Source organism: Anaerohalosphaeraceae bacterium (assembly GCA_035378985.1).
GTDB lineage: Bacteria > Planctomycetota > Phycisphaerae > Sedimentisphaerales > Anaerohalosphaeraceae > JAHDQI01.
Map to the genome: position 1 here is coordinate 1 of DAOSUR010000002.1, position 115,343 is coordinate 115,343.

The 115,343-nt window shown below is 53.5% G+C and carries 85 protein-coding genes (1 of these 85 running past the window's edge); 67 read left to right on the forward strand and 18 right to left on the reverse strand.

Annotation, left to right across the window (positions count from 1 at the left end; all coding sequences use genetic code 11):
• From PKY88_02345 to PKY88_02385, 9 genes are all read right to left on the reverse strand, one after another.
• Window positions 1–1,090: Wzz/FepE/Etk N-terminal domain-containing protein (locus tag PKY88_02345; protein HOQ04039.1), on the reverse strand; the 1,090-nt coding region annotated here is incomplete at its 3' end.
• Window positions 1,091–1,129: 39 nt separating this feature from the next.
• The gene (locus PKY88_02350) at window positions 1,130–5,845 is read right to left on the reverse strand and encodes a tetratricopeptide repeat protein (GenBank protein ID HOQ04040.1); all 4,716 of its coding nucleotides are present in this window, start codon (window positions 5,843–5,845) and stop codon (window positions 1,130–1,132) included.
• A 20-nt stretch (window positions 5,846–5,865) separates the two neighbouring features.
• A complete protein-coding gene (locus tag PKY88_02355; protein ID HOQ04041.1) occupies window positions 5,866–6,672 on the reverse strand; it encodes a hypothetical protein in 807 nt (268 codons plus the stop codon).
• Complete coding sequence (locus PKY88_02360; GenBank protein HOQ04042.1) at window positions 6,669–7,664, reverse strand: exosortase/archaeosortase family protein; 996 nt, start codon at window positions 7,662–7,664, stop codon at window positions 6,669–6,671. Before PKY88_02360 ends, PKY88_02355 begins: the two co-directional genes overlap by 4 nt.
• Window positions 7,665–7,682: 18 nt before the next feature.
• Entirely contained in the window at window positions 7,683–9,260 is a 1,578-nt protein-coding gene (locus PKY88_02365; GenBank protein ID HOQ04043.1) for a polysaccharide biosynthesis/export family protein, read from the reverse strand.
• Window positions 9,261–9,528: 268 nt separating this feature from the next.
• A complete protein-coding gene (locus tag PKY88_02370; GenBank protein ID HOQ04044.1) occupies window positions 9,529–10,227 on the reverse strand; it encodes a hypothetical protein in 699 nt (232 codons plus the stop codon).
• A gap of 69 nt (window positions 10,228–10,296) precedes the next feature.
• Window positions 10,297–13,872: a pyruvate:ferredoxin (flavodoxin) oxidoreductase gene (gene nifJ / locus PKY88_02375; GenBank protein HOQ04045.1), complete on the reverse strand. Its 3,576-nt coding sequence runs from the start codon at window positions 13,870–13,872 to the stop codon at window positions 10,297–10,299.
• 416 nt (window positions 13,873–14,288) lie between these two features.
• The gene (locus tag PKY88_02380) at window positions 14,289–15,587 is read right to left on the reverse strand and encodes a homocysteine synthase (protein HOQ04046.1); all 1,299 of its coding nucleotides are present in this window, start codon (window positions 15,585–15,587) and stop codon (window positions 14,289–14,291) included.
• A gap of 16 nt (window positions 15,588–15,603) precedes the next feature.
• Window positions 15,604–16,047, reverse strand: a complete 444-nt coding sequence (locus PKY88_02385) for an Rrf2 family transcriptional regulator (protein HOQ04047.1) — start codon at window positions 16,045–16,047, stop codon at window positions 15,604–15,606.
• Between the two features lie 172 nt (window positions 16,048–16,219).
• On the opposite strand from PKY88_02385, the gene PKY88_02390 reads away from it, so the two are divergent.
• Window positions 16,220–17,551 carry a chorismate synthase gene (locus tag PKY88_02390; GenBank protein ID HOQ04048.1) on the forward strand — a complete coding sequence of 444 codons (1,332 nt, stop codon included), beginning with the start codon at window positions 16,220–16,222 and terminating at the stop codon, window positions 17,549–17,551.
• A 73-nt stretch (window positions 17,552–17,624) separates the two neighbouring features.
• On the opposite strand, the gene PKY88_02395 is transcribed toward PKY88_02390, so the two are convergent.
• Window positions 17,625–20,987: a type II and III secretion system protein gene (locus tag PKY88_02395; GenBank protein ID HOQ04049.1), complete on the reverse strand. Its 3,363-nt coding sequence runs from the start codon at window positions 20,985–20,987 to the stop codon at window positions 17,625–17,627.
• 224 nt (window positions 20,988–21,211) lie between these two features.
• Here PKY88_02395 and tsaB point away from each other — a divergent pair, with 224 nt between their 5' ends.
• The 7 genes from tsaB to PKY88_02430 all read left to right on the forward strand — a co-directional run bounded on the left by tsaB (window position 21,212) and on the right by PKY88_02430 (window position 28,041).
• Entirely contained in the window at window positions 21,212–21,928 is a 717-nt protein-coding gene (gene tsaB, locus PKY88_02400) for a tRNA (adenosine(37)-N6)-threonylcarbamoyltransferase complex dimerization subunit type 1 TsaB (protein HOQ04050.1), read from the forward strand.
• Window positions 21,929–22,197: 269 nt separating this feature from the next.
• A complete protein-coding gene (gene groL / locus PKY88_02405) occupies window positions 22,198–23,859 on the forward strand; it encodes a chaperonin GroEL (protein ID HOQ04051.1) in 1,662 nt (553 codons plus the stop codon).
• A gap of 52 nt (window positions 23,860–23,911) precedes the next feature.
• Window positions 23,912–24,202, forward strand: a complete 291-nt coding sequence (gene groES, locus PKY88_02410) for a co-chaperone GroES (GenBank protein ID HOQ04052.1) — start codon at window positions 23,912–23,914, stop codon at window positions 24,200–24,202.
• 55 nt (window positions 24,203–24,257) lie between these two features.
• Window positions 24,258–25,874: a chaperonin GroEL gene (gene groL, locus PKY88_02415; protein ID HOQ04053.1), complete on the forward strand. Its 1,617-nt coding sequence runs from the start codon at window positions 24,258–24,260 to the stop codon at window positions 25,872–25,874.
• Between the two features lie 48 nt (window positions 25,875–25,922).
• On the forward strand, window positions 25,923–27,098 hold the full coding sequence (dnaJ, locus tag PKY88_02420; protein HOQ04054.1) for a molecular chaperone DnaJ: 1,176 nt from the start codon (window positions 25,923–25,925) through the stop codon (window positions 27,096–27,098).
• An 11-nt stretch (window positions 27,099–27,109) separates the two neighbouring features.
• Complete coding sequence (locus tag PKY88_02425) at window positions 27,110–27,736, forward strand: nucleotide exchange factor GrpE (protein HOQ04055.1); 627 nt, start codon at window positions 27,110–27,112, stop codon at window positions 27,734–27,736.
• A 2-nt stretch (window positions 27,737–27,738) separates the two neighbouring features.
• Window positions 27,739–28,041 carry a zinc ribbon domain-containing protein gene (locus PKY88_02430; protein HOQ04056.1) on the forward strand — a complete coding sequence of 101 codons (303 nt, stop codon included), beginning with the start codon at window positions 27,739–27,741 and terminating at the stop codon, window positions 28,039–28,041.
• A 6-nt stretch (window positions 28,042–28,047) separates the two neighbouring features.
• Here PKY88_02430 and PKY88_02435 read toward each other — a convergent pair whose 3' ends face one another.
• From PKY88_02435 to PKY88_02445, 3 genes are all read right to left on the reverse strand, one after another.
• Complete coding sequence (locus tag PKY88_02435; protein HOQ04057.1) at window positions 28,048–28,953, reverse strand: endonuclease/exonuclease/phosphatase family protein; 906 nt, start codon at window positions 28,951–28,953, stop codon at window positions 28,048–28,050.
• Window positions 28,954–29,103: 150 nt separating this feature from the next.
• Entirely contained in the window at window positions 29,104–30,519 is a 1,416-nt protein-coding gene (locus PKY88_02440; protein HOQ04058.1) for a PAS domain-containing sensor histidine kinase, read from the reverse strand.
• Entirely contained in the window at window positions 30,516–30,791 is a 276-nt protein-coding gene (locus PKY88_02445; GenBank protein ID HOQ04059.1) for a hypothetical protein, read from the reverse strand. Before PKY88_02445 ends, PKY88_02440 begins: the two co-directional genes overlap by 4 nt.
• Before the next feature lie 186 nt (window positions 30,792–30,977).
• Between PKY88_02445 and polA the strand changes: the two genes are divergently transcribed.
• The 25 genes from polA (at window position 30,978) to PKY88_02570 (ending at window position 57,559) form a co-directional block, all read left to right on the forward strand.
• Window positions 30,978–33,707, forward strand: a complete 2,730-nt coding sequence (polA, locus tag PKY88_02450; GenBank protein HOQ04060.1) for a DNA polymerase I — start codon at window positions 30,978–30,980, stop codon at window positions 33,705–33,707.
• 69 nt (window positions 33,708–33,776) lie between these two features.
• Complete coding sequence (locus PKY88_02455) at window positions 33,777–34,814, forward strand: uroporphyrinogen decarboxylase family protein (protein HOQ04061.1); 1,038 nt, start codon at window positions 33,777–33,779, stop codon at window positions 34,812–34,814.
• A complete protein-coding gene (locus PKY88_02460; protein HOQ04062.1) occupies window positions 34,811–35,839 on the forward strand; it encodes a PmoA family protein in 1,029 nt (342 codons plus the stop codon). Before PKY88_02455 ends, PKY88_02460 begins: the two co-directional genes overlap by 4 nt.
• Window positions 35,840–35,859: 20 nt before the next feature.
• Window positions 35,860–37,242 carry a Gfo/Idh/MocA family oxidoreductase gene (locus PKY88_02465; protein HOQ04063.1) on the forward strand — a complete coding sequence of 461 codons (1,383 nt, stop codon included), beginning with the start codon at window positions 35,860–35,862 and terminating at the stop codon, window positions 37,240–37,242.
• Window positions 37,243–37,256: 14 nt separating this feature from the next.
• Entirely contained in the window at window positions 37,257–38,654 is a 1,398-nt protein-coding gene (locus PKY88_02470) for a putative oxidoreductase C-terminal domain-containing protein (GenBank protein HOQ04064.1), read from the forward strand.
• Between the two features lie 497 nt (window positions 38,655–39,151).
• On the forward strand, window positions 39,152–39,619 hold the full coding sequence (locus PKY88_02475) for a prepilin-type N-terminal cleavage/methylation domain-containing protein (protein HOQ04065.1): 468 nt from the start codon (window positions 39,152–39,154) through the stop codon (window positions 39,617–39,619).
• 339 nt (window positions 39,620–39,958) lie between these two features.
• The gene (locus tag PKY88_02480) at window positions 39,959–40,426 is read left to right on the forward strand and encodes a hypothetical protein (GenBank protein HOQ04066.1); all 468 of its coding nucleotides are present in this window, start codon (window positions 39,959–39,961) and stop codon (window positions 40,424–40,426) included.
• Window positions 40,427–40,471: 45 nt separating this feature from the next.
• Window positions 40,472–40,888 (forward strand): type II secretion system protein, encoded by a 417-nt coding sequence (locus PKY88_02485; protein ID HOQ04067.1) that lies wholly within the window; start codon window positions 40,472–40,474, stop codon window positions 40,886–40,888.
• A gap of 1 nt (window position 40,889) precedes the next feature.
• On the forward strand, window positions 40,890–41,333 hold the full coding sequence (locus PKY88_02490; protein ID HOQ04068.1) for a prepilin-type N-terminal cleavage/methylation domain-containing protein: 444 nt from the start codon (window positions 40,890–40,892) through the stop codon (window positions 41,331–41,333).
• Window position 41,334: 1 nt separating this feature from the next.
• The gene (locus PKY88_02495) at window positions 41,335–41,775 is read left to right on the forward strand and encodes a hypothetical protein (protein HOQ04069.1); all 441 of its coding nucleotides are present in this window, start codon (window positions 41,335–41,337) and stop codon (window positions 41,773–41,775) included.
• A 351-nt stretch (window positions 41,776–42,126) separates the two neighbouring features.
• On the forward strand, window positions 42,127–42,654 hold the full coding sequence (locus tag PKY88_02500; GenBank protein HOQ04070.1) for a GspH/FimT family protein: 528 nt from the start codon (window positions 42,127–42,129) through the stop codon (window positions 42,652–42,654).
• A gap of 13 nt (window positions 42,655–42,667) precedes the next feature.
• Complete coding sequence (gene pilM / locus PKY88_02505) at window positions 42,668–43,810, forward strand: pilus assembly protein PilM (GenBank protein HOQ04071.1); 1,143 nt, start codon at window positions 42,668–42,670, stop codon at window positions 43,808–43,810.
• The gene (locus tag PKY88_02510; GenBank protein HOQ04072.1) at window positions 43,810–44,469 is read left to right on the forward strand and encodes a hypothetical protein; all 660 of its coding nucleotides are present in this window, start codon (window positions 43,810–43,812) and stop codon (window positions 44,467–44,469) included. The genes pilM and PKY88_02510 overlap by 1 nt, the downstream gene beginning before the upstream one ends.
• The gene (gene pilO, locus PKY88_02515) at window positions 44,466–45,023 is read left to right on the forward strand and encodes a type 4a pilus biogenesis protein PilO (protein HOQ04073.1); all 558 of its coding nucleotides are present in this window, start codon (window positions 44,466–44,468) and stop codon (window positions 45,021–45,023) included. Before PKY88_02510 ends, pilO begins: the two co-directional genes overlap by 4 nt.
• Window positions 45,020–45,640 carry a hypothetical protein gene (locus PKY88_02520; GenBank protein HOQ04074.1) on the forward strand — a complete coding sequence of 207 codons (621 nt, stop codon included), beginning with the start codon at window positions 45,020–45,022 and terminating at the stop codon, window positions 45,638–45,640. The genes pilO and PKY88_02520 overlap by 4 nt, the downstream gene beginning before the upstream one ends.
• Window positions 45,641–45,657: 17 nt before the next feature.
• On the forward strand, window positions 45,658–47,379 hold the full coding sequence (locus PKY88_02525; protein HOQ04075.1) for a hypothetical protein: 1,722 nt from the start codon (window positions 45,658–45,660) through the stop codon (window positions 47,377–47,379).
• Between the two features lie 88 nt (window positions 47,380–47,467).
• Window positions 47,468–48,664, forward strand: a complete 1,197-nt coding sequence (locus tag PKY88_02530; protein ID HOQ04076.1) for a tetratricopeptide repeat protein — start codon at window positions 47,468–47,470, stop codon at window positions 48,662–48,664.
• A gap of 51 nt (window positions 48,665–48,715) precedes the next feature.
• The gene (locus PKY88_02535; GenBank protein ID HOQ04077.1) at window positions 48,716–50,149 is read left to right on the forward strand and encodes an ATP-binding protein; all 1,434 of its coding nucleotides are present in this window, start codon (window positions 48,716–48,718) and stop codon (window positions 50,147–50,149) included.
• Window positions 50,150–50,186: 37 nt separating this feature from the next.
• Complete coding sequence (locus tag PKY88_02540) at window positions 50,187–50,570, forward strand: response regulator (GenBank protein HOQ04078.1); 384 nt, start codon at window positions 50,187–50,189, stop codon at window positions 50,568–50,570.
• A gap of 35 nt (window positions 50,571–50,605) precedes the next feature.
• Complete coding sequence (locus PKY88_02545) at window positions 50,606–51,847, forward strand: HD domain-containing protein (protein ID HOQ04079.1); 1,242 nt, start codon at window positions 50,606–50,608, stop codon at window positions 51,845–51,847.
• Window positions 51,844–52,179: an STAS domain-containing protein gene (locus tag PKY88_02550; protein ID HOQ04080.1), complete on the forward strand. Its 336-nt coding sequence runs from the start codon at window positions 51,844–51,846 to the stop codon at window positions 52,177–52,179. The genes PKY88_02545 and PKY88_02550 overlap by 4 nt, the downstream gene beginning before the upstream one ends.
• Window positions 52,180–52,185: 6 nt before the next feature.
• Window positions 52,186–53,919, forward strand: coding sequence for an ATPase, T2SS/T4P/T4SS family (locus PKY88_02555; protein ID HOQ04081.1), 1,734 nt, complete (start codon window positions 52,186–52,188; stop codon window positions 53,917–53,919).
• A gap of 1 nt (window position 53,920) precedes the next feature.
• The gene (locus PKY88_02560) at window positions 53,921–55,087 is read left to right on the forward strand and encodes a type II secretion system F family protein (protein HOQ04082.1); all 1,167 of its coding nucleotides are present in this window, start codon (window positions 53,921–53,923) and stop codon (window positions 55,085–55,087) included.
• 114 nt (window positions 55,088–55,201) lie between these two features.
• Window positions 55,202–56,140 carry an ABC transporter ATP-binding protein gene (locus PKY88_02565; GenBank protein HOQ04083.1) on the forward strand — a complete coding sequence of 313 codons (939 nt, stop codon included), beginning with the start codon at window positions 55,202–55,204 and terminating at the stop codon, window positions 56,138–56,140.
• Window positions 56,141–56,155: 15 nt separating this feature from the next.
• Window positions 56,156–57,559 (forward strand): hypothetical protein, encoded by a 1,404-nt coding sequence (locus PKY88_02570; protein HOQ04084.1) that lies wholly within the window; start codon window positions 56,156–56,158, stop codon window positions 57,557–57,559.
• A gap of 13 nt (window positions 57,560–57,572) precedes the next feature.
• Here PKY88_02570 and PKY88_02575 read toward each other — a convergent pair whose 3' ends face one another.
• Both PKY88_02575 and PKY88_02580 read right to left on the reverse strand, forming a co-directional pair.
• A complete protein-coding gene (locus PKY88_02575) occupies window positions 57,573–58,688 on the reverse strand; it encodes a UDP-N-acetylglucosamine--N-acetylmuramyl-(pentapeptide) pyrophosphoryl-undecaprenol N-acetylglucosamine transferase (GenBank protein ID HOQ04085.1) in 1,116 nt (371 codons plus the stop codon).
• Window positions 58,685–59,878 carry a putative peptidoglycan glycosyltransferase FtsW gene (locus PKY88_02580; GenBank protein HOQ04086.1) on the reverse strand — a complete coding sequence of 398 codons (1,194 nt, stop codon included), beginning with the start codon at window positions 59,876–59,878 and terminating at the stop codon, window positions 58,685–58,687. Before PKY88_02580 ends, PKY88_02575 begins: the two co-directional genes overlap by 4 nt.
• Before the next feature lie 299 nt (window positions 59,879–60,177).
• Here PKY88_02580 and PKY88_02585 point away from each other — a divergent pair, with 299 nt between their 5' ends.
• The 3 genes from PKY88_02585 to PKY88_02595 all read left to right on the forward strand — a co-directional run bounded on the left by PKY88_02585 (window position 60,178) and on the right by PKY88_02595 (window position 63,895).
• Window positions 60,178–61,896, forward strand: coding sequence for a 2-oxoacid:acceptor oxidoreductase subunit alpha (locus tag PKY88_02585; GenBank protein ID HOQ04087.1), 1,719 nt, complete (start codon window positions 60,178–60,180; stop codon window positions 61,894–61,896).
• 2 nt (window positions 61,897–61,898) lie between these two features.
• Window positions 61,899–62,768, forward strand: a complete 870-nt coding sequence (locus PKY88_02590) for a thiamine pyrophosphate-dependent enzyme (GenBank protein HOQ04088.1) — start codon at window positions 61,899–61,901, stop codon at window positions 62,766–62,768.
• A 107-nt stretch (window positions 62,769–62,875) separates the two neighbouring features.
• A complete protein-coding gene (locus PKY88_02595) occupies window positions 62,876–63,895 on the forward strand; it encodes a 2-hydroxyacid dehydrogenase (protein ID HOQ04089.1) in 1,020 nt (339 codons plus the stop codon).
• Window positions 63,896–63,903: 8 nt separating this feature from the next.
• Here the strand turns inward: PKY88_02595 and PKY88_02600 are convergent, their stop codons facing one another.
• Entirely contained in the window at window positions 63,904–65,073 is a 1,170-nt protein-coding gene (locus PKY88_02600) for a PatB family C-S lyase (protein HOQ04090.1), read from the reverse strand.
• A 17-nt stretch (window positions 65,074–65,090) separates the two neighbouring features.
• The gene (locus PKY88_02605) at window positions 65,091–66,131 is read right to left on the reverse strand and encodes a TRAM domain-containing protein (GenBank protein HOQ04091.1); all 1,041 of its coding nucleotides are present in this window, start codon (window positions 66,129–66,131) and stop codon (window positions 65,091–65,093) included.
• Between the two features lie 276 nt (window positions 66,132–66,407).
• On the opposite strand from PKY88_02605, the gene PKY88_02610 reads away from it, so the two are divergent.
• Window positions 66,408–67,655, forward strand: a complete 1,248-nt coding sequence (locus PKY88_02610) for a response regulator (GenBank protein HOQ04092.1) — start codon at window positions 66,408–66,410, stop codon at window positions 67,653–67,655.
• 205 nt (window positions 67,656–67,860) lie between these two features.
• On the forward strand, window positions 67,861–70,455 hold the full coding sequence (gene clpB, locus PKY88_02615; GenBank protein ID HOQ04093.1) for an ATP-dependent chaperone ClpB: 2,595 nt from the start codon (window positions 67,861–67,863) through the stop codon (window positions 70,453–70,455).
• A 5-nt stretch (window positions 70,456–70,460) separates the two neighbouring features.
• Here the strand turns inward: clpB and PKY88_02620 are convergent, their stop codons facing one another.
• Entirely contained in the window at window positions 70,461–71,375 is a 915-nt protein-coding gene (locus PKY88_02620; protein ID HOQ04094.1) for an NADPH:quinone reductase, read from the reverse strand.
• 266 nt (window positions 71,376–71,641) lie between these two features.
• Here PKY88_02620 and PKY88_02625 point away from each other — a divergent pair, with 266 nt between their 5' ends.
• The 29 genes from PKY88_02625 to carA all read left to right on the forward strand — a co-directional run.
• Window positions 71,642–72,814: a Gfo/Idh/MocA family oxidoreductase gene (locus PKY88_02625; protein HOQ04095.1), complete on the forward strand. Its 1,173-nt coding sequence runs from the start codon at window positions 71,642–71,644 to the stop codon at window positions 72,812–72,814.
• A 17-nt stretch (window positions 72,815–72,831) separates the two neighbouring features.
• Window positions 72,832–73,827 (forward strand): sugar phosphate isomerase/epimerase, encoded by a 996-nt coding sequence (locus tag PKY88_02630; protein HOQ04096.1) that lies wholly within the window; start codon window positions 72,832–72,834, stop codon window positions 73,825–73,827.
• 24 nt (window positions 73,828–73,851) lie between these two features.
• Window positions 73,852–75,165 carry a Gfo/Idh/MocA family oxidoreductase gene (locus tag PKY88_02635; GenBank protein ID HOQ04097.1) on the forward strand — a complete coding sequence of 438 codons (1,314 nt, stop codon included), beginning with the start codon at window positions 73,852–73,854 and terminating at the stop codon, window positions 75,163–75,165.
• Window positions 75,166–75,178: 13 nt separating this feature from the next.
• Window positions 75,179–76,501: a Gfo/Idh/MocA family oxidoreductase gene (locus PKY88_02640; protein ID HOQ04098.1), complete on the forward strand. Its 1,323-nt coding sequence runs from the start codon at window positions 75,179–75,181 to the stop codon at window positions 76,499–76,501.
• Window positions 76,502–76,516: 15 nt separating this feature from the next.
• Window positions 76,517–78,586, forward strand: a complete 2,070-nt coding sequence (locus PKY88_02645) for a HEAT repeat domain-containing protein (protein HOQ04099.1) — start codon at window positions 76,517–76,519, stop codon at window positions 78,584–78,586.
• A 22-nt stretch (window positions 78,587–78,608) separates the two neighbouring features.
• Entirely contained in the window at window positions 78,609–80,006 is a 1,398-nt protein-coding gene (locus PKY88_02650; protein ID HOQ04100.1) for a Gfo/Idh/MocA family oxidoreductase, read from the forward strand.
• A gap of 3 nt (window positions 80,007–80,009) precedes the next feature.
• Window positions 80,010–81,416: a DUF1080 domain-containing protein gene (locus PKY88_02655; GenBank protein HOQ04101.1), complete on the forward strand. Its 1,407-nt coding sequence runs from the start codon at window positions 80,010–80,012 to the stop codon at window positions 81,414–81,416.
• Between the two features lie 50 nt (window positions 81,417–81,466).
• Window positions 81,467–82,801: a Gfo/Idh/MocA family oxidoreductase gene (locus tag PKY88_02660; protein HOQ04102.1), complete on the forward strand. Its 1,335-nt coding sequence runs from the start codon at window positions 81,467–81,469 to the stop codon at window positions 82,799–82,801.
• A gap of 19 nt (window positions 82,802–82,820) precedes the next feature.
• Window positions 82,821–84,656 carry a cytochrome c3 family protein gene (locus PKY88_02665; protein ID HOQ04103.1) on the forward strand — a complete coding sequence of 612 codons (1,836 nt, stop codon included), beginning with the start codon at window positions 82,821–82,823 and terminating at the stop codon, window positions 84,654–84,656.
• Window positions 84,653–85,258 carry a hypothetical protein gene (locus tag PKY88_02670; protein HOQ04104.1) on the forward strand — a complete coding sequence of 202 codons (606 nt, stop codon included), beginning with the start codon at window positions 84,653–84,655 and terminating at the stop codon, window positions 85,256–85,258. Before PKY88_02665 ends, PKY88_02670 begins: the two co-directional genes overlap by 4 nt.
• A gap of 11 nt (window positions 85,259–85,269) precedes the next feature.
• Entirely contained in the window at window positions 85,270–86,457 is a 1,188-nt protein-coding gene (locus PKY88_02675; GenBank protein ID HOQ04105.1) for an MFS transporter, read from the forward strand.
• A 9-nt stretch (window positions 86,458–86,466) separates the two neighbouring features.
• A complete protein-coding gene (locus tag PKY88_02680) occupies window positions 86,467–87,753 on the forward strand; it encodes a Gfo/Idh/MocA family oxidoreductase (GenBank protein HOQ04106.1) in 1,287 nt (428 codons plus the stop codon).
• Window positions 87,754–87,771: 18 nt separating this feature from the next.
• The gene (locus tag PKY88_02685) at window positions 87,772–88,551 is read left to right on the forward strand and encodes a discoidin domain-containing protein (protein HOQ04107.1); all 780 of its coding nucleotides are present in this window, start codon (window positions 87,772–87,774) and stop codon (window positions 88,549–88,551) included.
• Window positions 88,548–90,128 (forward strand): TIGR03663 family protein, encoded by a 1,581-nt coding sequence (locus PKY88_02690; protein ID HOQ04108.1) that lies wholly within the window; start codon window positions 88,548–88,550, stop codon window positions 90,126–90,128. Before PKY88_02685 ends, PKY88_02690 begins: the two co-directional genes overlap by 4 nt.
• On the forward strand, window positions 90,125–91,003 hold the full coding sequence (locus PKY88_02695) for an FAD:protein FMN transferase (GenBank protein HOQ04109.1): 879 nt from the start codon (window positions 90,125–90,127) through the stop codon (window positions 91,001–91,003). Before PKY88_02690 ends, PKY88_02695 begins: the two co-directional genes overlap by 4 nt.
• A gap of 245 nt (window positions 91,004–91,248) precedes the next feature.
• Complete coding sequence (locus PKY88_02700) at window positions 91,249–93,318, forward strand: sodium/solute symporter (protein ID HOQ04110.1); 2,070 nt, start codon at window positions 91,249–91,251, stop codon at window positions 93,316–93,318.
• A 13-nt stretch (window positions 93,319–93,331) separates the two neighbouring features.
• On the forward strand, window positions 93,332–94,576 hold the full coding sequence (locus PKY88_02705) for a hypothetical protein (GenBank protein HOQ04111.1): 1,245 nt from the start codon (window positions 93,332–93,334) through the stop codon (window positions 94,574–94,576).
• Between the two features lie 126 nt (window positions 94,577–94,702).
• Entirely contained in the window at window positions 94,703–96,217 is a 1,515-nt protein-coding gene (locus PKY88_02710; protein HOQ04112.1) for a sigma 54-interacting transcriptional regulator, read from the forward strand.
• Window positions 96,218–96,448: 231 nt separating this feature from the next.
• A complete protein-coding gene (locus tag PKY88_02715; GenBank protein HOQ04113.1) occupies window positions 96,449–97,210 on the forward strand; it encodes a hypothetical protein in 762 nt (253 codons plus the stop codon).
• 39 nt (window positions 97,211–97,249) lie between these two features.
• Window positions 97,250–98,617 (forward strand): ammonium transporter, encoded by a 1,368-nt coding sequence (locus tag PKY88_02720; protein HOQ04114.1) that lies wholly within the window; start codon window positions 97,250–97,252, stop codon window positions 98,615–98,617.
• A 31-nt stretch (window positions 98,618–98,648) separates the two neighbouring features.
• Window positions 98,649–98,990 (forward strand): P-II family nitrogen regulator, encoded by a 342-nt coding sequence (locus PKY88_02725; protein HOQ04115.1) that lies wholly within the window; start codon window positions 98,649–98,651, stop codon window positions 98,988–98,990.
• Window positions 98,991–99,225: 235 nt separating this feature from the next.
• The gene (locus PKY88_02730) at window positions 99,226–100,581 is read left to right on the forward strand and encodes an ammonium transporter (protein ID HOQ04116.1); all 1,356 of its coding nucleotides are present in this window, start codon (window positions 99,226–99,228) and stop codon (window positions 100,579–100,581) included.
• Window positions 100,582–100,608: 27 nt separating this feature from the next.
• Complete coding sequence (locus PKY88_02735) at window positions 100,609–100,950, forward strand: P-II family nitrogen regulator (GenBank protein ID HOQ04117.1); 342 nt, start codon at window positions 100,609–100,611, stop codon at window positions 100,948–100,950.
• Window positions 100,951–101,064: 114 nt separating this feature from the next.
• Window positions 101,065–103,161: a glutamine synthetase III gene (locus PKY88_02740; GenBank protein HOQ04118.1), complete on the forward strand. Its 2,097-nt coding sequence runs from the start codon at window positions 101,065–101,067 to the stop codon at window positions 103,159–103,161.
• Window positions 103,162–103,349: 188 nt separating this feature from the next.
• Window positions 103,350–107,897 carry a glutamate synthase large subunit gene (gene gltB / locus PKY88_02745; protein ID HOQ04119.1) on the forward strand — a complete coding sequence of 1,516 codons (4,548 nt, stop codon included), beginning with the start codon at window positions 103,350–103,352 and terminating at the stop codon, window positions 107,895–107,897.
• Entirely contained in the window at window positions 107,890–109,317 is a 1,428-nt protein-coding gene (locus PKY88_02750) for a glutamate synthase subunit beta (protein HOQ04120.1), read from the forward strand. Before gltB ends, PKY88_02750 begins: the two co-directional genes overlap by 8 nt.
• 10 nt (window positions 109,318–109,327) lie before the next feature.
• On the forward strand, window positions 109,328–110,989 hold the full coding sequence (locus PKY88_02755; GenBank protein ID HOQ04121.1) for an NAD+ synthase: 1,662 nt from the start codon (window positions 109,328–109,330) through the stop codon (window positions 110,987–110,989).
• A gap of 101 nt (window positions 110,990–111,090) precedes the next feature.
• Window positions 111,091–114,297, forward strand: a complete 3,207-nt coding sequence (gene carB / locus PKY88_02760; GenBank protein ID HOQ04122.1) for a carbamoyl-phosphate synthase large subunit — start codon at window positions 111,091–111,093, stop codon at window positions 114,295–114,297.
• Window positions 114,298–114,306: 9 nt separating this feature from the next.
• Window positions 114,307–115,343, forward strand: partial view of a glutamine-hydrolyzing carbamoyl-phosphate synthase small subunit gene (gene carA / locus PKY88_02765; GenBank protein HOQ04123.1) — the 5' portion only. 82 nt of this gene lie beyond the right edge of the window; only the first 1,037 of its 1,119 coding nucleotides appear in the window; its start codon is at window positions 114,307–114,309; its stop codon lies beyond the right edge, outside the window.

Consider the following 115,343-nt stretch of genomic DNA (forward strand, 5'->3'; position numbering starts at 1 on the left):
GCTGGATTTCCGCAATTTCAATCTTGCGGGCATCCAGGTCTTTTTTGAATTGGTCCCGAGCCTGACGGGTTTCCAGGACTCGCCGGTGATTTTCTCCGAATCGGGCTGTCTGCTGAGCCAGCAGAGCTTCAATGCTGTTCAGCGAGTTCTGGAGCTCTCGAACAAGCGGGTCTTGTTCGACTGCCTGCTGAACGACCTGGTCGTAATCCGTCTGGGTTGCGCGCCGTTCTGCGATAGCGAGCAAGACCCGCAGCCGCTCCCGCTCTGCGTCCAGCCGACTGAACTCGTTGTACAAAGAGGCCAGCTTTTCATCCATATAATCCCGGTACGACATTGTTTTCGTGTCCAGCTTGGCGAACTCGCTTCCGGCCCGCAGGTTGTCCATCTGGGTTTGAATGGCTCTCAGGCTGTCGCGAAGGTCCTGACGGGCCTTTTCTTCCGAAGCCATCTTTTCGGAAATCTCGGCACGGGCCTTTTCCCGCTGATCCGACAAAAACAGGCGAACCATTTCATTGACAATCAGCGCCGCCTCCTTCGGGTCGGCCCAGGTCATCGAGACCCGGATAAAGTCCTGATCTCGAGATGCATTCACCGCAAGTTTCTTGTCCAATTTTCGGATGGCCTTGGCGACATCAATCGAAACAATTTCGCCGGAGGCATCTCGTTTGACAAACTGCTCGAACCATTTGGTGGCTCGGATGCTGTCCTGCTTAATCAGGTTCTGGAGCATGTCCTGCTGCTTCATCAGGGCTGCTTTGGTGGCTCGGAATTGGTAGTACAAATCCTTTTGCGGCTGGATTGAAGTAAACTCCCGCGGGTCGGACGTAACCGGCGGCAGGACATTAATTCCGGTCGAAGCGGTATAACGTGGGAAGAATCGCAGCATCACCACATAGAGACCCGCTCCGAGAATAAATCCGGTGATTGTAAAGAGAACAATCATCCAAATATGCCGCCGCAGAATTCCGAGAATCTCTTTCGGCGTCAAGGCGACAACAGCCGCCGGCGGCGGGGCCATTCTTATCGCAGAGGGATGCACAGGAACAGGAGCTGTCATTCCCTGGATTACCCGTTGAATCTGTTCAGTCATATTTCAACTCCCGTTGTAATGGTCGGTTGCTCTCCGTCTTTATACACTCAATTCCTGAATTTTCTTTTCCAAAGCTTCTTTTTCTTTATCCGGAATGCCGGCGGATTCAACGGCCTTTCGATAGGCCGAGACGGCTTCAGGCTTCTTGCCCAGACCTTCCTGAGCCATTCCGATATGTTTGTAGACCTCCCAGGGAATCGGCTCATTGCGGGCTTCATGAAGCTGAATGGTTCGAAGCAGGGCCTGGTGGGCTTCTTCAAAATGTCCCAGCAGACACTGGATGTAAGCGTAGGTGTCCAGGTAGATGGGATTGCCCATTTCCATCTGGCAGGCCTTCCGAGAATATTCCAGTGCTTTTTCGAGCTGCTGTTTATTGTCCGCCAGCATATAGGCCAGATTGTTCATTGCGGTATGGTTGTTAGGCATGGCTTCCAGCAGTTTTTCCATCAGACCGACGGCCTGCTGAAGATATTGTTCATCTGCGGTCTGTGCATAGGCCATCGTGTAGATATTGGCTTTTTTCATGGACAGCTGGAGCCATTCGGTTTGATTGGGCTGGAGCAGTTCCAGGCAGGCATTGATGTATTGAATCGCCTGATTGTACTGACCCGTCTGGGAGTAAAGACTGATTGCGGCCAAGAGCCCTTCGATGGATTTGGGATTCTGGCGGAGCTTCTGCGTGCACCACTGAGCTACCGTATCCGGTCCGGTCTTTTCCACAATGATGGAAACGATGCCGCTCATCAGGTCAATATTGGTGCCGGCTTTCTCGAGGGCCTGGAAGAAGTTCTGGACGGCTTTGTCTTTTTGTCCCAGCTCCGTATGGGTTTGGGCCACATACGTGTAGAGAATTGCGGCATGAGGCGAATCAATATTTTCCGCCGCAAATGCCAATAATTTGTTATAGGATTTGCTTTGGAGCAGGGTTTCCATGTAGTAATCCAGCGTTCTGCCGTCTCCCGGACCCTCTTTGCGGCTTAATTCCCATGCCTTGGCAAGGAGCTGTTCGGCGGTGGTCAAATCTTTCTGCTCCAGATAGAATTTGCCTGCACGGAAATGCCAGTACACATTGTCCGGATACTTGTCGAGGGTTTCCTGATAGAAGCGTTTTAAGTCGGCGGTGCGCTTGCGCTGTTCATAAATGCTTTCGAGCATGGCACGCAGCTGCATAGGGGCCTGCGGTTCATTGAGGCCGCTTTTTAATTCGCCGATGGCGGCCTCCATTTGACCGCTTTCGAGATACACATTTGCCAGTTCAATCCGCGAGGCTGCGCTGGCTTCAATGGTTTTGCTTTTCAGGAGGGATTCAATGGCTTTCGGATAGTCTCCCATCAGCCGGTAGACTCGTCCCCGCAGACGCCAGGCGCCGGCGTGTTCCGGCTGATTTGCGAGAAACTCGTTCAGTTTTGTCAGGGCGTCCTGAAGCTGTCCGCGGCTGATGCGGTACCATGCATCCAGGAGAAGCACCTGCGTTTGATTGGGATAGCGCTCTCGGAAGCTGGCAATTTGTTTGTCGATGGATTCCGTAAATTCATATTCCAGATAACGCTGCAGGACCCACAATTCCTCTTCTGCGGTGGATGCCAGCGGGAGCATTGTATCGAGCAGACGCCGGACGGCGGCACGGTCTCCTTTGCCTTGAGCAACCAGAATGAGACCCTGCAGGGCGTCTTTGTCGGAGGGATTCTGGCGAATCAGCTCATTCAGGATGGCTTCGGCCTTCTCAAACTGGCCGTCACGCAGGTAAAAACGCCACAGGACCTTGGATTGGCCGCTCAGCAGGGATTCCGCTTCTGCAGAACGGCCGGTCTGACGCAGGTATTCTGCGAAAGCGTTGAGCACTCCCTCATTGTTTGGGTCGATTTCCAGCGCTTTTTGGAAGGCGCCGCCGGCCACTTGATAAAGCCCCTGTTTTTTCGAAGGGTCTCGCTCCCGTTCCGCCATCCGCATGGCCATATTTCCAAGCAGAATAGCGTTGGAGACGGTGGGGCTGCTTTTGAGCAGCTGCTGCCGCATTGCCAAAGACCGTTCCGGATTTCTTTCGAAGGTGATTTCTGCATAATAACTCTGCAGGTTGCGGTTTCCCGGATTCAGCAGCATGGCAAACAGGAGCATCCGTTCGGCTTCTTCGGCCTGCTCCGGCGTGACCTTGGCGCCCAAGCGGGCGTTTCGCTCCTGCAGGAGTGAGGCGTAATGCAGAATCGCTTCCGGACTGAGCGGGTTCATCCGGGCGGCGGTTTGAGCGGCGTTCACGGCATCTTCCAATTTGTTTTGAGACAGGAAGATGCGGCTTTTCAGCAGCCACGCCTGCGGCAGCAGAGGCCGATAGGTTAGGCATTCATCCAGAAGACGCAGCGCGACATCGAAGTTTTCCCTCGCCATGGCCATCTGTGCAGCGTAAAAGCTGCCCCCGCAGCCGTCCAGATTTTTCTGTCGGGCCTGCTGGGCTACTTTTTCCGCCTCTTCAAACGATTTTTGATTCAGCAGCGACTCATAGTATGCATTGACGACAGTCGCATCATCCGGAAACTGCTCATAGGCCTGGCGATAGGCCGCCGCGGCTTCCTGCATACGATTTGCCGAGGCATAGAATTGAGCCAGAGAGACCAGCCGTTTCCGCGGGTCCGAAATTTCGTTGAGTGATTCTTCCGTCAAACGCGAAAGCAATTCCGCAGGGATAGCCGTCGGGTCCGGCTGAGACAGCTGTTTCTGCAGAACGGCGAAGGCCGGCTCATCGGGCCGCTGCTGCCGAAAGGCATCCACCAGTGCTTTTGCCTTTTCAATTTCTTTATCCCGAATCAGACGATGACAGGCAGACAGCAGCAAAGCGCTGTCCACTTGATCAATGTCGAGTTTTATCAATTTGGAAAAGAGATTGAACTGTTCCTCATAAAGCGCATTCAGCTGCTGTCTTTTTTCCGGCGGAAGGGGCGTTTCCTCTTCACCGGCTGCCGGGGCGGTGAGTGAAAGAATCTTGCGGTTTACCAAAAGCAGACGCAGCGAAATGGTTTCCGGTTCTTCCGGATTGAGGGCCTTCAGGGCCTCTTCAGCTTCCTGGATGAATCCGGCCTCGATAAGGGCCCGCAGTCGAAGACGTTCGGTTTCGACGGTGCTGCCGTAGCTGTTTTCATAGGTTCGAATCATCATGACCGCCTGCGGGTAGTTTCTGGCAACGATAAGAATTTTGGCGTAGTCTATGAGGGTTTCCGGTTTCCAGGAGGCCGCACTGTTTCGGTTAAAGATCGCTTTTTCGAGGAACTCTTTGTGCATTCCAAAAACGTTTTGGTCGGCCATTTCCTGGGCCAGGATATAGCAGAGGTAGGAATCAATTTGAGAAGGTTCATTGGGAGCATCGAGTGCCTTGGCTTGTTCATAGGCCTTGTACAACTGGCGGACGGCTTTGTCTTTCTGTCCTTCCGCCAGGGCAAGCAGTCCCTGCCATTTTTGGATGGCGGGGTTCTCTGCAGAGCCCAGCAGTTGCGTCATTCGGTCTACAGCCGTTTTCACCCGTTTCATCTGCGGTTTAAAGTCGTCCACGGAACGTCCGGCACGGATTCCCTCCAGGATGGTTTCGATGTGAATCTGAGCAAGGAAGGAATGCAGGGCGTACTGGTTGCTGCGGGCGTAAGACTGGCGGGGACCGGTCTGTTCCTGTGCATCCGGAAGGTTCAGGGCGTTTTCAGCGATTTGGACGGCTTCTTCAATCAAAGCCGGTTTTTTCTGGACGGAACCAAGCCGATGAAGCAGGGTGGCAAGATGGAGAAGATGTCGGATGTTCTGCGGAGCGAGTGCGACGGCCTGCCGCATTGCAGCGGAAGCCCTCATCAGCTCTTCAGAACGGCTTAAATTTCCTGCCCGTTCGTATGTACTGGACAAAGCCGTATAGAGAACATCGCTGGACGGGAGGGTTTGGATGAGATTCTCGACCTGCTGACGAATCTCGCCCAGACGGTTCGGGTCTGTAAGGGTTTCCAGTTCGAAGTTGATTTTCGCGGCCCATGCCGACGGACGGTCGCTGCATTGTTCGACAGCCTGCTGAAGGATTTTTGCGGCTTCCTGACGGGCGGTCTCTCTCGCTTGGAGGTTCCCCTGTGAAGTTTCAATTGAACTGCGAACCAAAATGCTGTCCGCTAAGTATTCATATCCTTTTGTGTCATCAGGATTTAATTCAATATACCGCTGAAAGTCGGAGGCGGCTTGCTGGACCATTTCCAGGCGGTTGCTGACAGCCCCCAGGCGGGCCATTTCCAGGGAAGCTCGTCCGTGAGCCAGGAGGACCTTTGGGTCGAGCGGCTTTTGGGCTTCCTCCAGAATTTTCAAAAGGTCTCGGGCGTAATCCTGCACCTGTTTCCATGCCTGCGGCTGCCCGAGGTCTGCCACTTCATAAAAATAGTCAAACAGTTTGCGTGTAGCCGTTTCGTTTTTCGGATCGAACCGGAGAATTTGATTCCAGCAGCCCAGCGCTTTGCCCCAGTCGGCCTCGTGATGTTCGTTTTGAATCAGCTGAAATTCGGCGTAGCGAAAATAATTGGCAATTTTGTCCCGATTGGTTTTGGCTACAGCACAGGCCCTCCCGAAAAACCGTTCAGCCGTTTTGTAATCATTTTCCTTGAGAGCGTCTTCAGCTTTTTTCAGACAATATTCGGGGTTTCGGCCCCGCAGAACGTACACGCCTGCCCCGGCAACACACAGGGCTCCTGCTCCGACTAAAACCAGCAGGATGATTACCACTTTCTTATTGAGTTTCTTGGCCATACTCGTTCATCCGTTCCTTATTAAGAATCGTTTGGTTTTTGGTTGATTTCTTCCCAGTCCGGCCAATGGTCGGTTTCCAGAACCGGCAGGAGAATTGAGAGCAGTTTCCTGCTGCCTTCGATGACCTGGTTTTTGTCCGGATAAAGAATCTCGGCAAAACCAAATCCGTAAAATTTCCATTCCACTTTGCAGAAATAGGAATATCGGCTGAAAAAGTTGCTTCCAAGCAGCGTACGGGTTTCGGTTCGGCTGGAGGCATACTTTCCGTTGACCTTGAAGAAATATTGAACCCTCAGTTCTTTTTCAATCGGCATTGGGCCCTGAAGACGCTGACTGAAAAGAATTGACTGAACACCAAGCGTGTCCGGAATCAAAGACCGGACGGATTCCGGCATGAACTCTTTCTGAATGGGGATTGCAAGGACCTCGCTGGCCAGTTTCGTATTGCCGCCGCCCACGTAGCATTCATCCGGTACATGCGGCACCATATCCGGATTGCCGGTGTAGTAGGTGATAAACAGGGAGCAAAACCGCAGGGGGCTGTCTTTGGGAACTTCCGGGTCTTCCAGCTCCCATTGGAGATATTCCTCCGTTCCTAAACTGTCCAACACATCCCGGTTGGTAATCCGATTTTTTTTCTGAACCAGATAAGGAGCAATTTTGGTTTCATTGAGTTTTTCGAAGGAGGCCTTCAGCGGGATAGGGGATTTTGAGAAATAAACCCCCATCTGGCGAAGCGTATATTCTTTGGAGGCGGAGGCGACCGCCAAAATACCCGTGCAGATGAGAAAAGAGGGCCTCCAAAAGGAGCGAAGGGGGGATGTCATAACCGCTCCTCCTTTTCAGCAGAGGACTCTGAACTCCGCCTGCGGATAATGACTGATGCGGGGGTTTCGGTTTCTTCCACGAACAGATTTTCCATCAGCCAGGCCAGACCCCAGTAAAAAAAGAAGGCCACAAAAATCATCATCATCCCGAGCAGATCATGATAGATACCCTGGGCATATTGGGGGTCGCCGAAGATGTAAATGAGGCCTGTTACCGTGACCCGAATCATATTACAGAGGATGGCAATCGGGATTGTACTGACCAGGAGGATGATTTTCTGCCAGGCCGGACGTTTATGCAGATAAGCCATCAGAACACTCAGGGCCAGGAAGGCCCAAAGGAGCCGCATCCCGCTGCAAGCTTCCGCCACATCGAGAGCGGGCTCCAGCCGAACCCCTTTGTATTCAATTTCGATCGTGACACCTTGTGAAACAGCTTCCAGATTCGGAATCAGGTCTAAAATTGCGGTGGATACATGCGCTGCCGCCAGTCGAAGCGGTCTGGAGATTCGAGTGTAAATGTCGGCCGGCAGCGGAATGGCGAAATAGAGATAAAAGATCGGCAGCCAGACCTGTTGGAATAATTTCCAGCCGCCCAAAAGAAGAACCGCAGAAGCCAGAGAAGTGAGCATCAAAAGCGGATATCCGTAGCCGAATTTCAGCACGGCAATGTTCAAGGCATACAGCCCTAAGGATGCCGTCAGTCCCAGGATGCCCCAGAAATAACTGGGTCGAATGGGGGCCTGGAGGACATCTTCTTTGCGGCGGTTTAGAAGATAAAGACTGAACAAAGGTATCAGGAATCCATGAGACCAGCTCGGGTCAAGCCACTGGACAACGAGTCGATGGATGTCTTTGTAAAAGAAAGAATAGAAAAGAATTCCGACAATTGCGATTTGAATGTACGTAGCGATAGAAACACGGCGCCATCCGCTCGAAGGCATTGAGGGACTGGAAGCAGAATAGTCTGTAGCGGCTGAGGAAGGTGCCATCAGTGTGTTCCTGTACGGTTACCAAGTCCAGATGTCTTCGAAATCCTCATTCGCGAAGTTTCTGTCATACACAAGTCCGAAACCATACGTAGCACGGAAGGCATTTCTCAAGACAGCCAGATAACGGCTGCTTCCGTGTGTTCCTACGTTAATCAGGTCATAGGGTTTGATGAAGAAATCCGGCTGGAGGCCTTTGGCGATTTTTTTCAGGTCAACCAGCACGATTTCTTCCTGAGCCATTCCGGCGGGATTTTTGCCCAACCGACGAATTACCTCTACTTTCTGCGGATAAGCAATTTGATTCAGCCCGCCCGCTGTGGCAATAGCTTGTTTGAGTGTGATAGGTCTGCCGGTCAGGGGGAACGGCCCTTGTGCATTTACATTCCCCAAAATCCAGAATTCTCCAATGATGTCCAGCGGAACCGTAATTCGGTCTCCGGGACGTATGACAATGTTGTAGCGGGGATCGCCGGCCAAAAGCCGATCGACGGGAACCCGAATAACTCGCGTTGTCGTTTTTGTTTTGCCGATGTCTTTTGCGCCAAAACCTTCCGGCAGGGGTTCTTCAGGAACTTGCCGGGCCGGTTCTGCAGCGGGCGGGGGTGTTTGTTTGGCAAGCGGTACACCGGAACGGACTTTCGGTATCCATTTTCCATTCTCATAAACCCACTCGATAGGTTCGCCTGGTGAGGGGGGAGTTTCGGCGGGCTGTTCCGGAGTGACTTCAGGGGCTGCCGGCGGCGGCACCTCAAAACCTTCCGGTAAAGCCAATTCCTCAAGTTCTTCTCGTGTTGCCATTTCAGCCGAAGCAATCAGGATGCCTCCGCGTTTCGAAGCGTTCTCGGATGGAGTGATAATCTCGAGAAGTTCATTTTCCTGTGTCTGCTGCGGTTTCGAGGTTGGAGCGGGCTGTACCGGTGGTTCTTCGATAGACGCTGCGTTTTCTGTTGGGCTTGCCGGAAGTGTTTCGGATTGTTCTACAGGGACGTCACGAGATACGTAAATATAGCTGAGGTTGAATTCCGCAATGCTTCCGGTTAAGGCAATAGCATCGGTCAATCGGAATGTATATCGAGGCAGCGGAAAGCGGCCCGAGGTGCCCAGACCTTGTCCGACAATAGAAAAGTATTGTTTTTGGGATTCAACCAAACTGACTGTGACGGATGGGTTTTTGAGGATGTTCGGTGATAAGATGTCTCGGATTTCCTGTTCCAGCTGGGGTTCTGTCAAGCCGGCTGCTCGGACAAGCCCGACATCCGGAATCGAGATGCGTCCTGTTTCTGTGACCACATAATTATTTGTATATAGTTGTCCTTCCTGGTAGAGTTCGAAGATGCTGATTTGGACAATATCGCCCGGCCCAAAAACATAATCAGTCTGGAAATCGATAAGGTCTTCCGGTCTGGGGTCTTCGGCGCCTTCATAGGCGGGACTTGGCTCTTCAGCGACTCCCAGCGTGTTCAGGATAACGTTCACCTTTGGGGTCGGCTCGAACCGTCCGATTTGAGTGGGGTCCAACGGGTCATTGTAGCAGCCAAAGAGAAGGGAAAGAATCAGAAGGTTTCCCAAATTGACCAAAAAGATTCTTTTTTCCATTTTCTCGCTCGTTAAAAAGTAAAAATAGATATAATAGACATACAAATATGCAAATGTCTATTCTTCCTAACATTCCTGCTATCGGTTTCTTTTGAAGCTTTCTTAAGTAGTATATCGGTCGTAAAACCTTTATTGAAACATTATTTATAACTTGACCCAAGAGGGCTGTTGGCCCTTGAGAAAAGACCGGATTTCTGCATTATTGGATTAAACAAAAAAGTGTAAAAAACCTCCATATTGTACTCATACTCGCTTTTTCGAAATCGGTTCATTGAGAAGCCGCAATTTCTTTATATTCTATCTGGATAAGGAGAATTTTAGAAGAAATACCATTTGTAATATCAAATATATCTATTTTTCTCGGAATAAGTATTTCCCTTTTTCCCAAAAGGCGCCAATTGTAGAGAATCGCCATCAGGGTTTTGTTGTCTTTTTTGTTGTGAACTCTTACACGTTCAATAATGCCTGTTTTTTGATTTTTGAATAAAGTTGCTTCCAGACCGTCAGAGTCTGTTAAGAAAGGAATGGCGGTGTAGACCTGACCTTCCAGATTGACAGGCGTTTGTTCGGGTTCCGGACTGACTGATAAAAGGCCGCTGCCGTATAGGAAACCGGAAAAAAGAGCCAGTAGGGATTCCGGCCGCCATTCTCCTCGCCATGTTTTAGGGTCGCCGGCAGAGCAGCTGAAAGCTCCTTTTTCCCATTTCCATTGAACTGTGCCTTCCGGTTCCTGAGCGGATATCTCCAGTATTTGGAGGGAGGGGCAAAAGTGATGTTCCTGCTCTGTGTAATAAGTTTTCCCAGCAGGCAGATAGAACGCTGTAACAGCATGTGCCTTCAAGAGGTCCTCACAGGGCAAAGTGTTTTTCCCTTCGGAAGCAGGACCATTGCGGTTTGAAAGCTCGCATCCTGTCAAAGCAAGTCCCAGCAGGAGAGATAACCACTCTGTTTTTCTTTTCAAGCTCATAAACAGTTCCTCGTGTTGCAGAAAAAGAACAGGCAGTCCTGCTTTTGTCAAGACCGCCTGTTCATGTACTCAGCATTCGATTTGCGACAACTTTTCGTAGAGAGCGTATTTCCGCTTAACGTAACGGCGAGCTTCTTCCAGAAGCTGTTCGGCGATTTCCGGCTTGGTTTTCTGGAGAACGCGGAAACGGTTTTCCCCGCTTGCGTATTCGCCGAAGTCCAGCGTGGGGGCCTTGGAATCCAGCTGAAGCGGATTTTTGCCCTGCTGGGCCAGACGCGGGTCAAACCGGTATAAAGGCCAGTGACCGCAGGCAACGGCCTTTTTCTGTTCCTCATATCCGCGGCCCATATCCTCGATTCCGTGGGCAATGCAGTGGCAATAGGAAAGAATCAAAGACGGTCCGTCATAACTTTCGGCTTCCACAAAAGCCCTGACGGCTTGAGCGGGATTGGCTCCGATGGCGATGGACGCCACGTAGATGTTTCCGTAGGTCATGGCAATTAATCCCATGTCTTTTTTGGGAAGACGTTTGCCGCCTGCGGCGAACTGGGCCACAGCCCCCAATGGGGTCGATTTGGACATCTGGCCGCCTGTATTGGAATAAACCTCTGTGTCCAGCACCAGGACATTGACATTTTCACCGCTGGCCAGGACATGGTCCAATCCGCCGTAGCCGATGTCGTATGCCCATCCGTCGCCGCCGACAATCCAGACACTCCTGCGGACAAGATAGTCTGCCACGGTCAGAAGCCGCTCACAGTCCGGACAGCGGCTTTGACGGCAGGCGGTTTTCAGCTCTTCCACACGGGCTCGCTGGGCTTCAATGCCTTCCTGGGTATCCTGGGTTTTCATTCCTTCTTGGAGGGATTCCGCCAGTTCTTTTCGGACACATCCGGCGGAAGCCGCCTTCTCGAGCAGTTCGAGGGCGTGGGTCATCATTTTGTTGATTGCCAGACGCATCCCAAGTCCGAATTCGGCATTGTCTTCGAAAAGACTGTTGCTCCAGGTTGGGCCTCGTCCGTCGGCACGTTTGGTATAGGGTGTGGTCGGAAGGTTGCCGCCGTAAATGGAAGAGCAGCCGGTGGCATTGGCAATATAAAGCCGGTCGCCGAACAGCTGGCTGATCAGTTTGATGTTGGCTGTTTCGCCGCAGCCGGCACAGGCCCCCGAGAACTCAAAGAGCGGCGGAACCAGCTGACTGCCCTTAATGGAGGCCAGTTTAAACTTTTTCGGGTCTGTGTTGGGAATGGACAGGAAGAAGCGGAAGTTTTCCCGCTCCTGAAGCCGCAGCGGTTCCTGAAGGGCCATATTGATGGCCTTCCGTCCGGTCGGCTGCTTGTTGGCATCGCGTTCAACCGCCGGGCAATTCACGACGCAGGCCTCGCATCCGGTGCAGTCTTCCGGAGCGACCTGCACGGTAAATTTCATCCCGGCAAACTCCTTGCCTTTGGCATCGATGCTCTTAAAAGCCGCCGGAGCATTTTTCAGGCAGCTGGGGTCATACGCTTTGATGCGAATGGCGGCGTGAGGACAGACAAAAGAGCATTGGCCGCATTGAATGCACAGGTCCGGCTCCCAGACCGGAATATGAACGGCGATGTTGCGTTTTTCATATTGGGTTGTACCTGTGGGGAATTTGCCGTCGCAGGGCATCTTGCTGACAGGCAGTTTGTCGCCGCGTCCGGCCATAATTTCTGCCGTGACGGTGCGGACGAATTCGGGGGCGTCATCCGGCACCATTTTGGCCATTCGAATCTTGCTGGTGGCTTTCGAAGGCACCTGGACTTTGTAAACTTTTTCGAGGGCCTGGTCCACGGCGGCATTATTCATCTGTACGATTTTTTCACCTTTTTTGCCGTAGGTCTTTTTGATGGCATCCTTAATCGCCGTTACCGCTTGCTGAATATCAATAACATTGCTGATTTTGAAGAAAGCCGTCTGCATGATGACATTGATGCGGCTGCCCAGCCCGAGCTGTTCGGCAATGCCGATGGCATCGATAACATAGAAATTGATTTTCTTGTCAATGATTTGCTGCTGAACCTCGTAGGGCAGGGTATCCCAGACTTTGTCGGGGCCGTGACTGCTGGTCAGCAGGAAGGTTCCGCCGGGCTTCAGATTCGACAGCATATCGTATTTTTCGAGAAAGCTCGGATTGTGACAGGCCACAAAGTCCGCCCGGCTGATGAGATACGGGCTGCGAATGGGATCGGGACCAAACCGCAGATGCGATACCGTAACGGCCCCGGCTTTTTTGGAGTCATAGACGAAATAGCCTTGAGCGTAATTCGGGGTTTCTTCGCCGATGATTTTGATGCTGTTCTTGTTGGCTCCGACCGTTCCGTCAGACCCCAGTCCGTAGAACATTCCTGTAAAGGTTCGGCCGCCGATGTCAAAGGATTCGTCGACTTCCAGACTTGTCCGGCAGACGTCGTCCGTAATGCCGACAGTGAAGTGATTTTTCGGCTGTGCGGCATCTAGATTGTCGAAGACGGCTTTGACCATTGCGGGGGTGAAATCTTTGGAGCCCAGACCGTAGCGTCCGCCGATAATTTTGGGATAATCCTTAAACGGTGCCCACCCTTCGGACATTCCTTCCCCAACGGCCGTGCGGACATCCAAATAAAGCGGTTCGCCGATGGAACCGGGTTCTTTGGTGCGATCCAAAACCGCAATCTTTTTTACGGTTTTCGGAAGGGCCTGAACGAAATGTTTGCTGCTGAAGGGCCGATAAAGCCGAACTTTCAACACGCCGACTTTTTGTCCTTTGCTGTTCAGATAATCAACCGTTTCGTGTACCACGTCGGCACCGGAGCACATAATCACAATGACCTTTTCCGCATCGGGGGCTCCGATATAGTCGAAAAGATGATACTGCCGGCCGACGATTTTGGCGAACTTGTCCATGGTCTGCTGGACGATTTCCGGGCAGGCCAGATAGAACGGGTTGACGGTTTCCCGTCCCTGGAAATAGACATCGGGGTTTTGAGCGGTACCGCTGATCATCGGGCGGTCTGGATTGAGGGCGCGGGCTTTGTGGGCTGCTACCAGTTTGTCATCAATCATTGCCCGCATATCCTCAAAGGTCAGTTCTTCGACTTTTTGAACTTCGTGACTGGTTCGGAAGCCGTCAAAGAAATGCAGGAAGGGGACTCGGCTGGCCAGCGTGGCCTGCTGAGCAATGAGAGCCATATCCATTACTTCCTGGACATTGGAGGAAGCCAGGAGGGCAAACCCCGTTTGCCGCACGGCCATCACGTCCGAGTGGTCCCCGAAAATACTCAGGGCCTGACAGGCCAGCGAACGGGCCGATACGTGGAATACGGTCGGCAGGAGTTCTCCGGCGATTTTGTACATATTTGGAATCATCAGCAGGAGTCCCTGAGAGGCAGTAAATGTAGTTGTTAACGCTCCTGCCAGCAAAGCCCCATGGACGGCACCGGCCGCTCCGCCTTCTGACTGCATTTCCATGACGGAAGGAATTGTCCCCCAGATATTTCGCTGACCGGCGGCGCTTTTGGCGTCGGACATTTCTCCCATAGGGGAGCTGGGGGTAATCGGGTAAATTGCGATGACTTCGTTGGTAGCATGTGCTACGTGGGCAACGGCCGTATTGCCGTCTATAGTAACCATTTTTCGTGCCATAAGGGTTTCTCCATTCAGAGTTCAAATCCTACAGAGGGAAATCGAAAGTCCCGTCGTAAAAGAAAACCGACTTTATATCATTTTCTCTTCAGTCAGGCAACGGTTTTTCGGGCTTTCCGAAAGAATCGTGAAGACAAAAGGAAGAGAGAAAGTAGTCATATAAGACCTATTATGGCGACAATAAATGTATAATAAAAATATTTTTATCTTTCTCTTATCAATTTGCCGTTATAATAATCACGTTCAACAAAAGGCGACCAGAGAGGATAAGGAATGTTTGCCGTTCCTGCAGGAATAGGGCTTTCGTATTTATTGCTGCTTCTATATTTTCTGTCTCTGTCGTTCAATCAGACCAAACCTGTGGGTTTCGATCGGTCATCCGACAGAGAAAAAGAACAACAGAAAACCCCCTAAACTCATCCGACGGCTTTTGACAGGGCCTGTTCGATATCGTCGATAATATCCTCAACGTTTTCAATCCCGATTGAAAGGCGGATAAAGTCCGGCGTAACCCCTGTTGCCAACTGTTCCTGCGGAGACAGCTGCTGATGGGTGGTGGAGGCCGGATGGATGGCCAGGGACTTGGCATCCCCGATATTGGCCAAATGAGAAATTAGTTCCAGTGAATTAATAAACTTTTTCCCTGCTTCTAATCCTCCCTTGATGCCGAATCCTACGATGGCCCCTGCACCTTTGGGCAGATATTTTTTGGTGCGCTCTGCTTCCGGGCTGGAAGGAAGTCCCGGATAGCGAACCCAAGAGACGGCGGGGTGATTCTGAAGGTATTGAGCAACAGTTAATGCATTTTCCGAATGTCGCGGCATTCGCAGGTGCAGGGTTTCAAGTCCCTGAAGATGCAGGAAAGCATTAAAGGGGGACATAGCGGGTCCCATATCTCGGAGCAGGGTAACGCGGGCCTTGATAATGTAGGCAATGTTCCCGAGGGGCTTGAGGGCTTCCACGAAATTGAGGTTATGATAACTGGGGTCAGGATCCGCAATCAGCGGAAAGCGGCCGTTTGTCCAGTCAAATTTTCCCGAATCGACTATCAGTCCTCCCAGGGATGTTCCATGTCCGCCGATGAACTTAGTGGCAGAATACACGACAATGTCGACTCCGTAATCAATCGGGCGAAGCAGATAGGGGGAGACGGTATTGTCCAGAACGAATGGGATACCGTGCTGATGCGCCACCGCAGCGATTCCTTCCAAGTCCGCTACATCGAGCTTCGGATTTCCAATGCTTTCGGCATAGACAGCTTTGGTTTTGGGAGTGATGGCTTTCCGCAGAGCGTTCAAGTCATTGGAGGGGACAAATCGAACCTGAATGCCCATTCTGGGAAAGGTATAGTGAAAAAGATTGTATGTGCCGCCGTAAAGATTGTCGGCGGAGACAATCTCATCGCCCGCCTGAGCAATGTTTAATAAAGCCAGGGTAATGGCAGCCTGACCGCTGGCGACAGCCAGGGCTCCGATGCCTCCGTCCAAAACGGCCATACGTTTTTCCAGAACGTCTGTAGTCGGGTTCATCAGACGTGTGTATATGTTTCCAAACTCTTTCAGGGCGAAAAGATTGGCCGCATGGTCGGTATCGCGGAATTGATAGGAAGTGGTTTGATAGATTGGAACAGCCCTGGCTCCGGTTGCAGGATCAGGAATCTGCCCGCCGTGAACGGCTAAGGTTTCGAGTTTGAAAGTCCGCTCTTTTTTCTGCATTTCATCCTCTTCAGGTTTAAATATAGTACATGGGCTGGCTCTGCCCTTTTTTCCCCTGATGCTGGCGGGCCAGTTGTTCTAAAGTGATTGATTCAAGTACTTCAGAAAGGGTCTGTTCGACTTTTCGCCAGACACTTTGGCTTGAACAATTATGCTGTCGGGGACAGGAATTGGGCATCTGCGTGCAGTCAATAATGGATAATCCTCCCTCTAAAATACTCACAATTTCGCGAACTGTGATTTGGGAAGGGGGGCGGCTTAACACGTACCCGCCGTGGACACCGCGAAAGCCGTCAACCAGTCCTGCGGAGCGCAATGTGATTAAAATTTGGCTCAAGTATTTTTCAGAAATACCTTCCGCATTTGCAATATCCTTCATATAAACAGGCCCTTTTCCGTAATGGCAGGCCAGCTCAATGAGGAAACGGGTTCCATAACGAGTTTTTGTTGAAATTCGCATTTTCCGGTATATATCGATTGACTTTATATACTACTATTCCTACTAATCATATAAAAATATCGCCCATTTATGTTTTGTCAAGAGCAAAATATCACATTTTTATTGAAACGCAGGGGTTAATTTGATAAAAAACCTCCGATTCGATTTATAGAAACACTTTTAGGAGACGATTATGATTGGCTGCCACATCGGCCGGTTTTTTCAGGTTACTGTAGCCGGCGGTTCCTATCAGGAAGGTCTAACGGCGATCGTGCAGGGGTTGCCGCCGGGGATGGTGTTTACAGAACAGGAAATCTATGGGGATTTGCTGCTTCGAAAGCCGGGTGCTGACGAACTGTCCAGCCCCAGAAAAGAGCCGGATTTGCCAGTCATTTATACAGGGGTGAATGCGGCGGATACAATCGAAAATGCGGGCAACCGCAATCATACCAACGGGACGCCCCTGACAATTTTAATCCCTAATTTGGACCGTCATTTCATTCATATAAAACAATATCAGGATACCAATCGGACTCCGCGTCCCGGGCATGCATCGTATGCATCTTTTATGAAATATGGGCCGGATGATGATGCGATTGGGGCCGGGATTTTCAGCGGACGCTATACTTCGACGATTGTGGCGGCCGGTTATACAGCCAAGCAGGTCCTCAAACGATTTGGAATCCGTGTTTTTTCATTTATCAAAGAAGCGGCAGGGGTGTCCTGTCCCCAGATGGATTCTGATGCTGTGTTTGACTATACCGAACGCTACAAGAGGATGCGCCACGATACGGACCCGTTTTATCAGGAGATATATGTCAAGAAACGAATCACTCCTGAAATGCGTTTTTTGGAAAAGATGAGGATTTTTGCTCAGATTGAGCAGGAAATCGATCAAATACGGGCTAAGGCACCGCATCTGTCGCCGGCTGAAATAGCAGAGCGGTATGGGGTTCATCCTGTTGTTAATTGTCCGGATATCAAGGCGGCGGAAGCGATGCTGGAGGCCTGCAATAAAATTACCCGGACCGGCGATTCGTCGGGAGGAGTAGTGGAGGTGCGGGTAACGGGCGTGCCGGTGGGGCTCGGGGAGCCGGTTTTTTACAAGCTGGATGCAGAGCTGGGACGCATGCTCGGCATTGGCGCCGTCAAGGGTGTGGAGGTTGGAGCCGGATTTGCCGTCAAAAATATGACCGGTTCTCAAAGCAATGACCCGATGCGCAGCGTAAATGGGAAGGTTGTTTTTGACTCCAATAACGCCGGCGGGATTACCGGCGGACTTTCTACGGGGCAGGATATTGTAGTGCGGCTGGCCGTCAAGCCGACCCCCACGATTGATAAGCAGCAGCATACAATCGATAAATATACGCTTGAAAATAAGACTTTGGCAGCCATTACCCGCAGAGACCCGACCATTGTGGGGCGGATATGGCCGGTAGCGGAAAACTATACGGCGATGGTGATTCTGGACCATCTGATGGCCCATCTGGGATATCAGCAGGTCAAAGAACGGGCTTATTCCTAATCTCTTTCCGGGTGAAGGGCATAAAAAAAGGGCACGCAGCCAGCGTGCCCTTTTTGGTTTCCCAAGACTCTAGTTAGAACGGCTTCAAGGAAGCAACAGCGTCTTGTTCGGCCTCCTCACGAAGCACAATGGTCGGCTTGACAAGAATCAGAAGAATCGACTTATCCTTGACTGTACTTCGATTGGAGAAGAGCCGTCCGAGAATCGGCAATTTGCTCAGAGCGGGAACGCCCGCTTCAATTTCATACTCGCCCGTCATGGTCAGACCGCCCAGCAGGACCGTTCCGCGGTCCGGTACGGAGACGCGGGTTTCAATGGAAGAGGTCTGAATCGTCGGCAAACTGTAGTCTTCCGTAACGATTTCGCCGCCGCCTTCCGGTGTAGGCATCAGACCCACGGCCGTGTCTGTCTCCAAATTGGTGAGCATGTCCATGTAAGTAATGATACGCAGGAGGACATATTTTTTGTCTTCAGTAATCGTGGGCATAATATTAAGCCGGACGCCGGTGTCGAAGTCTTCAATGTCGTGTTCAAAGTAAGCCACGGTTCGGTCGGTCCCGGCCAACGTTGTCAGCGTTTCTGTTGTAAAGCTGGCATCGGTTTTGATTCTGCGCTCCGTAATCACTTCGATATTGGCCGATTCGCCGTTCATGACCATGGCCTTCGGCGCCGAAAGAGACTTCGTATTCCGATGCATCTGAGTAGCGCGAATCAGGAACTCCACCTGCAGGTTATCAAGAGTATCCCCCCAGCTGAATTCCATGTCCAGGGAAGAACGCAGCGGGGTTCCTGTTGTTGTTGCATCTCCCAAGCTGGATGGGATAAAGGTTGATTTCGGTCTGGCCAGATTGATGGAATCCTGGTTGATGTTTTCGATAATTCCGGTACCGCCGCCGAACTGGCCGCCGATTTTCCATTTGGCAATGTCCATATCAAAGCCGATTTCTTCGAGGAAGTTTTCATCCACAAGGAGGAAACGGGCCTCGATAGCGACCTGGTCTCCAATCCCTTCTTTGAGCTTTTTGAGGAAATCTTCGACTTCTTTGTGTACATCGGCGGTTTGATAGACAATCAGTTTTCGAGCGTTGTACTGCCAGACGCGTCCCTCGCCGCCTTCCAGATACCAGCTGAGGGGACGGACTGTTTGCTGGAGCAGATAAATAATTTCGATGGCTCGGATTTCGCCTCGCCAGTTTCCGCTCATACCAGTCATCATCATCCCGCCCATCATGCCTCCTCCCATTCCGCCCATACCGCCTCCCATCATGCCTCCTCCCATCATCCCTCCTCCCATCATGCCCCCTCCCATCATCCCTCCTCCCATCATACCGCCTCCCATCCCTCCCATACCCCCGCCCATACCGCCTCTCATGCCGCCGCTTCGGCTGCTCCCGCCGCCGCCTGTCCCACCGCCGCCTGTACCGCCGTCGCCGGCTCCGCCCCAGCCGCCGCTGTTGTATTCATCGAAGTTGGCAGGCGGGCTGAGCAGTTCGGAGATGTCATAGATTTTGTGGAAGTAGCGGTTCGTGACGTTTGTATCGAGGTATTCGAGAGTCGCGATAATAATCACGCCTTCCTTAATCATATAGCCGATTTCAGAGATAGCGCTGGCGTTAACAGCGTTAATAACCAGCTCCAGAGCCATCTTGAGCGTAATTCCCTGCATGCTGGCTCCCGGGATGTTCAGGGGATTCTCCCGCTGAACGAAGGCCGTATCAACCAGATTCGCCCAGATGGGAGTAATGCGCAGGGCCGGGTCCACAGCATTTCGCAAAATCTCAATCGCTTCCTCAAAGGTGGTTTCCTCTGTGATGGAGCTGGACAAATCCACGATGGTTTCGAGCTGTTTTTCTACAGCTGTGGTTTTGGGGTCAAGGTCTTCTTTTTCTGCAGCTTCCCGCCGGGCGGCAATTTCCTTCCAGTTTTTCGGATAGGTGATTTCGTTGTAGTAGGGGATGGAGCGTCGGTCTGCTTCCAGAAGCAGCCGCAGTTCCTCTTTTTGCGATTCTTCCTGAATGGCCCGCTGCTCTCTCCATCGGACGGTGTCTTCGAGAGTCTTCTTCAGGATTAAGGCGTTTTGATTGAGCGGGTCCACGGCCAGCAGCTGTTCCAGCTGTCCGAGGGCTTCTTCATACCGCTGCTCATCCAGAAATGCATACGCCCTCTGCATAAAATCGGCAATGGCTTTGGCCCGCCGCTGTTCCATTTCTGTTCGGTTTTGTTCAGCTAATTGACGGGCCTGCTGTTCCTGCTGCTGCTGCTGCGCGGCGGTAAAAGCATCCTGATTACGATTGACTTCTTCTTCCTTTTGAGCCAGCTGGAGCTGGAAACTTTTGTATAATTCATCGCCGAGCAGAAGTTTGTTGGTTTCAATAGCGGCAAAAGCTCTTCGAAGAGACTGACGGGCCTGGGTAAAGTCTTTTTGAGCTAACGATTGGTCGGCCTTGGCTAAGGCATCCTGAACAATCGCAGTAACGTATCCGATTTGGACGGATTGCTTTCGCAGAACTTCATTCAGATAGGAATCTGTTGTTGCCGAGGGTGCTGTCTGGGTCGGTTCGATCGGTGCGGGTGGAATTGCAGCCGGCTCGGTTTTCGGTGCTTCATTGGGTTCGGGCAGGGGTGCCGCAGGAGCTTCGGCGGGAGCCGGGGAAACCGCGGCTTTTTCTTCCGCCGACGGTTCGGCCGGAGCCGGTTTTTCCGGGACCATCTGCATGATTTCGACTTCAATCTGTTCTTCCGGTTTTAGGGCGGGCTCCGCTGGTGCTGCCGGCTGTGCAGGGGGCGGGGTTTGCTGGAGCTGGTCAATCATTTTCAGGTAGTCCATCGGCGAAATGGAACCGGTGACCTCAATGCCGGACTGAGCCGCCTGCATAAAACCGGCCTTGGCTTTTTCATAATTCTTTTGCTTGTAATCCTCAACAGCCTGGTCATAAACGGCCTGGATTCGAGCCCGTTCAGCAGAGAGATTGGCTTGTATGTTTTGAAGAATCCCCTGGATAGTGGAGCGTTCTTTTTCAGACAGATACGGGCTGGCCAGCACCCCGTTCAGAAGGGTTATGGCCTGCTGATGCTGTCCGGAGGCGGACAACTCTTCGGCCTGTTTGATTATGTCCGGGATTCTGCGGCGGGCTTCGAGGGCTTCGGCCGTCTGTTTGGAGAGGGCTTCAACCGTTGCAATCTGGGAATCTGTCAGATAAGGAGCATAATTGTCACGAATTTCTTTGAGGAGCGTCTCGGCGGATTGATACAGGCCGCGTTTGATTTGCTCCTGCGCGACGCGGATGTATTCTTCCGCCCGTTTTTGTTTGGATTGTTTTTCTGTGAGTGTTTCGGCGAAGACGGACTGCAGGGCAAAACCGGTCAAGATCATCGTCAAGGCAAGCATGCAGAACCAAGGCAGATACCCTTTTTTGAACTTGTCAGTTGTTGACACCGTTACCTCCAGCATTTCATATAATTATGACGTTTTCAAAACCATCCGACGAACCATTATAGGCACTCCCCTCGGATTGACAGGTCAGTGTAAAGCCAACCAATAGTTCTTGCAAGGGAAAAAACCCAAAACTTTGTGAACTGATTCTTGTTTTTCCTGTCAGGGGTCTTTATGATTCCGCCGGTTGTGGGAACCCCAAAAAACACTGTGCGGAAAGAGAGAGATTGAAAAGAGAAGGACCGTATTTGCTGGCGATTGATTGTTCGGGCCGTATCGGTTCGACGGCCGTCGGGAGAGGGGAGATTCTGTTGGCAGAGAAGGTCTTTTCCGGGAAGATGAGACACAGCAGCGAACTGTTTGAATCGATGGAAACGGTTCTGAAAGAATCCGGCTGTTCATTGAAAGACATAGATGTGTTTTGTTTTACCATCGGGCCGGGAAGTTTTACGGGTCTTCGAATCGCCGTTACGGCGGCAAAAATGCTCAGTTTTGCTCGGAAAATCCCCCTTGTTTCTGTCAACACTCTCGATACAATAGCGCATAACACGACTGAGTATGTCGGGAAATTGAACAGCTCTTTAAAGTATCTGGCTGTAGTTCTCGATGCCAAACACAATTCTTTTTTTTCAGCTGTTTATAAATGGGATGTCAATAAGTGGATAAAACATATCGGAGATATGCTGATATCGTCTCAACAACTTGTTTGTCAACTTCAGATGTTGGGTAATTCCGCTGTAGTAGGCGAAGGACTTTTTTACCACAGAGATTTGTTTGATTCTGCCGGCATTGAGATTTTTCCTGAGGACTATTGGTCGGCACGTGCCGGCGGGATACTTCGAATTGCGTATCAGAAATATCTTTCCGGCGAGTTTGAAGAACCTCTCAAATTAGTCCCTTATTATATACGCCCGCCGGAAATCACGGAAAAGACCAGAAAATAATTTTCTTTTATCCGGAATTCCTTTATAACCTGTCAAGTTGACCGTTCTTTAGCTTTTTATCCGGCTTAAATTGGCAGAACAGGACCAAATTCTGAGATTTTGTTCCAAAGAGAGAGATTTTATAACTTTAATGGAAGCAATTCTTTAGGGAAAAAAGGACCTTCTTGACTGTTTGGCAATATTCGCTTTGGTATTTGGTTTGCATAAAAGGTTTTGCCAAATAAGTACGGAGACAGAGTAGAAGAAGAAACACAGGAGAGAGAAGTGCTATGGCAGCGAAACAATTAGCGTTTGAAACAGATGCCCGCAGTGCCTTGCTGGCCGGCGTGGAAAAACTTGCTGCCGCGGTCAAGTCCACTCTTGGACCCCGCGGTCGAAATGCCGTCATTGACAAGGGCTGGGGCGGCCCGACTGTAACGAAAGACGGTGTGACAGTAGCTGAAGAGATTGAACTGCTGGACAAAACAGAGAATATGGGGGCAAAGCTGGTGAGGGAGGCCGCCAGCAAGACCTCGAAAGTGGCCGGGGACGGTACGACAACGGCGACGGTCCTGGCCGAAGCGATTTTTAAAGAGGCCTATAAGAATCTGGCCGCCGGAGCCGATGCAATGGCTCTGAATCGGGGAATCCAGAAGGCCGTGGCGGCGGCGGTGGAAAAACTGAAATCACTCGCCAAGCCCATCGATATTTCCAAGAAAGATGACATCATCAACATTGCCGCCATCAGTGCCAACAATGATTTCGAAATCGGTAAAAAGATGGCCGAGGCCTTTATGCGGGTGGGCAAGGACGGTGTCATTACGGTGGAAGAAGGGCGCGGCCTGGAGACCACCGTCGAGTATGTGGAAGGAATGCAGTTTGACCGCGGTTATCTTTCTCCGCACTTTGTCACGGACCCGGACCATATGGTCTGCGAGCTGGAGAAGCCCTATATTCTTGTCTATGAGGAGAAAATCAGCAACGTAGCCAAACTGGTTCCGCTGCTGGAGGAAATCGCCCGGGTCAAGCGTCCGCTTCTGATTATCGCCGAGGATGTGGAAGGCGAGGCGCTGGCGACGCTGGTGGTCAACAAGCTGCGGGGGATTCTGCAGGTGGCGGCGGTCAAGGCCCCCGGCTACGGCGACAGAAGAAAAGCGATGCTGGAGGATATTGCGATTCTCACCGGTGCCGAGCCCATTTTCAAGGATTTGGGCATTGAGCTGGATCGGGTTCGTCTGTCTCAGTTGGGCCAGGCCCGCAAGGTGACCGTTGACAGCGAGAATACAACAATTATTGAAGGGGCCGGCTCAGAGAAGGCCATCCAGGGCCGCATTGCTCAAATCAAGAGTGAAATTGAGACCACCACAAGTGATTACGACCGGGAAAAACTGCAGGAGCGGCTGGCCAAGCTGACCGGCGGCGTAGCGCAAATCAATGTGGGAGCCGCCAGTGAAGCGGAGATGAAGGAAAAGAAAGCCCGCATTGAAGATGCGCTGCATGCGACCCGAGCGGCGATTGAGGAAGGCATTGTGCCCGGCGGCGGGGTGGCGCTGGTGCGCTGCATCGAGGAAGTGGCCAAGCTGGACCTGAAGGGTGATGAAAAAACCGGTGCGGAAATTGTTATGAATGCCCTGAAGATGCCCTGCTACTGGATTGCAGAAAATGCCGGTGCCGTCGGGGCGCTGGTGGTCAGCAAGGTGGCCAAGGGCAAGGGCGGCTTCGGGTATAACGCAGACAAGGATACCTATGAAGACCTGCTGGATGCCGGCGTGATTGACCCGGTAAAAGTGACGCGCATTGCTCTGCAGAATGCGGCTTCCGTGGCGGGTCTGCTGCTGACAACGGACTGCGTCGTGACGGAAAAGCCCAAGGACAACAAGAAGGGCAATAAACGCGACCGGTTCGGCGGCGGTCCGGACATGGAAGACATGGATGATATGGATATGATGTAATGGAAGCAATCAATACGGAAACTTTGAAAGAAGATAACAGGAGAGGAACCCTATGAAACTCAAACCACTGGATGATCGAGTTGTCGTAAAGCCTCAGGAAGCGGAAGAAAAGACTCCGGGCGGCATTGTCCTGCCGGATACGGCCAAGGAAAAACCCCTGATGGGCAAGGTGATTGCCGTCGGGGAAGGCAAACGGCTGGAAAACGGGACCCGGGCCAAGATGTCCGTGAGCAAAAATGATATTGTGCTCTTCGGCAAATACAGCGGCAGTGATGTGGAAATCGACGGCGTGGAGTATAAGATTCTTCGCGAAAGCGAAATCTTAGGCGTTGTCGAACAGTAAGGAAAAAGGACAGGATTCCAGCAAACGCCTGCAAAGGCGGGAGGTTTAGGAACATATGGCAAAACAGATGATGTTTCAGGAACAGGCGCGAGCCCAGCTGAAAGAGGGGTTGTCCCGTCTGGCTGCAGCGGTAAAGGTCACGATGGGACCGACCGGCAAGAATGTGCTGCTGCAGAAAAGCTACGGCTCGCCGAAGATTACCAAAGACGGCGTATCGGTCAGCAAGGAAATCGAGCTGCCCGAGCCGTTCCAGAATGTCGGGGCCAAGATGGTCAATCAGGTAGCCAGCAAGACCAGCGATGTAGTCGGAGACGGTACGACGACCGCAACGGTTCTGGCGGAGGCCATTTATACAGAAGGGCTGAAGTATGTGACGTCTGGTGTGAATCCGGTGGCGATTCAGCGGGGTATTACCAAAGCCGCTGAGGCTGCAATTGAGTATATCAAGTCCGCCAGCAAGCCGGTCAAGGGGCATGAGGACATTGCCCGGGTCGGCACCATCAGCGCCAACAACAATCCGGAGGTCGGCGAGATTCTAGCGCAGGCGATGGACAAGGTCGGCAAAGAAGGCGTTATTGAGGTCGAAGAAGGCAAAGGAATGGAGACCGAACTGACGGTCGTCGAGGGAATGCAGTTCGATAAGGGATACATCTCTCCGTATTTTATGACCAATCCTGATACCCTCGAATGTGTGCTCGAAGACGCCTATATTCTCCTGCATGAAAAGAAAATCAGCAACCTGCGGGAGCTGATTCCGCTGCTGGAGAAGATTGCTCATGTATCCGCACCTCTGCTGATTGTAGCGGAGGATGTGGAAGGCGAGGCGCTGGCGGCGCTGGTGATTAACCGGCTGCAGGGCGTGCTGAAGGTCTGTGCTGTCAAGGCGCCGGGCTTCGGCGACCGCCGCAAGGCTATGCTGCAGGACATCGGCGTTCTGACCGGCGGCCAGGTGATTACGGAGGACCTGGGCATCAAGCTGGAAAAGATTGAATTGTCTCAACTGGGCCGAGCCAAACGGGTGGTAGTGGGGAAGGAAACCACGACCATCATTGAGGGGGCCGGCAAGAAGAAGGACATTCAGGCCCGCTGCGACCAGATTCGTCATCAGATTGAGAAAACCACCAGCGATTATGACCGCGAGAAGCTGCAGGAGCGTCTGGCAAAACTGACCGGCGGCGTGGCGGTGATTAAAGCCGGTGCTCCGACCGAAACAGAGATGAAGGAACGCAAAGACCTGCTGGAGGATGCGCTGCATGCCGTCAAGGCGGCGGCCGAGGAAGGCATTGTTCCCGGCGGCGGGGTGGTCTTCCTGCGGGCAATTGCGGAAGTGGAAAAGGCCCGGGCCAAGGCCAAGGGCGATGAAAAGATCGGATATGATATTGTGATTGAGGCCCTGAAGGCCCCGACTCGCCAGATTGTGGACAACGGCGGCGGAGACGGCCAGGTCGTCGTAGCTGAACTGCTCGAGAAGGGCGAGACAATCGGCTATGATGCCCTGACGGGCCAGTATGTCGATATGTTCAAGGCCGGCATCATCGACCCGGCAAAAGTGGCCAGGACGGCCCTGCAGAACGCCGCTTCGGTGGCCGGTCTGATGCTTACCACCAATGTGGTGATTACGGAACTGAAAGAAGACAAAAAGGAGAATGCCGTGCCGGGTGCGGTGTTCTAATCGAGCAGCAACCTCAGTGCCGCGTCCGGATTGCCGGCTGACCGGTGAATGATTCGGACGCGGCATTGTTTTCTGATTGAGGCGACGATGGCCAAACGCGACTACTATGAAGTGCTGGGTGTGGAGCGCAATGCCACGCCCGATGAGATTAAACGCGCCTATCGAAAAATGGCCATCAAGTACCATCCGGACAAAAACCCCGGCAACAAAGAGGCCGAGGCCAAATTCAAAGAGTGTGCCGAGGCCTACGAAGTGCTCAGCGACCCGGAAAAACGGAAACGCTATGACCAGTACGGTCATGACGGACTCCGGGGAGTCGGCGTCCATGACTACAGCCGGATGAACGTCGAAGATATCGGAGATATGTTCGGCGACATCTTCGGGGATATCTTCGGAGATTTTTTCGGTCGCCGAAGCCGAACCGGGGCAGCGAGGGGGCCGGTTCGAGGGTATGACCTGGAAACGACGGTGGAGCTGACCCTCGAAGAGGTAGCCCGGGGAACGGAAAAGACGATTGAGTTTACGCGTCAGGATACCTGCAGCGACTGCCGCGGCAGCGGGGTTGCTCAGGGAAAATCCCCGAGCCGCTGTCCGACCTGCGGAGGCAGCGGACAGGTTCAGCGGGCCGGTCTGGGCGGATTTTTCCAGATGGTTTCGACCTGTCCGCAGTGCCGCGGAAGCGGACAAATTATCACAGACCCGTGCCGAACCTGTCGGGGGACCGGTACAACGCCCCGGCAGCGCACCCTGACGGTCAAGATTCCGCCGGGGGTCCATGAGGGGCAGGGCATTCGGGTCAGCGGCGAAGGCGAGCCCGGCCGTTTCGGCGGACCGCACGGGGATTTGTACTGCTATGTGCGAATCAAAGCGCATCCGTTCCTGATGCGGAATGGTTCGGATTTGATGGTGACAGTGCCGCTGAGTTTCACCCAGCTGACGCTCGGAACGACGATTGACGTGCCGACTCTGGATGGAACGCGTCAGCTGAAGATTCCTCCGGGGACTCAGCACGGCAGCATTTTTCGGGTGCGCGGACAGGGATTGCCGGACTTGCGGACCGGCGCGAAAGGAGATTTGCTGGTTCAGACGGCTGTAGAGATTCCCCGTCGAGTTACACCCGAACAGGAACGTCTTCTGCGGCAGTATGCAGAGATTGAGTCCAAGCAGACAGATTCAGAAAGCCGCAGTTTTTTTGAACGGATACGCAGACATTTCGGCGTATAAGGAAAGTCCCTATGACGCAGAAACCGGATAAACAGGAAAAAGAAAAGGAAAAAACGGACTCTGTGCCGCAGGAATTGGCGGAGCTGCAGGAGAAGTGCAGGGCTCTCGAAGAGGAGAAGCAGAAGCTTTTTGAGCAGCTCCAGCGGCTTAGTGCGGATTATGCCAATTATCAAAAACGCACAGCTCGGCAGATTGCGGATGCCGTGGCCTACGAGAAAAGAACGCTTTTGCGGTCGTGGCTGTCTTCGCTGGACAATCTGGAGCATGCTCTGGCTTCGGTGTCGAATCAGACCGGTCCGGAGGTTCTGCCGAAACTGATTGAAGGGGTTCAGATGGTGTATGACCATATGCTGGCTACCCTGAACGGCCTGGGGGTTCGTAAAATGGAGCCGGTGGGCCAGCCCTTTACGCCCGGGCCGCACGAGGCACTAATGACCTGTACACGACCCGAGCAGGGAGATAATGTTGTGCTTGAGGTGCATCAATCGGGCTACCTCCTGGGCGATGAGGTGCTTCGTCCGGCCAAGGTGATTGTCAATAAGCTTCCTCCAAGCCCGCCGACAGAATCTATGGCGGAATCCGCATCTGACGGGTTGGAAGATACGGAACAGTCCAAAGAACATTCTGAGGAGTCTTGATTATGCCGACGTATGAATATCTTTGTGATTCCTGCGGACAGACGATGGAGATTTTTCAGTCCATCACGGAATCTCCCCGGAAGAAATGCCCTCACTGCGGAAAGTCGAAACTGAAACGGCTGCTGGGGACCGGAGCCGGTGTGCTTTTTAAAGGCAGCGGTTTTTATCAGACGGATTACCGCTCGGAAAGTTATAAAAAGGCCTCCGAAAAAGACTCCCCGAAGCCGAAAAGTGAAAAATCGGCCGGTTCAGCTTCCCCAGAAACGAAGTCTGCCGCTAAAACGACAGCCGCTTCCGGTGAATGAATCGGCCTACGGAATCTGAACGAGAGCGGAGACGGGGTAGTGGTCGGAGGGATAGCGGCCTGAAAAGTCCCGACGGTTTATCGCAGCGGCCAGTACCCGAACCCTTGTATCGACGAGTATATGATCGATTTTTGAGCCGAGGATGGAGCCGTGGAATTTGTGATACGTTCCTTCGTCTAATCGGTGGGGGTAGAGGGCTGCCCATGTGTCCAGCATTCTGTTTTTTCCGGCATTTTGAAGAATCTGCATCGCCGGGTTGTCAATTTCCATATTGAAGTCCCCCATCACAAGGAAAGGGTCCTTGTGTTTCCGGAAGGCAATCAGATCGTTCAAGATTTCAATGCTTCGTGCGCGGGCCCGCTGAGACAGATTGTCCAGGTGAACGTTATAGACGTAAAAAGAGCGGGCGGTTTCCAGGTCGGCCAGGCGTACCCAGCTGCAAATCCGGGGAAAGAGTGTGCCGGCAAATTTGGAGCCGGGCTCCCAGGGGGAATTGGAGAACCAGATTGTGCCGGAATCAATTCTGTAAAAACGATTTTTCTTATAAAGAATGGCGCAAGTTTCTCCCTTGTCTGGCTCATCGCTGCGTCCGACGGCGTAAGCTTCGTACTGGGGCAGCCCCTGGAGGATTTCACCCAGTTGATAGGGCAGGGCTTCCTGGAGACCGATGACATCGTATTGTTCCGCCGCCAGGAGAGAAATGACCATGGCTCGCCGCCGGGACCAATCCCGGCTGCCGGACGCGTAACGGCCGACTCGGATGTTGAACGTGGCGGCATGGAGTATGTCTCGGTCAACGCCGGCAGCGGACATCTGCAGGGGGCGGGAAGATGAAGGAGTCCGGGCAGGGGATTGTTGGATGATGAGGGTTCCTGTGAGCAGGAGGGAAAAAACGGTTCGGCTCAGATGCATATAGCATTCCCACTTTAATCGGTTCAGACCTTTTATTTCTCTCCCCGCGAAATGTTTCGCCCGTTTGGGTCTAAAAACTTGAAAGATTTCTTGGAAATTCTTTTGGGAGAGGAAAAAAGGGAAAGATAAGGAATCGTCTTTGTCGACTTTTTACGAAGCGGGAACCGCAGGCAAAGTTACAATAAATTCAGCTCCCCTTCCGTCTTCTGATATGACTCGGATGGTCCCGTCCAGTTTGTCGAGAATCCGACGGACGATGGCCAATCCTAAACCGATTCCTTTGACAGGACCGTCCGGATTGAGCCGGTGGAAGATTTCGAAGATTTTTTCATGGTGTTCCGGTGCGATGCCGATGCCGTTGTCGATGACTCGATATTCACAGACGCCGTTTCTTTCCTGCCCGGTCACGTGAATTTTGCCGGGGCGGGAAGGATCCAGGAATTTGACGGCATTGTCCAGCAGGTTGGTAAAGACCTGATTGACCTGATAAAGGTCGCTGTGACAGGGCGGAAGATTGTCAACGGTAATTTCACAGCCGGCCTTTTGGATTTGGTATTGCAACCCCTCAATAATGGATCTCATCAGTCCGTTCATATGGACTGTTTGGAGAGTCAGTTCCATTGAACCGATGCGGGACAGTTTGAGCAGACCGTCAATCAGGGTCTGCATTTTTTCTGCTCCGGAATCGATAAAGTACAAGGATTGTTCGACATCCTTCAGGAGCGGCGCTATCCGCTCATATTGTCCGCATTCTTTCAGGACTTTTTTGACCTGTTCGCAGGTGGTTTTCAGTTCGCCGGCAAAGCCGCGGATATTGACCAGCGGAGATTGGAGATCATGGGAAGAAATATAGACCAGACTTTGCAGTTCCCGGTTTTTGGCTTCCAACCGCTGAAGCATCTTCTCTCGTTCCTGTTCGGCCTGGACTTGGTTTGTAATGTCCCGGCCGATGCCGACAATGGCCAACGCTTTGCCTTTTTCGTTGAGCAGAGTGCGGTAGGACCATGATAAAACACGCAGTCCGTATTTTGTTTGAGCCGAATGGCGAAATCGGCAGGTGTAAGGGGGCAGATAGAGAATATCCATTTCCTGGCGGATTCGTGTTCGGTCCTCCGGCAGAACCTCTTCCAGGAAGGGCCGGCCGAGGAGGTCTTTTTCGTATTTGCCGAACAGCCGGCAGTACGAGGGGCTGACAAACAGAAAATTGCCTTTGGCGTCCAGTTTGGTGATGAGGTCGCTCTGATTGTCCACCAGAAGTCGATATTTGGCTTCGCTGGCGACAATTTGTTCCCACTGGCGGTGCTGAATCATTGTGTAAACCAAAACCGCAAACAGAATCGGCTGGAGGATATCGGACAAGTCGCCGTAGCGGTCTAAATACGGGGCCACGCCGGACCATTCGAGAAGATTGCTGATATGTCCGAGCAAGCTCAGAAGCAGAAAAAAAACCGCCGGTAAAAACAGGTCGGTTGGAATCAGTTTCTGGAGTTTCCAGACCAGCAGAATCCCCAAAGACAGGGTAATAAAGAAAATAGAAACGGTGTTAAGTCCGACAATCGGATTCATCTGCCGGTCTCCTTCTTTGCGCCGAGCCGCAGGCACCACCAGAAAAAGACCGCACAAGATAGAATCGCGCTGATATGCTCAAGAGAGTTCAGAGCACTTTCCCAGAAAAAACCTTCCAAAACCGTGCAGATTTTTGAGGCCAGATAAAAACCAAAGCTAATTAACAGGAATTGGTAGGAGGGAAGATTCATAATGATTTTTCGCGTGGCCCACAGAAAAAAACTGACACCGAGCGTAATCAGGAGTGCGATCAGTTCGCTTTCCTCAAACATATCGACCTTTCCAGAAACCCGTTCTCGACAATTTTATGCCCTTTGTATTCTGAAAAAGCCAGGGAGGCATCCTATTTCTCCTATTTTGTATGGGAGCATACTGGAATGCAAGAGTTTTTTCTTTAATTTTTTCAGGTCGGCTTTATAGTAAAAAGTATGTCTGTTTCGTCGCCAAGATTGTTTATTGTGGATGGTCATGCCCATATTTACGCCGCTTATTATGCGCCGATGCGGCCTCTGACCAGCCCTTCCGGTGAACCGACCAAAGCGGTCTTTGTATTTACAACGGCTCTTTTATCGTTGATAGAACGGGAAAAGCCGGACTATCTTGTGGTGGCGATGGATTCCAAGACTCCCAGTTTTCGGGTGAAACTTTATCCGGAATATAAGGCCCATCGTCCTCCGATGCCCGAAGACATGCCCTCCCAGATTCAGCGGATTGAGCAGATTCTGGAAGCAATGCAAATCCCGGTCGTTCGCGTGGAGGGATATGAGGCCGATGATGTCATCGGCACGCTGGCGGCGAAAGCATCACAAGCCGGTGTGGAGGCCTATATCTGTTCCAAAGATAAAGATATGCTTCAGCTGCTGGATGAGCGAATCTGTACGTATGACATCAAGACCGGTCAGCGTTATGACCTCAAACAGATGCTCAAGGAGCTGGGCCTGACGCCGCAGCAGTTTATCGATGTGCTGGCACTGCAGGGGGATACGGCGGACAATATCCCCGGGGTGCCGGATGTGGGGCCCAAGACGGCCCTTCAATGGATTCAGCAGTACGGCTCGCTGGAAAATCTGTACGCTCACGCCGACGAAATCGGGGGCAAACGGGGTGAGAATCTGCGGAAATTTAAGGAACAGGTTTTCCTGAGCCGTCAATTGGTCATCATTCATCGGCAGGTTCCGATTGAGTTTGACCAAAAGGCGTTTGCCAGGAAAGAGGGCGATCGGGAAAAATTGGCTCAGGTCTTTTCGGAACTGGGGTTTACGCGGCTGCTTTCTCAAATGGATTTAAAGCCGGTTCCTGCGCAGACAAAACCGAAGATAGCGGACTCGCTGTTTCCAGAGGAAACAGGGGGACAATCGGCCTTGAAACAGCAGGGGCGGGACTACATTCTTGTGGATACAGCAGAGGAATTGGAACGGTTTGTACAGCGTTTGATGCAGCAGGAGCGGTTTTCATTCGATACGGAAACTACGTCTCTGGATGCGATGCGGGCCCAGCTGGTTGGAATCAGTTTCTCCTGGTGTGCCGGACAGGGGTGGTACCTGCCGGTTCGGGCTCCGGCTGGACAGAAGCGTCTGCCGCTGGAGGAGGTTCGCCGTCGGCTCGGGCCGATTCTGGCGGACAGGAGCCGGTACAAAATCGGCCAGAATATGAAATACGATATGATTGTGCTGGAAAACAGCGGGATGCCGGTTGGACTGCAGGAAGGACGCTGTTTTGACACAATGGTGGCTTCGTATGTCTTGGCGGCGGATCGTTCCAGCCATTCTCTGGATATGATGGCGCGGGATTATCTGGGGCTTCAGACCACGCCGATTTCTTCGCTGATCGGCAAAGGCAAGAAGCAGATTTCCTTTGAGCAGGTAGATACCCAGGCGGCCTGTGCTTATTCGGCGGAGGATGCGGATGTGACCTGGCAGCTGTATGAGTATTTGTCCGCCCGTCTGAAGGCCCAGCCTGCCCTGCAGAGGCTCTTTGAGACGATCGAAATGCCGCTGGTGGAAGTGCTGATGCGGATGGAGATGAACGGGGTTTGTCTGGATACGGAAAAACTGAGCCGGCTGTCGGAGTCGATGGCCCGCATGCAGCAGGAGCTGACGGAACGGATTTATGAGCTGGCCGGCGGACCGTTTAACATTGATTCCACCAAGCAGCTGGGCGAGGTGCTTTTTGACCGTCTGGGACTGCAGAGCATCAGGGCCGGCAAAACCCTGCGAAGTACCGACGCCGATGTCCTTGAGCAGCTGGCCGACGAGCACGAAATTATTCCGCTGATTCTTCAGTACCGCCAAGTGGAGAAACTCCGCAATACCTACACGGAAAAACTGGGTCAGCTGGTCAATCCGAGGACCGGACGAGTGCATGCCTCGTTCAATCAGACGGTCACGGCCACCGGACGGCTCAGCTCGTCGGACCCGAACCTTCAGAATATTCCGGTGCGGACGGAGCTGGGCAGGCAGATTCGGGCGGCGTTTGTTCCGGAAAAGAAGACGGACTGTATTCTCAGCGCGGATTATTCGCAGATTGAACTGCGGCTTTTGGCTCATTTTTCTCAGGATGCCGCCCTGCGGGAGGCCTTTGCTCAGGATTTGGATATTCATCGATTTGTGGCCTCTGAGATTTACGGGGTGCCGATGGAGCAGGTGACCGGTGAGATGCGCACGAAGGCCAAGGCGGTCAATTTCGGGATTATTTACGGACAGGGACCGTTCGGACTGGCCCGCACAACGGGAATCCCGCAGGCGGAGGCCAAACGGTTTATTGAAGAATATTTCCGCCGATACGGGTCTATCCGTTCGTTTATGGACCGGGTGATTGAGCAGGCTAGGCGGAACGGGTATGCGGAAACCATTCTGCATCGCCGCCGCAAGATTACGGGGCTGGACAGCCGCAACCCGAATGTTCGTTCACAGGCCCAGCGGCTGGCGGTTAATACGGTGATTCAGGGGTCGGCGGCGGATTTGATTAAGGCGGCGATGATTCGAATTCATCGGCGCATTGAACAGGAAAAACTGCCGATTAAAATGATTCTGCAGATTCATGATGAACTGGTTTTCGAACTGCCGAAGAGCCGCTCTCAGGAAGATGCCTGCTGGATTGCAGCGGAAATGACCACAGCGGTGCCGCTGGAGGTGCCGCTGAAGGTGGATGTTTCCATCGGAGACAGCTGGCTGACGGATGATAAATAAAAAATCCGAAAAAAAAGAGATTCTTAAGACATTAATAGATAGGAAAGACAAGCTGTCTGAGGAGAACAAATGACACACGAACAATGGCAGCTGCTTGTGGATGTGCTTGCCGGCAAAGAAAAGACACCGCTTGCAACCGGTTTTATCATTGACAGCCCCTGGCTGCCCGGGTGGTTCGGCGTTTCAACGCTGGATTATTTTACCAGTGATGCGGTTTGGCTGGAGGCCAACCGTCGGGCGATGGAGACATTTCCGGAGACAATGTTCCTGCCGGGTTTCTGGGCGGAATACGGGATGTGCACAGAGCCCAGCGCCTTCGGTGCAAAATGTACGTTTCACCGCAATAAGCTGCCGTTTGCGGACAAAATTATTCACCAGACAAAGGAGATTGACCGTCTGAAAGTGCCCAAACCGGAAAAAGACGGCCTGAATCCGTTTGTGCTCAATCGGCTGGCCCTGAACCGCAAAGAGATTGAAAAACTCGGGCATCAGATTCGGTTTGCCGTTTCACGCGGGCCGCTGAACATCGCTTCGTTTCTGATGGGGACGACGGAGTTTTTGACGGCCCTGGCTCTGGAGCCGGAGCCGGTTCATCGTCTGCTGCGAATCATCACAGATTACATCATCCGTTGGCTGGGGGTTCAGAAAAAATATTTCGATACCATCGACGGCGTGCTGATTCTGGATGACATCGTGGGATTTCTGGGCAAGGCGGATTTTGAGACGTTTGCGCAGCCGTATCTGAAGGAGATTTACGGCTGCCTGAATGTGACAGTGCGGTTTTTCCATAACGACGCCGACGGGCGGGTTTGTGCCCCGTATCTGGCGGAGCTGGGGGTGAATCTGTTTAACTTCAGTTTTCAGCATTCGCTGGCTGAAATGAAGGACTGGACCGGCGGACAGGTGACCCTGCTGGGCAATATCCCGCCGCGGGATGTATTGGCTCAGGGCCGTCCGGAGCAGGTTCGCCGATGTGTGCACGAAACGCTGAAAATGCTTTCGGACCGCCGGCGGGTGATTCTGTCCTGCGGCGGAGGGGTGCCCGATGGGGTGTCAACGGAAAATCTGCGTGCATTTCTCGATGCCTGTAAGGAAGCGGTCCTATGAAACCCTCAGGCAAAGTCTGGGCGGCGGTCTGTCTGATTTGTCTGCTGGGTGCCTGCCGCAACGGCCAGAAAGAACAGGAAACGGCTATGAAATCTCCGGCAAACGTGGTCCAGGATGAGGAGGCAATCACTCTTTTGTATCAGAATAAGCCGGTAGTGCGCTACTATAAAGCGCTTTGTCCGGTTCCGGAGGGAGTGAATCCGATTTTTCGCCGAAGCGGCTTCATTCATCCGCTCTGGTCGCCGTCCGGCAAGGTGCTGACCCGCATTCAGCCGCCGGACCATTATCATCATTACGGAATCTGGAATCCATGGACGATGACGCATCTCGAGGGGCGGGAAGTGGATTTCTGGAATCTGGCCAAGGGACAGGGCACGGTTCGGTTTGCGGGTCTGGAGTCTGTGCTGTGTGATTCGTCCGGCGGGCGTTTCCAGGTGCGTCAGGAACATGTGGATTTTACGGCGGTTCCGCAGGGGCGGGTGGCGATTGAGGAAATTTGGGGAATCGGCGTCTTTGCCTCGCAGGCGGAAGGGCGCACTGTCTGGGTTGTCGATTTTGACAGCCGTTTCTGGAATGCGCTGAACAGTCCGATTGTCCTGGACGCCTACCGCTACGGCGGGGGGATTGGATTTCGGGCGACGGAGGAATGGACCAAAGACAATTGTACAGTGCTGACCTCGGAAGGGCGGACGCGAAAGGATGCCGATGGGCAGCGGGCCCGCTGGTGTGATGTCAATGGTTCGTTTTCTGACGGGACGCGGGCGGGGATTGTCTTTCTGAGCCATCCGGAAAATCGGGAGCATCCGGAGCCGATGCGGGTCTGGCCGACGGATGCCAACGGCGGACGGGGCGATTTGTTTGTGGAGTTCTGCCCGATTCGCCTGAACAGCTGGACGTTGGAGTCCGGACGAAAATATCGTCTGCGTTATCGGCTGATTGTTTATGACGGCACTCTTAAGCCGGAAACAGCGGAGCAGTTTTGGCAGCAATATGCAAATGGAACAGAAACCCAGAGCAGTCACTAATCAATAAGGAGATAATGCGTATGAAACGAAGAGATTTTCTGAAAGGGGCAGCGGCAGCAGCGGTTGGTGCGGCGGGATTTCCGATGGTGCTTCCATCGGTTGTTTTCGGACGGACGAAACCCAATGACCGGATTCAAATCGGGCAGATTGGATTCGGGCGAATCGCCCGCGGACACGACCTTCCGGAAACCATTCAGCATGATTTTTGCCGCGTGGTGGCTGTGGCGGATGTGGACAGCAAACGGCTGGCTGACGGCAAACGCTGGATAGAGAATTATTACGCCAAAAAGACAGGCCAGGAAAAGTATCTGGACGTCAAGACGTACGGCGATTATAAGCAGCTGCTGGCGGACCCGAGCATTGATGCGGTGATTATTTCTACGCCGGACCACTGGCACGCCCAGATTGCAATGGAAGCGGCCCTGGCTGGCAAAGACATCTATCTGCAGAAACCCGCCTCGATGACGATTGTCGAAGGCCGTCAGATGAGTGATGTGGTGCATCGGACCGGTCGAATTCTGCAAATCGGAAGCCAGCAGCGTTCCCGGAAGCCCTGGCCGCATTTTAAGCGGGCCTGCGAGCTGGTCCGAAACGGCTTTATCGGAGAGATTCAGCGGATTCAAATCGGCCTGCCGACCGACCCGGCCGGACAGGAAGAGCCGGAAATGCCGATTCCCCCCAATCTGAATTACGATATGTGGCTCGGCTCAACGCCCTATGTGTATTATACGGAAAAGCGGGTTCATCCGCAGGACAGTTATGACCGTCCCGGATGGCTTCGCTGCGACGCCTACTGCTGCGGGATGATTACCGGCTGGGGCTCGCATCACGTTGACGCGGCTCACTGGGGGATGGGCACGGAATACACCGGCCCCATTGAGGTGGAAGGAAAGGCGGAGTATCCGAAATCCGGTCTGTGGGATGTACACGGTGAATTTGATGTCTATGCCAAATATACCAACGGCGTCTCGATGCATATCAGCAGCCGCTATCCGAACGGGGTTCGTTTTGAGGGCACGGAAGGGTGGATTTTCGTGACGCGCGGCGCCGAACGAGTAACCGCCAGTGACCCGACGGCGCCGGATGAGGGCCCCGCTCCTTTGCAGGCATCTGACCCGAAGATTCTTCAGGCGGAAATCCCCGCCAACGGGATTCATCTCTATGAAAGCCCGGAACAGCATCTGGACTGGCTGCAGTGCATCCAGAGCCGCCGGCAGCCGGTGGCTCCGGTGGAAGTAGGACACCGCTCCGGCAGCGCTTGTCTGGTTGCTTATATTGCGATGAAGCTGGGACGCAAACTCACGTGGGACCCCGTTCGGGAGGTTTTCGTCGGGGATGAGCAGGCCAATGCGATGCGTTCGCGGCCTCAGCGGAAGCCCTACGGCACCAATTATGTTCTGTAATAAGGGTAAGAGCGATGAGCAGACAAGGTTGGCTGGCTTTGTCGGCTGGAGCGATTTTGGCGGGGCTGACGGCCGGGTGTCTGATGAAACAGGCGGTTTCTGAAAAACAGATGGAACCCTCCGTGCGGCTGCTGGTGCTGGACCCCGGGCATTTTCACGCCGCTCTGGTTCAGAAGACGATGTATGAGCAAATCAGCCCGGAGGTTTCTGTCTATGCGCCGGATGGTCCGGAACTGGATGACTATCTGGCTTCGATAGAGGCGTTCAATACCCGGCCGGAGAATCCCACCGCCTGGCTTCAGCGTGTCTATAAGGGGCCGGATTATCTGGAGCGGATGCTCTCGGAAAAGAAGGGCAATGTCGTTGTGATTTCCGGGAAGAACTCCCTGAAAACCGACTACATTTATCAATCGGTCCGGGCGGGTCTGAATGTTCTGGCCGACAAGCCGATGGTGATTGCGCCGGAGAAGTTTCCGCTTCTGGTTGAGTCATTTCGAACCGCCGAGAAAAACGGCGTGCTTTTGTACGATATTATGACGGAGCGGTTTGAAATTACGACGATTCTTCAGAAGGAACTGGCGTCGATTCCGGCAGTCTTCGGGCATCTGCAGCGGGGATCTCTTGAAGAGCCGGCGGTGGTCAAGGAAAGCGTTCATCACTTTTCCAAATATGTGGCGGGCCGCCCGCTGCGAAGACCGGCGTGGTTCTTTGACTCTGCTCAGCGCGGGGAGGATTTGGCGGATGTTTCGACGCATCTGGTTGATTTGATTCAGTGGGAGTGTTTCCCGGAAGAGCCGATGGATTACCGGCGGGATATTCAGATGCTTCGGGCCCGACGATGGACGACATCGATGACCGTTGAACAATTTCGAGAGGTGACCGGGCTGGAGGACTGGCCGGAGTATCTGAAGCCCTATGTCAAAGACAATGTGCTCTATGTGAAAGCCAACGGGCAGATGGATTACGCCCTGCGGGGGATTCATGCTCGGGTTTGTGTTCGGTGGGAGTATCGGGCGCCGGAAGGGGCGGGGGACATGCATTATTCCATTCTGCAGGGCAGCCGATGCAATTTGGTGATTCGTCAGGGGCCGCAGGAAACGTATAAACCGACGCTGTATGTGGAGTCGGTCGAGGGAAAGCTTTCGCCGAAGCATTTGGAGACGGCGGTGCTTCGAACCCTTCAGAAAAAGTATCCGGGAATCGGGCTGGAGCGAGTTGATGAGCGCAGATGGAAGATTTTGATTCCTGATTCGTATTATGTTGGGCATGAGGCACATTTTGCGCAGGTGATGCAGAACTTTCTGCGTTATCTGAGAGAGGGGCGTCTACCGGACTGGGAGGTGCCGAATATGCTGGCCAAGTATTATACAACGATGGAGGCCGTCAAAGCCGCTGACCGGCAGGAAAATTAGCCCCCTAAGCCGGCAGGTGTCTTCGGGATAGCCCCGGGCGATAAGCCCGTCTGGCAGAGGGCCCGGCGAGGGTATTAGCCCCGGGCGCTAGCCCGGGGAAAGGGGAGGGGCGATTCCGTCAAACCAAAGAGGACTGGATTCCCGCCTGCGCGGGAATGACAGCGGGAGGTGATGGATTTCTGCCTTCCTTCTTCGCTGAAGCTTCGAAGGACAAGCCGCGGGCTCAAATTATCGGACGAACATCCAATATTTCCTGTCTTTACATTTTCTTAAAATATTTTTCTGCCCAGTTTGCCGCGCCGGTTTTTATTTCTTAGGTTTTCTATGGAAGCGTTCAAGGTTCTTTGACAAGCCCATACGAGAAAATCCGGACGCGCTGGACGAAGAAAAATCTCCAAGCCGGTTTTGCCGGCTTGAACCAAAACGTGTTAACGAAACCAACAAAACCGTATGTAACCGATACCGAAATACAGGTACAAAGAAAGGGAGAATGACCAATGAAAGCGAAAAAAGGGTTTACACTGGTTGAAATTCTGATTGTGGTTGTGATTTTGGGTATCTTAGCGGCGATTGTGATACCCCAGTTCAGCCAGGCCAGCACGGAGGCCAAACTGAACAGCTGCCGCTCTTCGCTGCAGAGCTTACGGTCGCAGATTGAACTGTACAAGATTCAGCACAATGACAATCCTCCTGCGCTGGCTGACTTTGCTGCCCAGATGACAACGTATTCGGATGCCAACGGAAATACCAATGCGACGAAAGATGTTGCCAATGGATTTATTTACGGCCCCTATATGCAACGGGTTCCTAAGAATCCTTGGAACGATTCAGATACGTTAGCGGCTGCAGATGCTGCGGGTGTCGGCTGGGTCTATGATGAGGGCACTGGTGCGATCTATGTGGGTGTAGCCGATGCTCCTGCTGCGGTGGCCACAGAACTTCAGAACAATGGGGATGCTCTCTAAGCGGCAGCAGCTCTCCTGAGCGATGATGTAGAAATCAAGCCGACCGGCCTTGCGAGAAATTCGGGGGTCGGTCGGCTTTTTTATTGATCGATTCAGCGGGCGATTAGCCCGGGCCTCTATTAATTAAACCAAAAAAGGGCTGGATTCCCGCCTGCGCGGGAATGACACAGCAGGAAAGCGGGAATGACACAGCAGGAAAGCGGGAATGACACAGAGAAGCGGGAACGACAGGGGGCGAGGGAAATAGCCCCGGGCGATAAGCCCGGGGGAAAGAGATGCGGAAATCATAAAACGTTTTTCCCGTCCGGGTTTTGCGGATGCGGCGTGAGAGGAATAAAAATGGATCGAAAAAAACGGCGGCGATTCCTTCAGGAAAAGGCGGGTCAGAGTCCTATGATTGCTCTTTTTGAACGGACTGTGCTGGCCCTGATGCTGTTTGCGGCGGCGGTTGGCTGGATGATGCCTAAAGTGGCTCGGGCCGCCGCAGAGAATCGGATTACTCTGCTGATGGAGCGACTCCATCAGGTTCGTTCGGGCATTGCTCTTTATCGAGCCCAGAATGACGGCCGGCTGCCCGGCCGGGGGGCCGATGGACGAGTCACGGCGGAAACCTTTTGCAATGAACTGGCCAAGCAGGGATGTCAGATCCCTGCTAATCCCTTTGTTCAGGGACCTGCCGGACGGCAGGTGACAGTGGCAGATGACGCTGCGGTCCGGCCTACGGGGCGCGAAGGGACGGGCTGGTGGTATAACGCGGCGACGGGGCACTTTGCGGCCTGCGACAGTCGATACCATTCTGCTTATTAAAAACAAACCGCGGATTTCACGGATTCAGCGGATTTCGATAAAAAAATGAAACAACATAGGCAGATACAACACGGTTTTACCCTGCTGGAGATACTGATGGCGATGGTCATCCTCGGCGCGGCAGCGGCGGGGGTGTTTTTGCCTTTTGTGAGTGCGGCCCAGGTACAACGGGAGGCGGTCTGCCAGGTGCTGGCGGCTCAACTGGCCTCCAACCTGATGGAAGAGATTGTCAGTACGTCTTTTGAGGAAATCAAGACACGCTGGAATGGTTATATGGAAGCGGAGGGACAGGTCAAAAACGCATCCGGTGCGGTGTTTTCTGATCCAATTTACAAAGGATTTGCCCGTTCGGTTTTGGTGGGAACTGTCCAGATAAACGATACAGAATGTCTGATGGCTTCTGTTCGTGTGGACTATAAGGGACGGCAAATGGTCCGTCTTCAATCTCTGATAGCCCCCTGATATGGTTTGTCAAACGAGAAAAAACAGCGGTTTTACCCTGATTGAACTGGTGATGGGGATGCTCATCGCCGGTGTTGTTTTGCTGGCGGCGGCGACCTTTTCGTTTGCGATGCGGCAGGGGCAGGAAACCACTGAGCTGATGTTCAATGGTCCGGCAGCCGTTCGCGGGGCCTCCATCCGTATTACCGACCTGGTTCACCGTGCCTATTCCCTCCAGCAAAACGGCACGACGGTGACGATTCAAAGTCAGACAGGGACATCGACTCTGGCCGTCAGTGGGACGACGTTGAATCTGGATGAAAAACCTCTGCTGAGGAATTGCAGCGGATTAAGTCTGGAGGTTCGAAACGGCCGTCTTCTGATCGTGCGGTTCAAGATGCAGGCGGAGACAGGCTGGCGGGATTACGAAATTTGTGCGGCGGCACGCTGCCGAAGCGGGGAATAAGATGTCGGCGGAAAGAAGTTCACATCAAAGTCGAGGAGCGGCCCTGATTGTCGTGCTGTTTTTGGTGATGGCTGTTTCGGTCATTGCACTGGGGCTGTTTGCCCGCACAGATTTCTCTCTGGCGGCCGGCCGCAATTTTGTTCTGCATACGCAGACGGAGACCCTTGCCTATTCGGGTCTGGAGTGTGCTCGTGTTCTGGTTCGGGAACCCAACCTGTCTTTTCCCTGGACCGGGCCTGTCGAGTTCGAAGGGCAGGCGGCTGGTTTCGACTGTGAAGTGGAGATTGCCGCCCCCAATAACCAGGTTTATCCGGTTGTAAGCCGGGCGTGGTTTGAAAAAGACGGCAGCCGACGGGCGGAAAGCATTTTCATCGGCCGGCTTTATTATGACCCCAATGAAGGGGGGAGCTATTATCAGCAGATTGACCGTCAGGTCCGATAAGGGAAGGGGATGGAGAAAATCATCCGCCGGCTCAGACAGCTGCAGCGATTTCAAATCTTTGTTCGGTGCGGCAAAGGAAAGCGGGACTGTAGGGACTGCAACGGCTGTATCAGTTCTGCGGACGTGAACGGATCTTGAAAAGGCCTTTTTTGATACTGATATGCATAAGACAGGCAGGTCCGATTATATGGGCTGTACTGAATGTGATTTTGGTTTTACGCAAATGTTCCGCTGCGGAGCGGTTTGCCTTATGGGGGCGGTTAAGACGACAGAAGAGTCAGTCGAAAGAACAGAAGAATCAAAAGGCGACAATCCGCCCGTACTGTTGGCGGAGAAATCAAAAGGTGGTTTATGAAAAAGCGTAAGAGAGACCGGCGGCAGACCCTCAGCGGGTTTACGCTGGTGGAGATTATTGTGGTGGTGGTGATTCTGGCGATTGTTTCGCTGGCGGCTATCCCTGTTTTGGGAACGGCGGCGGATATGCAGGTTCGCTCTGCCGCCGACAAAATCGCCGCCGACCTCGATTATGCAAAAGGCCTGGCCGTCACCCGTCAGAAAACCTATACGGTGGTATTTTCTCCTTCCCAGGAAAAATATCAGGTTCAGGATGACACCGGCGCCGTTCTGAATCATCCTCTGCGAAACGGTCCTTTTGTGGAGGAATTTACAAAGGACCGCCGGATGAAAAAGGTTGATCTTGTGAGCACGACGCTCAGCGGAGACGCCGTGACATTTGATTATCTGGGAACCCCTTATGCGGGGACGGATACCAGCAGCCCTTTGAATGCGGCCGGACGGGTTACGCTCCAGGCCGATTCCTTTGTGCTTTATATAGATATTGAGCCGGTTACCGGCTATGTGTCCATTACAAAACCCTAATGAGAGAAACGGAATGCGTTCATGGCTGGAATGGTTTTGTCGCGGGTCAAGAGGCCCTATTGGCATTGATATCGGGCACAATTGCGTCCGGATGATTCAGCTGGGGTTTAAGGAAGGTCTGATTCGGGCGGAGAGTGCCGAACAGGAACCGCTGGAAGCGGCCTCCGGCGGAGGCAGTGATGTCCATCGAACGGGCGTGGTGCGTGCAATTCGAGCCATGCTGGCCCGGGGACGCTTTTGGGGTCGGGAGGCGGTTTCCTGCCTTCCGGGCGATGCGCTGAAAATCAAAAGTCTGCGGCTGGATGCTCTCGAAACCGAGCGTCTGGAGGAAGGGCACTATGGAGAACTTGCTCAGCGTTTCGGACTGGACCCGGATAAGGATGAAATCCGCTATCTGATTGCCGGCAGTGTATATCAGGGAGAGGAAATCAGAAAGGAAGTCATTTTCTTTGGAATGAACCGCACGCAATTGATGGGGCATGTGTCCCTGCTGGAGGAGGCCGGACTGGAGCCGATTGCCGTGGATGCGATGCCGTGCGCCCTGTTCCGCAGTTTTCGGCGGACTCTTCGGCGTCAGGAAGACCGCGAGGTTGTCAGCGTGCTGGTGAATCTGGGAATGTATTTTACGACGGTTATTATCGGACGGGGCACATCGATTTCTCTCGTAAAGCAGATTCCTTTGGCGGAACAGCATCTGACGCAAAAGGCGGCGGATGTGCTCGGTGTTTCCTGGGAGGAGGCGGCTCGGCAGATTGCTCAGGATTGGACGGGAGTCCGGACGGGAGCGGATTCCCCGATTCAGCAGACGCTTTCGTCGGCCATGAGCCGAACGATTGAGGATTTGGCGCGAGAAATTTCTCTGTGCTTCAAATACTACGCGGTAGCTTTTCGCGGAGAGCGGCCCTCGGAAGTGGTGTTTGCCGGCGGACGTTTGTATGAGTCCCTTTTGATGGACTTGCTCCGAGAGCAGCTGAATCTGGACATTCGCATTGCCGAACCTCTCCGCGGCATTGATTTGAGAAACGTTTCTTTTGACCGCCGTCCCAATCCGCAGATGGCGGAATGGGCGGTGGCGGTCGGACTGGCCCTGAAGGGATGGTCCCAGCCCGGCTTGCAGGAACTGGACAATGTTTTGAGGGAAAAAGCGGCAGTCTGATGGAACTGGATTTTATCCCATCCTGGTATCATGAAAGTCGCCGGCGGCGGAATTGGTATCTGCGCCGTTATCTGGCGATCGTTCTTCTGACGGGGTTCTGGATTGTCGGCAATTTGTTCAGCGGCAGCATTATTTCGAAGGCCTATGCGGATTTGGAAGGGCTCCGCAGCACCTATGAAAAGGGCCTTCAGACTATTCTTCAGGTTCGACGGCTCCAGGAGGAGATTTCGATTTTGAACCGACAAAGCCGTCTGGTCAGTCAATTGCGTCCTCGAACGGCTCTTACGCCTGTTCTTGCGGAATTAAGCCGCTGCATCGGTGAACGGGCGGTTCTTACAGAACTGACGATTTCGCAGGTACCCTTCGAATCCGCTGTTGGTTCTTCTCCAAAGACAGGAACGGGCATTCAGGTCCGTCTCAGCACGGACAAAAAGGGTGACTGGCTGAAGGATTCGGACACGGTCACTCGAATTCGGCTGGCTGGTTTTGCTCTGGATGGTTCGGAAGCGGCGGCATTGATTTCCCGGCTGGAGGAGTCGGACTATTTTACGCGGGTGATTCCTGTTTATTCCAAAAATGAGACGCGATTCGGTGCGACAGTGGCCGGATTTGAGATTCAGTGTGTTCTGGCTGACTTTGTGGTGAGGGACCGGAATTGAAAAAAATTGTTGATCATTATCCGGTGACGGTTTTGGGGCTGCTGCTTTTGGCGGCGGTTGGGCTTGGGGCCTATCAGTACTACCCCGTCTATCAGCAGCGAAAGGCCTTCCGGGCCTTGCTGTCTGAAGAAGAATCGCGGCTGGAGGAAGTGCGGGAATGTTCTGAACAGCTGCCGATTCTGTATCGGCAGATTCGGGATTTAAAACCCGCAGCTGAGCAGTACCGGCGGTTATTTCCGGATGAACAGGGCTATTCCCGGCTCTGGCAGCAGATGACGGAAATGCTGGCTCGGACGCAGCTGTCCGACCAGTCTGTTCGGCCGGGTGAGGTGACCTGTGAGGACGGTTTGTGCTCGATTCCTCTGGAGATTCGCTGCACAGGCAGTTTTGACAGGATTTTTGAACTGCTTCGGTCTTTTGAACAGTTTGATCGGCTGATTCGATTTGAGGAAATATCCCTGCGGAATGACGAAAACGTGTCCGGGCGTCTGTTTTTGCAGGCCAAAGCCCGTGCTTTTTATCAAATGACGCCGAGTGGAAAAAAGAACGAATGACTCGAAACAGAGGCACAATCGGAAGCATCGGGACGCTCGTAGGAACCGTCAATCCGAAGATGGTATTGGCGGCGGTTCTTCTGCTGGTTATGGCTGTCCTGTGGCTGCGTGTTTTTCTCAGAGGCCGAAGCGGTCCGGAAACCGTCCAGGCCCAGGTCCCCATTGAACCGTCTGCCGGGCAGGCGTCAGGGGAGCGGACGGCGTCGAAAGTTCTTCTGCAGCCGCGTCTGCTGCCGGTGTTGGCCGGACAGCATGAGCGTCCCGAACGAGACCCCTTTGTCTTTGACCGTTCCAAATGGTTCCATACGGAACGGCAGGCATCTGAGGTTCAGCCCCAGGAGCCGACTACTTCTTCTGCCGGGCGGGAGCGAGGTGTTTTGTCGCAGAAGATAGCAAAAGACCTGATTCTGCAGGCCGTGATTAAAGATCCCGCCGGTGTTCCGACTCAGGCATGTGTAAACGGGGTGGTTTTGTCCCGAGGCGGGATTCTGAAAGTGAAAGAGAATGGAGAAACATATGAGCTGAAAGTATCGGACATCGGTTCTCAACACGTTCAGTTTGAGTATCAAGATATGGTGTTTACAGTCAAAATGCCCTCTTCGGAGTGGCTCGATTAACAGAAAGGCGGTGTTGTATGAAAACTCAGCGAAAAAAGCAAATGAAGTTTAGAACTTATCTGATTACAGTCAGCGTCTGGCTGCTGGCGGTGTTGGGACTGACCGCACTGGTAGTCGGCCAGGAAAGTCAAACGCCGGCCGCACCGGCGGCGGAGACCCCGCAGGAAACGACGCCTGCAGCAGCAGTTGAGTCGCCGGCGACAAATGAACAGACACCGTATTCGATGCAGTCGGTTCAGACGATCAGCTTTCGTAAAGATATGCCGGTTCGGGACGCCCTGCAGATGCTGGCTCAGATGTATCACAAAAACATCGTGCCTTCGGCCCGAGTGGACGGCACTGTGACTGTTACTAATCTTTATGACGTAACCTTTGAGGAGGCCCTGCAGGCCATTCTCGGTACTCACAAGTACGAAATCAAGGGCAATTTTGTCAAGATTTACACGAATGAGGAGTTCCAGGCCGACAAGACCCGTTTTGAATACGCGGTCATTCCTTTGTACTACATCAATGCGGAAGAAGCCAAGAAATTAGCCGAACCCCTTTTGAGTGAATTCGGCCAACTCGGGGTGACCAGTCCCGCCCAGCGGGATACCGTGCCCGGCAAAGGCGGCGATTCTCTGGCGATTCACGATCGGCTGGTGGTTTCCGATTATCCCGAGAATATCAAGCGGATTCGGGAGGTGCTGGCTGAAGTGGATGTGGAACCCCTTCAGGTGCTTCTGGAAGTGACGGTTATGGAAGCCACTCTGACGGAAGATACCAAGTTCGGGATTGACTGGAAGAATATTCCCGGTACCTCCATCACCCTCGGCGGTGAGGGATTCCTTCAGGGAGGTTTTGCTCCCGTTGTTTCAGGGAGCAATGCTTCCGGAATTTCCGTCGGTGTGACTTTTGATAACATTTCTGCCCTGATTAACGCCATTGAAACGGTCTCGGATGTGACGATTATGGCCAATCCGAAAATATTAGCCCTCAATAAGCAGGCCGGCAAGCTTATCATCGGCAAGGAAGAGGGCTATCAGTCCTTAACGAATGTGGCGGAAGGCGGCACATCTACGCAGCAGGTGGAATTCCTCGAAAGCGGTACCGTGCTCGAGTTTCGGCCCTTCATCGGAAAAGACGGGCTGATTCGAATGGAAATCCGTCCTGAGCAAAGCAACGGAGAAATTGTCGAATTCGGCAATACACAGCTGCCTCAGAAGACCAAGACGGAAGTGATGACCAATGTGATGGTGCGGGACGGCCAGACCATTGTATTGGGAGGTCTGTTCAAGGAACAAACCTCTTTGTCCCGCAATCAGGTGCCTGTTATCGGGGATATTCCTGTAATCGGAGAACTGTTCCGGGGTGTTTCCGACAGTTCGACGCGCGTGGAGCTGATTATTCTGATTACGCCTCATATTATTCAGCGGCCTGAACAAGCCCAGGGTGCGGAACGTCTGGCGGATGTTCAGCGGCTGGCTCACGAAGCCCGCAGCAATCTGTATTGGATGAGCCGGGTCAAGATAGATGAAGACCGGTATGCACGGGCGGTGCAGTATTACCTGAACGGAGACTACGATGCGGCGACGGCCGAACTGAACAACATCCTGACCATTCACCGCAACTACCTCGAGGCCGTTCGGCTTCGTGAACGGATTCTCCGGGAGACGCAGCCCCAGGCGGCCGAACAGATGGAGCGTCTGATGCTGCAGAAGATTGAACGGGAAGAATCCGGCAAGTGGTTCCGCTGGTAAAGGATTTTTAACGCTCCGGCCGGTCCCTTTTGTGCGGACCGGCCGGAGTGATTGATTCTTTGCGGATTTGAAAAGACAGGAGTCTGCGATGAAACGGAACAAATGGACAGTACTGTTGGCACTGACGGCCCTTTGCGGTTTGGGAGGCGGCTGTGCTTTATCGCATGCCCAAAAGAAAGAGCAAATGCAGAAAGCATGGGAGAAATCCTCCATTGGACCGAATCTGGCTGCCGTTCGGGAACTGTTGGACCAGGAGCGAATGGAAGAAGCTAAAAAGCTTCTGGCCAAATGCGTGCAGTCCGAGCCGGACCATCCGGAGGTTAATTATCTGTTGGCGCGGGTTCATCTGGCTGAAGGTCGGCTTCCTGCCGCCCGTGTGTGCCTTCAGAAAGCGGTTGAGCAGGCGCCGCAGATGGATGAGGGCTGGTTTGCCTTGGGGATGACAGCTTTGGAGCAGGGAGAAACGGAGTTTGCTCGGGAATGTCTGCAAAAAGCTGTGGACCTTAAACCCCTTCAGGTGGAATACGTATTAACCCTTTCCCATCTGTATGTCCGGCAGGGACAAACGGAACAGGCCCGGGAATTGATTGAAAACAGCCGAAGAAAATTGCCTTACGATGCCGACCTGCTGCTGACGGCAGCGGATTTGGCCCAGCGAAGCGGCGACGTCCAACAGGCATCGGTTTACTATAAGGAAGCTCTGTGGAGGCAGGGAGACAATCCTCGCGTTCTCGAGGCGGTCGGACTGTTCTATATGGACCGCCGGCAATGGAGCCAAGCCGCCGAACTTTTTGAGAAACTCTATCAGGTTCAGGCGCAGGCGGACCGCCGCCAGGTGATTCTTCACTGGCTTGGTTATTGCTCTCTTCAGGCCGGGAAATACGCCGCGGCTTTGAAATGGTATGACCAGCTCAGCGTGCTGCGTCGGGAAGACCCGCAGGTTTGGCTTGAAATGGGGCAGGCGGCTCTCGGAGCAGAACTGCCGGAGCGTGCACTCTATTGCGGACAGAAGGCCCTTCAGCTTCAGCCGGGCCTGACGGATGCCGAAGTTGTAAGGGCCTGTGCCCTGTATTTGAAGAAAAACTATGCTGAGGCGATCCCTGTTTTCCAGAAGATTTGTCTGGATTCCAGGTGGGAGGCATTCGGCTGGTGGATGAGCGGACTTTGCTATCAGCGGCTGGGGCAGAATGCGCTGGCGCGCAGTGCCTTTGAAAAGGCCCATCAATTGAATCCGGACAGTCCGCTGATTCGACTTTTTACCGAGCCGGAAAAGAAAACGATGTAGCGTTTGATGACGATACATCCGGTTTGAAGAACCCGATACAGCTGCAAAAAAATGAAACGGGCGATACGAATGGGAATGGGATTGTGGGGTTTTCTGGCGGTGCTTTCAGCCGCTGCAGGAGGAATATCCCTTTTTGTTTCCAATCCGCTGATTACGAGTGCCGTTTGGCTGGCGGCCTGCCTGGCGGTGTTGGGACTGGGCGGGGTTCTGCGGCAGCTTTTGAAGGGATTGGAGGATTTAGAGCGGTATCTGAAAAACCCCGATTGCATGCCTGTTTCGAAAGGCACATGGTCGCCGTCTTTTTGGGAATCTCTGCAGAAGTGGTCCGCTCGGCAGCAGACGCAAGCCGAGGAAACCCGGCAGGAAAACAGCCGGCTTCGCCTTCAGCTTCAGCTGCTGGAGCGGCAGCGTACCTGGGAACAAGCCGTTCTTGACAGCATTCGAGACGCTGTGCTGGTTGTCAATGAGGACAACCAAATCCTTTTTGCCAATCCGGCGGCTCGAGAGCTACTGAATCCGGATGCGGTTCCGGAGCATTTTTCTTCTCTGGAAACAATCGAGACGGCCGCCGCCCTCCGGGAAAAGATTCACCGCTGCCGAAGCGGCCGAATCCGCCATGTTCGTCATGAACTGGCGCTGAATGTCCAGGGGCAGCAGCGGATTTTCGAGGCGGTTTTCTCCTGCCTTCCAGAGTCATCTCCAAACAGCGGAGGGGTTGTTGCCGTTCTCCACGACATCAGCCGCGAACGGGAAATATCGCAGATGAAAAATGAGTTTGTCAGCCATGTTTCGCATGAGCTGAAAACGCCGCTGGCTTCCATCAATGCCTATGCCGAGATGCTCGTGGACGGCGAGGCGCAGGATGCGGATACAATTCGGCAGTTCTGTTCGATTATTCAGAGTCAGTCGCTTCGGCTCAATCGTCTGATTGAGGATATTTTGAACATCTCGCGGATTGAATCCGGCCTGGTCAAAGTCAACCGAAGCAATCACAGCATCGCGCTGATTGTGCGGGATGCCGTAGAGATGATACGAAGTTACGCTCAGGAAAAGAATATTACGATTCATGCACCGGCTCCGATTCTCTATGACCAGGCCTGTGTGGACCGGGATATGATTTCCCAGGCCGTCATCAATCTGCTCAGCAACGCTGTGAAATATACTCCGGCCGGCGGTTCGGTTACTGTCGGGCTGGAGGTGGACGAAGCGGAAGGGCGGCTGAGGGTGACCGTGACGGATACCGGTGTCGGAATCCCGCCGGAGGAGTTGGGGCGGGTGTTTGAAAAATTCTATCGGGTTCAGGCCAACAATCATATGGCCAAGGGAACCGGATTGGGGCTGAATCTGGTCAAGCAGATTATCGAGACGGTTCACGGAGGCAGGGTTTTTGTCTCCAGTGTAGTCGGGCAGGGAAGTATATTCGGTTTTGAACTGCCGCTGGCTTTAACCGGCTGTGCCGCCGCTTCTGTCGGCGGTTCGAGCTGACGGCTTCGGCGGCCTGAAGAAAGCAGGAGAATGAGATATGGCGGAACGAAAAGCACTTGTGGTGGATGATGAATTTCACATTGTCCAGGTTGTAGCCATCAAACTGCGCAACAACGGCTTTGAGGTTTTTACAGCGGACAACGGAAGCCAGGCCTATCAGCTGGCCTGCGCGCATCATCCGGATATCATCGTGACGGATTACCAAATGCCGGCTATGACCGGACTGGAGCTGATCGAGAAACTTCGGAAAAATCCGGACACGGCGGATACACCGGTTTTGCTGCTGACGGCTCGGGGATTTGCAATTGATCCGCAGCAGAAGGAATCTCTGCGGGTGGCGGCCTGTCTGAGCAAGCCGTTTAGTCCCCGGGAAGTGCTCCACTGCATTGAAGAAGTACTGGCTCAGCGGGCGGGCGTCTAAGAAGAAATCAACCATCTGAGAGAGGGATATCAAGAATGGGTCCTGCTTCGAATCAGTCTCTGCGGGATGATCTGGAACTGATGGAAAAGCATCTGGAGAAGCTCAGCACGGAGCTGTCCCAATGCTATGAGCAGATTATGCTGCTCTATAACCTCAGTACCCATATGAATCTGGACCAGTCCTGTTCGACCTATCTGCAATTGGCCTGCGACCAGCTGACCCAGATTGTGCCGGTGGAGGGAATTGCTATTTTTCTGGAAAAGAAGATAGAGGGCGGCAAACGTCTGGTTCTCAGTGCCGGCTCGGGGCTTTTGTCAATTGAGCCGTCGACGGCGGATATTCTTCAGATGCATCTGACGGCGGAGCTGACCGCTGGGCGGGAGGCGCTTCTGGACAGCCAGGTGGACGGCCCCTTCAAGTATGCCTGGTCTCCCCGGCTTCGCAATATTCTGGCAGTCCCGGTCGGTCCGGCGGACCGGATGGCCGGATTTCTGGTGGCGACCAATATTCAGAATAAACCCGACTTTGACAGTACGGATGTCAAACTCTTTCATTCCGTAGCCAGCCAGTGCGCTGTTTTTATTGAGAACGGTCGGCTGTTTAACGACCTCAAAGAACTCTTTATCGGTTCTCTGAAGGCTCTGACCAACAGCATTGATGCCAAAGACCAGTACACACGCGGCCATTCCGAACGGGTGGCCCTGATTGCACGCTGGACTGCCGAGCAGATGAAGGAAATGTCTCCAATTTCCGAAGAGGAGATTCACCATATCTATCTGGCCGGACTTCTCCATGACATCGGGAAAATCGGCGTGGCGGAATCCGTTCTGCGGAAACAAGGCAAGTTGACCGATGAAGAACGTGCTGTGATTTTGGCTCATCCGCGAATCGGAGCCTCCATTTTGTCCGAAATTCCTCAGATGCGTCCTATTGTGCCCGGAGTCCTGTATCACCATGAACGATATGACGGACAAGGGTATCCGGAAGGACTCCGGGGGCCGGATATTCCGCTCAGCGCCCGGATTATTGCGCTGGCGGATGCATTTGATGCGATGACATCCCGGCGGGTGTACCGGGAGGCGATGAGCATCCGACGGGCTCTGACGGAGGTCGAAAAGGGCAGCGGTGTTCAGTTTGACCCGGCGGTTGTGCAGGCCTTTCTCGGCAGCCCGGTGGAGAATCTCTGGAAGGCGATTCAGGATGGATTCATTGAAACCTGGGATTACAGCAGTTTTGAAGAATACGGAATCAAGGCGGTTGGAGCACTGATTCGATGAAAATAGAGGTTCAAATTCAAAATCAAATAGCGATTCTTCAGCTTCAGGGAGAATTTACTGTTGAATCCCTAAAGTCCTTCGAAGAGGCGCTCTCCAGCGCCCGTGCGGCGCATCCCCGGGGGCTGCTGCTGGATATGAGCCGGGTGATTTTGATGGACAGTGCCGCTTTGGAGCAGCTGCTGACGCTTCATGAAGAGTGCCGACGGCAGAATCAGCCGCTCAAACTGGCGGGGCTGGATGAAACCTGTCAGAAAATTCTTGAAATTACACGGCTGCTTCCCCGCCTGGATACCTATGCGGATTTGTCGGAGGCAATGAAGAGTTTTGTGTAAAGGGATATGGCCAGAATGATGGAACTCGGTACGGAAAAACGTCTTCAACTCGGCCAGCTTCTGGTGCAGCGGGGGATTGTCACGCCCCAGCAGATTGAACAGGCTCTTCAGCAGCAGGCCCGCAGCGGTCACAGCCGCCTGCTGGGGGAACTGCTGGTGGAGATGAACTTCTGCTCCGAGAATCAAATCGCCTCCGCTCTGGCTGAAACCTATGGGCTTCCGTATGCCCAGATTACCCCCAAGCTGTGTGATCCGGCGGTGGTGGAGATTCTGCCGCGTGACTTTATTGAAGAGCACTCTGTGCTGCCGCTTTTTAAGGTCTTTGACACGCTGACCGTAGCAGTCAGCGAGCCGGCGAACGTCTTTCTCATCGAGGAAATCGAACGGCTCAGCAAGTGCCGCGTTCAGGTGGTTTGTGCCACCGTCAAAGATATTCAGGCCACGCTTCAGACTTATATGCCTGCGGCCAATGTTTTTGTCATTGATGAGATCATCGATGATGCGGCCCTGCAGGATTTTTCGATGATTGAGCACCTTCCGGAGGACATTACCAATCTGGAAGAGATTGCCGGCCAATCGCCGGTTGTCAAGCTGGTTAACTATCTGATTTGCAGTGCTGTACACGAAAATGCCAGCGATATTCATATCGAACCGGACGAAAAGAAGGTTCGCGTTCGCTATCGGGTGGACGGTCTGCTGTATGAAAAGATGCGTCCGCCGTATCAGATGCATGCGGCGATCGTCTCCCGCATCAAGATTATGGCCGAGCTGGACATTGCCCAGCGCCGGCTTCCGCAGGACGGCAGTATTCACGTCCTGATGCAGGGCCGGCCTATCGACCTGCGTGTGTCCGTGATGCCGGGTACATATGGGGAAAAAGTTGTCATCCGAATTATCGACACTCGGAAAATCCTGACCAATCTTGAATCGCTCGGATTTAGTTATGAGAATCTGAAGGCCTTCAAGAAAATTATCCGAATGCCCAACGGGATTGTCCTGGTGACCGGACCGACCGGTTCCGGGAAGAATACCACACTTTACGCGGCTTTGTCGGAATTGAACAGCGAACAAGTGAACATCTGTACGGTAGAGGACCCTGTGGAGTGCAATATCCACGGCGTCAATCAGTTTCAGGTGAATGAATTATCCAAGTTCACCTTTGCCAGTGCTCTGCGGTCGCTGCTGCGTCAGGACCCGGATATTATCATGGTCGGCGAAATTCGGGATGAAGAAACCGCCAACATAGCCGTTCAGGCGGCCCTGACGGGGCATTTGGTTTTGTCAACGCTTCACACAAATGACGCCCCGGGTGCTGTCACGCGTCTTCTGGACCTGGGTGTAGCGCCGTATCTGGTCAGTGCTTCGCTGATTGGGGTGCTGGCGCAGCGTCTTGTCCGGAAAATCTGCCCCACCTGCAAAGACCAGTACACCCCCTCGGCGGGCATACGGCGGGCGGTGGAAAAATGGGTCGGTTCCCTGCCGACGTTTTACCGGGGTATCGGATGCAAGAAATGCCGAAATACCGGCTACATCGGACGAATCGCCATCCATGAATTGTTTATCCCGAATGACCAGATTCTGGAGATGATTACGCAGGGGGCGACGCTCAAGCAGCTGCGGGCGGCCGCTATTCAGAACGGAATGAAGCCGCTGCATCTGGATGGAATCGAGAAGGTGGCGGCCGGCATTACGACTATTGATGAAGTCCTGCGTGTGGCCAACGTGACAATGGAGGATTAAGATGTCGACGGCTGTTCAGAATTCTGCTGTCCGAACGTCTTCGAGGACGTATCCGAACGGCCGAAAACCCTCTCGTTCGGAATCGTCTTCCTCCAATCCGGCCTTGTCGGGAGCAAGGGTCAAACAGACCGATTTGATTCTGTTTACCACTCAATTGTCTGTGATGCTGGACAGCGGTGTGGTGCTCAGCGATGCCATCGAGGCGATTGCGGACCAGATGCGCCCCGGCGCATTTCGAGAGGTAACGCGTGATTTAGCGGAGCGTCTTAAGAACGGAGAAAGTTTTTCTGTGGCTTTGGGGGGTTATCCGAAGATTTTCAGCGCGATGTTTATCAGTATGGTCCGGGCTTCCGAAGTTTCCGGCAGGATGGCGGAGATGCTTCGGGTGCTCAGCGGCTATCTGACGGCGGATGCGGAGACAAAAAAACAGGTCAAAAGTGCGATGATTTATCCGATTGTGATGCTGCTGATGGCCGTGGCGGCTACCGGTTCATTGATGTTCTTTGTACTGCCAAGATTTACGCGCATTTATGAAGCGCGCGGCACGGCCCTGCCCAAACTGACCCAGATTCTGGTAGACTTTAGTGCTTTGCTCGGCAGTCCGCTCTTTTTGGCGTCAGCGGCCACGCTGCTGACGGTTGGAGGATTTGCTCTTTCGGCCTGGAAACAGACTCTCTCCGGACGCAAAGCGCTGGACTGGATGAAAGTTCATCTTCCGATTTTCGGCGGAATGTATGTTGATACCGTTTTGACCCGTTCAATGCGAATTCTGGCGACAATGGTCAATACCGGTGTGAATCTCCTCGATGCCCTTGACGTGATGAAAAGTTCCTGCGGCAATTATTATTTTCAGTGTCTGTGGGAAACGGCGGACCGGAAAATCCGCGACGGCTATCAGCTGTCGGATGCTCTGATGCTTTCGCCGTATAATGGGCTGATTGCCTCCGGGATTCTTCAGATGCTCCGAGCGGGGGAAAAATCCGGACAGCTCGGTCAGGTCTGCGACAAAATTTCCATTTTTCTTGAAAAGAAACTTCAAAACTCTATCCGAACAGCCACTTCGTTGATTGAACCGCTGATGATTATCATTATGGGAGCGATCATCGGCACGCTGGCTATCGCCCTTTTGCTGCCGGTGTTCCGGATTTCCAGCGTCATTTCTCAGTAATTTCTCCGGCTTTCAGCTCCCAAATATTCCGGTTTTTTGTTGGAGTTTCCTGTATTCCTGAGTAAAATCTCCTGCGAAACTTTTATCAGCTTCGCAAAAGGGAGGAAAAAAAGGATGCAGGTGCTGGAAGCTCAGCGGCTTCGAAAGGAGTTCGGCCCGTTAGCAGCGGTTCAGGATGTTTCGTTTACCATTGAACAGGGACAGGTGGTGGGGCTCATCGGCCCCAACGGTGCCGGAAAAACAACCCTGCTTCGGATGCTGGCTGCCTTGCTGCCGCCGACCGACGGAACCGCCGCAATAATGGGGATGGACCTTTGCCGTCATCCTCTCGAAATCCGCAGGCGAATCGGTTATCTTCCCGATTTCTTTAATCTCTATAACGATTTGACCCTTTGGGAGTGTCTGGATTTTACCGCCCGCGCCTACAGCGTTCCGTCCGACCAAATCCCCCGGAGAATTGATACGGTGCTCGAATACGTAAATTTGACGGGAAAAAAACACGACCTATGCAGGCATCTTTCCCGCGGAATGGTTCAGCGGATGGGCCTGGCGGTTCTGATGGTGCACGAGCCTGACCTCTATCTTCTGGATGAGCCGGCCTCCGGTTTGGACCCGATTGCCCGCATCAATCTCCGGAATATCCTCAAACGGCTTGCTGACGAAAAGAAAACGATTCTGATTTCCTCTCATATTCTGCACGAATTGTCGGAGTTCTGCACTCATATTGCAATCATGGATCAGGGGCGAATCCGATATTTTGGTTCCGTTGAGCAGATTCGGGAATTGTGTATGCCGGTGCGAATCCTTCGGGTCAGGGTGCTGGGGGACCCGCAGAAAGTTCCTGCCGTCCTTCGTGAGTTCCCGAATGCGGCAGTCAAAGACATCTGCGACACGGTCATCCGCCTGTCTGTCAAAGGCGGTCTGGAGACGGCGGCACAGCTGAATGCGTTTCTGGTCGGACATGGTGTATCGGTTGCGGAGCTTACCGAAGAGAAAAAAGACCTGGAGGACTTGTTCTTGGCGATATCGGCAAAAGAGAATGTTTTTTCCTGATAAAAGGAGGAGGGTATGGCCAATCCGCTGATTCGACGGTATCAGTATTCACTGCTGCGTCCTGAACAGGGCTGGATTTACGGAGTTGTTTATGTGTCCCTGGTGGGATTGATTCTGATTGTCAACCTTCTGTTTTATGCCCGTCAGTCTGTTCTGATTCAGCAGGAGCCCTGGCAGCCGTTTCGGAGTCTGTTTTTCCAGTTTACGGTATTTCAGTGCCTCCTGCTTTGGGTCCTGGCCCCCTCCAACACAGGCGGTGTGATCCCGAACCTGATGCTGCAAAAGGCCTATGACTTCCTGCGTCTTCTGCCGCTGTCGGCGGTTCAGAAGATTGTTGGGATCGTTCTTGGACGCAATCTGCTTCTTTTGTCGGCGGCGGCCGCCAATTTTCTCTTTTTTGCGATGTTTGGTCTTCTGGGCCGGATTTCCTGGAGCATGCTTTTGCAAATTGCTCTGCTTTTGCTCTCCGTCGGACTCTTTCTATGTTTGCTGTCGCTGCTGCTTTCGCTGCGTTCCTCTCCCAAACGGGGCAATCCGTTCCTTCTGTTTTTGGTGTTGTTTTTTACCTTCGGCCTGCCGTTTTTTCCGGCTTTGATTTACAATACCCAAGAGGCGAGGGACGTTTCATTTTATTTTTGGCGGATTCCTCTGCTGATTGCCGTCAGCGGGGTGCTGCTGTACTTTTCGGTGTGGGCTTTTCTCGGAAACCGGCGGTGGTTTACCTATGAATATGAGTCTCTGTTTTCCTGGAAGGGAGCGATGCTCTTTCAGCTGCTTTTTCTGCTCCTGCTGTTCGGGTTCTTTTATCCGTATCGACAGGCCGAGCAGCACGAAAAGATTTTTATCGGTTTCTGCATAGCCGGATTAGTACCGGTGGTGCTTCTGCCGACAGGGGCCTGCCGAACCTATGAAAAATATCTTGAATTGTCGCGAGGATTCCCAACCGAGAAGATGTCGGTTTTTGACCTGTTCCGCCGTTCCAATCCGGTATTGTCGGTGCTGATTTATCTGATTTGGCTGGGATTTTGCCTGGCGGCGTGCCGTCTGTTTGCCCTTTCAGCGGCCCCGTTTTTGCTTTTTGCCGGGGTCGTGTTTACGTTTTATCTGGTGTGGCTGGGACTGTTGGAATTGACGGTTGTGTTTTATAACACCCATTCGAAAATCATTTTATTGACAGGGTTTGTGATAGTGTTGTATCTGTTTCTGTCTTTTATCCTTTCGGGGCTCTTTGACTGGGACTATTTGTCTGTTTTCAGCCCGCTGGGCTATCTGGTGTATGTGTCTTCTCGGTATCCGGGGGAAATCCCTCTTCCGCCTGTTTTCCCGAATCTATTTTTGTGCACAGCTCCGATTATTCAGATTTTCGGGCGTTACAAATGGATGATAGACACCCGAAAAGCGCTGGCCAAAGTTTCCTGATTCCCAACAGCTGTTATTCGAACAGACGGCGTACAATTTGCTCGGCGGCGTCCGTTCGTCCGAGTTTTTTGACGGCGGCCGCCATCCGGTCCAGTTTCTCCGGGCTGCTCATCAGGTCCGTGAGGGTCTGGGAAAGGACCTGTCGGGTCCTGGAGGGCTGCCGAATGTCGTCCTCGATAATGATTGCGCCGCCTGCGTCGGCCAGCGGTTTGGCATTCAGGAACTGGTGCCGGTCTTTGTGATACGGATAGGGCAGGCAGACGGCCGGCACACCCGCCGCCGCGTATTCCGCGATGCTGACGGCTCCGGCACGCCCTACAACCAGCGAAGAGGCCTTCAGCAGGGCGGGCATCTGGTGACAGTAGTCAATCGCCTGATAGAGAATGGTCGGATTGCCGGCCTGCGCACGCACCCATTGATAATGCGCCATGCCCGTCAGATGAACGACCTGCCACTTTGCGGCGAATTGCTCCAAAGATGGAAGAATTTCCAGAACGGCCTGATTAATGCTTAACGAGCCGCTGGAGGCCCCCGTAATCAGCAAAATCTTTTTGTTCGGGTCTAAATCGTACGTTTTGTAGATGTCTTCTGAATGGGAAAAAAAGTCTTTCCGAAGCGGACAGCCGACAACTTCGACACGTTCAGAGAAACGTCCGAAGTAGGGACGAGTTTGTTCAAATTGGACGAAAATCCTCCGGGCATATCGGGCCATCAGCCGATTCGATTTGCCCGGAATACTGTCCACATTGATTAAAAAGACGGGGATCTTCAGAGACCGAGCCGCTGCCGCGGCCGGACCGCACACAAATCCGCCTGTACCGATGAGAATTGTGACGGATGTCTCCGGTCGAAGAATCTCTTTCACAAAATAATAACTTTTCAGAAACTGGGCCAGAAACCGAACGGCTTGAATCGGGGATTTAGACAATCCCACGGCGGGCAAAGGCAGGAAATCAAAACCGCTCGGTCCTAAAATTTTTGCATCTACCTCGCGGCTGCTGCACAAAAAGGTAATCTCGGTTTGCTGGAACTGTTCTCGAATTTTTTCTGCGACGGCCAGCGCCGGATACAGATGCCCTCCAGTTCCTCCGCCGGCAAAAAAAATACGCTGAATCTGTCGGGAATTCACGGGTTCAAAAGCTCCTCGGATTCGGAAGATTGTCGGGCGATATTGAGCAGAATGCCTGTGGCGGCCGCCGTCAGCAGCAGACTGGTTCCGCCTGCACTCACAAACGGCAGCGGGATGCCTTTGGTCGGCAGTACGACCGTAACAACCCCAATGTTGATGGCGGCTTGAATACTGATTGAAAAAACAATTCCGGCAGATAAGAGTTTCCCGAAACGGTCGGGGCATCGAAGAATAATTCGAATCCCAAATAGTAAAAATAAGGCAAACAATACCAGAATCCACATGGCCCCGATAAAGCCCATTTCCTCTGCAATCACGGCAAAAATAAAGTCGGTTGTATCTTCCGGCAAATGACCGTATTTGAATACGCCGCGTCCCAGCCCGGCCCCCCAGAGTCCTCCTGCGCTGATGGCCTTCAGAGACTGCTGCGCCTGATAAGGCAGCCCCTGTTCATCAAACAGATAGGAGAAAAACCCTTTAATGCGATTGATGCGTGTCGGGGAAAGGAGTACAGCCGTAAGGAAACCCGGTATGGCAATCACCAAGGGCGAAAGCATGTGCCACCAGACTGCTCCGCCTATCCACAATAATAGAAAAGTGATCAAAGCGATAAAGGCAGCCGTCCCGAAATCTTCAATGATGATCAGGACAATGGTCAGCCCAATCAGCAGACAAATGGGGAGAAAACGCCTCTTGAAATCTTGTATTTGACTGCCGAATTTGTCCAAATAGGCCGCTGTGAATATTATCATGACCCATTTGGCTAATTCTGAAGGTTGGAAACTTAGATAAGCCGGCCCCGGTAATAGGTCCAGCCAGCGTTTGGATTGGTTTCGTTCCTGGCCAAAGATAAGAACTGCAACTAATAGAAGAAGACTAACAATCACCAGATAGAAGGAAGTTGATTTCCACCAAGGTCGTTTGAGGTGAAACCAGTGGTAATCTACCCGTCTCATCAGCAGCAAAACTCCGACGGCTAAGGGGAAAAAGACAACCTGTTTGAACATCGGTGTTTCGTAAAAACGAGAACGTTCCAGACTATACCCTACGCTGGCACCCGCAGAATATACAAAGACTGTTCCGGTGGCCATCAAAAGGAGAACCACTATTTCAATGGCAAAATCCCCGACCGGAGAAGTCTGCGTTTCTTTCCGTTCATAAAACTTCTTTGTTGGACAATTCCTTTTCATTTTCTTTGGGGAAAAAATCACCATTTGTTATTTTTCGACTGCCCACTTGATTTCCGGTTAAAAAACTCTTCAGGAGAAGAAAATTTTTATCGGGAATTCAGGATATTGCAATACAGTTATGTCTTGTTCAAGCGTGAAATTGGTTAATTTGATGAATTTTTCTCAGTTTCTTTTGGGTGGCTGTAAAAAATTTGAGATTTTTTTCTACAGAAAATGAACGTTTTATTTTGGTTGTCTGTACGAAAGAAAAAGCGTAAACTCTAAAATACTCTAAAACCGCATAGGAAGGGAGCGCTAATTTGAATCCGGCTCTTGAGCGGAAAGACTGTTCGGTTGTCTTGGTTGGGCCTGCGGGTATGGGTATCCAGACAGTAGAGCAGGCTCTTGTGAAAGTGCTGAAATCTGCTGGGTTCCATATCTTTGCTACCAAAGAGTATATGTCCCGAGTCCGCGGGGGGATGAATTCCACCAGTCTGCGTGTCGGGTCTGTTCCGGTTTCGGCACCGGTGGAGCGGATTGATTTGCTTTTGGTCTTGGCCCCCGGCGGGGTGACCCATGTGTCCGGACGAATCAGCTCTTCTACAGTAGTTCTCGGCGAAAAGGAACATTTTTCGCAGGAAATGCCTTCTGGAATCCGGACAATAGACATCCCCTTTGAGCAGATTGCCTCCGAGATTGGGAATAAACTTTATTCCAATACGGTGGCCGTAGGTCTGCTGGGGGCGGTTTTCCATGTGGAAGAAGCGATTCTGGAGGATTTTGTTCAGAAGCGTTTTGCCGGCAAGGAACCAAAAGTGGTGGAGGAGAATAAAAAAGCCATCCAGGCCGGTTTTGCACAGGGACTTCGGCTGGTTCAGTCCGGTCTTTTGGATATTCGTCTCCAACCCGACCCGCGTGTCAAAAACCAAATCGTTATGGAAGGCATAGAAGCCGTCGGTTTTGGGGCCTTAGCAGGGGGGTGCAATTTCATCGGGGCCTATCCGATGTCGCCTTCGACGGGCCTTTTGACTTTTCTGGCCAAACACGGGAAACGATTCGGCGTTGTCGTCGAGCAGGCCGAGGATGAAATAGCGGCGATCAATATGGCTCTGGGGGCCTGGTATGCCGGAGCCAGAGGCATTGCCAGCACCTCCGGCGGCGGTTTTGCTTTGATGACGGAGGGGCTTAGTCTGGCGGGGATGCTCGAAAGCCCGCTGGTGATTCACTTGGCCCAGCGGCCCGGACCGGCGACCGGCTTGCCGACCCGAACGGAGCAGGCCGACCTTGACTTGGCCTTGTATGCCGGACACGGAGAGTTCCCGCGGGCCATTCTGACGCCGGGCAATCTGCAGCAGGCCTTTGAGCTGACCAGACACGCCTTTGACCTGGCCGACCGATGCCAGGTGCCCGTATTCGTTCTAACCGACCAGTATTTGGCCGATACCTACTACAATACGGAGCCCTTTGACCTTTCCACTGTCCGGGTAAACCATCATTTTGTTGAAACGCAGGAAGGGTATCTCCGATTTGCTTTGACGGAATCGGGGCTCTCGCCGCGGGGCATTCCGGGATACGGCCGGGGATTGGTTGCGGTGGACAGCGATGAACACGATGAGTTCGGCCGGATTACGGAAGACCTGAGTCTTCGAACGAGGATGGTGGAGAAACGGCGGGCCAAAGAAAAATTTCTGATTGAAGAGGCGATTGCTCCGACCGTTTGGCCTGAGCCGAACCGAGGACAGGTGGTTATCTGCTGGGGCTCTACGCTGCCGATAGTTCAGGAAGCCCTGGAGGTTCTCGGATGGGAGGATGTGGGACTGGTCCATTTTCCGCAGGTATTTCCGCTGCACCCGTCCACGGCCCCAATCCTGGCCCAGGCCCGAACGAAAATCTGTCTGGAAGGCAATGCCGGAGGGCAGTTTGCCCGGCTTCTGAAGGCGTATGCGGATGTCGAAATCACCCACAGGATTCTTAAGTACAACGGAGCGGCATTTACAGTCGAAGAAATTGTCCGACGACTGAAGGAGATCTTAAAATAGCGATGGACGAGAAAGTTTTCTATCCCGGTAGACTGGATATTGCCTGGTGTCCCGGCTGCGGCAACTACGGGATTCTGCGGGTGCTGCAGAAGGCGCTGGCGGAACTGGATATAGACCCGCACAATCTGGTCATGGTTTCGGGGATTGGTCAAGCCGCCAAACTGCCGCATTATTTCAACTGCCATTATTTCAACGGTCTGCATGGGCGGGCGCTGCCGGCGGCGTTTGCGATTTCGGCCGTTAATCCGAATCTGACGGTCATCGCCGAAAGCGGCGACGGCGATATGTACGGCGAAGGCGGAAATCATTTTATTCATACCATTCGACGCAATCCCAACATCACCAATATCATTCATAACAATATGGTTTACGGGCTGACGAAAGGGCAGGCCTCCCCGACCAGTCGGCGCGGCTTTAAAACCCCGGTTCAGCCGGCGGGCGTCATCAATGAGCCCTTTAATCCGCTGGCTGTGGCCATTGCGCTGGATGCCTCATTTGTCGCCCGAACCTTTATCGGCGAGGCCGATCGCACCAAAGAAATCCTCAAACAAGCCATCCGGCATCCGGGATATGCTCTTGTCGATATCCTGCAGCCCTGTGTGACCTTTAACAAGATCAATACCTACCAGTGGTTTAAGGAGAACACATATTGGCTGGAAGATCACAATCCGCTCGATCGGCGGGCGGCTTTTTCCCGGGCGATTGAAGAAAGTGAGGGAGGGAAACTTCCGCTGGGGATTTTTTACATCAATTCCAACAAGGTTCCCTACAACCAGGCCGCCGGGATTTATGAAACAGACACCCGGCCGCTTTTCCAGCGTTCTGTGGACCTGGAGAAATTGAAGGGGCTTCTCCAAAGTTATATAGGATAACGGGTTTCATATTGCGATTCGTTTTTCCTGAATAGCAGCGAACATGCCTTTGTTTTTTATGTAGAATATTTAGGACAAAGTTTGGTGTGTTAATCGGAGAAATTCCGATGAAGATAGCCGTTTTCAGCAACAAACCTTATACGGAACGTTCATTTCGGCAGGCCAATGAAGCCTTCGGCCACGAACTGGTCTTTTTTGAGGAGCGTCTGAATGCCGAGACGGTTTCCTTGGCGAACGGCAGCGGGGCGGTTTGTGTATTTGTCAATGATGAGCTCCATGCAGAAGTCATCAAGGCCCTGTCCGAACTGGGAGTGCAACTGATTGCCCTGCGCTGCGCCGGTTTCAATAACGTGGACCTGGCCGCAGCGGAAAAGTGGGGTCTGTCGGTCGTTCGTGTGCCCGCTTACTCGCCTTATGCGGTGGCGGAGCATACCGTCGGGCTGATTTTGGCTCTGAATCGTCAGATTTATCGGGCGCATATGCGCGTCCGGGAGGGCAATTTTTCGCTGGAAGGTCTGCTGGGGTTTGATTTGCATGGGACAACGGCCGGGATTGTCGGCACCGGCAAAATCGGCTCTGTCGTGGCCCGCATCCTGAATGGGTTCGGGTGCATTCTGTATGCGTATGACCTTCAGCCCAATCCGGAATGTCTCGAACTGGGAGTCCGATATGTTTCCATGGATGATATTTATCGACTGTGCCGGATTATTACGCTGCATTGCCCCCTGACTCCGCAGACGTATCATTTGATTAATGCGGAGTCCATCGCCAAAATGCAGGATGGGGTAATGCTGATTAATACCAGCCGCGGGGCCCTGGTCGATACGCGAGCGGCCATCGAAGGCCTCAAAAGCGGCAAAATCGGTTATCTGGGGCTGGATGTTTATGAGGAGGAAGCAGACCTGTTTTTTGAGGACCTGTCCAACCAGATTATTCAGGATGATGTCTTTGCCCGGCTGCTGATGTTTCCGAATGTGGTCGTAACCGGGCACCAGGCCTTTTTTACCCAAAACGCCCTGACGGCGATTGCGGAAACGACCCTGGCGAATGTATCGGCCTTTGAGCGGGGTGAATGCCAGAATATCGTGCTTTGCCAGAAGGTCGTCTGCCGCTACAAAGAATCCTGAACCGGTCTTTATATTGTATGATTGGAGACGGCTTTCCGGATTCGGTGCAGGGCTTCCTGAAGCCGGCTTTTCGGACAGGCAAAATTCAGCCGAACGTATCCCGGACTGTCAAACTCCGCCCCGTCCGAAACTCCGACACCGGCCTCTTCAAAAAATTCCGCAGGATTAGACAGCCCCAGTCCCCGGCAGTCTATCCAGGCCAGATACGTTGCCTCCGGGGAGATTACGGACAAGCCGGGCAAAGCGTTGATGGTTTGACAGAGCAGGTCGCGATTGTTTCGGAGGTACTTGAGCAGACTGTCAAGCCATTCAGCCCCTTGGCGGTAGGCGGCGATGCAGGCTGTATATCCGAGCGGACCGACATGCGGAACGATTCCTCGCATTGCTCGTAGAAAACGGTGCCGAAGTTCCATGTTGGGTATCACGGCATAAGCACAGCCGAGCCCGGGCAGATTGAAGGTTTTGCTGGGCGAAGCCAGGGTGATGGTCTGCCGGGCGATTTCTGCCGATAGGGAGGCGGTTGGAATATGCCGGCTGGTTTCGTCCAAAATCAAATCCGCGTGTATTTCATCGGAGCACAGCAGCAGGTTTTTTCGCAGGCACAGGTCGGCCAGCTTTGTCAGTTCCTCCAGTTTCCAGATGCGTCCGACGGGATTGTGCGGATGGCAGAAAAGAAGGACCCGTGTCGCCGGGCTGATGGTTTGTTCCAGACGCTCAAAATCAATTTCATATCTGTCGGATGTTTTTCGAAGCGGGCATCGAAGAAGTTTTCTGCCGGAATTGAGAGGGGCTGTCAAAAAAGGGGGATAGACGGGTGTCAAAACGGCGACTTCTTCGTCGAGTTCCGCGAAAGCCCGGCAGACGACGTTCAATCCGCATACCAGACCCGGCAGCCAGACAATCCATTCTTTTTGAATAGCCCATCCGTACCGGATTTGAAACCAAAGGCAGACGGATTCGGCGGCCTGCGGCGGGGCGGCGGCATAACCGAATATCCCGTGTTCGACTCGTTTCCGGAGGGCTTCTAAAACGGCCGGCGGTGAGGGAAAATCCATATCCGCCACCCACATCGGAATCACATCACGTCCGGCATACCGGGCCCATTTGAGAGAGTCTGTTCCTCTCCGCTCGGGTGCATTGTCGAACGGGAAATCCTGTTTCTGTGAAGTCAAGGTCATCCCATCGGCCTGAATGGTCAGGTATTGGCGGAAACAGCCCCGTTTTCAAACTTGCCGAAAATCATCCGTCCGGCGGACGTTTGAAGCGAACTAGTGACGGTAAAAGAGATGGTTTGGCCGATTTTGCTGTTGGCCCCCTCGACCACGACCATCGTGCCGTCATCCAGATAGCCGACGCCCTGCGTGGGTTCTTCTCCGAGTCGGATGATTTTGACCCGCATCGTTTCCCCGGGAAGCGTAACGGTCTTGAGGGCGTTGGCCAGGTCATTGATATTGATGACATCCACCCCTCGCAGCGTCGCCACCTTGTTCAGGTTGAAATCATTTGTGACCAGCCGGCCGTCGCAGTTTTTCGTGAAGGCAATCAGTTTCTGGTCCACGCCGGCGTTATCCTCAATTCCCGGCGGGGGTGTATCATCGATTTTTACTTCGACAATTGTGCTGTTCTGGAGTTTGTTGAGCATGTCCAGGCCGCGCCGGCCGCGATTGCGCTTGATTTTTTCCGGAGAGTCCGCAATCAGCTGAAGCTCATTCAGGACAAACCGCGGAACAATCAGCGGGGCGTCAAACAGCTTTGTCTCCGCAATGTCGGCAATCCGCCCGTCGATGATGACGGAGGTATCCAAAACCAAAGGACGCAACCCCTTTGTTTGTCGGGAAAACTCAATGTAGGGTATCACAAAACGAACGTCGTCTTTGGTGCGAATCACCAGACTGATTGTCAGATAACAAATGCACACTCCCATCAGCCAGGTAACCATCTGGAGTGTGTCGGCTTCCAGCTTGAAAAAGAGCAGGTTGAGCATTTCCAGAACGCGAGACATGGCCCAACTGATGAGCATACCGACCAGGAGACCGAAGAAAATACCCGCCAGAGCGGAGAGGGTTTTTTTCGGGGTCAGCCATTCTACGAGAATTGCCAGGATTGTAACGACTAATCCGACGACAAAAACCTGAATATCCTGCGGGTTTCTGGCTGTGTTGTTCAGTCCAATCAGGAGGAATGATGTTGCTGTAATTAAGAACAGGACTCGAATGAATAATAATAATAGAAGCATAAATAACCCTTTCAAGAATCAGAAGAAAGTTTAATAAAAATATCCGGAATTATTATCAATTATCGGCAGTATATCCCAAGTACTTTTCAAAAACAACAAACAGGTTTCCCATCTTTTCCTTCCGGGCAAAGGTTATAGGACGTCCATAAAGGCAAAAGGTGATACAGTTTACGGACAAATATCCCCAAAAAACTAATTAAGGCCCTGAGCAAAATAGTCGAATTCACGAATAGATTCATCTGCGGAAGAGTGTTACAGGTTCAGGAGTGTCAAAAGATGAGTATAATGAAAACTCCGGTTGAGATTCGAACCTTCTTTCAGAAAGTCATAGAGGATAATCATTCCCGCGCCGAGCAGCAGGGGGTGGTTTTGTCGCTCGAAATGGAGGAGGATGTTCCGCAGAGTTTTTCCACAGATCAGGTCAAACTTACTCAAGCGCTGAACGCCTTGATTCAGCAGGCACTGATTCGCACCCAACAGGGTACGGTAACGGTTCGTGTACAGAGAAGCCAGGGGCAGGTGAAGATTTCGGTGGAGGATACCGGCTGGCAGCCCACTTCGGAAAGTATTCAGTCGGTTCTGGACCCCAAAACCTCCGCCAGCGTATGGGGGCGAGATGAAAAGCTGTCGCAAATTGCGATGCCGCTGCGGCTTAGTGCGAAGTTCATTGGGCTCTTAGGCGGACGGCTGGAGATGACGCCTTCGCAGGAAGGGCATACTTGTTTTTCTTTTGTGATTTCCGAATCGGGTTCCCAGTCCTCTTCATCTTCGGAAGTTCAGAAACAGACCTCCGACAGCCGGCCGAAGGAAACACACATTGCTTCCGATACCGCTCGTGTTCTTCTGGTAGATGATGTTCAGGAAAACAGGGCATTGCTGGAAGTGCTTCTGAAAAAGATGGGGTGCGTCTGTTCTCAATGCTCCAACGGTCAGGAAGCGGTGGAGCTGTGCCGGAAAGAAAAGTTTGATTTGATCCTGATGGACCTCCAGATGCCGATTCTGGATGGTTTTGAGGCGATTCGTCAGATTCGAGCTGATTCGTTCAATCAGAAAACCCCCATTCTGGCTATGACGGCTTCCGGACAAAAAGGGGATGACTTGAAGGCCCTTGATGCGGGGTGCAATGACTGTCTTGGCAAACCCATCAGCCGGGAACGGCTCCAGCGAAAAGTCTGGCGGCTGCTGGCTCAGCAAAAGCAGCTGAAAGCGGCCGAATCGGGCGGCGAAATCCTTTCGTTCCTTGAGGGAGACCCGGATTATCAAAAGGCCGTGGAGACCTTTGTTGAAAATCTGCCGGCCAAGATTGAGGAGATGCGTAAGGCCTTTGAGAAGAGGGACTGGAAAGATTTGGCCTTTAAGGCCCATGCCCTAAAGGGGTTAGGCGGCTTTGCGGGCTTTCCGGTCTTTACGGAAAAGGCCAAAGACCTGGAGGAGACGGTTAAGGCCGAGGATATCCAGCGAATCGCCCAGCAGCTGGATGAAATGGTGCAGCTTTGCTTGCGGACCCGCCTGCAGAACAAATAAAACCTTTCTCTTTTTTTTCTGAACGAAAGGGACTTGTGAAAAGTCCCTTTTTTGTGCGCCTCATTTCTTTTCTGCCAAAATGGCAGGCAAGCCCAAAGGCGTTGTGTTTGTAAGTGTCTTATTATTCGAACTTTATGTGTTGCTTTGGTTTGGGCACAGCGTTTGCTCTTTTCTTTCTTCAACTGTAAGGAAAGGAAGGGAGTTTATGAAATTCGATAAGTTTACACTCAAGGCACAGGAAGCATTGGCGACATCCCAGCAGGTGGCGATGGCCCGTTCCCATACGGTTCTTTCGCCGCTGCATCTGCTCTTTGCACTGCTTTCTGACGAGGAGGGAATGGTGCCTTTGATTTTGAAAAAAATCGGCAGCCGGCTTGACCGGATTCGTCAGATGACGGAAAGTGAAATGAATCGTCTGCCCAAAGGTAAGGTCTCCGGGCAGATTCTGCCGGATTCGGCCTATCAGCAGGTTATCCTCGATGCGCAAAATCGAGCCGACAGGATGGGGGATGAATATCTGAGCACAGAACATTTGCTGCTTGCCCTGGCGGATATTCAGAGTGATGCCAAGGAGATTTTGTCTGTGAATTCTATTACTCCCCAGGCCGTTGAAAAGGCCTTAAAAGAGATTCGGGGGGATCGGAAGGTGACAGACGACAATCCCGAAAGTAAATATCAGGCCCTGGAGCGGTTCGGCATTGATTTGGTTGAACTGGCCCGCAAAGGCAAGCTGGACCCGGTCATCGGAAGGGATGAGGAGATTCGCCGCTGTATGCAGGTGCTGAATCGGCGGACTAAGAACAACCCGGTCCTGATTGGGGAGCCGGGGGTTGGAAAAACGGCGATTATAGAGGGATTAGCCCAGCGGATTGTGGCCGGCGATGTGCCTGCCGGACTGAAAGACAAACGCATCATTGCGCTGGATATGGGGGCGTTGGTTGCCGGAACCAAATTCCGCGGAGAATTTGAAGAGCGGTTCAAAGCGGTTCTCAAAGAGGTCATCGATTCGCAGGGCCGCATCATCCTGTTTATCGACGAACTGCATACGATTGTCGGTGCGGGCAGGGCCGAAGGGTCTGTCGATGCGGGCAATCTTCTGAAACCCTCTTTGGCTCGGGGGGAACTGCGCTGCATCGGGGCCACAACGCTGGACGAATACCGCAAATACATCGAAAAAGACGCAGCGCTGGAACGGCGATTCCAGCCGGTGATGGTGGACCCGCCGACGGTTGAAGAAACGATTGCTATCCTGCGGGGCCTTAAGGACCGGTATGATGCTCACCATGGCGTGCGGATTGCGGATGCGGCGCTGGTGGCGGCGGCGACGCTGTCGAACCGGTATATTTCCGACCGGTTTTTGCCGGATAAAGCCATCGATTTGGTCGATGAGGCCGCCTCCCGTCTGCGGATTGAGAATGATTCCCTGCCTTCGGAGCTGGATTCCATCCGACGGAAAATTATGCAGCTGGAAATTGAGCGTCAGGCCCTGAAGAAGGAAACCGATGAGACCAGTCGGCGTCAGCTCGAAAAAACCGAAAAGCAGCTGGCGGAGCTGAAGGCCCAGGATGCGGAACTGACGGCTCGCTGGGAGTCTGAAAAGGGGGTCATTGAGCGAGTCAAAAAACTCAAAGAACAGATTGCCGCCGCACAGGCGGAATTTGAAGAAGCCCAGCGGCGGGGGGATTTGGAAAAGGCGGCTCGCTTAAAATATGAGACCATTCTCGGTCTTCGAAAGCAGCTTTCGGATGCGGAGGAAAAACTGGCCAAAGCCAACGGTTCTTCAATGATTCGCAACGAAGTGACGGAAGAGCATATCGCTCAGGTGGTCAGCAAGTGGACAGGGATTCCGGTTTCCCGTCTGATGGCCGGACAGCGTCAGCGTCTGATGAAAATGGAGGAGGAAATCCGGCAGCGCGTCGTCGGACAGGAGGAGGCAGTTTCGGCCATCTGCAATGCCGTCCGGCGCAATCGTGCCGGTCTGGGGGACCCGAACCGACCCATCGGGGTTTTCCTGTTCCTGGGGCCCACGGGGGTTGGAAAAACCGAGCTGGCCAAAGCGCTGGCGGAGTTTCTGTTCAATGATCCCAACAGCATGATTCGGATTGATATGAGCGAGTTTATGGAGCCGCATTCGGTAGCCCGTCTGATTGGGGCTCCCCCCGGGTATGTCGGTTATGAAGAGGGCGGACGGCTGACGGAGGCCGTGCGGCGAAAACCCTATTCGGTTGTGCTGCTGGATGAAATCGAAAAAGCCCATCCGGATGTCTTTAATGTGCTGCTGCAGGTCTTTGATGACGGGCGTCTGACGGACGGAAAGGGCCGGACAGTCGATTTCAAGAATACCGTGATTATTATGACCAGTAATTTCGCCAGCCAGCAGATTCTGCAGCTGACGGAAGAACAGGGGGCGGATTGGGAAATTGAGGCCCATGTCAAAGATGCCCTGAAAAAATACTTCAAACCGGAGTTTCTGAACCGGATTGATGAGATTATCATCTTCCATATGCTTCAGCGGGAGCATCTGAAGCAGATTGTGGACATTCAGCTGCGGTATCTGGCCGAGCGGCTCAAAGGCCGGAATCTGGAGGTGGAATTCACGGAGGCCGCTAAGCAGCTGCTGATGGACGAGGGCTACGAGCCGTCCTTCGGGGCTCGTCCGCTCAAACGCGTGATTCAGCAGCGTCTGGAAAACCCGCTGGCGGCGGAGTTGATTGCGGGCAAATTTAATGAAGGGGACAAAATCCGCATTGATGCCGACGGCCGTCATTTCCGGTTTGAGAAAATCGCCGCGGCGGCCTAAGCCGGTCAGGGCAAAAGGATGATTTTTCCCAGATGGGCGGATTCGAGAATCTGCCGATGGGCCGTCGGTGCTTCTTCCAGAGGCAGCCGCGAGGCAATGACCGGTTTTATCTTGCCCTGGAGTAATGCCTTTTCAAGGCCCGCATAAATCTCGTGTGATTCTTCGGCGGAGGCGTTCATCAGCATCAGACCGTGAAGGTTGAGTTCTTTGGACATGGCCTTGCGGGGGTCGATTTCGATGCGTCCGCGTGAGCCGATGATTACCAATCGGCCGCCTTTGGCCATGATTTCCATATCCCGGTCCAGATTGACGTTGGCCAGCATTTCCAGCACAATATCCACTCCGCCGGTCAGGTCGAGAATTTTCTCAAAATGACCGGGGTCATTGTGGTCGAAAACGTATTGAGCCCCCTGTTGGAGGACCAGCTGCCGGCCTTTTTCCGTACCGGCGGTTCCAATCACCTGCAGGCCTGCCGAAACGGCTAACTGGACCGCCGCAATGCCCACTCCGCCGCTGGCCCCGTGAATCAGGACCCATTGGCCGCTGACTCCTTGAGCCCGCTGAAACAGGGCCCGCCAGGCCGTTCCGTATGGGATGCCGAGAGCGGCCCCCTCTTCGAAGGAGACGGAGTCAGGCAGGGGATGAAGATGTTTGGGCAGACAGAGGGTCTGCTGGGCATAAGTGCCGCTCAGGGAGCCCGATGTGTAAACCCGCCGGCCGGGTTGGAAAAGACCGGCCTCCGGGCCGACTTCCAGCACGACCCCCGCCGCATCAAAGCCCGGAGTAAAGGGCAGCTCTTTTTTTATGGGGTAACTGCCGGAACGGATATAGGTGTCCACCGGATTGACTCCGACGGCCCTGACCTCTATCAGAATTTGTTCCCCAGCGGGGCGGAGAGCAGGAACCTCTTCTATCTGCATCACTTCCGGAGGTCCACATTGATGAATCCGAACAGCTTTCATGACAGACAGTTATAGCAAAGCGAGGCGATTTTGTAAATTTTTTTGCGGGATCCCTTGACTCAATTATTTCTAATTGCTTAAGGCATCAATAATTAAAGGATGGCAAAAACCTTGTTTTTGCGGGTAATTAGAAATTGATGGTTTAAAAAATTGTCCAAATATGTTAGAAAACCCCTGATGAAAAGTCGTTTAATATATAGAAACGGCATTTGAAAGGAGACAATATGGTGCTCGGCAGAAAGCTCAGGATGGGAATGGTCGGCGGGGGACCGGGAGCATTCATCGGGGAGGTTCATCGCAAGGCGGCCAGAATGGATGGTCAAATCGAATTGGTGGGAGGGGCGTTTGATATCAATCCTGAAAAATCCAAGCAAATGAGCAAAGTGCTCTATTTAGACCCCAATCGCTGCTACAGCTGTTATCAGGAAATGATCGAGCAGGAGCTGAAGCTGCCGGAGGGGGAGCGGATGGATTTTGTCGCGATTACCACACCCAACAACTGGCATTATCCTATCGCACGCGATTTGCTGGAGGCCGGTTTCCATGTGATGTGCGAAAAGCCGATGACGATTTCGGTTCAGGAGGCCCGCAGTCTGGTTCAGATTGTTCAAAAGACCAAACGGGTTTTCGGCCTGATGCACAACTATACCGGCTATCCGATGGTCAAATTAGCCCGGGATATGGTTAAAAACGGCGAACTGGGCAAAATACGCAAGATTGTTGTGCAGTACCCGCAGGGCTGGCTGGCCACGGCTCTGGAGCGCACAGGACAGCAGCAGGCCTCTTGGCGGACCGACCCCAAGCAAAGCGGCGGAAGCGGCTGCGGCGGCGATATCGGTACACATGCCGAAAACCTTTCTGAATACATTACAGGTCTGAAAATGACCCATTTGTGCGCAGAACTGACAACCTTTGTGAAAGGCCGGAAACTGGATGATGATGTCAACTGCCTGGTGAAGTTTAACAACGGTGCGAAGGGAATTCTGCATGCAAGCCAGATTTCGGTCGGCGAGGAAAATAACCTGGCTATCTGGATATATGGAGAAAAGGGAAGCCTTGAATGGCATCAGGAGCACCCCAACTACCTCTACGTCAAGCCGATGGGCAAACCAATGCAGGTCTGGAAGCGGGGCAATGACTATGTAGCCGCCTACAGTCCCGCCGCCGCCCGGGCGACGCGTCTTCCGTTTGGCCATCCGGAGGCCTTTATCGAGGCCTTTGCCAATATTTACCGCAACTTTGCGGATACGGTCCGAGCCAGAATGGAAGGACGCAAACCGGACCCGCTGGCCCTGGATTTCCCGGATGTCCACGACGGACTTCGCGGTATGCTGTTTTTGGATACGCTTCTGGCCAGTGCGAAAAGCAAACAAAAGTGGACTCCGTTTAAGAAATAGGACAGGAGAGCGGACTTATGGCACGAGCGGTGACGATTTTCACAGGACAATGGGCGGATTTGCCGCTGGAAAAACTGGCTGAAATCATGGCCGGGTTTGGATATGACGGGCTGGAATTGGCCTGCTGGGGCGACCATCTGGATGTCTGGAAGGCGGCGGAGGATAAATCCTACTGCAAAAAACAGAGGGCCATTCTTGAAAAACACAAACTGCAGTTGTTTGCCATCAGCAACCATTTGGCGGGCCAGCTGGTTTGCGACCTGAACAATGACAGCCGTTCCGATGCTTTTGCTCCGGCGGACTGTGCGGGCAATCCGGAAAAGAAACGGGCCTGGGCGGTCGAGACGATGAAGAAAACCGCCAAAGCCGCTCAAAATATGGGCGTAAAAGTGGTCAACGGCTTTACCGGCTCATCGATTTGGCATTTGCTCTACAGCTTCCCGCCCGTTACGGAACAGATGATTGAGGACGGTTTCAAATATTTTGCCAAGATGTGGAATCCCATTCTGGACGAGTTTGACAAATGCGGGGTGAAGTTCGCTCTCGAAGTGCACCCGACGGAAATCGCCTTCGACATTTACACAGCCAAGCGGGCCCTGGAGGCAATCGGTCATCGGGAAACATTCGGGTTTAATTTTGACCCCAGCCACCTTCATTGGCAGATGGTCAATCCGGTGTGCTTCCTGAAGGAGTTCGGCGACCGGATTTATCATGTTCATATGAAGGATGCGGCGCTGCAGCTGGACGGCCGGAGCGGCATTCTCAGCTCGCATCTGAATTTCGGAGACCCGCGGCGAGGATGGGATTTCCGTTCGCTGGGGCACGGCGGAATTAATTTTGAGGAGATTATCCGCACGCTGAATCAAATCGGCTATCAGGGGCCGCTGTCGGTTGAATGGGAGGACAGCAGGATGGATCGCATGCATGGGGCCAAGGAGGCCTGTGCATTTGTGAAAAAGATAGACTTTGCCCCTTCGAAGGTGGCCTTTGATGCGGCCTTTGACCGAACCTGACGGGGTGCAAGCAGAAAGGATTGTATGAGCGGTTCTGCAATCAGCCGCCGGGAATTTCTCCGGAGTGCGGGGATAACGGCGGCGGGGGTGATTGGTTTTCCTTACTGGATACGTCCGTCTGCGCTGGGAAAACAGGGGGGGATATCTCCAGGCAATCGAATCACAATCGGCTGTGTGGGGATGGGCTGGCAGGGTGAGGCCAACCTACGGGCATTTCTGGCCGAGTCCGATGCTCAGGTTGTTGCGGTCTGCGATATTGACCGCAATCATCTTGAGCAGGCCCGAAGACAGGTGAATCGGCACTACGGGAGCGAAGACTGCAAAACCTATACAGATTATCGCGAAATGATGGCTGACCCTGCCATCGATGCGGTGATGCTGGCTTTGCCGGACCATTGGCATGCACTGGTTGCTGTGGCCGCCGCCCGTGCCGGCAAGGATATTTACGGCGAAAAACCCCTCACACACACCCTCCGGGAAGGGCGGATTCTCTGCGATACGGTGCAGCGGTACGGTGTCATCTGGCAGACGGGCAGCTGGCAGCACTCGGAATCGAATTTCCGTTTTGCCTGTGAACTGGTGCGAAACGGACGCATCGGCAGGGTCCATACGGTCGAAGTGGGGCTGCCGTCCGGCCATCGGGATTTCGCCGGTACGCAGGGACAGGAAACGATGGGCCCGCCTCCGCCGGAGCTGGATTATGAAACCTGGCTTGGGCCCGCTCCGTGGGCTCCGTACTGCCCGGCCCGGGTCCATAAAAACTGGCGATGGATTTATGATTACGGCGGGGGGCAATTGATGGACTGGGTCGGTCATCACGTTGACATTGCTCATTGGGGATTGAATCTGGACCATGCGGCCCCGATTGAAATTGAAGGCAGCGGTGAGTTTCCCAAAGATGGGTTGTGGAATACAGCGACCCGCTATCGTCTTACTGCCAAATATGCGGAAGGATTCGAGATGATTATCGCCGGCGGGCATGAGGATATCCGCGGCGGAACCCGGTGGATTGGAACGGACGGCTGGGTCTGGGTGACTCGGGGACAGCTGGATGCTTATCCGAAACGTCTGCTGCAGGAGCAATTCGGCCCTTCGGAAGTGCATCTGCCGCGAGCGGCCAATCATGTCCGAAATTTTCTGGACTGTGTGAAAAGCCGGCGACAAACGCTGGCTCCCTGTGAAACGGCGCATCATTCGGCCGTTCCCGGCCATCTGGGGCAGGTTGCTATGCTTTTGGGCAGAAAAATTCGGTTTGACCCGAGGACGGAGAAGATATTGAATGATGAAACCGCTGACCGAATGCTCAGTCATTCGTATCGGAGTCCATGGTCGCTTTAAGGGAAAGTCAATAATGAAAGAGTCGAAGCCGTTCAGTCGAAGAGAGTTTCTGAAGACTTGCGGAGCCGCCGCGGGTCTGGTAGCATTCCCTTATGTGATTCGTCCTTCCGCCCTCGGAAAGTTCGGCACCGTGGCTCCGAGCAATCGGATTGCAATGGGGGTTATCGGATGCGGGGCCATGGGGACCGGCAATGCCCAGACTTTTCTTTACAATTTTCCGCAGGTGCAGTTTGTCGCGGTCTGTGATGTGGATTTGCGGCGGGCCCGAACTCTCAAGGAGGAAATCGACCGCAAATACGGAAATGAAGATTGCGTGGTGTACAGCGATTTTCGCCGTCTGATTGCCCGCGGGGATTTGGATGCCGTCTGCCATGCCGTGCCCGACCACTGGCATGCGCCGATTTCAATTGCCTGTGCGCAGGCCGGTTTGGATATGTACGGCGAAAAACCGCTGGCTCGAACGATTCAGGAAGGACGCGCCATTTGTGAGGCGGTCCGGCGGTACGAGGTCATCTGGCAGACCGGCAGCTGGCAGCGCTCGCTGGCCAATTTCCATCGAGCCTGCGAGCTGGTCCGAAACGGACGCATCGGCAAGGTCTCGTATGTGGAGGTGGGGCTGCCGGATGGAAACCCCAACAGTCCTTCCTTTCGGCCTCTGCCCGTGCCGAACGGGTTTGATTATGAGATGTGGCTGGGACCGGCTCCCTGGCGGCCCTATCAGGATTTCGGACACGGCGGCGTCCATTGGGATTGGCGCTGGATTATGGACTATTCCGGCGGGCAGTTAACCGACTGGGCGGGACATCATATCGATATTGCCCATTGGGGGCTTGGATTGGACCTGACCGGTCCCTGTGAGGTCGAAGGGCAGGGCAAATACTATCAGGACGGCATTTATGATACCCCCTACGAATATGAATTCGTCTGCCGATACGAGAACGGGCTGCAGATGAAAGTGGCTAACGCCTCCCGACTGCCCAAAGGGATGGGGACAACCTGGTACGGGGAGCACGGCTGGATACACGTGGACCGCGGGGATGTGCTGGAGGCATCCAATCCAAAGATTCTTCGGGAAAAAATCGGACCCAACGAAACCCGTCTGTTTTTCAGCCCCTCCGGACATCACGGCAATTTTATTGACTGCATTAAAAGCCGGGGCAGGACGGCGGCACCGGCGGAAGTGGCGCACCGCTCGATTACCGTCGGCCTCTTGGGGGAGATTGCGATGCTTCTGGGACGCAAAATCAAATGGGACCCCAAAACGGAAACGATTTTGAATGACCCGCAGGCCTCCCGTATGCTCGGCCGTTCGATGCGGAGTCCTTGGCATCTGTAGAAAGGAATGAATCCTATGAGAAAAAGTTTCTGGATGCTGTTGTTCGCAATTGCGGCTGGACTGTCAAATGTGGGCATCGGTGCCTCGCTGGATGCCGCGGGGCTGCGAACCCTTCTGGAACAGTCTCGGCAGTACGACTTTGGTCAAAGCCGGCGTGTGCTGACGGACATCGAGAATCAGATCAAAGCTGTTTATGACTCGCCGGAGGAGCTGGCCAAGGCCGAAGCGGTTTTGCTGGAGATGCTCCAGTCGGATTGTTCATTTGCTTTGAAGGACTTTTTGTGCCGGCAGCTGAGTGTTATCGGCTCGGCCCGTTCTGTTCCGGCACTGGCAGGACTTTTGAAAGACCCAAAGACGGCGGCACCGGCTCAATATGCCCTGGTTCGAATTCCTGTTCCGGAAGCGGACAAGGTTCTGATAGAACACCTGGCAAAGTCAGAGCCGTCTGTTCGCATCGGGCTGCTGACGTCGCTGGGGCTTCGCAGGACGCAAACAGCGGCAGAAACCATCGCTCCGTATGCCGCCGATGAAAACCAGGCTGTGGCAGAGGCGGCCCTGTCGGCTTTGGGACAAATCGGAACCCCCGAGGCCGCAGCGGCTCTCGAAAAACAAATGGAAAAGATTCTGCCGGCCTTAAAGACTCGGGGATACGATGTGCTGTTGGCGTGTGCGGAAAAGCGGCTCCAATCGGGTCAAAAAGCGGAAGCGGCATCGCTTTTCCAGAAAATCTATACGCAAAAAGACTTGTCCGGACTGCTTCGTGCAGCGGCCCTGCAGGGGCTTCTGCAGGCCGTTTCGCCGGAGCAGGCGGACCGTCAAATGCTGGAGGGCCTTGAGGATGCAGACGCGCAGATTCGGACAGTCTGTCTGCTGTGGGCCTGTCGGCTGAATCGTCCGGCTGTCATCCAGAAAGCCCGACAAATGATGTCCTCTTTGCCGGATTGGCAGCAGGTGCAGTTTTTGACGGCTTTGGGCGAGACAAAGTCTTCCGGTGCCCAAGAAACGGCTCTCTCCGCTCTTTCTGCTTCGTCGCCGGAGGTAGTCTTGGCGGCATTGGAAACCTTGTCGGTTGTCGGGGATGCGTCCTGTATTCAGCCCCTGGCGCAATCAGCCGCTCAATCGTCAGAACGGCGGATTCGTCAGGCGGCCCAGACGGCTCTGGAACGTCTGCCGGATCCTCAAACGGATGCGGCTATCGCCCAATTGCTTGAAAAAATGGATTTTACGGCGGAGAACCAATCCGCTCAAAGTTATGAACTGATTCTTGCTGCCGGACGCCGAGGGACACGGGATGCCTTTCCCCTGATTCTGAAGGCCGCCTCGGTGGGCAGCCGTTCCGTCCGTCGGGTGGCGATGGAGTCTCTTGCCGCTCTGGCGGGACCGGAGGATATTCCCCGGATGACTTATCTGCTTGACAATCCGGATGCAGAGGTTATCCGGGTGCTGGCTGCAGCGGCTTCCAAACAGGCCGAGCGAACAGGCCGCGCCAAGCCGTTTTTGCCGCTGCTTGCCGGAGCCGGTCCTCAGAAAACCGCCGCCGTTTACCAAATCCTCGGACGTCTGGGGGATCCGGATTCCCTGGAGATTTTGCGAAAAGGGCTTCAGTCAGAGAATTCAGACCTTCAGGAAGCGGCTTTTCGTGCATTAACCGAATGGCCCGGACCGGAGGTGACAGAGGAAATGAAGCGATGGTCTGCGGAGGGCAAGAGTGAGTCCCGCCGCGTGCTGGCTTTCCGGGCGTATGTAAGGATGGTTCGACAGTCTGAGATGCCGCTGCCGCAAAAAGCATCGACGCTGGCGGAAGCGATGGGCTTGGCGCCTCGGGAAGAGGAAAAGAAAATAGTCCTGGCGTCTTTGGCGGACGTGCCCTCAGAACAGACCCTCAAGGCCGCCGTCGGGTGCTTAATGCAGGAGTCGATTCGTCCGGAGGCCCAGGCCGCCGTTTTGGCTATTTGTCAAAAGATGTCATCCAGACGTCCGGAGCTGTGCCGCGATGCGCTGACAAAGCTGCTCGAATCTTCTCCCCCGGACGAAATCACCAAAACAGCTCAGGAAATGCTCAATGCGATGCAAAAATCTCGGTAATCCTTTAAACGGAGACGTCAATATGAAAAAACAAACAGGCTCGCTCAGCCGGCGGGATTTCCTGCGCGGAGTTGCCGGAACCGCCGCCTTTACAATCGTGCCGTCCTCTGTACTGGGGGGAGGAACCCGCAAACCGCCCAGTGAACGGCTGAATATAGCGGGCGTCGGCGTCGGCGGGATGGGAAAGGCCAACCTGATGGCCGTCTGCGACCCCAAAGGCGAAGACCCTTCCCGAGCGGAAAATATTGTGGCTTTGTGTGATGTCGATGAGGCCTATGCCGCTGAGACGTTTTCCCTGTATCCGAAGGCCAAACGCTACAAAGATTTCCGCGTGATGCTCGATGAAATGGGCGACCAAATCGATGCAGTGATTGTCGCCACACCAGACCATACACACGCCGTTGTGGCGCTGGAGGCGATGAAACGCGGCAAACACGTTTATGTGCAAAAACCCCTGACACGAACCGTCTATGAAGCACGTGTATTGACCGAGGCCGCTCGGAAATACGGGGTGGTGACTCAGATGGGCAATCAAGGACACAGCGGGGAAGAGATCCGGCTGATTTGTGAGTGGATTTGGGACGGAGCCATCGGGCCGGTGCGGGAGGTGCATGCCTGGACAAACCGTCCGGTCTGGCCGCAGGCAAAACTGCGTCCGACGGAAACTCCGCCGGTTCCGCCGACCCTTGATTGGGATTTGTGGATTGGACCGTCTCCGATGCGGCCGTATCATCCGATTTATCATCCGTGGGATTGGCGGTGCTGGATTGATTTCGGAACGGGTGCTCTCGGCGATATGGCCTGTCATGTGATGGACCCGGTTTTCTGGGCCCTGAAATTGAAATATGCGACCAGTGTTCAGGGCAGTTTCGCCAAAATCTGTGTGGATAAATGGAAGCATCTGGAGCATCCGGAAACGTATCCGACAGCTTCGATTATTCATTTTGAGTTTCCGGCTCGCGAAGATATGCCGCCGGTTCAGGTGCACTGGTACGACGGCGGGCTTCTGCCTCCGCGGCCGGATGAACTGGAGCCGCAGCGGCGGATGGGCGACAGCAGCGGAGGAGTGATTTTTGTCGGAGACAAGGGCAAACTGATGTGCGGCTGTTATGCCAAGGGTCCGCAGCTGATTCCCTATTCAAAAATGAAGGAGTACAAGCGGCCGGAACGGACGCTGCCTCGTGTCACGACAAGTCATGAATTGGACTGGGTTCAGGCCTGCAAGGAAGGCCGGCAGCCCAGTGCCAGTTTTGATTATTCAGGACCCTTTACGGAAATGGTTCTGATGGGCAATCTGGCCCTGTTCTATCCCGGGCAGAAACTGCTGTGGGACGGCGAGGCCATGCGGGTAACCAATGTGGAAGAAGCCAATCAATATGTCCGTCAGCCCTATCGGGACGGATGGAAACTGGAGGCATAAAAAATGATGCGAACCATTCTCTTGTCGGCGGTCGTAATTATGTTCAGTTTGACGGCCCAATTGCGTTCGATGGTGATTCCGGCGGATGTCTATGAGGGCTGGCGTTTTGGAATGCAGGCCTGGACGATGAAGGATAAGACGCTTTTTGAAACGATTGACCAGGCGGCTGCCCTGGGACTGCGATGGCTGGAGGCCTTTCCCGGACAGCGAATCAGCCCGGAGATTTCCGACGGATTCGGCCCGGAGATTTCTGCGGAACTGCGGGGAAAGGTTCTTGAAAAACTGCAGCGAACCGGAATTCAGATCAAAACCTTCGGGGTGTACGGCTTTCCAAGTGAAGAGGCCCAAATGCGGAAAACCTTTGAATTTGCCAAAGCAATGGGGATTGAAGTGATCCTCTCTGAGCCCTCTCTGGATCAGTTTGACCTGCTGGACCGGCTGGCTCAGGAATATCAGATTCGCGTGGCAATTCACAATCATCCCCAGCCGACCCGTTATTGGAATCCGGAGATTGTTTATGCGATTTGCAAAGACCGCAGCGACTGGATAGGTGCGGCTCCGGATATCGGTCATTGGGTGCGAAGCGGAATCGACCCGGTTGAGTGGCTTCAGAAGCTGAGCGGGCAAATCTATAATGTGCATCTGAAGGAAATCGACGAGGGCAAAGATTTGATTTGGGGACAGGGCAAAAACCGCATCGGGGCTGCTTTGGTCCAGCTGCACAAGCAGGGTTATCAGGGCCCGCTTATTTTGGAATACGAAAATCACTGGGATGAAGATTATGTTCCCCAGCTGCGTCAGTGCATCGCTTTCTATACGCAGGAGGCCGTGCGTCTGGCTTCCGAACGATGGCCGAGTCTTTTGAAGGATGATTTGAGCAATGCGGTTTTGAATCCCGGCAGCTGGACGTATCAGAACGGTGTGCTAAGCCGCAAGGGAAAAGGGGATATCTGGACGCAGGGCAAATACAAAGATTTTATTCTCGATTTTGATTTCAAAGTCGAAAAAAATACGAACAGCGGCGTCTTTCTGCGGGCGGCGGAGCGCACCTGGCTGCCGTGGATCGAGGTGCAGATTATGGATTCGTACGGCAAACCGGTGGACCGGCGGGAAACCTGCGGGGCGATTTATGACATTCTCGCTCCGCAAAACAATCCGGTCAATCCGGCCGGCCAATGGAATCGTATGACTATCTTTGCCGCCGGGCCTATTATCCGCGTGTTTCTGAATCATCAGCCGATGATTAATATGGACCTGCGGCAGTGGACAACCGCTCATCAAAATCCGGACGGCTCATCCAACAAATTTGACATTGCCTACAAAGACCTGCCGCCGGAGGGATACATCGGTTTTCAGGACCATGGGTTCCCTGTGGAATATCGGAATATTAAGATTCGTGAACTGAACTGAAAGGGAGGTTGCAGATTCGGATGAGTCATTCCATCAATAGAAGAGAGTTTGTGAAAGCAACTGCCGCTATTGGAGCGGGGCTTTTTGTTTCCGGCAAGGCGCTCGGAGCGGACGGCAAAAAAGATGTTCTTAATGTGGCCTTTATCGGAGCCGGAGCGCAGGGCCAGGCCCTTCTGGATGCGGCGATTAAACTGGGACCGGAGGCAAACATCCGCATTCTGGCGATTTGCGACATCTGGGAGCAGGTCAATCTTCGGCGGGTTTCGCGGCGTGTGCAGGCCTACAAGGCCGCTTATGGTCACGAGGGCAGACCGTATGTAGATTATAAGGAAATGCTCGACAAAGAGACGGATTTGGACGCCGTTTTTATCGCCACACCCGATTTCTGGCATGCTGAACAAACGGTTGCCTGTCTGGAAAGAGGGCTTCACGTCTATTGTGAAAAGGAAATGAGCAATACGCTTGAAGGGGCCCGACGGATGCTCGAGGCCGCCCGCCGAACCGGCAAACTGCTGCAAATCGGGCATCAGCGTCGAAGCAACCCGCGCTATCGGTACTGCTATGAGAAATATATTCAGGAAGCCAAACTTCTCGGGCAGATAACCACCGTTAACGGCCAGTGGAATCGAAGCAAGGCCTCCTGCGAGGACCTGGACTGGCCGGCCGGCTCGGAAATCCCGGAGTCCGTGCTGAATCAGTATGGGTTTAAGAATATGCACCAGTTCCGCAACTGGCGATGGTTCAAGGGGCTCGGCGGCGGGCCGATTGTGGACCTTGGGTCTCATCAGATTGATATTTATAACTGGTTCCTGGGTACAGCTCCCCGCAGTGTGATGGCCAGCGGCGGCATAGATTACTGGAAAAACCATGAATGGTATGACAATGTAATGGCCGTCTATGAATATCAAACGCCGGACGGGCCGGTGCGGGCCTTCTACCAGACGCTCACGACCAACAGCGCCAACGGCTACTTTGAATCGTTTATGGGCCTTAAAGGTACGCTTGTTATTTCCGAATCGGCCAACCGCGGCAGTGTCTATCGGGAAAGCTGGGTGCCGGAAGAAGAATGGGACCCCTGGGTTGCCAAGGGCTATCTGAAAAAGGCCGAAGGCAAACCCGTTGTGGATAATGCTCAAAAAGAAGAGGCGGTTCTGGATGTTCGGGAAGGGACCTTTGCGCCGGCGGAATATAAACTGCCGGTTTCGATGAATGTGCCGTACCATCAGCCGCATATCCGCAATTTTCTGGAGGCCATTCGCGGCAACGAAAAACTCACTTGCCCGGCGGAAGTCGGCTACGAGACGGCCGTGACGGTGCTGAAAGTAAATGAGGCTGTTGAAAAGGGCTGCCGTTTGGAGTTTAAACCCGAGGAGTTTTCTGTATAATCGACCGCCGACTGTATTTATGAACAGCGACAAGCAGATCATTCTTATCGTGCTGGCCGCGGCGGCTGTCGGAACGGCATTCGCCGCAGAACAGGGCGGACGGCTCGGGGACGGCAACGACGCCAACCGAAGCCCTTACGTCCACTGGATTGACTTGCTGGACGAAAAGGGGGTCAAGATACGTCCTCAGGACAATCCCGCCCGTCCTTTTTCGACTCGGATGACCTGCGGCCAGTGTCATGACTATGAAACCATAGCTTCCGGCCGGCATTTTCCCGGACCGCAGCCCCAAGACGCACCGGGCCGTCCCGGTCAGCCCTGGGTTCTGCGGGATGTCCGCACCCGCACTCAGGTTCCCATTTCCCCGCGCGGCTGGAAGGGGGCCTTTCCTCCGGAGCAGGTTGGGCTGAGCGGGTGGGATTATCTGAATGAGTTCGGCACCCATCTGCCCGGCGGCGGATACGGCGAGCTTCCGGCGGACCCCCAAAATCCTCGACTGGTTACCCGCCAGGAAATCAGCGGAAAATATGAAATCAACTGTCTGGCCTGCCACAACCGGGACAATCGGCAGGATTTGAATACGGCGGCCCTGCAGGCGGCTCGCCAGAATTACCGCTGGATTGCCGCCGCCTCCAGCGGGCTGGCTGTCGTCAACGGAACCGCCTCCGCGCTGTCTGATTTCTTTGACCCGGAGTATGACGAGGGAATCACGACTCATTACCAGGAAGGAATCTTTAACAAAGAAGGACAGGTCTTTTTCGATATCAGCCGAAACTGTCCGCCTGAACGGTGTTATTTCTGTCATTCCAATCAGAATCTCAAACTCGGAGAATCTGATATCTGGAGGGAGGATGAGGATGTTCATCTCAAATCCGGGCTGAGCTGTACGGACTGTCACCGGAACGGACGGGATCACAAAATTAACCGCGGGTACGAAATGAGTGACCCCCGTTTGGCTTCGCTCACCTGTGAGGGCTGTCATCTGGGCACATCAGCCGTCGAGCCGGATGCAGGCCGGCTGGGGGCTCCCAAACCGCTTCATCGCGGGATTCCCACCATTCATTTTGAAAAACTCGCCTGTACGGCCTGTCATACGAGTCTTTGGCCTGGGCAGGAGATTGCTCAGTGGCGGACAGCCCGTATGCATAAAATCGGGCTGCACGGCAAGCATTCGATGGACCTGCGGCTGCCGAAAGTGTACGGCCCTGTCTTTCTGAAAGGGCACGACGGCAAAATTGGTCCGCACCGGCTGTTTTGGCCTGCCTATTGGGGATTGCTCGAAGGAGAAAGTGTCTTGCCTCTGCCGCCAGCTGAGGTGCTCAAAGCGGCTGGTTCGATTCTTGCCGCCGATGCTGAGAGGGTCAATGACTGGCGAGTCCTCACAGAGGAACAAATTGCCGAGGTGCTTCGTCGGCTGGCGCCGTCCGATTCAGCGAAACAGCCGGTCTATATCTGCGGCGGACGGCTGTATCGCCTCGACGCCGATGCGCTGGTCAGTACCGATCATCCGGCCGCAGAACCCTATGCCTGGCCGATTGCTCACGATGTCCGGCCCGCCAAGCAGGCCCTCGGTGCACTGGGCTGTGCAGACTGCCACACGACGGATTCACCGTTCTTTTTTACCCCTGTGCCGGCGGATTCCCCTATAGCCGGAATGGAGCGGTTTGTTCCAATGGTCCAACTGCAGGGATTGAGCCGCCTGTATGTCTGGGCGTTTAATTTCTCTTTTGTCTTTCGTCCCTGGATGAAAGCGATTTGTCTGGGTGCCTGCGGATTGGTCGGTTTGGTGCTTCTGGCTTATGCCATTAAGACGGCGGCTGTCTTGTCGGAAAAGGCCGTGGAGGAGCCAAAATGATATTCCGCTGGATTTCACTGCTGGTTTTTGCCGTTCTTCTCGGAGGCATCGGGCTTCATATCCTCTTGCATCTGTTCACCCGCTCCAGACGCTGGACGTTTCGAGAACTTATTCGTGCAAAAATTCACGTCTGCACGCTGCTTCTGCTGGAGCAGAAGCTTTCTCCGTGGGGACGTTTTCGAAAATTGGTTCTGCTGCTGGCTCTGCTGTCTTTTGCCGTTTTGTTTTTGACGGGATTCGGTCCGCTGTTTTTCGGCTGCCGTCTGGCCGGCTGGCTGCTGATGATTCATGCGACATTTGCACCGATTTTGGCGGTCTGTCTGGCAGTTCTGGCGTTCGGCTGGGCGGGTGCAATGGTTTTTGAAGGCAGGTCGGATGCCGTTCTGAAATGCTGTTTTTGGGCTTTGCTGGTTTTATCTCTGCCGCTGGCGCTGAGTATGGTCTTCAGCATGTTCCCCTGGTTCGGGACCGACGGTCAGGCAATGCTGCTGGAAATCCACCGCTGGTGTGCTTTGGCGTTCGGTTCCTCTGCTTTTCTTTTCCTTTACCTGCTTATCCGCCGTCAAATCGGCATGGAACATCAAAATAATCCTGTGGAATAAGGAGGTTCGTTATGGTCCAGGCGGTTGCATTATGCTGTGTATTCGGATTAGGAATGTGCTTTTCGCTGCTGGGGTCGATCAGCGTCAAACTGATGCCGCGAGTCCAGATGGATGCAGGCAAATTCGGAACCCTGATTTCCGGATTCATGTTTGCCTGTCTGGTGGCTTCGCTGGTGGTCGGCGTAATAACGGATGCTATCGGCTATCAGTGGATTGCGGTGCTTGGGTTTGTTCTGACGGCGGCGTGCATTTTTATTCTGGCCTTTGGGAAAACCTATACCGCCGTTCTCTGGCCGTGTCTGCTGCTGGGATTTGGGGCGATGGCCCTGAATACAGCAGGAAATGTGATGGCGCCGCAGGTGCTTTTTGACGGCAAGGACCCTGCCGCGGCCAGCAATCTGGCCAACGTCTTTTTCGGTCTGGGGCTTTTCCTGACGCCGCTGATTGTCAGTTTCCTGTTTCGAACCGCCGGATACGAAAAGGCTGTGTCTGTGCTGGGGGTGATTGTTCTGCTTCCGGTGCTGATTGCACTGGCGGCCAAGGGATATCCGGCCAGCAGTGCCAAACTGGATATAGCGGCGGCGGTAAAACTGCTCGGCCAGCCGGCGGTTTTGACGGCCGCTTTTGTTCTGTTTTGCTATATTGCGCTGGAGTCCTCTTTCTGCAACTGGCTTCCTACCTTCGGCAAAGAGGTTATCCAAAAGGAAAACGCCTCGATCGAAGCCGCGGCCGCTGATGCGTTCGGCCAGCAGCTCCTGTCCATTTTTGCGATTGCGATGATGGCCGGCCGTTTGGCAACAGGGCTGCTGCCCGCTCGAATCGATTTTGATTTGACGGCCAACGGCGGATGGGTTATTGCCGCCGCCGCCCTTGTCGCGGCAATCGCCATTTTTCTGATGATGCAGTGTGTCCAATCGCTCCATGCGCGGCTTCTGGCGGCCCTGGCCGGACTGGCGTTTGCTCCGTGTTTTCCGACGACCGTCGGTGTGAGCTTCTCAAAGTTTTCGCCGGACATTCACGGCAGTCTGTTCGGCATCATCTTTGCGGTGGGGCTGGCCGGTGCCGTGATTGTTCCCAAAGCGATGGGCAATGTGGCCAAAGGCGCCTCCATTCAGAAAAGTCTGAAACTGCTGCTGCCTGTCTGCATCGTCTTGATTATCCTGGCTCTGGTTCTTTCCAAGGTCAAGGGCAGCCTGTAAGCATTTTCGATGGTGAACGTATCGAACCAGTCGAATTCATTCAGCCGGCGTTCCTTCCTGAAGGGCGCAGGGGTCTCTGCGCTGGGGTTCCCCTGGATTGCAACTACGCCTCTTTTCGGCAGGACGGCGCCGTCCAACCGCATCACGCTGGGCTTTATCGGAGTCGGCGGGATGGGGATGGGCAATCTGCGGGGATTTCTGAATCAGCCGGGCGTACAGGCTGCCGCCGTCTGTGATGCAGACCGCCGTCATCTGCAGGAGGGCCTTGCGGAAGCCGGGCTGGATATTTCCTGCGGCACAACGGATTTTCGTGAACTGCTGGCCCGGGAGGACATCGATGCCGTCGTTATTTCCACCCCCGACCACTGGCATGTGCCGATGGCGCTGGCGGCCGTGCGAGCGGGCAAAGATGTCTATTGTGAAAAACCGCTGACCCTGACGATTGCCGAAGGGCGGATTCTTTCCGATGCGGTTCAGCGGTACGGTCGGGTTTTTCAAACAGGTTCTCACCAGCGGTCAGATGTTTATTTTCATCGGGCCTGCCAGCTCGTACGAAACGGACGGATTGGAGATTTGAAAAAAATTTATGTCGAGATTCCTCCAAATAATCGCACCTGTCCGCCGCAGTGGTCGCCGGAGCCTGTTCCGCCGGAGCTGGATTATGACCTCTGGCTTGGGCCGGCCCCGTGGGCACCTTATACCACGCAGCGGTGCCACTACACCTTCCGCTTTATTTCTGATTATTCCGGCGGACAGCTGACCAATTGGGGGTCTCATCAGATTGACATTGCCCAGTGGGGACACGGGACGGACTATACCGGGCCGGTTTGGGTGGAAGGGACGGGAGAGTTCCCCAAAGAAGGGCTGTTCGACACAGCGCTGTTTTATGATTTGGTTTTTACTTATGCGGATGGTGTTCAGCTGTTCTGCCGAACAGGCAACGGGACCGGAAGCGTTCTGTTCGAAGGAACCCGAGGGAAGATTTTTGTCAGCCGCGAGCGGCTTTCTTCAGAGCCGGAACATCTTGTAAAATCTGCTGTTGGCAAAGAGCCGATTCAGCTGTATTATAGCCGTGATCACCGCCGCAATTTTCTGGAGTGCATTCGGAGTCGGAAAACAACGGCGGCGCCGGCTGAAATCGGGCATCGGACGGCCTCGATATGTCATATGGGGAATATTGCCGTCCGATTAGGCCGGCCTCTGCGATGGGACCCGGTAAAAGAAGAATTTGTTGGCGATGAACAGGCCAACCGCCTGCGGTTTCGGCCGATGCGTTCGCCGTGGAATCTGGTATAAAAGGTCAGGAGAATAAAAATGAAAAACCTTCTTATTCTTGTCGGGTGTTTAACGGCTGTGTTTTCCCTTGCGGGTTGTCAGAAAAAGGAATCCCCCGCTCCTCCAACACCGGCTCCGTCTCAGCCGTCTGCGAATGTGGCCTTATCTGAAAAACCGGCAGAATCGAAACCGGCTGTTTCGGCTTCAAAGGAGGCCGAAAAACTTGTGCCGATTCCCTTAACACTCCCTAAACCGCAATTTGTCGGTACGCCGGAGAATATTACGGGTGTGAAAAATCTCGAAAAACCGCTGGGGGCTCCACGTCCGCCGTTTTTGGCGCCGGAGGGCACAATTCTGATTTCCCGCGGCAAACCCGTCACCGGTTCTGAATCCGAGCCGATACTCGGTTCTTATGCGATGATTACGGACGGCGACAAGGAGGCCAATGACGGCAGTCTGGTCGAGTTGGGCCCATTCACCCAGTGGGTTCAGGTGGATTTGGAACAGGAATACGAACTCTACGCCATCGTTTTCTGGCAGTATCATAAGACCGAACGAGTCTATTATGATGTGATTGTCCAGGTCAGCAGCGACCCGGATTTCATTACGGGTGTGGTAACCCTGTTTAACAATGATGATGACAATTCCAGCGGTTTGGGCGTCGGGAAGGATAAGAACTTTGTCGGTACAGCGGAAGGCAAACTGATTGATGCCAAGGGCACCCGTGCCCGCTATGTACGGATTTACAGCAGCGGCAACAATCAGAACGATATGAATCATTTCATCGAGATAGAGGTCTTCGGCAGAAGTCCGCGATGAAGCGTTCTTTTTACCTCGGCTGTGCGCTTTTGGCGGCCGCCGCTGCGGTCCGTTTTCCGTTTTTATCCATCCGCCCGATGCACACGGATGAGGCAGTTCACGCCGTCAAACTCGGGCATCTTCTGGAAACCGGGCTGTATAAATACGAACCGCTCGAGTATCACGGGCCGACGCTGTATTATTTCACGTGGCTGGGGGCACGACTGGCGGGCATCCGTTCACTGGAAGGATTGTCGGAAAATCTTTTGAGGGGCATTACCGCTCTGGCCGGATTAGGGGTGGTCCTGACACCCTGGCTGACGGCTCCATACATCGGAAAGAGGGCGGCCTTCTTTGCTTCTGTTCTGTTGGCATTCTCGCCTGCTTTTGTCTATTACAGCGGGTATTTCATTCACGAAATCTGGCTGGTTTTGTTTCTAGGCTTTTTTTTAGGGGGACTTTGCCGTTATTGGGAAAAGCCCCGTCTCGGCTGGGCGGTCTGGACGGGGCTGTCGGCGGGCCTGATGTTTGCTACAAAAGAAACAGCTGTTCTTTCTTTTGTGTCGGCGGCACTGGCTTTTCTTTTTCTTTGGGGACGGTCATTGGGGCATGAACGGTCTATTCGTCTCCTTGATGCCGCGGTTGGTTCGGGGGTGTTCCTGCTTGTGTGGCTTCTGTTTTTTTCCGGCTTTGGGACTCATTGGCAGGGGCTTTTCGATTCGCTGCGGAGTCTTTGGTTATATCCTTCTCATGCTGCCGTTAAGACGGCCCATTTTCATCCATGGTGGTATTATCTGGACTTGCTGACATGGACGGAGTTTTTTGAGCCGGTTGTTTGGAACGAAGACGGCATTGTTGCTCTGGCCCTTCTGGGAAGTCTGATTGTCTTGAGAAACCAGCGAAAGAGTTCGGTTTTTTCAGGGGCTTCTTTTCTGGTTCTTTTTACGCTGATTTTAACGATTTGCTATTCGGTGATTCCCTATAAAACGCCCTGGAATGTCTTGCCGTTGCTGTATGGGATGGTTCTGCCGGCCGGCTTGGCGGCCGATCGTTTTCTCCGTTGGGCACGCGGCCGCAAAGAACACCTGATTGGGTTAACACTTCTGCTGCTTTTCGGCCTTGTTAGTCCGCTGGCTCAAAGTCTCCTTTTGATGACCAGATATACGACAAGCCCTTCGAATCCTTATGTTTACGGACATACAAGCTCCGACATTTTTTCTATGTTTCAAAAGGTGCAGCAGATTGCGAAAGATTCCGGACAAGGGCGGCGGCTTTATATTCAGGTTTTTGCAGAAAACGATGATTACTGGCCGTGGCCGTGGTATCTTCGCTCGTTTCCTTCCGTTGGTTATTTCAGCGAGGTGGACCCCTCGATATCGGCCGCTGCCCTGATTTTGGCCGATGCTCGGCTGGAACCGGAGATTTTGAAGTATTTGTATGAAACCCCTCCGCCCGGTCAGAGGCCTTTATATCTGCCGCTTTTTGATGCGCCGGTCTATTTACGGCCGTCTCTCGAATGGAGAGGGTACATCCGGAAAGATTTGCTGGATTTGATGCAGGCGGGCGAATCCGCCCCTGAAACGAAGAGGGCTCGATGAAGCCGTTTCATTTCTGTCATCGTGCGATGGCGACGGAATTTGAACTGTTTGTCGAGCATCCGGATTCTGTCTATGCCGCAAATGCCGCTCGTGCGGCCTTCGACGAATTAGACCGTTTGGAATCGCTTTTAAGCCGGTTTCTCCCCAACAGCGACATCTCCCGTATTAATTCCGCACAAAAAGGACAATCGGTGATTGTTTCTCCGGAAACAATGGAATGCCTTCAAATTGCATGGCGTCTTTACAGGGAAACCGGTGGGCTTTTTGACTGTACAGTGGGTGGATTGGTTGATTTATGGAAACGAACGACGCCTTCGGAAGCTGAGATTCGGAACCGACTGTCTTCGGTTGGGATGCATCGATTGGAAATCCGTCCGGAGGAGATGTCCGTCCGAGTGCATTCGGATGGAATCCGGCTGGATTTAGGGGGAATAGGGAAAGGATTTGCCGTTCGGAAAATGGCCGATGTGCTGGCCGAATGGCGGATTCAAAAAATCCTGATTCACGGCGGGACCAGTACCATCCTGGCAATGGATGCACCGTCGGACCAGGCAGGTTGGCCTGTCCGCCTGACCAATCCAATTACGCAAAAGGAAATTCGGACGCTTCTGATGAGAAATGAATCGCTCAGCTGTTCTGGTCTTCGGAGGGGAACCGACATGATTCGTCCGAATACTGGTCAGGCAATTCAGGATAAATCGGCAGTCTGGGTAAAGGGGGGCGACCCAGCCGTTTGTGATGGGGTTTCAACGGCCGTTATGGTGATGACAAAGGAGGAAATAGAGCAGTTCAGTCGAGAAAATCCTTCCCTGGGCATTCTGATTCTTCTGAGAGAAAGACCGACCGAAAAGCCTCTCCAATTCGGTCCCTGGTAAGAAGCTGTCATTTTTTTGCAAGTTCTGCAAGGAATCGGATGGGCAGGTCTGTCAATACTTTCAGAAATCTTTGTTGATACGGCCTCCAAAATATGGATAATTCGGAAATAATTTAATGGCGTCTCACAAAAAGTCCGGATACCCGCCTTCCTCCTTTGCAGTTGCGGGGGACAGGTTGCGGGGATGACGGGAGATTTGTAAGACACAGAAAAAGACGAAGAGAACGTTTTTTAGGAGTCTGCACAATGGGGATTCTGGATGTAATTGTTTTTGTTGCTTTTGTCGTCTGTGTCGTGGGGCTGGGGCTGTATAAAAGCCGCCATGAAAAGTCCGGCGAGGATTATTTTCTGGCCGGCCGTGGTCTGGTTTGGTGGCTGATCGGTTTTTCTCTGATTGCCGCCAATATTTCCTCCGAGCAGTTTGTCGGAATGAGCGGAAACGCCGCCAGCCATATCGGAATGGCCATCGCCAGTTATGAATGGATGGCGGCCATTACGCTGGTTGTAGTGGCCTTCGGATTCCTGCCTTACTTTCTGCGGGCGGGGATTTATACAATGCCGGAGTTCCTCGAATACCGCTATAACACGGCCGCCCGCACCATTATGGCTGTGACGACCATTTTTATTTACATGCTTCTGCTGGGGGCGGTGACCTATTCCGGGGCCCTGACCATCAATACGATGGCTGAAGAGATGGGAATGAGTTTTGTTCCGACTGTAGCACAGGCTTCTTTGGTTATCGGGATTATCGCGATGCTGTACGTGGCGGCCGGCGGACTGAAGGCCTGCGCCTGGGCCGACCTGATTCAGGGAAGTGCTCTGATTGTCGGCGGAGCGGTCATCATGATTTTCGCCTTTAAGATGCTCGGCAATGTTCAGGAGGCCTCCTATATCGAAGATGTAAGCACGGGAGCCGTCGGTCTGAAAACCTTTACGGGCAGTGAAGGAGTGCTGGAGCGGTTTGTATCTCTCAATAAGGTGCGGCTGAATATGTTCCTTCCGATGAGCGATGCGACCCTGCCCTGGACGGCGCTGCTGCTGGGGCTGTGGATTCCGAACTTTTATTACTGGGGTCTGAATCAGTATATTACCCAGAGAACGCTCGGTTCGGCTTCGCTGGCGGAAGGACAGAAAGGTATTGTCTTTTCGGCCTTTATGAAGCTGCTTATCCCCTTTGTCATTGTGATTCCCGGCATTATCGCCTTCAACCTGTTTGCACCGGATATGAAGTCCAAAGCGGCGGCGGACAATGCCCCGGTTCTGGCCAAATACAAAATGGCCAATCCGAACACACAGCTTGTGCAGGTTGTTTCGCAGCCGTCGCCGGAAGTGTTGGCCGCCCCGACGCAGGGGGCTTTTCTGCTGGCGGTCTTTCCGAGTGACTCGGCGCTGAAGGCAAGCCGAATCAAAAATCCGTTTGTCCTGCCGATTTTGAAAGAGAAGTACGACAAGCTCCAGGTTCAGCCCTTTACCGTGTTCGAATCGGATGACAAATCCTGGCGAACTGTTTTTCCGGCTCTGGCGGCGGAACTGGACCAGTACAATGCCGCGGTTCGCGAATCGGCCCGTGCTTCGAACGCCAAGATTACGACCGAGAAATTTCTCGGGTATAAGTATGACTCTGCTCTCGGCCAGCTGCTCAGCAAAGTGCTTCCGAAAAAGAGCGGTCTGGTCGGGTTTGTGCTGGCGGCTTTGTTGGGGGCGATTGTCAGCTCGCTGGCGGCGATGCTCAATGCCGCTTCCACCATTTTCACGATGGATATCTACAAGAAATATCTGGCCCCGAACGCCTCTCAGGAAGCCGTTGTGAAGCTCGGGCGCATCTGTGTGGTTGCGTTTACGGCTGTGGCAGTCTTTTTGGCCCCGCAGCTGGGCAACCCCAAAATCAGCAACAGCATCTTTACGATTATTCAGGAAAGCCAGGGCTTTCTGTCGCCGGGTGTGCTGGCGGTTTTTGTCTTCGGACTGGTGGTTCGCCTCGCTCCGGCTGTCTGCGGTGTGGCGGGGCTTGTGACCAACTTTATTGTGTACGGCGGGCTCAAATATGTTTCGACTATGGACAAACTGATGGAGAATGAAGTCATGGCCTTTTTAATCGGCAACTTCCTGAACCGCATGGCCATCAGTTTTATCCTTTGTCTTTTGGTCATGGCCCTGATTACGGCGGCCAGGCCGCTGGCTCAGCCTATCGAGTTTCGACAGAACACGACGATTCAGCTGCATTCCTCCCGCGGCGCAGCGGTCGCCGGGGTTGTCGTCGTGGTGCTTACGCTGCTTTTGTATGTGATTTTCAGTCCGCTCGGTTTAGCCAGGTGAGGGAGATTGTACCGTGAAATCTGTAACGAATGATCAGCAAGCCGTTGATGTTCTGCGAAAACTGGCTTCAGAACACAATCTGTCTCTGAAAGGGGCGAAAATCCGCCGCAGCTCCTCCCGGTTTTGTCTGGGAGTCGAACACGGGGACTACAACGGGACCGAATTGTTCGGCGTCGGCACCGACCGGTTTATCTGGATGGCTTACAAACCCAACGGCACCAGGAAGATGCGGCTGTACAGCGGGAATTTCCCGAATGACGGTCTTGTTGAGTTTGACTTGGGTTCCGTTCCGCCGCCCAAGTCTCCCCAAATTGCCGATACGTGGGCTCGGTTTCCGTATGGTGTGGAGTATATTTTGCGGCGGGAAGGATACAAACTCACGCAGGGACTGGATGCGGTCCTGTACGGCAATATCCCCGGCGGCGGGATGAGCCGTTCAGCTTCTCTGACGCTCAATCTGATTCTGTCGATTCTGGATGTCAACGGCATTCAGGAATCGGATTCGATGAAGATTGTGGATTTGGCCCAGGCGGTGGAAAATGACTACATCGGTTCTCCCTGCGGCAAGCTGGACCAGATTATGATTCTGTTTGCCAAGGAAGGGATGGGCACGCATTATCGGCCGTCTGACCGTTCGATTGCCTACGTGCCGCTGGGCAAAGGAGCTCCGGAATTCCGGATTGTGGTGATGGATACCGGAACAGTCCGGCCGGGTCTGGAAAAGTCCACCTACAAAGTTCGCCGGGCTGAGTGCGAAGAAATGGTGCAGAAAGCCAAGGCGGCCGGCTTTTCTATCAGCTGTCTGGCGGATATTCGGGACGAAGCCCTTTATCAGAAAATCCGAAGCCGCTTTGAAAAGGAAGTCCCTCATCTGGTCAGCCGAATGACCTATATTTACAAGGCCCAAAAGCGTTTCTATGAGATGCTCGATGCGTGGAAAAAGGGCGATATTCGAACCGTCGGGCGGATTTTCCGCGAAGACGGGATAGGCCTGCGGGATGAGTACGTCATTTCCGGTCCGGAACTGGAGACGATGTGTGATATTGCCCGCACGGTGCCCGGCGTGCTCGGCGAGCGGATGCTGGGCGGCGGGGACAAGGGAGCCGCCGGGGCTTTGGTTTTGGCGGAAGATGCTGACAAGCTCAAACAAGCCGTCGAGACGGCGTATCCGCGGTCTCGCCCGGATTATGCAGACCGCTTTGCTGTTCATACCTGCAAAGTGGTTGAGGGGATTGCAGTCCTCAAAGAGACGCTCTGACGCCGGCCGGAGAAAAAACGGGTGTCAAACGGGTCCGAAAGGGCCCGTTTTTTTGTTGTATTGATGAATACATTTTTGTTATAGAGAAGATAAAAAGCGACAATATTGTCTGTCAGGGAAAAACCGATGGAGAAACTCGGAAAAGAAGTTCAGCTGCTCGCGGAGGTGTCGCGGGCCATCGCCGATTCCTTAAACCTGGAGGAAACCCTCGGTTCCATTTTGTCCACCCTCGAAAGCCATCTGAAGCTGGAACGAGGACAGATTATGCTTCTGGACCCGGACACCGAGACTATCGCCATCAAAGTGGCTCACGGCATTCCGGATGAGTCCAAACAGGTTACCTACAAAGTCGGAGAGGGAATCACGGGGCTGGTTGTCCAGCGGGGCATCCGGGAGATTGTGCCGGATATCAGCAAAGACCCCCGATTTTTAGCCAAGACAGGGCGACGGCCAAAACCGAAACGGGGACGAATCGCCTTCTTCTGTGTGCCGATTAAGCTGGAGGGCAAAACCATCGGCGCTATCAGCGCCGACAGAAAAGTCCTGCCGGGCGAGAACCTCGAATTCTATGTCAACCTTCTGGAAGTCCTTTCGACAATGGTAGCTCAGGCGGTTAAGCTCAACCGACTGGTTGTTTCCGACCGGCTGAAGCTGGAGGACGAAAACGCCCGTCTGCGCAGCGAGCTGAAGAAAAAGTTCAGCATTCACAATATGATCGGCACCAGCAATGCGATGCAGGAGGTGTATCGGCTCATTGAGCAGGTGGCCAACAGCAATGCAACTGTGCTGATTCGCGGCGAAAGCGGCACCGGCAAGGACCTGGTTGCCCATGCCATTCATTACAACAGCATGCGGGCGGACAAGCCCTTTATCAAAGTCAACTGCACGGCACTGCCGGAACTGCTTCTGGAAAGCGAACTGTTCGGCCATGAGAAAGGGGCATTCACCGGGGCGACTCAGCGGAAACTCGGACGCTTTGAACTGGCCTCCGGCGGGACCATCTTTTTGGATGAAATCGGCGATTTCTCTCTGAATCTTCAGGTCAAGCTGCTGCGGGTGATTCAATTCCGCGAGTTTGAACGTGTCGGCGGTACAGAGACCATTCGAACCAATGTTCGGATTGTCGTTGCAACTCATAAAAATCTTGAAGAAGGCATCAAAAACGGCCTTTTTCGAGAGGATTTGTATTACCGAATCAATGTATTTCCGATTTTTATCCCTCCGCTGCGGGACCGCAAAGACGACATTATGCTGCTGGCGGATTATTTTCTTGAGAAATATGCCCGCGAAAACGGCAAAAAAATCAACCGCATCTCCACACCGGCGATTGAAATGCTCACGAGTTATCACTGGCCCGGCAATGTCCGCGAGCTGGAAAACTGCATCGAGCGGGCGGTGCTGGTCTGCAATGAAGATGTCATCCGTTCCGACCATTTGCCGCCTTCCCTTCAGATGGTTCAAAAAACGCCGAGCCGCGACGGGTTGACTTTGCCGGAACGAGTTGCCAATCTTGAAAGAGAGATGATTGTGGATGCCCTCAAAAAGACAGGCGGCCGGCAAAAGTATGCGGCACGGGAATTGGGAATCACAGAGCGGATGCTCGGCTACAAGATGCGCAAATACCATCTGCTCGGGAAATGAATCCGGCGAAAATACAAAAACGTAGAAATAGAATTTTCTCTGGACAAAAATGTAGTTTGCTGCAAAAAACCTCTTTGCTGCAAAATCTTTTCATCTCCTTGTATTTCAATGTGATACAGCATTTTTGTTCTGCGGTTTCACTTGGTATGTCTGTTGCATCTTCTCTCGTTCCGTAAAAAGTCGGCGGCTGTACGCCGGCTTAAAAAACGTCCTTTTTTTGGGAGAAGAAAAATGTGTAGGAGACAATGGATTTGTGCAGGAGTGGTTTTGGCGGTTTCTGTTGCGGCAGCGGCGGAAGAAAAGGCTGCGTTCTCGCTGACCAGTGATTTCTACAGCAAGTATGTTTGGCGGGGGCACAACCTCGTGGATGACTGGGTCTGGCAGCCTTCCATCGGAATCAGCAAGGGGCCCTGGTCGGCCGGCATCTGGGGCAATCTGGACCTGACAGATGAAAACAATCAGTCCGGGGAATTTACGGAATATGATTTTTACGGAAGCTATGCTCTTTCTCTTACGGAGAAGCTGACGTTATCGGTCGGCTATATTTATTACCGGTTTCCCAGTGCCGGCAGCACGCAGGAGGTTTATTCGGGTTTGTCGCTGGATACATTTCTTACCCCTACGGTGACCGTTTATTATGATTTTGACGACATCAACGGGACTTATGTATCCGCCGGCATCGGCCATACCATCGAAAAAATTGCGGAGCTCAGTGAATCCGTGCCGGTCGGTCTGGCCCTGTCCTGCACAGTCGGCTGGGGCGATTCCAACTACAATGAGGGCTACTGGACGGATGCCGTCGGAGACCCTCTCGATAAAAGTGCGCTCAATGACCTGAGTCTGAAAATCGCCTTTCCATTTACCCTCGGAAAATGGACCGTAACACCGAGTCTGAATTACGTGACGATTCTGGATTCGGATATCCGCAAGGGACTTTCTGCCGGGGATCGGGGCTTGTTTTGGACCGGAGTCGGTCTGGCAACAGAGTTTTAACAACAGGAAGACTCTTTTTTCTTCAGAAAGGAACCAAACATGTATAGTCATCGGGAGATTCGTTGCAGAGGATGGTGGTTTGCGGTCTGTCTGCTGCTGTTGAGCGGGATTCTGTATGCCGGAGAATCAGCGGCACAAGAGCCGAGCGGGATTGCAGAAGTCAAGGAATCTCTGCAAGTTAATATGAATGTGATTTGGACGTGTATAGCCGCTTTTCTGGTCTTCTTCATGCAGGCTGGCTTTGCCATGGTGGAAACGGGTTTCACCCGGGCAAAAAATTCCGTCAACATTCTGATGAAAAATCTGATGGACTTTGCCGTCGGCTCGCTCGTGTTCTTCCTGATCGGCTTCGGTCTGATGTTTGGACGGTCCAATGGGCTGTTCGGCACGACGATGTTTGCCCTCGGCGGAGTTGAACCGGGAGAAGACTGGAGCTGGACTTTTCTGATTTTCCAGACGGTTTTTGCGGCCACGGCCGCCACGATTGTTTCCGGCGCGATGGCCGAACGAACCAAATTCATCTCTTATCTGATTTACAGCGCTGTGATTTCACTGGTGATTTATCCGGTGTTCGGTTCGTGGGCGTGGGGAAACCTGCTGTTAACAGACAATACGAGCTGGCTGGCGAACATGGGTTTTCATGACTTTGCGGGCTCGACGGTTGTTCATTCCATCGGCGGCTGGCTGGCTTTAGCGGGAGCCGTTCTTTTGGGCCCCCGATTGGGTAAATATGGTCGGGACGGCAAACCCAAAGCCCTGCTCGGACACAATATTCCATTGGCGGCTTTGGGCGTGTTTATCCTCTGGTTCGGTTGGTTTGGATTTAATCCGGGAAGCACCACGGTTGCCGGCGGAAAGGTGGGGTATATTGCCGTTACGACCAATTTAGCGGCAGCAGCCGGAGCGGTTTCCTCGCTGCTGACATCTTGGATGGTTTTGAAGAAACCGGATCTTTCGATGACTTTAAACGGGACATTGGCCGGACTGGTTGCGATTACGGCTCCCTGTGACGGCGTCACGCCTATCGGAGCGATTGTCATCGGACTGGTAGCAGGTGTTTTGGTGGTGTTCAGTGTTCTGTTTTTTGATGCGGTTTTGAAAATTGACGATCCGGTTGGTGCCGTCAGTGTCCATGCGGTGAACGGTTTTTGGGGTACGGTGGCCTATGGATTGTTTGCTGTTGACGGCGGGATCTTTTATGGAGGAGGGCTCCGCCTGCTGGGGATTCAGCTGCTCGGTGCCGGAGTAGCTTTTGTCTGGGCTTTTGGTCTGGGACTGCTGCTGTTCTGGGTTCTCCGAAATACGGTGGGACTGCGGGTCAGTACGGAAGAAGAAATGAAGGGTCTGGATATCGGCGAACACGGCATGGAAGCGTACAGCGGATTTCAGATTTTCAGCATCATGTAGCCGAATGTTTTTTCTTAAGGAGTATATGCCTATGAAACTGATTATTGCGTACATCCAGCCGCATAAACTGGAAGAGGTCAAAAAAGCTTTGGTTCAGGCCGAAGTCGGCAAGATGAGTGTGACCAATTCACTCGGCTGCGGAGCCCAAATGGGCTATCAGGAAAGTTATCGCGGCATCAAATTCGAGGTTAATCTCCTCAAAAAGGTTCGTCTGGAGATTGCCGTCAATGACAATTTTGTAGACCGCACAGTAAATGCGATTATTTCCGCGGCACGCACCGGAGAAATCGGGGACGGCAAAATCTTTATTCTCGATTTGGCCGAATGCATTCGCATCCGAACTGGCGAAAAAGGGTCGGCGGCGATCGGCTGAAGGACTCAAGGGATGGTCAGAGTCGGCAGAAAAATACAAAAATGTTTAATTAAAATTTTTCAATTACATTTTTGTAGATTTTCTCCGACTCTGTTTTGAAAGCAAAACAAGCGGTATCCCGCTTTTCTATCAATACTTATGGTTTTTCATTGATTGGGACCCTTCTGGCATAACGTTTGCAAACACTCCATTCTGAAACGGATTCAGATGGGTTTTGAAACGAAAGGGTAAACAAGTGTACAAGGAAAAAACTTTGTCAGCCGTCAGCAGGAAACTCGGGATTCTCGGCCTGGGATTGGCATTCGCCGTCCCGGCCGGGGCAGCTCAGGAAACGGACTTCTTGCCCATTCAGCAGTCCCTGGATACGGTCTGGGTGCTGATTGCGGCCTTTTTGGTGTTCTTCATGCAGGCCGGCTTCGGCATGGTCGAAGCCGGCTTTATACGAGCCAAGAACACATGCAACATTCTGACCAAAAACTTTCTGGACTTCTGCATGGCCTCTCTCGGATTCTATCTGGTCGGTTACGCGCTGATGTTCGGCAGCGGCAATGGATTCATCGGGACTCACGGCTGGCTTCTGATGGGACTGGAGGACCGTGTTGGTACGTTGCCTTTGCATGCCTTTTGGCTCTTTCAGGCCGCTTTCTGCGGAGCTGCTGCTACAATTGTAGCCGGCGGAATGGCCGAACGAATGAAGTTCATTGCCTATCTGATGTATTCCTTTATCATTTCCGCTCTGGTGTATCCGGTAGTCGGACACTGGATTTGGGGCGGCGGCTGGCTGAGCAAAATGGGATTTGGGGATTTTGCCGGCTCGACTGTGGTCCATACAGTCGGAGGCGTTGCGGCTCTGGCCGGAACACTCATCCTCGGACCTCGATACGGCAAATACGGCATCGACGGAAAGCCCCGGGCCATTGCCGGACACAATATTCCGCTGGCTTCGCTGGGGGTGTTTATTCTCTGGTTCGGCTGGTTCGGATTTAACGCGGGCTCCACTCTCAGTGCTTCTAACGGCGGAATGGATATCAGCCGGATTGCCTTAAATACCAATCTGGCGGCTGCACTGGGCGGCATTGCGGCGATGATGACTGTGTGGTTTCGCTTCGGAAAGCCCGATTTGTCGATGGCGATGAATGGGGCCCTGGCTGGACTCGTTGGGATTACGGCCTCTTGTGCTTTTGTTGAGCCCTGGGCGGCCTGTGTAATCGGATTCTCTTCGGGTATTCTGGTTGTACTCGGTGTTGAGCTGCTTGACAAGCTTCAGATTGATGACCCTGTCGGGGCTGTCCCTGTGCACGGAATGTGCGGAATCTGGGGAACGATTTGTGTGGGGCTTTTCGGCAAGGCCTCGCTCGGACTGGCCAACAACGGGTTCTTCTACGGTGCTAATCCTCTCCAGCTGGGAATTCAGATTGTTGGAAGTGCTGTAACGGTGCTGTTTGTTTTTGTCTCCATGGGATTGATTTTCAAGCTGATTGACTGGACGGTTGGATTGCGGGTTACTCAGGATGAGGAAATGCGGGGATTGGATATCGGAGAACACGGGATGGAGGCCTATGCCGGATTCCAGGTGTTCAGCACAATGTAAACAGCGTCCTTACTTGGAGAACAAAGAATGAAACTGATAATCGCCTATATTCAGCCGCATAAGCTTGAAGATGTGAAAAAAGCTCTCATGCGCCGTCAGGTAGGAAAAATGAGTGTGACCAATTCGCTGGGCTGCGGAGAGCAGATGGGATACGAAGAGAGCTATCGCGGCATCAAATTCGAGGTCAATCTGCTTAAGAAAGTCCGGCTGGAAATCGCCGTCAATGACAATTTTGTGGATACCACGGTGGAAGGAATCATTGAAGGCGCCCGCACAGGGCAAATTGGAGACGGAAAAATCTTCATTCTGGACCTGGCGGAGTGTATTCGAATCCGCACCGGCCAGCGCGGGCGGGAGGCGATCGGCTGAGCGATGTGAAAAAACGGTTTTTGACCTGCGATTCAAAAAGAAGTATGCTTTGCAGGAAGAGGTCCTGCTGAGATAAAGAGTAAAAAGGTCCTTAATAAAGTCAGGAGTGCATGCATGGAAACATCAAATTGTCAGCTTCCGGAAATCTTCGGAACCAATGTTTTTAATGACGCGGTCATGCGGGAGCGGCTTCCTAAAGATATCTATAAACGATTTCAGGAGGTCCGCAAGGGAAATTCTGAATTAACCATTGCCGTGGCCGATGTGATTGCCAACGCAATGAAAGACTGGGCGATGGAAAAAGGGGCCACCCATTACTGCCACTGGTTCCAGCCGATGACCGGTTTGACGGCGGAAAAGCATGATTCCTTTATCTCTCCGACGCCGGAAGGCCGGACGATTATGGAGTTCAGCGGAAAGGAACTGATTAAGGGGGAGCCGGATGCCTCTTCCTTCCCGTCCGGCGGCCTGCGGGCCACGTTCGAAGCCCGCGGCTATACCGCCTGGGACTGTTCTTCGTCTGTATTTATCAAGGGCAAGACCCTGTATATTCCCTGTGCCTTCTGTTCCTACAATGGACAGGCCCTCGATAAGAAAACCCCGCTGCTGCGTTCGATGGAGGCCCTGAGCCGTCAGGCGGTCCGCCTTCTGAAAGTATTGGGCAATAGCCATGTCAGCCGTGTAATGGCTACACTGGGGCCTGAGCAGGAATATTTTCTCATTGACCGCCGCTTTTTTGAGAAACGGCTGGATTTGGTTTTGGCCGGACGGACACTGTTCGGAGCTCCGTCTCCCCGCGGTCAGGAAATGGAAGACCATTATTTCGGCATCCTGCATGACCGGATTGCCGCTTTCATGAATGAGGTGAACACGGAGTTATGGAAACTGGGGGTTTCGGCCAAGACCCAGCATAATGAAGTGGCGCCGGCCCAGTATGAACTGGCTCCGGTCTTTACAACGGTGAATGTGGCCACCGACCACAATCAGCTGACGATGGAAACGCTGCAGAAGGTGGCTCAGCGGCATGGGTTTGTCTGTCTGCTTCATGAAAAACCCTTTGTCGGCGTGAACGGGTCCGGCAAGCACAATAACTGGTCAATGGTGACTGATACAGGCGTCAATCTGCTCGACCCCGGACAGACTCCTCACGACAATATGGTGTTCTTGGTCTTTTTGTGCGCTGTTGTTCGTGCAGTGGATAAGTATGCCAAACTGCTTCGTGCCAGCGTTGCCAATCCGGGCAATGAGCATCGTCTCGGTGCCAACGAGGCGCCGCCTGCGATTGTTTCGATCTTCCTCGGCGAGCAGCTGACGGAGATTTTTGAACAGCTGGCTGCCGGCGGTGCACCGACTTCCCGGCAGGGCGGTGAACTGCGGCTGGGGACATCCCTGCTGCCGCCTCTGCCCAAAGACTGCACCGACCGAAACCGCACGTCTCCGTTTGCCTTTACCGGCAATAAGTTCGAGTTTCGGATGGTCGGTTCCAGTCAGTCCTGTGCCGGCCCGGCTTTCGTATTGAACACAATTGTTGCGGATGTGCTCAGCGAAATTGCTGATGTGCTGGAGAAAAGCAAAGACGTAAAAGCGGAAGCCCAGAAGCTGCTGCAGAAGATTGCCTCGGAACACCGTCGGATTGTGTTTAACGGGGATAACTATTCGGCGGATTGGGTCAAAGAAGCCGCCCGACGCGGACTGCCGAATATTGCTTCCACAGTGGAGTCCATTGAGACAATTCTTGAGCCGGAAAACGTAGCTGTTTTCGAACGCAACCGCGTTCTCAGCCGGGTCGAGCTGGAAGCACGGGTGGAGATTTTGATGGAAAACTATATTCGAACGATCCATATCGAAGCGGCTACGACCCTGCACATTGCGAAAAGGCAAATCCTGCCGGCCTGTCAGATGTATGCGGGGAAATTGGCGGCTTCTGTTTCGTCGCTCGAGTCCGTTGGTGCCAAGTCCTCTTCTCTGGTCAAACAGCTCGAAAAGGTCTGCGGGCTGATCGATGAACTAAGCGGGGCAATAGGAAAGCTCGAAGAGAAAATGAAAGAGGTGTCTGGAGTTTCTTCCAGCCATGAGAAGGCCCGACGTACCCGGGAAGAGATTCTGCCGGCGATGGGCTCCGTTCGAAAGGCCGCAGATGCTCTTGAGATGCTTGTAGATGCGCAGATGTGGCCCCTACCAACCTATGCGGAAATGCTCTTCTTGAGATAAGCGAATTGTCAGCCGTTCAAGCAGAGGGCCATGTCGCTGTGGGTTCCAGCGGCATGGCCCAAAATTTAAGGTAAACCAAGTGAATAATTCGGAAAGAGCATTTGACAAAGGGTGAGGCGGAAGATAAAATCTTTTAACATTGCAATAAGTTATTTTTATCATACTTCTGCATAAAGGACACCGAAAACGTGCGCAATCTTTGGAAAGACAAAGGGTTATACGAAGTACGCCGTGAACACGATGCTTGCGGAATTGGGGCTGTTGTTCATATATCGGGGAAAAAAGACCATTCGATTGTCGAATTGGGCAAGCAAATCCTCTTGAATCTGAATCACCGCGGTGCTGCCGGTGCGGATGACCTAACGGGAGACGGCGCCGGAATTTTGCTCCAGATTCCCCATGAGTTTTTCCGGTCAGAATGTAAAAAGATAGGAATCAGCGGTTTTCAACCGGGGCAGTATGCAGTCGGGATGGTTTTCGGCTCCAAAGACCCGGCTGTGCGTGCTGTTTGCGAGGAGATTCTCGAAAAGGCACTGGCCTTCTATGACCTGAAGGTTCTCGGCTGGCGGCAGGTTCCGGTCCGACCGGATTGTTTGGGGCCGATTGCACTCAGTGCGGAGCCGGTCATTCGTCAGATTTTTGTGGACGGCGGCGGGAGAGACTCGGAAACGTTTGAACGGGACCTCTTCAAGGCTCGAAAGCGGGCGGAACGGCTGGTACGCGAAAAGCTGGCCGATGACGGAGTCGATTTTTATGTTCCGACACTCTCCTGCAGGACAATTTGCTACAAAGGCATGTTCATGGCCCGTCAGCTGTTCGAGTATTACCCGGATTTGTCCGATGAGCGGATAACATCGGCCTTGGCCATTGTTCACCAGCGGTACAGCACCAATACACTGCCGAACTGGCGGCTGGCTCAGCCCTTCCGATGCATTGCTCATAACGGCGAAATCAACACGCTCAGCGGAAACCGCAACTACATGCGAATGCGGGAGAAACGCCTCCGCAGCCCTGTTCTTGGGAACGATTTGAGCGATTTGATTCCGGTGCTCGACCCGCAGGGCAGCGATTCGGCCTGTTTTGACAATATGGTTGAACTTCTTGTGCGTGCCGGACGTTCGCTGCCGCATGCGATGATGATGATGGTTCCGGAGGCCTTTGGCGTTAAATACCATATCAGCACAGACAAACGGGCCTTTTACGAGTATCATTCAGCGATTCTGGAGCCGTGGGACGGGCCGGCGGCTATGCTTTTTACGGACGGTCGGCTGGTCGGCGGCACCCTCGACCGCAACGGACTGAGGCCCTGCCGGTACACGGTTACTACAGACGGACTGGTGGTAATGGCCAGCGAAACCGGGGTCGTTCAGTTTCCGCCGGAACGAGTCAGCCAGAAAGGCCGTCTTCAGCCCGGCAAGATGTTTTTAATCGATACCGAGGAAGGACGCATTATCACCGATAATGAAATTAAAGGGCGGATTGCCCGTCAGAAACCCTACCGCCGATGGCTGGAGGAAAACCGCATTGAACTGCGGGGGCTCTTCTCTGTGCCGGACCTCGAAAAACCGGACTTGGATACGCTTTTCCGGCGGCTGCGTCTCTTCGGCTATACGCGTGAGGAGCTGCGGATGATTCTGGCGCCGATGGCCCTGCATGCACAGGAGCCGGTCGGCTCGATGGGCAACGATACCCCGCTGGCAGTGCTCAGCGACCGCCCCTGTCTGCTGTTTGACTATTTCAAACAGCTGTTTGCTCAGGTGACCAACCCGCCGATTGACCCGCTCCGGGAAGGGCTGGTGATGAGTCTGATGACGTACACCGGCCGTCGGCTCAACCTTCTGGAAGAAACGCCCCAGCATTGCCGGCAGCTGAAGCTGCCTCATCCGATTCTAACCAATGAGGATATGGTTCGGCTTCGTTCGGCCCAGCGAAAAGATTTCAAGGTTGTGACGGTGTCCACTCTTTTTGAGATTGATCGAAGCCGCCCCGGCGATTCTTTAAAGCAGGCCCTCGATGCCCTGATTGATTCGGCGGCCCAGGCGATTCTTCGCGAGGATGCGTCTTTGATTATCCTCAGCGATCGCAATCCTGACGGGCAGAAGGCGCCGATTCCGTCTCTACTGGCCGTCTCCGCGGTCCATCACGGCCTGATCGAACGGGGACTGCGGGGAGAAGCCGGACTGATTGTCGAAACCGGTGAGGCCCGCGAAGTGATGCACTTCTGCCTCTTGTGCGGATACGGAGCCAACGCCGTCAATCCTTATCTGGTTTTTGAAACGCTCACGTTTCTGCAGCAGAACGGGGATTTGCCGGCGGACATGGAGCCCGAGCAGATCGCCGACAACTACATCGCCGCCGTCAAAAAAGGCATTCTCAAAACCATGAGCAAGATGGGCATCTCAACGCTGCGGAGCTATTTTAACGCACAGCTCTTTGAGTGCCTGGGGCTCAAACGGGACGTGGTAGACCGGTATTTTACCGGTACCAGCTCCCGCATCGGCGGCATCGGATTGGACGAAATCGCCCGGGATATCCTTCAGCGGCTGGAGGAGGCCTGCAAGCCCCGTCCGGCCGGTTCGCTCGAACTGGATTACGGCGGACAATACCATTACCGCCGCGACGGGGAATATCACCTCTGGAATCCGGCGACCGTGGCCAAACTTCAGCATGCCGTCATGCTCAATGACCGGAAGGCTTATGAGGAGTTTGCACAGCTGGTCAACGAACAGTCCCGAAAGCTGGGAACCCTGCGGGGGCTGTTTGAATTTCGGGAAGCCCAGCCTGTGCCGCTGGACGAGGTGGAACCCGCTGAGTCGATTGTCCGGCGTTTTTGTACCGGCGCGATGAGCCACGGCTCCATCAGCAAGGAAGCTCACGAATGCATTGCGGCTGCGATGAACGGGCTGGGGGCAATGAGCAATACCGGCGAAGGCGGCGAAGACCCTTCTCGCTACGGAACTGTCCTGAACTCGGCCATTAAGCAGGTAGCCAGCGCCCGCTTTGGTGTGACAATTCAATATCTGGCCAACGCCAAAGAGATTCAGATTAAAATGGCGCAGGGAGCTAAGCCCGGGGAAGGCGGACAGCTGCCCGGTCATAAGGTTACGGAAGAGATTGCCCGACTGCGGCATTCAACGCCCGGGGTGACGCTGATTTCGCCCCCGCCGCACCACGATATTTATTCCATCGAAGACCTGGCCCAGCTGATTTATGACCTCAAATGCAGCAACCCGCAGGCCAAAATCTCCGTCAAGCTGGTCTCTGAGGTTGGTGTAGGGACGGTTGCCGCCGGTGTTGCCAAGGGCGGGGCGGATGAAGTGCTTATTAGCGGTCACGATGGGGGAACCGGGGCCAGTCCCCTTTTGTCCATCAAGCATGCCGGATGTCCCTGGGAAATCGGATTGGCGGAAACCCAGCAGGTTCTCATTCGCAACGGGCTGCGCGACCGAATCCGTGTGCAGACTGACGGCCAGATGCGGACGGGTCGCGACGTGGTGATTGCCGCTCTGCTCGGCGCCGAACAGTTCGGGTTCGGCACAGCGGCACTGGTGACACTCGGCTGTACGCTTCTTCGCAAATGTCACGAAGGTGCCTGCACCTACGGAATTGCCACGCAGGACCCGGAACTGCGCAGACGCTTCAAAGGCAAACCGGAGTTTCTTCAGCGATACATGCTTTTCGTGGCGGAAGAAGTCCGGCAATGGATGAGTCGGCTGGGCTTCCGAACGATGGACGAGATGATTGGGCGGGTGGATTGTCTGTGCACTCGCAAAGCCGTCGAGCATTACAAGGCCAGGGGACTGGACTTTTCCAATATCTTTCTGGTTCCGGAGGGGCCGGCCGGTTGTGCCCGAAGACAGGTGAGTTCTCAGCCCGATCGGCTCAAAGACCATCTGGACTGGCGGATTCTGGAGCAGATTAGGCCTGCTCTCGAAAAGAAGAAAACCGTTCAGCTGCGGATGCCGATTCAGAATGTGCATCGGGCGGTCGGGACGATTCTGAGTTATTATCTTGTGAAACAGTACAGTCCGGACGGCCTTGCGGATGATACCATCCAGCTAACTTTTGAGGGGTCAGCCGGACAGAGTTTCGGCGCCTTTCTGGCCAGGGGAATTACCCTGCGGCTTATTGGGGACAGCAACGATTATCTCGGCAAGGGACTGTCGGGCGGCCGCATCATCGTCGAAACGCCCGCCGGGTCCCCCTTCCTGCCGCAGGAAAATATTATCGCAGGCAACACGCTGCTTTATGGCGCCACTTCCGGAGAAGTGTTCATCAATGGAATGGTCGGTGAGCGTTTCTGCGTACGAAACAGCGGAGCGGTGGCTGTCGTAGAAGGAGTAGGTGACCATGCCTGTGAATACATGACCGGCGGAATTGTGGTGGTTCTCGGGAAGACCGGACGCAACTTTGCCGCCGGAATGAGCGGCGGAATTGCCTATGTTCTCGACGAGATGCAGATGTTTGATACCCTCTGCAATCTGGATATGGTTGATTTGGAAAGTGTTTATAAACCGGAAGATGAAGAGCTTCTGCGTCAGCTGATTGAAAAACATGAATCCCTTACGCGCAGCAGTCATGCCCGCCGGATTCTAAATGCCTGGCCGGACATGGTTGGCAAGTTCGTAAAAGTGATTCCGATTGATTATCGTAAGGCCCTGGAGCGGATCCGTGCGCAGGAGCGGCGGCACACGGAATCCACTCCGGCTACGGAAGAGGTTTTCCAGCATGGCTAAAATCAAAGGATTTCTTGAATACCCTCGCCGGCCGGTTCCCTATCGGCCGGTTGAAAATCGGATTCGGGATTATCGGGAAATCGAAATCCCGCTGAGCCCCGATGACATTGTTCAGCAGGCAGCCCGGTGTGCGGATTGCGGCATTCCGTTTTGCCACAGCGAATTCGGCTGTCCCGTGGCCAACCGCATTCCGGAGTTTAACGACCTGGTATATCTGGGCCGCTGGAAAGAAGCCTGTGACAACCTGCATTCCACGAATAACTTTCCGGAAATCACCGGCCGGGTTTGTCCGGCTCCCTGTGAAGCGGCCTGTACGCTGTCTGTCAATGACAAACCGGTCCTGATTCGGCATATCGAGTTCCAGATTGTGGAACGGGGATTTGCGGAAGGGTGGGTTCGTCCTCTGCCGGCTCCGGTTAAAACCGGCAAACGGGTGGCCGTTGTCGGTTCGGGACCTGCTGGTCTGGCGGCTGCACAGCAGCTGGCCCGGGCAGGGCACGAAGTGGTGGTATTCGAAAAAGACCCGCAGCCCGGCGGTCTCCTTCGATACGGCATACCTGATTTCAAACTCGAAAAATGGGTTTTGGACCGCCGGATTCGCCAAATGACGGAAGAAGGGGTGCAGTTTCAGACCGGCGTTGTAGTTGGAGCCGATCTGTCGGCCCGCTATTTGTGCAAACGGTTTGATGCTGTCTGTTTAACCCTCGGAGCCGGTCAGCCCCGGGATTTGCCCGTTCCGGGCCGCGGTTATGAGAATATCGTCTTTGCGATGGACTTCCTGCGGACGCAGAATAAACGTGTAGCCGGAGAGCCGCTGACGCCGGAAGAAGAGCATTTGGATGCCAGGGGCAAACATGTCGTTGTGATTGGCGGCGGGGATACCGGAAGTGACTGCGTAGGGACATCACGTCGGCAGGGGGCGAAATCAATCCTCCAGATTGAAATTTTGCCCAAACCCCCGGAAACCCGCGCCTCTGAAACACCATGGCCCCTTTGGCCGAAGATGATGCGGACCTCCTCCAGCCACGAAGAGGGATGTGAGCGTCTTTGGAGCGTGATGACGACTCGTTTTTCCGGAGCCGAGACTCATGTGAACCGCATTCACTGCATTCAGGTGGAGTGGATTCGGAAAAATCAGCGATGGGAGGTTCGAGAAATCCCCGGTACTGAGTTTGAACGGCCGGCGGATTTGGTGTTGTTGGCGATGGGGTTTGTCCATGTGGAGCACAGCCGGCTGATTCAGGATTTGGGCTTGACATTGGATGACAACGGCAATATCAAGGTGTCGAATTTTCAGACCAGCAATCCGATGGTATTCGCCGCAGGAGATGCCGTGGCAGGCGCGTCGCTGGTGGTCCGGGCGATTGATGCCGGACGCAAAGCCGCGGCGGCAATCGACTGCTTTCTGAAGCCATTATAAGGGAAAAGGAATGCCGCAGGATCCCAAGTCGATTCGAATCGCATTAGGACAGGCCAATCCGACTGTCGGAGATTTAGAAGGCAATTGCCGAAAAGCCCTGGATTTTGTTAAAACAGCACAGGAGAAAAAGGCCGATGTGCTGGTTCTTCCTGAGTTGTTTCTTTCCGGATATCCGCCGGAGGATTTGCTGCATCGGCCCCGCTTTCTGCAGGATTGCCGCTCTGCGATGGAGCGTCTCTGCCCTCAGATTTCACAAATTACCCTGATTGTTGGCTGGCCTCAAACCGAGTCGAACCGCCTCTACAATGCCGCAGCCGTCATTCGAGACGGCAAAATTCTCAAAAACTACCGAAAGGGCTGCCTTCCGAATTACGGGGTCTTTGACGAAAAACGCTATTTTCACTCCGGTCAGGAGCCGGTGGTTGTCCAGGTCGGTTCTGTTCGGGTGGCCCTGACTATCTGTGAGGACATTTGGGAGTTGCCTTGGCTGGATGACTTTTTTCTGAAAATTCGGGGAGAATTCGACGCGGTTCTTTGTCTGGCGGCCTCTCCGTTTCATATGGGAAAGATTGAGGAACGCAGGAACGTCATTTCCCGCTGTGCCGTCCATTTCGGCTGTCCGCTGTTTTACTGCAATCTGATAGGCGGACAGGATGAGCTGATTTTCGACGGCCGCAGCATGGTGGTCGATGCTCAGGGCAAGACCCTTTTTCAGGCCGCCGGTTTTCAGGAAGATGTGCTGGTCTTTGACTGTTTCAAAAACGAAGACGGCACCCTTAAGATAACCAGTCCGTTTGCCGCATCTTTTGAACAAACTCCTGCAGAACCGATGGAAGAGGTCTGGCAGGCCCTTGTCTTGGGTACAAAAGATTATGTCCGCAAAAACAGTTTTTCAAAGGTTCTGATTGGACTGAGCGGGGGGGTCGATTCGGCTTTGACGGCGGCCATTGCAGCGGAGGCGCTGGGACCGGAAAATGTAATTGGAATTTCTATGCCGTCCCGCTTTAACGCCGCCGAAACCCGTTCCGATGCTCAGACGGTCGCTGCGAATCTCGGTATCGGCTTTCATACCTTGCCGATTGAAGAGATTCTGTCCGCCTTCAGCCGGACGCTGTCGGCCGTAGAAGGATGGAATGAAGCCGGGTTGGCCTATGAGAATCTTCAGGCCCGGATTCGCGGGACTCTGCTGATGACCCTGTCCAATCAGTTCGGCTATCTTGTGCTGACCACCGGCAACAAGAGTGAAACAGCCGTTGGATACTCCACCCTTTACGGGGACACCGCCGGCGGATTTGCCGTAATTAAGGACGTGCCCAAAACCATGGTCTATCAGCTGTGCGATTATTACAACCGAATCAAAGGGAAAAAGGTGATACCGCAGAGTGTAATTGACCGCATTCCTACGGCGGAGCTCAGACCCAACCAGAAAGACAGAGATTCCCTCCCGGACTATCCTGTTCTCGATCAGATTTTGAAGGGGTTTATTGAGGAAAAGCTCAGTCGGGATGAGCTGATTGCCCGCGGACTTCCCCGTCCGGAGGTGGAACGAGTGCTCCAGATGGTGGATCGGAATGAATACAAGCGCCGGCAGTCTCCGCCCGGCATTAAGATTACGCCCCGAGCATTCGGAAAAGACCGGAGGATGCCGATTACCAATCGATACAGAGGATAAAAGAAAAGGTCTTGAATCGGACGCGCCAGTTCCCTATAATCCGGCGATTTTTTGAAAACACAGCGTCAAACAGGACGTAAATACCGACAGAAAGAAAACCAATGCCCAAACGCAGTGATATTCACAAAATTTTGATTATCGGCTCAGGCCCTATCGTCATCGGTCAGGCCTGTGAGTTTGATTATTCCGGTGCTCAGGCCTGCAAAGTCCTTCGAAAAGAGGGATTTAAGGTTGTTTTGGTCAACAGCAACCCGGCTACGATTATGACCGACCCGCAGATGGCCGACCGGACCTATATTGAGCCGATTACACCGCAAATCGTTGCCCAAATTATCCAGCGGGAACGGCCGGATGCCCTGCTGCCGACGCTCGGCGGACAGACCGGCCTAAATACAGCCGTGGCCCTGGCGGAAAGCGGCGTCCTCAAAAAGTACGGCGTCAAGCTTCTCGGCGCCAATCTTCAGTCGATTAAGCGGGCCGAAGAACGCGACCGGTTTAAAAAAATTATTCAGAGCATCGGGCTGGAAGTGCCCGTCAGCGGCTATGCCCACACCGTCGAGGAGGCCCGGGAAATCGTCAAGGATATTGGTTTTCCGGCCATCATTCGTCCCTCCTATACACTGGGCGGAACCGGCGGAAATATCGCCTATAACGCAGAGGAATTTGAACGGTTCGTTCAGTGGGGGCTGGATTTGAGCCCCACGCACCAAATCCTGATTGAACAGTCCGTCATCGGGTGGAAGGAGTATGAACTGGAGGTGATGCGGGACCGAAAAGACAATGTCGTGATTGTCTGTTCGATTGAAAATGTGGACCCGATGGGCATCCACACGGGCGACAGCATTACCGTCGCCCCGGCCCAGACCCTCACGGACAAAGAATACCAGATCATGCGGGATGCTGCCCTCAAAATCATCCGCGCCATCGGCGTGGAAACCGGCGGCTCCAATATCCAGTTTGCCGTCAACCCCGAAAACGGCAAAATGGTTGTCATTGAAATGAACCCGCGGGTCTCCCGAAGTTCGGCCCTTGCTTCCAAGGCCACGGGCTTTCCGATTGCCAAAATTGCCTCGCTGCTGGCCGTCGGATATACGCTGGATGAAATCCCCAACGACATCACCAAAAAGACGCCGGCCTGCTTTGAACCGACGATTGATTATGTGGTGACCAAATGGCCGCGGTTTACCTTTGAGAAGTTTCCGCAGACCGCTCCGGAGCTGACCATCCAGATGAAGTCCGTCGGCGAGGCGATGGCCATCGGACGCACCATGAAGGAGTCGCTTCAGAAAGCCATCCGTTCGCTCGAAATCAGCCGGTATTCTCTGGATGGCAAACACCTCACGGAGAATCTGTCCAAAGTGGAGCTCATTTCCAAGCTTCGTTCAATGCGGTGGGACAAAATGTGGTATATCGCCGAGGGGTTCCGGCGGGGGCTTTCCACGGAGCAGATTTATGAATATACAAAAATTGACCGGTGGTTTCTGGACCACATTCGAGAGATTGTTCATCTTGAAAAGGAACTCAAATCGGCATCCAAACCTCTGAAAGCTCCCTTTGTCGAAAAGCTCAAAAAAGCGGGCTTCAGCGACAAATATATTGCGGAACAGCTGGGGGTTTCCGAAATCGAATTTCGCACGTATCGCAAGCAGCAGGGCATTCGTCCTGTTTATAAGAAGGTCGATACCTGCGGGGCGGAGTTTGAAGCCCAGACCCCTTACCTGTATTCAACGTATGAAGAGGAGTGCGAGGCCGCTCCGACGACGCTTCGGAAGGTGATGATTCTGGGCGGCGGCCCCAACCGAATCGGACAGGGAATCGAGTTTGACTACTGCTGCTGTCATGCGGCCTTTGCGCTGCGTGAAATCGGCATCGAATCCATCATGGTCAACTGCAACCCCGAAACAGTCAGCACGGATTATGACACCTCCGACCGGCTGTATTTTGAGCCGTTGACATTTGAAGATGTGATGAACATTGTGGAGACGGAACATCCGGACGGAGTGATTGTTCAGTTAGGCGGTCAGACACCCCTGAAACTGGCTACCCCGCTCCGCAAGGCCGGTGTGCCGATTATCGGGACCTCTCCGGAAAGCATCGACATTGCGGAAGACCGGGAGAAGTTCAACCGGCTGATTCGGAAGCTGCGGCTTCGGCAGCCTGCCGGAGGCAGTGCTACGACCTATGCCGAAGCCCTGAAAATCGCCAAGAAAATCGGGTTTCCGCTTCTGGTTCGGCCGTCCTTTGTGCTCGGCGGACGGGCAATGGATATCGTCTATAATGAGGAGGCCTTCCGCGCTTCGGTGCAGGAGGCCTTTGAGGCCGCCGAAGGGCATCCGGTCCTGATTGACCAGTTCCTCAATGATGCGACGGAGCTGGATGTCGATGCGATTTGTGACGGCAAGACCGTTGTGATCGGCGGTATTATGGAGCATATCGAAGAGGCCGGCATCCATTCCGGCGACAGCGCCTGCATCCTGCCGACTTTTTCTCTGCCCAAGCCTGTAATAGCGGATATTAAACGCCAGACCAAACAATTGGCCCTGGCCCTGAACGTCAAAGGTCTGATTAATATCCAGTTTGCCGTCAAGGACAATCAGGTTTATATCCTCGAGGTCAATCCGCGGGCCTCCCGAACCATTCCGTTTGTCAGCAAGGCCATTGGAGTTCCGCTGGCCAAGCTGGCTGCCAAGGTGATGGCCGGGATGACCCTCAAACAGCTCGGGTTTACACGCGAAGTGGTGCGTCCGTACTATTCCGTCAAAGAGGCGGTCTTCCCCTTCCTGAAGTTTCCAGGTGCGGATGTCATTTTAGGCCCTGAAATGCTCTCGACCGGCGAGGTGATGGGCATCAGTGAGGATATCGGAATCGCTTATGCCAAATCCCAAATAGCCGCCGGCAATCCGCTGCCCACCGGGGGAACGGTCTTTATCAGCGTCAAAGATGCCGACAAACCAAAAGCTGTGGACATTGCGAGGCGATTCCACGAAATGGGCTTTAAGATTATAGCCACGCGGGGGACTTGCATTACCCTGATTGAGAACAATATTCCCTCGGAGTTTGTTCGCAAAATGAATGAAGGCCGACCGAATATTGTGGACCGTATTATCAACGGTCAGGTGGATTTGATTATCAATACCACCATCGGCGAGCAGACGATTCGGGATTCTTTCCCCATTCGCCGTGCCGCGGTGGACCATCAGGTGCCGTATGCCACCACAATTCGGGCAGCGGCGGCCATTGTTCAGGCGATTGAGGCAATGCGGAAGAAGAAAATTACAGTCAAACCGATTCAGCTGTATTACCGGTAAGGGAGCAATATGTCCAAAGCGATTTTACTGCTCGAAGACGGAACGGTTTTTGAAGGCACTTCTTTCGGTGCCGTCGGAACGGTCTGCGGCGAAGTCGTGTTCAATACGGCGATGACCGGCTACCAGGAAATCCTGACCGACCCGTCCTATCATGAACAGATTATGACCATGACCTATCCGATGATCGGAAATACCGGCACCAACGATTTGGATTGGGAATCCCGGAAGATTTTCTGTGCCGGGCTGATTGTCAAAGAGGCCTGTCCCTATCCGAGCAATTGGCGGAGCCGAAAGACGCTTTCCGCCTATCTGAAAGACAGCAGGGTGGTCGGTCTGGAGGGCATCGACACCCGCAAACTCGTCCGCCATATCCGCACCCAGGGGGCGATGCGGGGTATCCTCTCGTCGGAGGAGTTCAGCATTTCGGTTTTGCGGAATCGGCTGGAGGCCTATCCAGGGCTTGTCGGTCGCGATATTGTCAGTGAGGTCAGCTCCGAACGGCCGTATCGATGGGATAAAGGGTTTGTGGATGTTCTCCGCGGGGAGGAAATTCGCCCGTCCGTCCGGTATTCGGTAGTGGCCTATGACTTCGGCATCAAGCAGAATATCCTGCGGCTGCTTCGTTCACACGGCTGTGCTGTTGAGGTCGTTCCCGCGCATACTCCTGCTGAAAAAGTTCTGGCTCGAAAACCCGATGGAGTTTTCCTGAGCAACGGCCCCGGAGACCCGGCGGCCCTGACCTTTGCGGTTGAAACGGTTCGGGCTCTGCTGGGGAAAGTGCCGATTTTTGGAATTTGTCTGGGGCATCAATTGCTGGCCCTGGCTCTCGGCGGCAAAACCTATAAACTCAAGTTCGGTCACCGCGGCGCCAATCACCCTGTGAAAAACCTTGAAACCGGATGCATTGAGATTACCAGCCAGAATCACGGCTTCTGCGTAGATTTGGATTCCCTGAAGGGTACGGGCGCCAAAATGACGCATCTGAATCTCAATGACATGACCAGCGAAGGGCTCTCCGTCAAAAAGAAAAAGGCCTTTTCCGTCCA

Coding starts and splice junctions, on each gene's coding strand:
- PKY88_02470 (HOQ04064.1), top strand. CDS start 37,257: ATGAGCAGACAAGGTTGGCTGGCTTTGTCGGCTGGAGCGATTTTGGCG.
- PKY88_02630 (HOQ04096.1), top strand. CDS start 72,832: ATGGCACGAGCGGTGACGATTTTCACAGGACAATGGGCGGATTTGCCG.
- PKY88_02570 (HOQ04084.1), top strand. CDS start 56,156: ATGGCCAATCCGCTGATTCGACGGTATCAGTATTCACTGCTGCGTCCT.
- PKY88_02490 (HOQ04068.1), top strand. CDS start 40,890: ATGGTTTGTCAAACGAGAAAAAACAGCGGTTTTACCCTGATTGAACTG.
- PKY88_02480 (HOQ04066.1), top strand. CDS start 39,959: ATGGATCGAAAAAAACGGCGGCGATTCCTTCAGGAAAAGGCGGGTCAG.
- PKY88_02640 (HOQ04098.1), top strand. CDS start 75,179: ATGAAAGAGTCGAAGCCGTTCAGTCGAAGAGAGTTTCTGAAGACTTGC.
- PKY88_02380 (HOQ04046.1), bottom strand. CDS start 15,587: ATGCAGAAAAAAGAGCGGACTTTCAAACTCGAAACCTTAGCCGTTCAC.
- PKY88_02710 (HOQ04112.1), top strand. CDS start 94,703: ATGGAGAAACTCGGAAAAGAAGTTCAGCTGCTCGCGGAGGTGTCGCGG.
- PKY88_02440 (HOQ04058.1), bottom strand. CDS start 30,519: ATGAATCCGATTGTCGGACTTAACACCGTTTCTATTTTCTTTATTACC.
- PKY88_02495 (HOQ04069.1), top strand. CDS start 41,335: ATGTCGGCGGAAAGAAGTTCACATCAAAGTCGAGGAGCGGCCCTGATT.
- PKY88_02715 (HOQ04113.1), top strand. CDS start 96,449: ATGTGTAGGAGACAATGGATTTGTGCAGGAGTGGTTTTGGCGGTTTCT.
- PKY88_02700 (HOQ04110.1), top strand. CDS start 91,249: ATGGGGATTCTGGATGTAATTGTTTTTGTTGCTTTTGTCGTCTGTGTC.
- PKY88_02750 (HOQ04120.1), top strand. CDS start 107,890: ATGGCTAAAATCAAAGGATTTCTTGAATACCCTCGCCGGCCGGTTCCC.
- PKY88_02655 (HOQ04101.1), top strand. CDS start 80,010: ATGATGCGAACCATTCTCTTGTCGGCGGTCGTAATTATGTTCAGTTTG.
- PKY88_02605 (HOQ04091.1), bottom strand. CDS start 66,131: ATGCTTCTATTATTATTATTCATTCGAGTCCTGTTCTTAATTACAGCA.
- PKY88_02725 (HOQ04115.1), top strand. CDS start 98,649: ATGAAACTGATTATTGCGTACATCCAGCCGCATAAACTGGAAGAGGTC.
- PKY88_02500 (HOQ04070.1), top strand. CDS start 42,127: ATGAAAAAGCGTAAGAGAGACCGGCGGCAGACCCTCAGCGGGTTTACG.
- PKY88_02595 (HOQ04089.1), top strand. CDS start 62,876: ATGAAGATAGCCGTTTTCAGCAACAAACCTTATACGGAACGTTCATTT.
- PKY88_02555 (HOQ04081.1), top strand. CDS start 52,186: ATGGCCAGAATGATGGAACTCGGTACGGAAAAACGTCTTCAACTCGGC.
- PKY88_02735 (HOQ04117.1), top strand. CDS start 100,609: ATGAAACTGATAATCGCCTATATTCAGCCGCATAAGCTTGAAGATGTG.
- PKY88_02755 (HOQ04121.1), top strand. CDS start 109,328: ATGCCGCAGGATCCCAAGTCGATTCGAATCGCATTAGGACAGGCCAAT.
- PKY88_02390 (HOQ04048.1), top strand. CDS start 16,220: ATGATTGGCTGCCACATCGGCCGGTTTTTTCAGGTTACTGTAGCCGGC.
- PKY88_02540 (HOQ04078.1), top strand. CDS start 50,187: ATGGCGGAACGAAAAGCACTTGTGGTGGATGATGAATTTCACATTGTC.
- groL (HOQ04051.1), top strand. CDS start 22,198: ATGGCAGCGAAACAATTAGCGTTTGAAACAGATGCCCGCAGTGCCTTG.
- PKY88_02580 (HOQ04086.1), bottom strand. CDS start 59,878: ATGAAAAGGAATTGTCCAACAAAGAAGTTTTATGAACGGAAAGAAACG.
- PKY88_02680 (HOQ04106.1), top strand. CDS start 86,467: ATGGTGAACGTATCGAACCAGTCGAATTCATTCAGCCGGCGTTCCTTC.
- PKY88_02675 (HOQ04105.1), top strand. CDS start 85,270: ATGGTCCAGGCGGTTGCATTATGCTGTGTATTCGGATTAGGAATGTGC.
- PKY88_02485 (HOQ04067.1), top strand. CDS start 40,472: ATGAAACAACATAGGCAGATACAACACGGTTTTACCCTGCTGGAGATA.
- PKY88_02430 (HOQ04056.1), top strand. CDS start 27,739: ATGCCGACGTATGAATATCTTTGTGATTCCTGCGGACAGACGATGGAG.
- carB (HOQ04122.1), top strand. CDS start 111,091: ATGCCCAAACGCAGTGATATTCACAAAATTTTGATTATCGGCTCAGGC.
- nifJ (HOQ04045.1), bottom strand. CDS start 13,872: ATGGCACGAAAAATGGTTACTATAGACGGCAATACGGCCGTTGCCCAC.
- PKY88_02365 (HOQ04043.1), bottom strand. CDS start 9,260: ATGGAAAAAAGAATCTTTTTGGTCAATTTGGGAAACCTTCTGATTCTT.
- PKY88_02610 (HOQ04092.1), top strand. CDS start 66,408: ATGAGTATAATGAAAACTCCGGTTGAGATTCGAACCTTCTTTCAGAAA.
- PKY88_02370 (HOQ04044.1), bottom strand. CDS start 10,227: ATGAGCTTGAAAAGAAAAACAGAGTGGTTATCTCTCCTGCTGGGACTT.
- PKY88_02530 (HOQ04076.1), top strand. CDS start 47,468: ATGAAACGGAACAAATGGACAGTACTGTTGGCACTGACGGCCCTTTGC.
- PKY88_02425 (HOQ04055.1), top strand. CDS start 27,110: ATGACGCAGAAACCGGATAAACAGGAAAAAGAAAAGGAAAAAACGGAC.
- PKY88_02600 (HOQ04090.1), bottom strand. CDS start 65,073: ATGACCTTGACTTCACAGAAACAGGATTTCCCGTTCGACAATGCACCC.
- PKY88_02510 (HOQ04072.1), top strand. CDS start 43,810: ATGGAACTGGATTTTATCCCATCCTGGTATCATGAAAGTCGCCGGCGG.
- PKY88_02665 (HOQ04103.1), top strand. CDS start 82,821: ATGAACAGCGACAAGCAGATCATTCTTATCGTGCTGGCCGCGGCGGCT.
- PKY88_02525 (HOQ04075.1), top strand. CDS start 45,658: ATGAAAACTCAGCGAAAAAAGCAAATGAAGTTTAGAACTTATCTGATT.
- PKY88_02560 (HOQ04082.1), top strand. CDS start 53,921: ATGTCGACGGCTGTTCAGAATTCTGCTGTCCGAACGTCTTCGAGGACG.
- PKY88_02355 (HOQ04041.1), bottom strand. CDS start 6,672: ATGACATCCCCCCTTCGCTCCTTTTGGAGGCCCTCTTTTCTCATCTGC.
- PKY88_02385 (HOQ04047.1), bottom strand. CDS start 16,047: ATGCGAATTTCAACAAAAACTCGTTATGGAACCCGTTTCCTCATTGAG.
- PKY88_02620 (HOQ04094.1), bottom strand. CDS start 71,375: ATGCAGATAGAAGAGGTTCCTGCTCTCCGCCCCGCTGGGGAACAAATT.
- PKY88_02590 (HOQ04088.1), top strand. CDS start 61,899: ATGGACGAGAAAGTTTTCTATCCCGGTAGACTGGATATTGCCTGGTGT.
- PKY88_02475 (HOQ04065.1), top strand. CDS start 39,152: ATGAAAGCGAAAAAAGGGTTTACACTGGTTGAAATTCTGATTGTGGTT.
- PKY88_02465 (HOQ04063.1), top strand. CDS start 35,860: ATGAAACGAAGAGATTTTCTGAAAGGGGCAGCGGCAGCAGCGGTTGGT.
- PKY88_02350 (HOQ04040.1), bottom strand. CDS start 5,845: ATGGCCAAGAAACTCAATAAGAAAGTGGTAATCATCCTGCTGGTTTTA.
- PKY88_02720 (HOQ04114.1), top strand. CDS start 97,250: ATGTATAGTCATCGGGAGATTCGTTGCAGAGGATGGTGGTTTGCGGTC.
- clpB (HOQ04093.1), top strand. CDS start 67,861: ATGAAATTCGATAAGTTTACACTCAAGGCACAGGAAGCATTGGCGACA.
- PKY88_02545 (HOQ04079.1), top strand. CDS start 50,606: ATGGGTCCTGCTTCGAATCAGTCTCTGCGGGATGATCTGGAACTGATG.
- PKY88_02360 (HOQ04042.1), bottom strand. CDS start 7,664: ATGGCACCTTCCTCAGCCGCTACAGACTATTCTGCTTCCAGTCCCTCA.
- groL (HOQ04053.1), top strand. CDS start 24,258: ATGGCAAAACAGATGATGTTTCAGGAACAGGCGCGAGCCCAGCTGAAA.
- PKY88_02435 (HOQ04057.1), bottom strand. CDS start 28,953: ATGCATCTGAGCCGAACCGTTTTTTCCCTCCTGCTCACAGGAACCCTC.
- PKY88_02670 (HOQ04104.1), top strand. CDS start 84,653: ATGATATTCCGCTGGATTTCACTGCTGGTTTTTGCCGTTCTTCTCGGA.
- PKY88_02695 (HOQ04109.1), top strand. CDS start 90,125: ATGAAGCCGTTTCATTTCTGTCATCGTGCGATGGCGACGGAATTTGAA.
- PKY88_02740 (HOQ04118.1), top strand. CDS start 101,065: ATGGAAACATCAAATTGTCAGCTTCCGGAAATCTTCGGAACCAATGTT.
- PKY88_02650 (HOQ04100.1), top strand. CDS start 78,609: ATGAAAAAACAAACAGGCTCGCTCAGCCGGCGGGATTTCCTGCGCGGA.
- PKY88_02635 (HOQ04097.1), top strand. CDS start 73,852: ATGAGCGGTTCTGCAATCAGCCGCCGGGAATTTCTCCGGAGTGCGGGG.
- groES (HOQ04052.1), top strand. CDS start 23,912: ATGAAACTCAAACCACTGGATGATCGAGTTGTCGTAAAGCCTCAGGAA.
- PKY88_02445 (HOQ04059.1), bottom strand. CDS start 30,791: ATGTTTGAGGAAAGCGAACTGATCGCACTCCTGATTACGCTCGGTGTC.
- PKY88_02520 (HOQ04074.1), top strand. CDS start 45,020: ATGACTCGAAACAGAGGCACAATCGGAAGCATCGGGACGCTCGTAGGA.
- PKY88_02625 (HOQ04095.1), top strand. CDS start 71,642: ATGGTGCTCGGCAGAAAGCTCAGGATGGGAATGGTCGGCGGGGGACCG.
- PKY88_02455 (HOQ04061.1), top strand. CDS start 33,777: ATGACACACGAACAATGGCAGCTGCTTGTGGATGTGCTTGCCGGCAAA.
- PKY88_02690 (HOQ04108.1), top strand. CDS start 88,548: ATGAAGCGTTCTTTTTACCTCGGCTGTGCGCTTTTGGCGGCCGCCGCT.
- pilM (HOQ04071.1), top strand. CDS start 42,668: ATGCGTTCATGGCTGGAATGGTTTTGTCGCGGGTCAAGAGGCCCTATT.
- dnaJ (HOQ04054.1), top strand. CDS start 25,923: ATGATTCGGACGCGGCATTGTTTTCTGATTGAGGCGACGATGGCCAAA.
- PKY88_02535 (HOQ04077.1), top strand. CDS start 48,716: ATGAAACGGGCGATACGAATGGGAATGGGATTGTGGGGTTTTCTGGCG.
- PKY88_02460 (HOQ04062.1), top strand. CDS start 34,811: ATGAAACCCTCAGGCAAAGTCTGGGCGGCGGTCTGTCTGATTTGTCTG.
- PKY88_02550 (HOQ04080.1), top strand. CDS start 51,844: ATGAAAATAGAGGTTCAAATTCAAAATCAAATAGCGATTCTTCAGCTT.
- PKY88_02685 (HOQ04107.1), top strand. CDS start 87,772: ATGAAAAACCTTCTTATTCTTGTCGGGTGTTTAACGGCTGTGTTTTCC.
- PKY88_02565 (HOQ04083.1), top strand. CDS start 55,202: ATGCAGGTGCTGGAAGCTCAGCGGCTTCGAAAGGAGTTCGGCCCGTTA.
- PKY88_02645 (HOQ04099.1), top strand. CDS start 76,517: ATGAGAAAAAGTTTCTGGATGCTGTTGTTCGCAATTGCGGCTGGACTG.